The following is a 97,217-nucleotide window of genomic DNA, read 5'->3' as shown; positions in this document are numbered from 1 at the left end:
GGTAGGCCTCGCCGTAGGTGGTGGTCGTGGTGCCGCGGGTCTGGTCGACCTCGCCATCGAGAAAGGCGCGGGCGTCAAGGGCGTGATAGGCGCGAAAGTTGATGGATTTTTCCACCACCTGGTGGCGGGTCTGCAAACCCCACACGCCGTCCTCACCGCTGGCGAAACCGGCCGGTGAGCGCAGTGGCAATTTCACGCCAAACTGGTAGTGGCGCTGGTCGTCGTGGAACTCGACAACGTCGATCCGCAGGCGGTCGTCATGCGTGAAACGGTACCAGATGCCGACCTCGGCCAGCAGCCGCTCGATGAACGCAAGGTCGCTTTCGCCGTACTGCATGACCTGCTCGCGCCGGGGGTATTCGCGCACCAATTGGAACAGGAAATGCTGGCCGAGGAAATCGTGGCGGCTGCGCAGGATGTGCTCGACGATCTCCGGCACCGACTGCTGCTGGTACAGGCGGTACTGACGGCCACGATCGAGCAGGGCCAGGCGCGGTTGCAGGGTGATTTCATAGCGAGCTTCGTCGCGGGAGGCGGACAGGCGCTGGAAGCTGTTGACCATGCCGTACAGGCTGCGCAACGGCTTGACCTCGGGCACTGGCAGGCCAGGGTAAGGTGGCTTTGCCGGCGGCGGATAGAGGCTGAAACTGGCGTCCTTGTTGAGCATCTTCTCGGCGCTGAGGTCTTGCTCGCTGCAGGTGAATTCCACACGGTAAGTGAAGGGTTGGCTGAGGTGTTCTTCGCCTTCGAAGGCGAGGACATCGAACGCGGCGTCGAACCAGCGGATCGCGAACTTGTGGCGGGTGTGGTTGAAGAAGATGCGCGGTTGTGTGCTCATGTCAGGCCTTCCTGGTCTGTGGGGGAAACACACAGGAAGGGTTTAGCGTTCACCCGGGTCCTGAGGGGTGAAAGCTTTGGCGAAATGGAAGGAAGCTGGAAATAGGACGTTTCTGAGGATGGTGTAGGGCTTTTCTGTATTGGTATCCCGGGTTAACCGTGTCGGATAACCCTGTAGGAACCTGCTCTGGGCGGCGTTCCGACGATGAGGCCAGAACAGGCCCCATCATTCCCCAGCCATAAAACTCACCCGCACCTTCAACCCCGCCTTCTCCCCATCATGCAGGCTGATTTGCGCCAGGTGCGCCCGGCAGATTTCGCCAACAATCGCCAACCCCAAGCCTGAACCGGCCACTTGCTGATTGCGCCGGTAAAAGCGCTCGAACACCCGATCGCGCTCATCAAGGGGAATGCCCGGCCCGTCGTCCTCGACCTCCAGCACCGCCGGCGCCAGGACCCGCAAAATGACGTTGCCGCCCGGTGGCGTGTGGGCCAGGGCGTTGTCCACCAGATTGCTCAACAGCTCATTCAACAAGGTCGGCTCACCGCGCAACCAGACCGGCTCGTCAGCTTCCAGCGCCAGGGCCACGCCGCGTTTATGGGCCAGCGGCGCCATGGCCATGCCCAGCTCACGGGCCAATTGACTGAGGTCGAGCAACTGCGCGCCGCCCTCGGCAATCGCCCTGGCGCCGTTTTCCACCCGGGCCAGCGAGAGCAATTGATTGGCCAGGTGGGTCAGGCGATCAGTGCCTTGGGCAGCGGTTTCCAGCGTGCTGCGCCAGGTTTGCGGCTCGTTCGAGCGCAAGCCCAATTCCAGCCGGGCCTTGAGCGCTGCCAACGGCGTGCGCAGTTCGTGTGCGGCGTCGGCGATGAATTGCGCCTGCTTCTCGAACTGCCCGCGCAGGCGTTCGGTGAAATGGTTGAGCGCACGCACCAGTGGCCACAACTCGCGTTGCACTTCCACCAGGGGTAGCGGCCGCAGGTCATCCGGCTGACGTTCCTCCACTGCGGTGCGCAAACGCTCCAGCGGGCGCAGCGCCGCACTGACCGCAAACCACACGATCATCAGTGCCCCGACCGCCAGCATGCCCAGGCGCAGCAATGTATCGCCGGCCAGGCTGCGGGCCATGCTGACGCGTGCCTCATCGGTCTCCGCCACGCGGATTTCCGCCATGCCGTTCATGTTCGGCTCGCTGACCGGCTTGAGCAAACTGACCACGCGCACGTTCTGTCCCCGATAAGTCGCGTTGTAAAAACGCGCGAGCGCCGGGTAGTTGTCGGTGCGCGGTGTACCGGGAGGGGGTGGCGGCAGGTTTTCATAACCGGAGATCAGCTTCTGGTTGATATCGTTGACCAGGTAGAAAATCCGCCCCGCGCTGTCGTAGGCGAACGTATCGAGGGCCACGTAAGGCACGTCCAGGCTGAGGCTGCCATCACGTTCGGACAGGCCGGCGGCGATGGTCCGCGCCGAGGCCAGCAACGTGCGGTCATAGGCCGTGTCGGCCGCTTCGCGACCGTTCCAGTAAGCACTCAAGCCGCTGGCCAGCATCAATACCACCAGCAACAGCGCCAGGTTCCACAGCAACCGCCAACGCAGGCTGCTGGCCTTATGCATCACGGCTTTCCAGCAAATAACCGAGACCGCGGAACGTCACGATCGCCACCGGGTGGCCGTCGAGTTTCTTGCGCAAGCGGTGAACGTAGATTTCAATGGCGTCCGGACTGGCCTCTTCGTCCAGGCCGAAGACCTGTGAAGCCAGTTGCTCCTTGCTCATCACCCGGCCAGGACGGGCGATCAGGGCTTCGAGTACCGCTTGCTCGCGGGAGGTCAGGGTCAGCAGTTCCTCACCGAGGGTAAAGCGCCGGGTCTCCAGGTCGTAGGCCAGCACACCGCAGCGCTGCAGGCGCTCGCCACCCAACACACTGCGGCGCAACAAGGCCTTGACCCGGGCTTCAAGCTCGGTGAGTTCGAAAGGCTTGGCCAGGTAGTCGTCGGCCCCCAGGTTCAGGCCATGGACCCGGTCCTTGACGTCGCTGCGGGCGGTCAACATCAACACCGGTAGATTCTTACCCCGGGCACGCAGGCGCGCCAGCACTTCGAAACCGTCCATGCGCGGCAGGCCGACGTCGAGAATCGCCATGGCGTATTCCTCGCTACCCAGCGCCAGGTCGGCCGCCACGCCGTCGTGCAGCACATCCACGGTCAAGCCGGTGCTCTTGAGCGCCTGAGCGACACTTTCAGCGAGCTGCAGATGGTCTTCGACGAGCAGGACACGCATGGATCATTACCTCGTTCAGGGATGGTCGACGCCATTCTTTGGCGCGGAGTTTACAGCGGCATCCGCCGCTGTGAAGCCTGAAAAACCGTGAAAGCCCGATGAAAGGTTAGCGAAAGGTTGGACCGTTAGAGTCGATCTACGGATGGTTTATCTCGCAGCCATCGATCGTGATTTGAAATGTAGCTCCCGAAAAACGCCTCGATGCGTTTTCGCCAATAAGAACAATAACGAGGTACGTCGCCATGCTGTCCACCCAGCTCCACATTTGTCCGTCCCGCCCCTTTTCTCGAACCCCCTCGTATTCGCTTGCCGGCGCCGTCAACGCCTGCGCGAAGCGAAACCGCTGCATCTGAAACATCCCAAAAAACAACAACTCCTGTGGAGACAACAATGAATCGATCACTGCGCCGTTTCGCCCTCGCCGCCAGCGTCATGCTGTTCGCCGGCCCACTGATGGCCGAGCCCAAACGCCCGGAATGCATCGCACCGGCCTCGCCCGGCGGCGGTTTCGACCTGACCTGCAAACTGGCGCAAAGCGCGCTGGTCAACGAAAAGCTGCTGACCAAACCGATGCGCGTGACCTACATGCCCGGCGGTGTCGGCGCGGTGGCTTATAACGCGGTAGTCGCCCAGCGCCCGGCGGATGCCGGCACGTTGGTGGCCTGGTCAAGCGGTTCGCTGCTCAACCTGGCCCAGGGCAAGTTTGGTCGCTTCGATGAAACCAACGTGCGCTGGCTGGCCGCCGTTGGCACCAGCTACGGCGCCATCGCCGTGAAGAGCGATTCGCCCTACAAGACCCTGGACGATCTGGTCCAGGCGCTGAAGAAAGATCCGAGCAAAGTGGTAATCGGTTCCGGCGGCACCGTCGGCAGCCAGGACTGGATGCAGACCGCCCTGATCGCCAAGGCCGCCGGGATCAATCCGCGCGACCTGCGTTACGTGGCGCTCGAAGGCGGCGGTGAAATCGCCACTGCCTTGCTCGGCGGCCACATCCAGGTCGGCAGCACCGACATCTCCGACTCCATGCCGCACATCCAGAGCGGCGACATGCGTCTGCTCGCGGTGTTCTCCGACAAGCGCCTGGACGAGCCGGAAATGAAAGACATCCCGACCGCCAAGGAACAAGGCTACGACATCGTCTGGCCAGTGGTTCGCGGCTTCTACCTGGGGCCAAAAGTCAGCGATGAAGACTATGCCTGGTGGAAGGACTCCTTCGACAAACTGCTGGCCTCACCCGAGTTCGCCAAGCTGCGCGATCAGCGTGAACTGTTCCCGTTCGCCATGACCGGCCCGGAATTGGACACCTACGTGAAGAAGCAGGTAGCGGACTACAAAGTGCTGGCCAAAGAGTTCGGCCTGATCCAGTGATCGTCTCTGTCTAGCGGTCACGGCGGGCTAGCGCCGCCGTGACCCAGGAGTTCCCCATGCTCTTACAACGCATTTTTGCTTCGGTGCTGTTGCTGGCCTGTGTCGGCCTGGCGCTGATGGCCTGGCCGTATCAGGCGGCTTTTTCCTACGAACCGGTGGGCCCTCGGGCCTTCCCGTTGCTGATGCTTGGCCTGATGGGCTCGGCGCTGTTGTACATGGTGTTTCGTCCCGCACCGATCAAGCACAGTGATGACGAGCCGCCGCTGGATCGCGAAACCTTGACCAAGATCGCCATCTGCGTGGCGCTGCTGCTGGTGTTCGCCGGCACCTTCGAACCGCTTGGCTTCATCGTTGCCAGCATCCTCATCGGTGTGCCGATGGCGCGCCTGTATGGCGGCCGCTGGCTGCCCAGCGTCGTGATCATCAGCTTGATGGCCGTCGGCCTTTACCTGCTGTTCGACAAGTTGATGGACGTACCGTTGCCCTTGGGCGTGCTCGACGTTCTGGAGAACTGATATGGATACTCTTGGCTATTTGGGTCAGGGCTTCGGCGTCGCGCTGAGCCCGTACAACCTGGTGACCGCCCTCTGCGGCACCCTGATCGGTACGGTGGTCGGCCTGTTGCCGGGCCTGGGGCCGATCAATGGCGTGGCATTGCTGATCCCCATCGCATTCGCCCTCGGCCTGCCGCCGGAATCGGCGCTGATCCTCCTCGCAGCCGTGTACCTGGGTTGCGAATACGGCGGCCGGATCAGCTCGATCCTGCTGAACATACCGGGCGAAGCCTCCACCGTGATGACCACCCTCGACGGCTATCCGATGGCCCGCAAAGGCCTGGCCGGCGTGGCGCTTTCGCTGTCGGCGTGGAGCTCATTCATCGGCGCCTTCATCGCCACCTGCGGCATGGTGCTGTTTGCCCCGCTGCTGGCGAAATGGGCGATCGCCTTCGGACCGGCGGAATACTTCGTGCTGATGGTATTTGCGATCGTTTGCCTGGGTGGCATGGCCGGTGACCGACCGTTGAAAACCTTTATTGCAGCACTGATCGGCCTGTTCCTGTCGACGGTCGGCATCGACGCCAACAGCGGTGTGTACCGCTTCACCGGGGACAACATTCACCTGACCGACGGTATTCAGTTCGTGGTGCTGGTGTTGGGCCTGTTTTCCATCAGTGAAATTCTGCTGTTGCTGGAAAAAACCCATCACGGCCAGGAAGCGGTGAAAGCCACCGGGCGCATGATGTTCAACTTCAAGGAAGCGGCGTCGGTGTTCGTGGTGAACATCCGTTGCGGCGTTCTGGGTTTCATCATGGGCGTGTTACCGGGAGCCGGTGCCACCCTGGCCAGCGCCGTGGCCTACATGACGGAAAAACGCATCGCAGGCGCCAAGGGTAAATTTGGCCAAGGCGACATGCGCGGCCTCGCCGCTCCGGAAACGGCCATCGGCGGCGCAGCGTGCGGCGCTTTGGTACCGATGCTGACCCTGGGTGTTCCAGGCTCAGGCACCACAGCGGTGATGATCGGCGCCCTGTCGCTGTACAACATCACCCCGGGCCCGCTGCTGTTCCAGCAGCAACCGGACATCGTCTGGGGCCTGATCGCCTCGCTGTTCATCGCCAACATCATGCTGGTGATCCTCAACATCCCGATGATCCGTATCTTCACCCGTATCCTCGCTGTGCCGAACTGGGCACTGGTGCCGGTGATCGCGATCATTACCGGGATCGGCGTCTACGCGGTGCACGCCACCACCTTTGACCTGTTCCTGATGATCGGCATCGGCATCTTCGGCTATATCCTGCGCAAGCTGGACTTCCCGCTGTCGCCAGTGCTGCTGGGGTTCATTCTCGGAGGCCTGATGGAACAAAACCTGCGCCGCGCCCTGTCGATTTCCAACGGTGCGCTGGAAATCCTCTGGTCGAGCCCGATCACTTTCGGTTGCTGGGTCCTGACAGCGATCATGCTGTTGATGCCGATCCTGCGGATCTGGCGTAAGCGTTCGGCTGCGCAACGCGCCATCGCCGATGTCTGATCGAACACCGCTCAAAGCCTGGTGGGGTACCCCGCTGGTCGGCCTGCTGGGCGGTTTCCTCGCCAGCCAGGTCGGCTGGCCGCTACCGTGGATGGTCGGCTCGTTGCTGGCGATCATCCTAGTGCGCTGCCTGACACCCTGGCAACTGGCGGAGATCCCTGGCGGCCGCAAGTGCGGCCAGTGGATCGTCGGCATCGGTATCGGCCTGCACTTCACCCCGGTGGTGATGGAGCAGGTGCTGAGTCATTTCGGGCTGATCTTCTTCGGTGCGCTGGTCACCAGCCTCTCGGCGGTGGTCGGTGTCTGGCTGATGCGTCGCACCGGTGAAGATCGCGCCACTGCATTTTTTTCCAGCATGCCCGGCGGTTCCGGGGAGATGGTCAACCTCGGCGCACGCAATGGGGCGGTGCTCAGCCGGGTGGCGGCGGGCCAGAGTTTGCGGGTGCTTGTGGTGGTGCTTTGCGTTCCGGCAGCGTTCAAATACCTGCTGGGGGACGGCGCACCGATGTCCCACGCCGGCAGCATCGATTGGCGCTGGCTGGCGCTATTGTTTCCGGCGGGAGCGCTGGCGGCCTGGATCTGGGAACGCCTGCGGCAACCCAACCCCTGGCTGTTCGGGCCCTTGCTGGTCAGCGCAGCGGTCAGCATTGGCTGGGACCTGCATATCGGCTTGCCTAACGGCGGCAGCCAGATCGGCCAATGGCTGATTGGCAGCGGCCTGGGCTGTCATTTCAATCGGCAGTTTTTCCGTCGTGCGCCGTCGTTCATGGGTAGGACGTTGATCGGCACGCTGCTGACCATGCTGATCGCCACAGCGGCTGCACTGGGACTGAGTGCGCTGACCCACCTGGATTTGCGCTCGCTGACCCTGGGCATGATGCCCGGCGGCATTGCCGAGATGAGCCTGACGGCCGAAACCTTGCAACTGTCGGTGCCGCTGGTGACGGCGATGCAGGTGATGCGGTTGCTGTTTGTGTTGTTTCTGGCGGAGCCGTTGTTCAGGTATTGGAACCGTCAGCCGAATTCAGTCTGATAAACCGAGTTGCCCTTTTCGCGAGCAGGCTCGCTCCCACAGGGTTCGCGTGATCCTTGTGGGAGCGAGCCTGCTCGCGAAGCTCTTTCAAACCGGTGGCAACCGCCACTCGATCGGCGTCTCGCCATTCTGCTCCAAAAACTTGTTGGTCCGGCTGAAGTGCCCGCACCCGAGGAAGCCACGATAGGCCGACAGCGGTGACGGGTGCACCGAGGTCAGCACCAGGTGCTTGGTGGCATCGATCAACTTCTGTTTGCTCTGGGCATGGGCGCCCCACAGCATGAACACCAGATGCGGCTGCTGCTGGCTGACCACTTCAATGATCCGGTCGGTGAAAAACTGCCAGCCCTTGTCCTTGTGCGCATTGGCGTTGGCACGCTCCACGGTCATGGTGGTATTGAGCATCAACACGCCCTGCTCGGCCCAGCTTTGCAGATAGCCGTGATTGGGGATGTCGATGTTCAGGTCGCGCTTCAACTCTTTATAGATATTGACCAGCGACGGCGGCGCCGGGACGCCCGGCTGCACCGAAAAGCACAGGCCATGGGCCTGGCCGGGGCCGTGATAGGGGTCCTGGCCAAGAATGACCACCTTGACCTTGTCCAGCGGCGTGGAATTGAGCGCGTTGAAGATCATCGGGCCCGGCGGATAGATTTCCTTGCCCGCCGCGCGCTCGTCCTGGAGGAATTTTCGCAACTCTGCCATGTAGGGTTGGTCGAATTCGGCACGCAGTGCCTCCTTCCAGCTCGGTTCGAGTTTGATACGGTCGTCAGCAGTCATGGTTATATCCGGCAAAAGCAATGGGGCGCACCCTAGGAAAGCCCATCACGCTTGTCAATTGATCTGACACCAATCCGGCACTTTCCCACACAGCGATCATACTTAACCCTCAAATTCCCGAGCGAGGTCACGATGAATCTGCACTTCGAAGAACTCACCGGCACTGACGGCGCCCGCATTGGCATTGCCACGCTGGATGCCGAAAAATCGTTGAATGCCCTGTCCCTGCCGATGATCAATGCCATGCGCGACAAGTTGGACGCCTGGGCGAAGGAACCGCAAATCGTTTGCGTCCTGCTGCGCGGCAACGGCATCAAGGCCTTCTGCGCCGGCGGTGAAGTGCGCAGCCTGGTCGAGGCCTGCCGGGCCCATCCGGGTGAAGTGCCGACGCTGGCCGCGCACTTCTTCAACTCCGAATATCGCCTGGACTTCAGCCTGCACACTTATCCCAAACCGTTGATCTGCTGGGGTCACGGCTATGTGCTCGGCGGTGGCATGGGCCTGTTGCAGGGGGCAAGCATTCGCATTGTCACACCGAGCAGTCGACTGGCGATGCCGGAGATCAGTATCGGCCTGTATCCGGACGTGGGCGCCAGTTGGTTCCTGTCTCGCCTGCCGGGCAAGCTCGGCTTGTTTCTCGGCCTGACCGGCGCCCACATGAACGGTCGCGACGCGATCGATCTGGACCTGGCCGACCGTTTCCTGCTCGACGAGCAGCAGCAGGAACTGATCGAAGGCCTGCTGCAATTGAACTGGCAGGAACAGACGCCGATGCAGCTCAACAGCCTGCTCAAGGCCTTGCAGCAGAAAGCCGTTGCGCAAATGCCCGAGGCCCAGTGGTTGCCGCGCCGCCAACAGATCGATGAATTGCTGGACGTCAGTGATGTGCGTTGTGCCTGGAAAGCCATTGTCACGCTGCTCGATCACACCGACATGCTGCTCAACCGCGCCGCGCGCAACCTGATCGAAGGCTCGCCGCTGACCGCGCATCTGGTGTGGGAGCAGATCAAACGTGCCCGGCATATGTCTCTGGCGCAGGTCTTTGAGATGGAATACACCCTGAGCCTCAACTGCTGTCGCCATCCGGAATTCAGCGAGGGCGTGCGTGCGCGATTGATCGACAAGGATCAGAAACCTCGCTGGCATTGGCCGGACGTCAACAACGTGCCGGATGCGGTGGTGGAGGCTCATTTTCACAAAATCTGGGAAGGTCGGCATCCCTTGGCGGACCTGTCAGAGTACTGAAAAAAATGACTCTGTAGGAGCGAGCATGCTCGCGAAAAACGTCATGACAACGCGTTTAACCTTTAAGCACGCGTTATCGTTGACGTCCATCGCGAGCATACTCGCTCCTACAGGAGGGTATGGATTTCAACCGGATTAGCGGTGATTACCACGGCCGTCGTGATCGCCACGCCCATTGCGGCCGCCTCGGCGATCGTGATTGTCGTTTCGCCCGCGACGATGATCATTGTCCCAGCCGCCACGGTTGTGGCGACCGTCCCAACCCTGGTTCTGGTGCGCCCTGTAGTCTGGCCGGGACTGATAGTAACGGGGAGCCGGCTGGTAATAGCGCGGCACCGGTTGATAAACCCGCGGCTGGTGGTAATAGCGCGGCGTTGGTTGGTAATACCGGGCAGGCGGCGCGTAGTACCGGCGCGGTGGCGTGTAGTAACCGCCGCCATTGGAGTAGTAGGAGTTGCCGCCAGCGTAATAGGGCGCCGGCGATGAGTAGACCTCTGAACCGTAGTAACCGCCTCCATCGGAATAAGCTACGCATCCACCCAGTGACAAACCCAACACGGCAATCAGAAGAATTCGTCGATACATTGGCGGCCTCCTGGACCGCGAGTGAGCCATACCAGCGACGCTGGCAGGCGACAGTCAAAGTTTCTGCGACTGTCGATAGATCAGACATCGAATTGAAGATCCGGTGCGCTCCCGCAACACCTTGATACATCTCGCCGATGAAAGGTTTTTCATCCATTCACACGCTGATTAGTGGTGGCCGTGACGATATCCACCGCCGTAATAACGTGGCGCGTGACCACCCCAGTAGTAATAGCGATAGCCGCCATAAAAGCGCGGGCCGCCGTGGTAGTAATAAGGTGAATAACCGGGATAGTAATAAGGTGCGGGATACGCGACGTCGTAACCACCGGAATAGTAATAACAACCGGCAAGGCCCAAGCCGAGTACGCAGCCGAGCAACAATCGACGAAACATGGCGGCCTCCTGAAAGACCCACAGCCGGTACAGGCCGGCTGACACCTGTTTTGACTCATTATCCCCGACCAAGTGCAGCGCCCCGACAACCTTCGGATCAGCGGCCGGCACGTCCCATTGCGGTGCAGTCGCGCACCATTGCAAGGCAAGCGCACACTGTCTTCCTACATCACCAATCGACCAATCCCGCGTGCCAGAGCACTCCGCTCGACTTGGCACGTCTCTCGCTTTAGCAAAGACGTGCAGGAGTCATCACAGGTTCGCGGCACCACAATTTGCAATGGCTGACTAGGGTTCCGGCTCGCAAGCGCGAGTGACTGGTCCGAGAGTTGGCGACCTCCAGTTGAGGTTACACGGCGGGACAAAAGCCCGGGAGACAAGCCACCGTTCGCGGTGCTGCTGCCTTCCTGTCCGCCCTTGATCAACTGGAGAACCACCATGTCCCAGCATCGTTTACCCGCCCTCTTCGCCGCTGCCTTCGCAGCCCTCGTGAGCGTCTCGTCCCACGCCGCCCCAAAAGACCACTTCAGCGTCTGCTGGACGATCTACGCCGGCTGGATGCCTTGGGAATACGCCGGTAGCCAAGGCATCGTCGACAAGTGGGCGAAGAAATACGGCATCCAGATCGATGTGGTGCAGCTTAACGACTACGTCGAATCGATCAACCAGTACACCGCCGGCCAGTTCGATGGCTGCACCATGACCAACATGGATGCGCTGACCATCCCGGCCGCTGGCGGCGTCGACAGCACCGCGCTGATCGTCAGCGACTTCTCCAACGGCAACGACGGCATCGTGCTCAAGGGCGAAGGCAAGAAGGTCGCCGACCTCAAGGGGGCGGACGTCAACCTGGTCGAGCTCTCGGTGTCGCACTACCTGCTGGCCAGGGCCCTGGATTCGGTGGACCTCACCGAGAAAGACCTGAAAGTGGTCAACACCTCGGATGCCGATATCGCCGCCGCCTTCAACACCGATCAGGTCAACGCCGTCACCACCTGGAACCCGATGCTTTCGGACATCAAGGCCAAGCCTGGGGTGACCGAGGTGTTCAATTCCAGCCAGATCCCCGGCGAGATCATGGACATGATGGTGGTCAACTCCCAGACCCTCAAGGACAACCCCGCCCTGGGCAAGGCGCTGACTGGCGCCTGGTTCGAAGTGGTCGAGTTGATGAACGCGAAGAACGCCGCGGGCAAGGCTGCACTGGAGCACATGGCCAAGGCCTCGGGCACCGACCTGGCCGGTTTCCAGGCGCAACTGGACACCACCAAATTGTTCGCCACTCCTCAAGAAGCCCTGGCGTTCAGCACCAGCAAGCAACTGCCGGAAACCATGCGCAAGGTCGCGGAATTCTCCTTCCAGCACGGCTTGCTGGGTGAAGGTGCCAAAGACACCAGCGCAGTCGGCATGGCCTTCGCCAACGGGGTGACCAGCGGCGACAAGGGCAACCTCAAGCTGCGTTTCGACCCCAGCTACGTGCAGATGGCTGCCGACGCCAAGTTGTAACCAGAGGACTTGGCCATGCGCCTGATCAATCGCCACCCGGATCGCCCGAGTCGCCTGCTGCTGGTGATCCTGCCGTTCGCCCTCGTGCTGTTCGCCTACTTCATGGGCTCGGCCGAGCGCCTGGCGGACAACCCCAACGACAAACTGCTGCCCAGCGCCGTGCAAATGAGCGACGCGGTCAAGCGCCTGGCCTTCGTTGCCGACAGCCGCACCGGCGAATACCTGCTGTGGCAGGACAGCGCCGCGAGCCTGCGACGCCTGGCCATCGGCCTGGGCATCAGTGCGCTGGCCGGGCTGTGCCTGGGCATCGCTGCGGGCACCCTGCCATTGTTTGGCGCGCCGTTGTCGCCGTTGCTGACCGTGCTTTCGATGGTGCCGCCGCTGGCGATCCTGCCGATCCTGTTTATTGTCTTCGGCCTGGGGGAATTGTCGAAAGTGATGCTGATCGTGATCGGCATCACCCCGGCCCTGGCCCGCGACCTCGAACAGCGCGCCCGGGAGATCCCCGTTGAGCTGCTGATCAAGGCCCAGACCCTCGGGGCATCGACCTGGACCCTGATGTTGCGGGTGGTCTTGCCGCAGTTGCTGCCGCGCCTGCTGATTTCGCTGCGCCTGATGCTGGGTTCGGCGTGGCTGTTCCTGATTGCCGCCGAGGCCATCGCCTCCACTGACGGTCTCGGCTACCGGATATTCCTGGTGCGCCGCTACCTGGCGATGGACGTGATTTTGCCGTACGTGGTGTGGATCACCCTGCTCGCCTGGCTGATGGATTGGGGGCTCAAGCGCCTGACCCTGCGCGCATTCCCCTGGTATGAAGGAGCGCGGGCATGAGTTTCATCACGGTGAAAAATGTCTGGCAGCAGTACGCCGACCAGGTGGTGCTCGAAGGCCTGAACCTGAGCGTCAACGAGGGTGAGTTCTGCACCCTGGTGGGCGCTTCCGGTTGCGGTAAATCGACCTTCCTGCGGTTGTTGCTCGGTCAGGAAAAAGCCAGTCGAGGGGAGATTCTCCTCGACGGTCAACCACTGGCGGGCGAACCGGACGCCAGCCGTGGCGTAGTGTTCCAGCGCTACTCGGTGTTCCCGCACTTGAGCGTGCTGGACAACGTCGCCCTTGGCCTGGAACTGCCGCGTTCAGCGCTGTTGGGCAGGTTGTTCGGCAGTGCCAAAAAAGCTGCCCGCGAACAGGCTTCGGTGCTGCTGCACAAAGTCGGCCTCGGTCATTCCCTGGACAAGTACCCGGCGCAACTGTCCGGCGGCATGCAACAACGCCTCGCCATCGCCCAGGCGCTGATCATGAAACCGCGGGTGCTGCTGCTGGACGAGCCTTTCGGCGCCCTCGATCCGGGCATCCGCAAGGACATGCACGCCTTGCTGCTGGAGCTGTGGCGCGAGACCCAATTGACGGTCTTCATGGTCACCCATGACCTGTCCGAAGGTTTCAGCCTCGGCACCCGCTTGCTGGTGTTCGACAAGGTCCGCGTCGACCCGCACGCCCCCGGCGCCTATGGCGCACGCATCACTTACGACATCCCTTTGAACAGCGACCGCCGCGCCTGCCGTGCCGCCGTCGATGCCTTGCCAGTACAACTGGCAGGCGCGCTTAGAACCGCTTGAGAGGACTTGCACAATGACTGATTCGACCCGACTGTTCCCGCCCTTCGCCGAAGAAATGCTACCCGGCGGCGGCCATCGCTCCTTCGTGCTCAAACGCGGCCAACTGCTGCGCCTGACCGACCTGCGCGGCGGTGCCAACGTCAGCCTGACGCTGCTCAACGCCAACGAAAAAACCGAACGCCTGAACCTGCCCGACAGCCTCAAATGCCAACACACCGCCAAGCTCACCGCCGGCCATTGCCTGTACTCGGACATGGGCCGCGTACTGGCCGCCATCACCGCCGACACCTGCGGTTGGAGCGACAGCCTCGGCGGCGTGCTCTGCGCTGAAGAAGTGGCCGAAAAATACGGCCAGGGCCGCTATCAGGAACTGCGCAATGGCTTCTTCCGCAACGGCACCGACAACCTGTTGGTGGAGCTGGGCAAGTGGGGGCTGGGCCTGTCCGACCTGCTGATGACCCTCAACCTGTTCAGCCGGGTGAACGTCGACGACGCCGGGCGCTTTCACTTCGTTGAAGGCAATTCCAAAGCTGGCGACTACATCGAGTTGTACGCACCGATGGACACCCTGGTGGTGCTCACCGCCCTGCAACACCCGATGGACCCGGTGCCGGAATATGCCCCCAAACCACTGAAGCTCAGCTGGATGAACGCCGACCCCAGCGTCGCCGAACACTGCCGCACCTCGCGCCCGGAAAACGAGCGTGGCTTCATCAACACTGACCGTCTGTTCGCCTGAGGATCGCCGCCATGTCACTCGCAATCGCCACTGCCGACGTTACTACGAGCAGGCTACCCGAAACCGCGGTCTACCGCGCCACCATCCCCGCCGGCGAACCCTGGTTGATGGAGGTCAAGGCCGGCCAGACCCTGCGCATCCTCGACCTGGAAGGCAACCAGGCCGTCGACACCCTGTTCTACAGCGTCGCCAATCCCAGGGAGCGCTACGACGTGCAACGCACGTTGCGCCGCCAGAACAGCGTGTACCTGAGCACCGGCAGCGTGCTGTATTCCAACCTCGGCAAGCCGATGCTGACGATCATCGCCGACACCTGCGGCCGCCACGACACGCTCGGTGGTGCCTGCGCGCAAGAAAGCAACACCGTGCGCTACGCCCTGGAAAAACGCTACATGCACAGTTGCCGCGACAACTACCTGCGCGCCTGCGTTCACGACGGGCGCCTGGGTAAAGGCGACATCGGGCCTAACATCAATTTCTTCATGAACGTACCGGTGACGGCGGACGGCGGGCTGACCTTCGAGGACGGTATCTCCGCACCGGGCAAATACGTCGACCTGCGCGCCGAGATGGACGTGATCGTGCTGATCTCCAATTGCCCGCAACTGAACAACCCGTGCAATGCCTATAACCCGACTCCTGCGCAGGTGCTGGTATGGAACTGAGTCGTTTGCGCCGCTGGTTGTTTGCCCTGTGCCAGGCCCGCTCAGGGCAGTGCCTCAAACCTAAAGAACACCACCAGCCACTGTAGGAGCGAGCCTGCTCGCGAAAAACCAGAAGCCACCGCTGGGCATCTGGTGCTACGCGTAATCGTTCACGTCCATCGCGAGCATGCTCGCTCCTACAGGGGGTCAGCGTTGAAGAGAAATGATTTTTCCGTCGGGGACGACCCCGGCGCTCATCGAAAAACTGCGGGACGGCCCGCATCCCCTCCAGGGGTTATGCCATGTTCGAAAAAGTCCTGATTGCCAACCGTGGCGCCATTGCCTGCCGCATCCTGCGCACCTTGCGCGAACTGCAGGTTGCAGGCGTTGCCGTATATTCCGAAGCCGATGCCGCGAGCCTGCACATCCTGCAAGCCGACGAGGCCCACAGCCTTGGTGAAGGCGCAGCCGCCGGCACCTACCTGGCAGTGGAAAAAATCCTCGCCGTCGCCAAGGCCACAGGCGCCACCGCGATCCATCCAGGCTATGGTTTTCTCTCGGAAAACGCTGCGTTCGCTGAAGCCTGCGAGGCCGCCGACATTGCCTTTATCGGCCCGACGCCCGAACAACTGCGCGTATTCGGCCTCAAGCACACCGCCCGCGCCCTGGCCAAACAACACGGCGTGCCGATGCTCGAAGGTACCGAACTGCTCGACAGCCTTGACGCGGCACTGATCGCCGGCGCGCAAGTCGGTTATCCGGTCATGCTCAAGAGCACCGCCGGCGGTGGTGGCATCGGCATGCGCGTGTGCCGCAGCGCGGCCGAATTGAGCGAATCCTTCGAAGCGGTCAAGCGCTTGGGCCAGAACAATTTCAGCGACGCCGGGGTGTTCATCGAGAAGTACATCCAGCGCGCCCGACATCTGGAAGTGCAGGTATTCGGTGACGGCCGTGGCGAGGTGATTGCCCTCGGCGTGCGCGACTGCTCGGTGCAGCGGCGCAACCAGAAAGTCCTCGAAGAAACCCCGGCGCCGAACCTGCCCGAAGGCATGGCCGATGAACTGTGCGCGGCGGCGATCAAACTGGCCAAGGCGGTGAATTACCGCAGCGCCGGCACGGTCGAATTCGTGTTCGACAGCGATGCCCAGCGTTTCTATTTCCTTGAAGTGAACACCCGCTTGCAGGTGGAACACGGCGTCACCGAGCAAGTCTGGGGCGTCGACCTGGTGCGCTGGATGGTGCAACTGGCAGCGGGTGACCTGCCGCCGTTGAGCGCGTTGAGCCAGGGTTTGAAAGCGCAGGGTCATGCGATTCAGGCACGGTTGTATGCGGAAGATCCAGGACGCGACTTTCAACCGAGTCCGGGTTTGCTGACGGCGGTGCATTTTCCACCGGCCAACGGCGTAGAACTGCGCATCGACACCTGGGTCGAAGCCGGCTGTGAGATTCCGCCCTACTTCGATCCGATGATCGCCAAGGTCATCAGTTGGGCCCCGACCCGTGAGCAAGCCGCAGCCGATCTGCATCAGGCCTTGGGCGAAAGCCTGCTCTACGGGGTGCAAACCAACCGGGACTACCTGAGGCAGATCCTGCTCGATGCGCCCTTTGCCAGCGGTCAGCCCTGGACCCGTTGCCTGGAAGCCCTGGCGTATCAGGCCAACACTTTCGAAGTGCTCAGCGCTGGCACCCAGACCAGCGTCCAGGACTATCCCGGTCGCCTCGGCTATTGGGCGGTAGGCGTGCCGCCGTCGGGGCCGATGGACAGTCGTGCGCTGCGCCAGGGTAACCTTCTGCTGGGCAACGATGAAGGCGCCGCAGCGCTGGAAATCACCATGTGCGGGCCCTTGCTGCGCTTCAATTGCGACGCGGTCGTTGCCGTCACGGGCGCGGTGATTGCGCTGACGCTGAACGGCGAAAGCGTGCCGATGAACACGGCAATGTTGGTTCCAGCCGGTGCCACGTTGAGCCTCGGCACGATTGCCGGTGCTGGCGCGCGCAGCTATCTGTGCGTGCGCGGCGGCTTGCAGGTTCCGGATTACCTGGGCAGCAAGAGTACCTTCACCCTCGGCCAGTTTGGCGGGCATGGCGGCCGTGCTCTGCGGGCCGGCGACGTGTTGCATGTGCCAGCCTTGAGTGATCGTAATGTCGGTGCGCGGCTGGCCGACGATCAGCTCGGCGAGTTGCCTGCCGTACGCCAGATACGCGTGATCTACGGCCCCCATGGTGCACCGGAATACTTCACTGAAAACTACATCGGCACCTTCTTCGCGACCCAGTGGGAAGTGCATTTCAACTCCAGCCGCACCGGCGTACGGCTGATCGGGCCGAAGCCGGAATGGGTGCGGGCCGATGGCGGTGAGGCCGGCTTGCATCCGTCGAACATCCACGACAATCCGTACGCGATCGGCGCAGTGGACTTCACTGGCGACATGCCGGTGATCCTCGGCCCGGATGGTCCGAGCCTGGGCGGATTCGTCTGCCCGGTGACGGTGATCGAGGCGGATCTTTGGCAGCTGGGGCAACTCAAGGCTGGGGACAAGGTGCAGTTCCAACCGGTCGACCTCAAGACTGCCCGCAACCTCGCCTTGAAATGGAATACCCCCTGTGGGAGCGAGCCTGCTCGCGAAGGGGCCAGATCAGACACCGCATCAACTTCTTCGCGAGCAGGCTCGCTCCCACAGGGGGCTGTGTCGCCTGTGGTGTTGGATATTGGTCAGGAGGATACGCGGCTAGTTGCGCGGCTGTCGGGGGATACACACCTGCTCCTGGAAATCGGCGCCCCCGAACTCGACCTCGTCCTGCGCTTTCGCGCCCACGCCCTCATGCAAGCCCTGGAAAGCAAACACCTGCACGGCGTGATCGACCTGACCCCGGGCATTCGCTCGCTGCAAGTGCACTACCAACCCGAGCAGTTGCCGCTTGCCGACTTGCTCGGCATCGTTGCCGGCGAATGGGACGCCGTGTGCGCCGCCAAGGACCTGCAGGTCCCCTCGCGCATCGTCCACCTGCCGCTGTCCTGGGACGACCCGGCCTGTCAGCTGGCCATCGAGAAATACATGACCACCGTGCGCAAGGACGCCCCCTGGTGCCCGAGCAACCTGGAGTTCATCCGCCGCATCAACGACCTGCCGAACCTCGATGAGGTGCAGCGCACGGTGTTCGACGCCAGCTACCTGGTGATGGGCCTGGGCGATGTGTACCTCGGCGCACCGGTCGCCACCCCGCTCGATCCGCGCCATCGCCTGGTGACCACCAAATACAACCCGGCCCGCACCTGGACCGCGGAAAACTCGGTGGGCATCGGTGGCGCCTACATGTGCGTGTACGGCATGGAAGGCCCCGGCGGTTATCAGTTCGTCGGGCGTACGCTGCAGATGTGGAATCGCTACCGCGAAGTCGCCGCCTTCGATGGCAAGCCATGGCTGCTGCGCTTCTTCGACCAGATCCGTTTCTACCCGGTCAGCGCCGATGAACTGCTGCGCATTCGCCGGGACTTCCCCCTCGGGCGCTTCCCCCTGGACATCGAGCACAGTCAGCTGAACCTCGCCGATTACCAGGCCTTCCTGGCGCAAGAGGCCCAAGGCATCAACGCGTTTCGCGATCAGCAAAAAGGCGCCTTCAATGCCGAACGCGAACGCTGGATCGCCAGCGGCCAGGCACATTACGACAGCGAGGAATTGGCCCCGGAGGTGACCGAAGACGCGCCTCTGGCCAACGGTCAGCAGAGCATCGACAGCCATATCGCCGGCAACCTCTGGCAGGTTCAGGTGCAGGCTGGCAATCGCGTCGAGGCCGGTGACGTGCTGGTGATCCTGGAGTCGATGAAGATGGAAATCCCGCTGCTCGCGCCGATGGCCGGCGTGGTGCGTGAGATTCGCGTGCAGCCAGGTTCGGCGGTGCGTGCCGGACAACGCGTCGTGGTGCTGGAACTCGACTGAAGCCATTTCGAAAGGACAAATACCATGAACATCAATCTGCAACTCGACGCCCTGCGCAACGCCTACCGCGATGGCAGCACCACGCCCCGGCAACTGCTGCCGGGCCTTCGGGACAAAGCGGCGGCACTGAACCCGGACTATCACCTGTTCATCCACTTGCTCAGCGCCGAAGAACTGGAGCCCTACCTCGCCGCCCTCGACGGCCGCGACATCGACAGCCTGCCGCTGTACGGCGTGCCGTTCGCGATCAAGGACAACATCGACCTGGCGGGCATACCGACCACGGCGGCCTGTCCGGCATTCGCCTACGTACCGCAACGTTCGGCGACCATCGTCGAGCAACTGCTGGCGCTGGGCGCAGTTCCCCTGGGCAAGACCAACCTCGATCAGTTCGCCACCGGCCTCAACGGCACTCGTTCGCCCTATGGCGCATGCTCCAATAGTGTGTTGCCGGAGTATCCGTCGGGTGGTTCCAGCGCCGGTTCTTCACTGGCGGTGGCGCTCGGTGTGGCGAGTTTTTCCCTGGGCACCGACACGGCGGGCTCCGGGCGCGTGCCGGCGGCGTTGAACAATCTGGTCGGGATGAAAGCCACCAAGGGCCTGATTTCCACCGCCGGCGTGGTGCCGGCCTGTCGCACCCTCGATTGCGTGACGACGTTCACCGCAACCGCCCGGGAGGCCAGTCAGTTGCTTGCATTGACCGCCAAACTCGACCCACGGGACGAGTACAGCCGCAGCAATCCGTCGTGGAATGACGGCTCGGCGTTCGGTGCCATGCGTGCCTTCCGTTTCGGCGTGCCCCGGGCGCAAGACCTGGAGTTTTTCGGCTGCGCTGAAGGCCCGTTATTGTTCGCCGACGCCGTCGAGCAACTCAAAGCCATGGGCGGTTACGCCGTGGAGCTCGATCTGTCGCCGTTCCTCGAAGCGGCACGTCTGCTCTACGAAGGCCCTTGGGTAGCCGAGCGCTACAGCGTGGCCGGCGAGCTGATGGAAGAAAATCCGCAAGCCGTGTTGCCGGTGATTCGCGCCGTATTGGCCAAGGCGCCGGCGGTCAACGGCGTGCAAACCTTCCGCGCGCAGTATCGCCTGCAAGCGCTGAAAGCCTTGTGCGACAAAGCACTCGATGGCCTCGATTGCGTAGTCACGCCGACCATTGGCCGCCCGGTCACACTGGCGGAACTCCACGCCGAACCGGTCCAGCGCAATAGCGAACTGGGCTACTACACCAACTTCATGAACCTGCTCGACTACGCCGCCATCGCCGTGCCCAGCGGGTTCATGGACAACGGTTTGCCCTGGGGCGTGACCCTGTTCGGACGGGCGTTCACCGATCAATACCTGTTGAGCCTGGCCGATGGCTTGCAGCGCCAGCAAGGATTGGCGGCACCGGCACCGACGGTTGTTGCGCGCAATGACCGGGCGCGGCTGGTGGTCTGTGGCGCGCACCTGGATGGCCTGGCGTTGAACTGGCAACTCAAGCAGCGCGGTGCGCGCCTGGTGGAAAGCACGTTCAGCTCACCCGACTATCAACTGTATGCCTTGGCCGGTGGCCCGCCGTTTCGTCCGGGCATGGTTCGGGTCAAGGACGGCGGTGTGGCGATTGCCGTGGAAGTCTGGGAACTGCCGAGTAGCGAACTGGGCTCGTTCCTGACCGGCATCCCGGCACCGTTGGGATTGGGTAAGGTGCAACTGGCGGATGGTCGCTGGGAAAGCGGGTTCATCTGTGAGGCCTATGGGTTGGAGGGGGCGGTGGATATCAGCCACCTGGGCGGCTGGAGGGCCTACCTACACCTCCTGACGTGAGATCGTTCCCACGATCTGCGTGGGACTGCAGCCCGGGACGCTCCGCGTCCCCTCCAGAGCCGAACGCGGAGCGTCCGTTGAGGCATTCCCACGCAGAGCGTGGGAACGATCTGTGTCAAAACACAGGAACGACCATTCGCGACGTACATGGAGCAGCTATTTCCCCCGACAGTCCTTAGAATGCTCGCCACCGGATAGCTGACAATGGAACTGCCATGCCGCTTCGCTCGCCGCTGTATTCCCAACGGTCGTTGGTCCTCACGCTGGTCGCGTTGCTGGGTGCAGGCTTCCTGGCCACCTCCTTTCTCAGTTACTACGCCTCGCGCGCGTCGATCCGCGACAACATCGTCAATACCGAACTGCCGCTGACCTCGGACACCGTCTACTCGGAAATCCAGAAAGACCTGGTCAGGCCAATCCTGATTTCCTCAATGATGTCCCGCGACACCTTCATGCGCGACTGGGTGGTCAATGGCGAGCGCGACACCGGCCAGATGACCCGCTACCTCAACGAGGTCATGACCCACTACGGCGCCTACACGGCGTTTTTCGTCTCCGACACCAGCCTGACCTACTACCACGCCAAGGGCGTGCTCAAGCAGGTCAAGACCACCGAACCCCGCGATGCCTGGTACTTTCGTGTCCGTGACATGAAAGACCCCTACGAGATCAACGTCGATCCGGACCTCGCCAACAAAGACAACCTGACCGTCTTCATCAACTACAAGGTCTACGACTATCACAACCGCTTCATCGGCGCCGCGGGTGTCGGGCTGACGGTCGACGCGGTGATCAAGCTGATCGACAAATACCAGCAGCGCTACCAGCGCAGCGTGTACTTCGTCGACACCTTCGGCCGCCTGGTGCTCACCGGGGCCGAGGGCGGACCGCAAGGTGCCCTGGCCGGGCAGACCCTGGCCGAACTCGACAGCATGAAAAACCTGCTCAATCAGTTGCCCAAGCCCCACAGCGGCAGCTACGAATACTCGGGCCAAGGCCAGGGGCATTTCCTCAACGTGCGGTTCATCCCGGAGCTGAACTGGTACCTGTTCGTCGATAAGCGCGAAGACGGCGACCTCAACGACATCCGTCGCTCGTTGTACCTCAACTTGCTGATTTGCCTGGTGGTCACATTGACCGTGCTGGCCCTGCTCAACCGCGTGATCAATCGCTACCAAAGTCAGATCCAGACCCAGGCGACACTCGACAGCCTGACCGAGCTGCCAAACCGTCGCGGCTTCGACCTGCTGGCCGCGCAAGCGATGCAAGAAGCCCAGCGCGAACCCAGGCCGCTGACGGCGTTGCTGCTGGACCTGGACCATTTCAAGGCCTTGAACGACACCTACGGCCACCTGGCCGGCGATCAGGTGCTGATCGGCTTCGCCCGTGACCTGGAAAGCTGCCTGCGCCACTCCGACATCGTCAGTCGCTGGGGCGGCGAGGAATTCATCGTGCTGCTCAAGGACACCGACGCAGAGACGGGTCAAGTGATCGCCGAGAAAATACGCCGGCATGTGGAACACCAGCCCTATGCGTACAATGGCAACCGCTTGCAACTGACCGTCAGCATCGGCCTGACCTCCCTGCAACCCGATGACACCTTGCACACCCTGCTGTCGCGGGCCGATCATGCGATGTATCGGGCCAAACAATCGGGCCGCAACCGAACCTGCGTGGAGCTCCCACACCCTGTCTATGACCAAGCCTGACCTCTGCCCCGCTTGCGGCGCACCCAACGATTGCACCCTGGCCGACCCGCGAACTGCGGACCGGGCGTGCTGGTGCTACGGCGTCAGCATCGATCCGGCGGTGCTCCAGGCGCTGCCTGCAGAGCTGCGCAACGCAGCCTGCCTGTGCCCGCGTTGCGCCGAGGTCGAGGCGCAGTTGCAAGCAACGGCCCGGCCGATCACGTAAGATACGCCGCCCTTTACTCACCGATCTTCAAGTCATGCGCGTCGACCGTTTTCTCAGCAACCTGCCCTGCTTCAACCGAAAGCAGGTGCGCCTGTTGCTGGTGGAAAAACGCGTCAGGATCGACGGCCAGACCGTCAGCGATCCCCACGCCGACGTCCGCGAATTCAGCCGCGTCGAAGTCGACGACGAAGTGCTGCAAGCCGGCAAGGCGCTGCGTCACTTCATGCTGCATAAACCCGCCGGATGCGTCAGCGCCACTCGCGACCCCCAACACCGCACCGTACTGGACCTGATCGCGGAGCCAGACAAGGATGACCTGCACATCGCCGGCCGCCTGGACTTCAACACCACCGGCCTGATGCTGATCACCAATGACGGCAGTTGGTCGCGACGCCTGACCCAGCCACAGACCAAACTGGCGAAGGTCTACTACGTCGAAACCGAGCAGGACATCGGCCCCGAATACGCGGTCAAATTCCGCGAGGGGCTGTATTTCGCCTTCGAAGACCTCACCACCCAACCCGCCGGGCTAGAGCTTCTGGGTCCCAAAAGCGCGCGCCTGAGCATCGTCGAAGGCCGGTATCACCAGGTCAAGCGCATGTTCGGTCACTTCAACAACAAAGTAACGCGCCTGCACCGCGAACGCATGGGCCCGCTGACGCTCGACAACGCGCTGAAACCCGGCGAATACCGCCCTTTGAGCGACCATGAGATCGAATTGATCTAAGCAATCTACCGCTCAGCAGAAGTTGTCGAACAATTTACCAAAGACACTTGCGCGATGACGTGACGCCTGCTTGAATCAGGACGTCGGCCGAAATGTGACCGACGAGTCACGGATTACATCTAAGAAACTTTTTGCCGGTAGGAACCCTTGGGTTCCGGCCTCCCCCGGCAGACTGCCCGCCAATAACAATACCCGTCGACCGGGCTGCACGGATCGACATGGGCTAACAATTTCAAGGCGTATGCCTACCTGTCACAAAGCTCGTGCAATCTCATTTGCGCGCATACCCGCTTGCCAGGAGTCTTATGACATGAGGCCAGAAATCGCTGTGTTGGATATACAGGGTCAGTATCGGGTTTACACGGAGTTCTATCGCGCAGACGCCGCAGAAAAGACCATTATTCTGGTCAACGGCTCGCTTGCCACGACTGCGTCGTTTGCACAAACCGTGAAAAACCTCCACCCGCAGTTCAATGTCGTCTGCTACGACCAGCCCTACGCGGGCAAATCCAAAGCCCACAACCTGCATGAGAAATTGCTGACCAAGGAAGTCGAAGGGCAGATCCTCCTGGAACTGATCGACCACTTCGCCGCCGAGCACGTGCTGTCGTTTTCCTGGGGTGGCGCCGCGACGCTGGTCGCATTGGCCCAACAACCTCGGCGCATCGAAAAAGCCGTGATCAGCTCGTTCTCCCCGGAGATCAATGCGCACATGCTCGATTACCTCGAGCGCGGAGTCGACTACCTCGGTAGCCGCGATGGCGACCGGGTCGGCAACCTGGTCAACAGCACCATCGGCAAACACTTGCCGACGCTGTTCAAGCGCTTCAACTACCGCCACGTCAGCAGCCTGGCCGATCACGAATACGGGCAAATGCATTTCCACATCAACGACTTGCTGCACAGCGATCGCCAGTGCTTCTTCAAGGCGGCGCAGAAAATCAACGTACCGGTGCTGTTCATGAACGGCGAATGGGACGAATACACCGCCGCCGAGGGCGCACGGTTGTTCGCCGACCACGTGCAACACGCCACCTTCACGACCCTGGATGCAACTGGCCATTTTCTCGACATGGAGCACAAAGCCGCCTGCCGAGACAGCCGCAATGCACTGCTGGGGTTCTTGAAGCCAGCACAGCACGAAAGCCGACCGCGTTTCCACCACGTTCAGGACCGCCATGCATTGTCCCTGTGAAGTAGCGTCATCGCGAGCAAGCCCCACCCTTCCCTGTAGGAGCGAGGCTTGCCCGCGAATGACCGTCTCACGGTCTGTGGACGTCATTCACCCGAGCTAAAGCCATCAAACGCAAAGAAAAACTTCATTTCCACGCGCACATCTGGTACAAAGTCACCGCTCTGAGCGGGTGTCGTATAATGGCATTACTCCAGCTTCCCAAGCTGATAACGAGGGTTCGATTCCCTTCACCCGCTCCAATCGAATTTTTGTCTCACGTTGTTTTTTGACGGGGGATGCAGATATAGAAAAAAACCGGCCTTCAGGGCCGGTTTTTTTGTGTCTGGAATTTGATGAGATTCCAGCTTGTCATTTCCGCTGGTCGCCACTGCAGTGCTCCCAACCGCTCTGCTTACATTAGCGTTTTCGCATAGGATCGACGTTCCGTTGGCGTTTTTTCTTGCCTCAGTAAAGAATTTCGTTAAAGCAAGTCGGTTTCAAGACCTTCCAGAGAGCAAAGGAGCATCTGCTGGAAAGACTAAAGGAAAACCTTCGCAATACATCCATTCGGGTTGTCCAAGGCTTTTTCGCATCGCCCTCCTAGACTCGATTCCTATCGCTGCCCCACCGAGCCAGGAAGACTTTGGTGGTTATAGTGTTGATTAAAAAAATTCAGTGGGTATAGTAACCACAAGCACACCACAGGGAGGTGATGTGAATAGCCGATTTTTGATTAGCCAACTCGTTGCGGACGGCTGGTATCTGGTACGTGTAAGAGGCAGCCACCATCACTTCAAGCATCCGACCAAACCGGGGCTGGTGACCGTCCCTCACCCGAAGAAAGATCTTCTCAAGAAAACGGCCATTAGTATTTTGCAACAGGCGTTGCTCTGATTAATGCTGCGCTGAGTCCTCGGAGGACAATGACAATGCTTTACCCGATTGCGATTTCAATGGGAGATGAGGAGCACGCCTGGGGCGTTGAAGTCCCTGACATTCCCGGCTGTTTTTCCGCCGGGGAAGATCTGGATGATGCGATGGCGATGGCCCGAGAAGCCATTGAAGGCCATTTCGAGATTCTGGCCGAAGGCGGTTCACCCATTCCTCCTGCGAACAAAGTGACATTGCACGCAGCCAACCCCAAGTACACGGGGTGCGCATGGGCACTAGTGGACATCGACGTTACCAAGTATCTAGGCAAGGCCCAGAAGCTGAACATCACGCTGCCTGGTTACCTGCTCAACCGTATTGATGAGTATGTGCTGCACCACCCGGAAGAGAAAAGCCGTTCGGGCTTCCTGGCCTCGGCAGCACTCAAGGTGTTGCAACAACGTTGATAAGCTGATTGCAGCGATCTATCAACCGGCCCGCGCGGCCGGTTTTTTCGTCAACGAATGGGGCCCCTCAGATGCCGAGGTCGTCGCGCAACCGGCACTGACCCAAAAGCGGGATCGCCTGATGATGTTTGTCAGTGTTCAGCGCTGATTGATAAATCAGCGCGTCGCCACCAGAAACAATCGCGGGAATGGCAGCAGCACCGAACCATCGGCCAATGCCGGATAGGCTTGTGCAATTGCAGCCTGATACTGCTGCAGAAACTGCGTGCGTTCGGTCTCATCCAGCGGTTCGAGGAAGGGCCGCAGTCCGCTGCCCTTGAACCACTCCACCACCCCCGACGCGCCGCCCGCCAACGGATGATGGTACGTGGTGCGCCAGACATCGACGCGGGTGCAACAGGCTTTCAGCATCGAGTAATAAGCGCTGGCATCGGCCATTTCCGTGCGTTGTCCGGCGACTTCAGCAAGTTTGCCTGCCCAGGGACCTTCCGCCGCGACTTCGCGCATCAAGCGGTGTGAGGGTTGATTGAGGTTGTCGGGCATCTGGATTGCCAGGCTGCCACCAGGTGCGAGCTTGCTCACCAGCGCCGGCAGCAACGTTGCGTGATCGGGCACCCACTGCAGTACCGCGTTGGCAAAAATCACATCGAATGGGCCAGTGTCATTCCAGGTGTCGATGTCAGCGACATCGAAGCGCACCTGTGGCAGGCGCTTGCGCGCGGCCTCGATCATGTCGGTCGAACTGTCCAGCCCCCGCACTGTGGCATCAGCGAAGCGCTCCACCAGCAACTCGGTCGAGTTACCGGGACCGCAACCGATGTCGATGGCCGAGCGCACTGCACCGGAGGGGATGGCGGCCAGCAGGTCGCGGGCGGGACGGGTCCGTTCATCTTCGAAAGTGACGTATTGTTTGGCGGACCAACTCATTGCGTTCTCCTGTCGGTGCATTTGTTTTTTCGGCACGGGCAAAAATTTCAATCGTAACCATACATCGCCAGCAACCCAATGCGAGCCTTTCAATGGGCAAAACTTCAAGATCAAAAGATCGCAGCCTGCGGCAGCTCCTACATCGGATCAACCCGTAGGAGCTGCCGCAGGCTGCGATCTTTTGATCTGAAATAAGCCGAATTTTCACCCCGCCGCCACTGTCTGAAATTCAGGCGCCCACTTATAAGGAAAACGGCCATGAAATTCGCAAAAATCGCACAGAAACTTGCTTTGTGGACCGGCAGCCCTTCGACATTCCTCGGGGCGATCATCCTGATTTTGCTGTGGGGATTCAGTGGGCCGATCTTCGGTTTCAACGATACATGGCAGTTGGTCATCAACACCTCGACTACCATCATCACCTTCCTGATGGTGTTCCTGATCCAGAACACGCAGAACCGCGACACGGACATTCTGCACCTGAAGGTCGATGAGTTGCTGCGAGTGACGAAAGAAGCACAGAACGCGATGCTCGGGCTCGAGGCCCTGGACCTCAAGGAACTGGAAGCACTGAGAAAGCACTACCGCAGCCTTGGCGAAGGCCAGACCATTTCCATTGATGGCACCGTGGTCCAGGAGAAAGGCAAGCAGGATCTGAATAAATGCTGATCGACAGTGCGTGGGTGACCGCAAGTCACCCACGCACGCGAAGCGTTAGCGACTGGCTTGCAAGGCCCTGGCCATTTGCAGGTGATTCTGCAGCTTTGGCAGGGTCTCTTCTGCGAACGCCTTGATTTGCGGCACGTCAGTGGTCTGGGCCGTTTGCTCCAGCTGCTCGATGGCTTCCTGGGTGGTCTTGACCTGACTGGCCGCGTAGGCCTGGTCGAAGGTCTCGCCTTCCATGACCTGCGGCATCAGCGCCTTGGCTTTTTCCATCACTTCTTCACGCGGTGCCACCGGCAGATCCAGTTGCTTGGCGATTTTCGCCAGGTGCTGGTTGGCGGTCGTGCGATCGTTGATCACGACGATGGTGTAGTCCTTGACCTCCTTGGATTCGGACTTCTGGTGCGCCAGTCGGCTGGCTTCGATGTCAGCGATGCCTTTGGCCGACGCATCGTTGATGAATTCGGTGGGCGTCTGGGCGAAGGCACTGTTGGCACACAGGCCCAGTAACGCGGCTAGACCGCAGTTGCGTAATCGGGTGGCCATAGGGTTCATGGTCGCGCCCTCCTCAGTAAAAATTCAAACGGGAGCTTTCGCTCCCGCTTCTCAATCAGAACCACCTGCATCCATTACTTGGATTTCTGGCCGGGTTTGCGGCCCATCTCGGACTTCGTGGAGTCTTTATCAACAGTCGTGGTCGTGGTTTTCCCACCTTTACGACCGGCTTCAGACGTCTTCGTTCGATCGTTGGCGTGTCCCGAGCTCGAGTTTCTTGAGTTAGGCATGATTCTCTACCTCTTGATGATGATCTCGGCGAGCCATTGCCCGCATAGAATCTGAATTTCCATCCATCAAAAGGTTTAGAAAAGCTGGAATCGCCACGACGAACGGTGGCGATAATGTCAAACGAGCCGCAGGTGTTGCTCGCGCTTGGCGCTGTACATCGCCTCGTCGGCGTGCCTGAACAGCTGCTTTTCTTCAGTGCCGTGTTCGGGGTATTGGGCGACGCCGATGCTTGGCTGGATATGCAAGCTGTGTCCGTCCAGGCGCATGGGCGCAGACAGTACCTGGCGAATTTTCCCGGCCACACAGTCGGCATCCCCCGAGGCGTGGATGCTGTGCAGCAACACCACGAATTCGTCACCGCCAATACGCGCCACCGTGTCGGTTTCGCGCACGCAGCCCTTGAGCCGATTGGCCACGGTTTGCAGCAACATGTCGCCGACCGCGTGACCGTGGGTGTCGTTGACTTGTTTGAAGCGGTCAAGATCGACGTACAACAGGGCCATGCGTCCACGCTCCTCCAGCGCCGACGCCAAGGCCAGCTTCAGTCGGTCCCGTAGCAGTTCGCGGTTGGGCAGCTGGGTCAACTGGTCGTACTGGGCCATGTGCTGCAGGCGCGTGTGCAATTGCTTGCGCTCGATCGCCGTCGCGACTTGCGCGCAAACGTATTGCAGCAACTCCTTGTCCTGTTCGGTGTAGCGCTCGTCGCCCGGCTTGCTTTTGACGATCAGGGCACCAATCGTGCCGTTTTGCGAGCTCAGCGGTACACCCAGCCAGCACGGCGAATGCTGCCCGCTCACCAGCGACTCGAACTCCAAGGGCAGGTCGCTCTGGTCCGGCGTCAGCAGGATCGGCAGGCCGCTGTGGACGACCTCTGCGCAAAGGCGTGCAGTGATGGCCCCGGGCTGTTCGGGATGCGGTTCGTGGTCGTCGACGTGATAGGGAAAGTTCAGCTGCGCACACTGCTCGTCATACAGCGCCACGGAAAAATTCAACGCCGGTAGCCATTCGCCGATGATCAGATGGATACGCTTGAACAACGCCAGCAAGTCTTCCGCGGCATGTGCCGCTTCGGAAATCGCATACAACGCCGCTTGTCGGGATTCGGCCAGCTTGCGCTCGGTAATGTCGCGGGCCACGGCGATGCGCAGCTGGTCGACCTCCGACCAACGCGCCGACCACAGGATATTGACCACCCGGCCGTCCTTGCGCAGGTAGCGGTTTTCGAAATTCAGCTTGGGTTCGCCGCCCATGATTTCCCGCGCGGCGTCGAGGGTGCGCTGGCGATCGGCCGGGTGCACCAGATCGATCATTGGCTGGCCGATCAGTTCGTCGGGGGTATAGCCGAAAATGCGCTCGCACGCCGCGCTGACAAATACGAAGCGGCCTTGTTTGTCGACCGCGCAAACGGCGTCCAGCAGGAGGTCAATGTAGCTCGCCAACGGCGTGGAGTTTGTGCTGGTCATGGTGCCGTGATTTTGTCCGGACATTGCAGCCATTGGAAACCCTCCCTGACCGGTCAGGCGCCTGAGCGCCGACGGTACAACCGACGCATCCCTTCAATCTCACGCCTTGTTCGTCACCAGCCCCGGCAGTGCATGCGCCAGGGCGTTGATGGCGAAACCGATGAACATCAGCCCGCATAACCGGGTGATAGCCAGTTCATGGCGTTGATACAAGGTGCGCACCCGCCGCGCGCCAACGATGCCGATGAGGATAGCGTAGGCCAGCAGGCCGCCAACGAAGCTCAAGACGATCAGCCATGGCAACATCGACCAGGTCAGCAACTCTGCCCGGCTGGACAATAGCGCAGTGAAGGTGGCCACTGCCACCGGGTAAGCTTTCGGATTGGTCAGGCCGAACAGAATGCCGTGCCAGAATGGCTGCCGCGCAGGCCCCTGCGGCGCCTCGCCCACCCGCTGGCGCGCGCGCACCGCACGCCAGCCGAGCCAGAACAGGTAGAGCCCGCTGAGCACGCCCAGTACATCGAAGGCCGTGCTGCCGATTTCCCGCGCACCGACAATCGCTATCAATGCGGTACTGCACCAGACCACGTCCCCCAACAAATGCCCGCAGAGAAACCCCGCCCCCGCCCGCCTTCCGTGGGCGGCGCCGATGCCGAACACCGCCAATACCCCAGGCCCTGGCGTGATGCCATAGATGAAGCCCGAGGCGAGAACGGCCATTAGCAGGGAGGGAGTCATGGGAAGTCCTTTTGCGCTGTTTGGGTGAATGGGCGCCAGTCTATATCAGCTGAGGCTCGCTCTATTTGCGCATTCAACCAATTCAACGCCTGGTCACTGCCCCGGCGTTTGTGCCAGGCCAGGACAAAGGTGAACGACGGGATATCAAACGGCGGCGGCACGATAATCAATGACTGCTCGTCGATATCGCGCAAGGCACGAGAGGCGACGGTGAGGATCAGGTCGGTGCCGCTGATCAACTGCGGGGCGACGCTCCAGTGCGGCAGGCTGACGGCGACTCGACGACGCTCGCGCAGGCGGGTCAAGGCGCGCTCGATTTCCGGGGTACCGCTGCCACGCATTTCCAACAAGACGTGGGGGCGGCTCAAATAGGTGCGAAGCTCGAGCACGCTCGCGTCAGCCAGGCTGTTGCGGTCCAGCAGGCAGACATAGTGCTCTTCGAACAACGGCGTGCTGCGCAACTCATTGGGCATTTCCGGAAACACCCCGGCGGCTGCATCGATTTCACCATTGAGCACCCCTTCGAGCATGCCTTCACGGCTGGCGTGGCTGATCTGCAGGTCGATGCCGGGCGCTTCACGACGCAGCGTGCGAATCAATTCCGGCAGGACGATAGCGGCGCCATAGTCAGACATCGCCAGGCGAAAAGTGCGTTTGGCCGTGGCCGGATCAAAGGCATTCGGTGCCAGCAGCGATTGCACCTGGGCCAACACTTCACCCAGCGGAGCCATCACCTCCAGCGCTCGTGGAGTCGGCACCAGGCTTGCGCCAGCGCGCACCAGCAACGGATCACCGAGCAGATCGCGCAAGCGTGCCAGGGCATGGCTGACAGCAGGCTGGCTCAGGTGCAGGCGCTCGGCCGCACGGGTCACGTGTTGCTCGCTGAGCAAGGCGTCGAGGATCACCAGCAGGTTGAGATCAATGCGCCGCAGATCATTCATCTGATGCATGTTCTGGATAGCAAAACGGAATTTAAATCTGCGCGACGAATGCTCTAGAGTCCAGCAAAACCTGTTGGAGAATGAAAATGAGTACGTTGCATTGGGCGAGTCTGTTGCTGCTTGCCGCGTTCGCCGGTGCGGTGGTGCCGTTTCAGAGCGCAATCAATGTCAATCTGGGACGCGGCCTGGGTCATCCATTATGGGCGACCCTCGCTTCATTGATGGTGAGCATCCTGGTGCTGTTGCCGATCATGCTGGCGATGCGCTTGCCATTGCCGTCGATGGCGTTCATCGGCAAGGCGCCGCTGTGGATGTGGGCCGGTGGTGCGTTTGGCGTGTGTTTTATTTCACTGGCGCTGGTATTGCTGCCCAAGCTTGGCGCTTCGGGATTCATGGCGTTGGCGTTGGCGGGGCAAGTGGTGGCCTCGCTGGTGCTGGACCACTTTGGGTGGTTTGGGTTGGAGGAGCGGCTAATCACCTTGCCGCGATTGGCTGGGGCAATGTTGTTGATCGGCGGTGTGGTGTTGATTCAGTTTGGGGCCATGCCGGCCAAGTCTTTGGCGGCTGCGGGTTGAAGCTGTTACCGAGCGTTCAATGTTGATTGCCAGTCAGTCTTCGCGAGCAGGCTCGCTCCCACAGGGGAATGCATTGCTATCTGCAGGCGCTGCAGGATTCAGTAACCGTCAGAACTTGTCGAGCGTGCGCAGCTTCTGCGGCAAGTCCACAACAGCGCCGGTCGGCGGTGCTTATGCGATGACGCTGAGCGGATTCGTCCATCAACTGACGGCTGCCGCGATTGGCGCGATGATCTGAGTGATGCAGACCAGGCTCAGTGCTCGACCATGATAAAGTCGCCGCCCATCAGACCTTTTGCTTCGAGATGAACACCGCAATGACCGATTTCCAGGATGTCGACGCCCAACTTGAAGACTGGAACGTCTTGCGCAGCGGCGCTGCGTTCGACGGTTTGCTGGTGGGTAATGGGGCCAGCCGTGCGGTGTGGGATGACTTCGGTTACGACTCGCTGTTCGAAAACGCCCGCACCGTCGAAGAAAAACCTCTCAGCCCATCCGAGTTGAGTGTGTTCGATGCGCTGCAGACACGCAGCTTCGAACAGGTACTCAGCGCTTTGAAAACCACCAGCCGGGTCAACAAGGCCCTGGCCGTCAGCTCTGCCGCACCGCGTAATCGTTACTACGCGATCAAGGAAGCGCTGATCAACACCGTGCACGCCGTCCACATCCCGTGGCGGTTGGTCGAAGCCTCGAGCCTGGCGACCATCGGTGAGGAACTGGGCCGTTATCGTACAGTGTTCACCACTAACTACGACTTGCTCAATTACTGGGCGATCCAGCAGCAACCCGAGGCGATCACCGATCTGTTCCAGGGGTCAGAACCTGTCTTCGACCTGAGCGTTACCGCCACCGACAAGACCCGTTTGCTGTACTTGCACGGCGGTCTGCACCTGGTGCGCAACCAGGACGGAACGGCGCGCAAATTGATGTCGACCGAAGGCACGTTGCTGGGCAATTTCGCCATCAACAACACGATCAAGACCCTCGACGATGTACCGTTGTTCATCAATGAAGGGCCGAGCGCAGACAAGCTCAAGACCATCCGCAGTTCCGATTACCTGTCGTTCTGCTACGAACAGTTACTCGGCCATGGCGGCGGGTTGTGTATTTTCGGGCATGCCTTGGGCGAGCAGGACAGTCACATCGTGCACGCCTTGCGCGTGGCGAAACCGAAGAGAGTGGCCATCTCGATTTACCCGCGCAGCAAGGCGTTCATCCAGCACCAGAAGCGGCATTACGCGAAGCTGTTCGAGGGGACTGGGGTTGAGTTGCAGTTTTTTGATTCCAAGACCCATGCGCTGGGCAGCCCGAAGCTAGCGGTTCCAGTGGAAGTTTAGTTGTTTGAGCTGATGCCTTCGCGAGCAGGCTCGCTCCCACAATGGAATGCATTCCTCCTGTGGGAGCGAGCCTGCTCGCGAAGCTTTTGAAGTCAACTCATTCCTCGCGGCTATGCACCACCACCAGCAACTGCGCCTGCACCTCGCCCACCGAGCGGATCCGGTGCGGTTTCTGCGAGTTGAAGTGCAGCGCATCGCCACGACCGAGCAGCACTCGCTCGTTCACAAAATCCACCTCCACCTGCCCTTCGTGGACAAACAGGAACTCTTCCCCAAGGTGCTCCTTGAAGGTTCTGTCGGTGAACTCGGTGGGCGGGTAGATGATGAATGGCAACAAGCTGCGTTCGCTGACCTGACGGGCCAGTACCGCGTAGCCTGGATTGTCGTCGCTGGCACCCAGTGACTGACGCTCATGGCTGCGTACCAGGCTGTAGCTGTCGAGGCTCACCTTGTCTTCGGAAAACAGCTCCTCGACCTTCACGTTCAGTGCCTTGGCCAGCTTCAATGCGGCCGCAATCGACGGCGTGTTCAGGCCGCGTTCGACTTTCGACAGATAACTCTTGGTCATGCCGGATTTTTCCGCCAGAGCCTCAAGGGTTACGCCAAGTTTTTTTCTCAATAATTTCAAACGGATAGACATGTAGAACGATTAATCCATCGAGGATGGTGACGAATTGTCCTTGCTTATGACACAAAGTGTCATATAGCATCTTTAGTGTCATATGCATGACCCAGCCAACGAGGACACCGACATGGCCGAGACTTTAGCACTGCCCAAAGATCAGTTGGTCAAGCAAGCGCTGAACCAGATGCAAAACACCCTTGTGGATAATACGTGGACCGATCGGCAAAAGCTGGCCCTGACCTGCCGCATTCTGTTCGAGAATGGCCACGACTCTGGCCTGGCCGGGCAAATCACCGCCCGCGGCCCGCAGCCTGGCACCTATTACACTCAACAACTGGGCCTGGGTTTCGACGAAATCACTGCGGGTAACCTGTTGCTGGTCAACGAAGACCTGCAAGTGCTCGAAGGCCACGGCATGCCGAACCCGGCCAACCGCTTCCACAGCTGGGTGTACCGCGCCCGGCCAGATGTGAACTGCATCATTCACACCCACCCGACTCACGTCGCAGCGTTGTCGATGCTGGAAGTGCCGCTGCAGATCTCCCACATGGACCTCTGCCCGCTCTATGACGACTGCGCGTTTCTCGAAGGCTGGCCTGGCGTACCGGTGGGCAATGAAGAAGGCGAATTGATTGCCGGCGCCTTGGGCGACAAGCGCGCGATCCTGCTTTCCCACCACGGCCAGTTGTCCACCGGCACCACCATCGAGGAGGCCTGTGTGATTGCCCAACTGATCGAACGCGCCGCCAGGTTGCAGCTGCTGGCGATGAGCGCCGGAACCATCAAGCCGATCATCCCCGAACTGGGCCGTGAAGCCCATGACTGGATTGCCCGGCCCAAGCGCCATGCCGCCGCCTTTAACTACTACGCCCGGCAGAACCTGCGTCGACACGCCGATTGCCTGAACTGAACCCCAGAGCTCATTTGAACGGAGAGACACCATGCCCAGCGCAAACATTCACGGCATCATTGGCTACACCATCACCCCCTTCACCGCCAACGGCGAGGGCGTAGACCTGGAGGCGCTCGGACGCTCCATCGACCGCTTGATCGACGGCGGTGTGCATTCGATCGCACCGCTGGGCAGCACCGGCGAAGGCGCTTACCTGAGTGACGCCGAATGGGACCAGGTCGCCGAGTTCAGCATCAAGCATGTGGCCAAGCGTGTGCCGACCATCGTCAGCGTGTCTGACCTGACCACCGCCAAAGCGGTGCGTCGCGCCCGCTTCGCCGAAGCCCATGGCGCCGACGTGGTGATGGTGCTGCCGACGTCCTACTGGAAACTCAGCGAAGCGCAAATCCTCGCGCATTACCGCGCCATCGGCGACAGCATCGGCGTGCCGATCATGCTCTATAACAACCCGGCCACCAGCGGCACCGACATGTCGGTGGAGCTGATCCTGCGTATCGTCAAGGGCGTGGAAAACGTGACAATGGTCAAGGAGAGCACCGGTGACATCCAGCGCATGCATCAACTGTATCGCTTGGGCGAAGGCCAGGTACCCTTCTACAACGGTTGCAACCCCCTGGCGCTGGAAGCCTTCGCAGCCGGGGCAAAAGGCTGGTGTACAGCAGCGCCGAACCTGATCCCGCAACTCAATCTCGACCTGTACGACGCCGTGCTGGCCAACGACCTGAACAAGGCTCGTGAACTGTTCTATCGCCAGTTGCCGTTGCTGGACTTCATTCTCAAGGGTGGTTTGCCGGCGACGATCAAGGCCGGCTTACGGGCTACCGGGCTGGAGGTGGGTGATCCGCGGTTGCCGGTGTTTCCGTTGGACGGAGCAGGTCTGAGCCAGTTGCAAGGCCTGCTAAAAGCCCTGCGCTGATCGCTCAGCCATACGCATAACCCCATGTGGGAGCGAGCCTGCTCGCGATGGCGGCGTGTCAGTCAACATCTTGCTGACTGTTAAACCGCATTCGCGAGCAGGCTCGCTCCCACAGGGGATTTGTGTTGAGTTTTAGAGCACCGGCAAGGTCTTGTCCTTGATCACCTTGGTCGGGCCGTTCGCCTTTACACTGGCGATGCCTTTGTCCAGCGCGGATGCAGAGGAATAGGCTTCGCTGCTGCCAATAATCTCGTGGTTGCCCGCCTTGAGGTTGAAATAAGGATGGCCATCCTTGGTAGTTTTCTTCTCGTAGCGCTCATCCAGCGGACTGTTGGCTTGGACTGACGCGATGCCTTTGTCGGCCGCGGCGCGGGTGGTGTACAACTCGCTGGTCAGAATGGTTTCGGCGTTCGCCGCCTTCAAGACGAACCTGAACTGACCGCTGCTGCTCTTGCTCACTTCGTACCATCCAGACATGCTCTTTCTCCTTGGCGAATGAGGGATTGCGCGCTTCAGAGTAAAGACCACCGGAACAACAAGATCAAAAGATCGCAGCCTTCGGCAGCTCCTACATCGATCCCTGTAGGAGCTGCCGAAGGCTGCGATCTTTTGATTTTCACGCCGTTCGCACCACACTCATCTGAGGAGGAGCAATCCGCCGCTGACTCAAATACCGCGTACAACTCACCCGCAGGAACGAGGCGAAATTGACCACCTCGCCACGGTAGTCCATGACCTCCTCATACAGCTTGGCAATCAGCTGATTGGTGGTCATACCGTCGCTCTCGGCGATTTCGCTGAGGATGTCCCAGAACTGATTCTCCAGCCGCAAGGTGGTGACCACCCCGCAAATGCGCAGCGAGCGGGAGCGCGATTCGTAGAGAATCGGATCGGCCTTGACGTAGAGCTCGCACATGGACGGGTCCTTTGTTACAGCGTGATTTTAGTGCCCAGCAAACCGAGAAAACCGGCGAGCCAGCTCGGGTGGGCAGGCCAGGCCGGTGCCGTCGCCAGATTGCCTTGAACATGGCCGTCCGTCACCGGGATATCGATAAACGTACCGCCCGCCAGGCGCACTTCTGGCGCACAGGCCGGGTAAGCGCTGCACTCACGCCCCTCAAGAATCCCGGCGGCGGCCAACAATTGCGCACCGTGGCACACGGCGGCGATCGGCTTGCCGGCCTTGTCGAAATCGCGCACCAGCTCCAACACTTTTTCATTCAGGCGCAAGTACTCTGGTGCACGACCACCGGGTATCAGCACGGCGTCGTAATCCGCCGCATTGACCTTGGCGAAATCGAAGTTCAGGGCAAACAGGTGACCGGGTTTTTCGCTGTAGGTCTGGTCGCCTTCGAAGTCATGGATAGCGGTGCGCACGGTCTGGCCGGCGCTCTTGTCCGGGCAAACGGCATGCACCGTGTGACCGACCATCAGCAGGGCCTGGAACGGCACCATCACTTCATAGTCTTCGACGTAATCGCCGACCAGCATCAGAATTTTTTTCGCGGCCATGGGGAGGACTCCTCTGGGAAATGCTTGGCATGCAGGAGTATTCAAGGTAGTCCTTATCCGTGGGGGTGGGTAATAACCTGCTACTACGCCGATCACTTGGTAGGAGCTGCCGCAGGCTGCGATCTTTTGACCTTGATCTTAAAAACAAGATCAAAAGATCGCAGCCTGCGGCAGCTCCTACGTTGGGAGCTTCGCGCCCAACTGTACGGATAACTCTGCGCCCAGCTGTAACAGCGCGCTACCTTGGGTTTATGGCTAGATAACAGCACCTATTAAATTCTGGTTGCCATCATGTCCACCCGCGAAAACACCGGCATGGCCCTGGGCCTGCTTGGCGTTGTGATCTTCAGTCTTACCCTGCCCTTCACGCGCATCGTCGTGCAAGAGATGCATCCACTGCTCAATGGCCTGGGCCGGGCACTGTTTGCGGCTGTTCCCGCGGCGTTGCTGTTGTTGTGGCGGCGTGAGAAATGGCCAACCTGGAAGCAAGTCAAAGGCCTGACGCTGGTGATTGCCGGGGTGATCCTCGGTTTTCCGGTCCTATCGGCCTGGGCCATGCAAACCTTGCCGGCGTCCCATGGCGCACTGGTCAATGGCTTGCAGCCACTGTGTGTGGCGCTGTACGCCGCGTGGTTGTCCCACGAACGCCCGTCGAAAGCCTTCTGGGCCTGCGCCGCGCTGGGCAGTGCACTGGTGCTCGGTTATGCGCTGATCAGCGGGGCCGGCAGCATTCAGGCGGGCGACCTGTTGATGCTCGGCGCAATTGCGGTGGGTGGCCTGGGGTACGCCGAGGGTGGCCGATTGGCCAAGGAAATGGGCGGCTGGCAAGTGATCTGCTGGGCACTGGTGCTGTCGACCCCGCTGTTGATCGGGCCGGTGCTTTACCTTGGGTTGCAACATCAGGGCGAGATTTCGGCCAAGACCTGGTGGGCCTTCGGCTACGTCTCGCTGTTTTCGCAATTCATCGGGTTCTTCGCCTGGTATGCCGGGCTGGCCATTGGTGGCATTGCCCGGGTCAGCCAAATCCAGCTGCTGCAGATTTTCTTCACCATCGGCTTTTCCGCGCTGTTTTTTGGCGAGCACGTCGAACCGATTACGTGGCTGTTTGCCGGCGGGGTGATCCTGACCGTCGTGCTGGGACGCAAGACGGCGGTCAAGCCCGCACGCATTGTCACGGCGTAAATCGAACGGCTTTCAGAGGTAACCGTCAGCCCGCAACAGGGTTTCCAGGCAGTGCTCGGTAATGTGGTAGAACGTCTTGAGTTCCTGGATCTTCGCCAACAGCTGGGCCGGATCACCCGGTTCGGCACGCTTGACCGCCAGGATCATCTTGTTCTTGTTGGTGTGGTCCAGCGAGATGAACTCGAACACCTTGGTCTCGTAACCGCAGGCTTCGAGGAACAGCGCACGCAAGCTGTCGGTGACCATTTCCGCCTGCTGTCCCAGGTGCAAGCCGTACTGCAGCATCGGCTTGAGCAATGCCGGGCTCTGGATTTGCAGGCGAATCTGTTTGTGACAGCACGGCGAACACATGATGATCGAGGCACCGGAACGAATGCCGGTGTGAATCGCATAATCCGTGGCGATGTCGCAGGCATGCAACGCGATCATCACATCCAGCTCGCTCGGCGCCACGCTGCGTACATCACCGCACTTGAAGACCAGCCCGGGGTGCTCGAGCTTTGCCGCGGCGGCGTTGCACAGGGTGACCATGTCTTCACGCAACTCGACACCCGTCACTTGCGCCTCGGCCTTCAGGGTGTTGCGCAGATAGTCATGGATCGCAAACGTCAGGTAACCCTTGCCGGAGCCGAAGTCTGCCACGCGAACCGGGCTATCCAGAGCCAGTGGCGACGAGGTCAGCGCATGACTGAAAACCTCGATGAACTTGTTGATCTGCTTCCACTTGCGCGACATCGCAGGAATTAATTCATGCTGCTTGTTGGTGACGCCCAAGTCGGCGAGAAACGGCCGGTTTAAATCGAGAAAGCGGTTTTTCTCACGGTTGTGCCCGGCGGATGGCACTTCACGTAATTGCTGGGGTTTGCTCTTGAACAGCGAAGATTTGCCCTTTTTGCTGTATTCGAGCTGGGCTTCATCAGTTAATGACAACAAATGCGCATTCTTGAACGATGCCGGCAACAAGTCTTTGATGAGGGCTACACCTTCGGCCAATGGCAGGTTCTTGGTGATGTCGCGGGTCTTGTATCGATAGACGAAGGACAGGCAAGCCTGCGCCTTGACCGTCACCGGCTTGATGATGATGCGCTGCAAGTCCGCTTCATCGCCAGCGTACTTGGCCAACACCAACTTGATGAAGGCGTTCTGCTCCAGGCTCGATTGCAGCAGGTCGATGAATTGGGCGTGATGGTCCGGCGCGAGGCTGGCGGGGGTGGCGGTGACGGACATGGAAAAAACGGCCTCGGGCAGAGCAAATCGGAGAATGCCCGGTATTTTAGGGGGGATGCGGGTTTTGGGCACGGGGTTATTTTTCGCAGGCCCGGTCATCCCCCCCAGACCTGCAGTGTAATGGCCGATACCTCAGGGCTCCACCAGCCGAAGTTTGCGATTGCTCGGTGAATTGATCACATGCCTGACGATCAATCCCACCGGTACGGCCCATGTCATGCCGTTGGCCGGATCAGTGATGACAGCGACGGTTTCGGAGCTGGCACCGATGTCCAGGCGTCGTCGATCGTTGCAGGACTTGAGTTCCCCATAGGCGTGGCTGACCAGCCGCTCCGCCAGGTGCATCGGCACATCAATCCCTTGCAAGTGCTTCACGGCACGACAGAACAGCACCTGGTCATCAACGACCGCATCGCTTTCATGGCGGGCCAAAAACCCCTGGGCAATGGTCAACAATTGCTCGTTCAGATCCTCGTCTTCAACGATTGCGCCCATGTTCATGACTCCACAGGCGCCGACGTCGTCGGCTCAATTGGCGCAACAGGCCGGGCGGCGTGCCGCAAATCGGGTCCGGCGAAAGGCAGGCGTACGGCAGGATTGGGCATGCCACTGGGAGAGAGCTCGTGAGTCATTTCGAACTCGGCCCGAACCGACCAGCCGCAGGCTTCCGACGTGCATTGCAAGTAGGCCACCCGCAGGAAAATATGTCGGCCCTCGCTGGTGCGGATTCGCATGCGGCTCAAGCAATGCGGGCACACCATTTTGTAAGTACTCATGCTTGGGTCCCGCTGTTCATCGGGTGGTAATCAACATAATCAAACGCAATACTGCTGCGAGCGAGGATCGCTGCAACCTGGCGCTGCAAATAACGCTTACCTGATAAAAGAAAGTGCAACGGAAAACGGTGCAATGGGCAAGAACCAAACATGTAGGAAATCACCCTGCTACCATTAGGAATTTTCGACATCACATTTATCTGACTCATAGTTGAAAATTGATTACTCATTTTAGAATACTCATTGCGCATACATTAAGCACTCAAAAAGCATGTGTCAAAAGGTAGAGGCTCAAATTGCGTAGCAAAAAATCTCAGACTGTTTTAGCCCGCCTAAAACAAATTACTGGCACAAAAAGTGATGCCTCCCTGTCTTCTGCGCTGAAAGTCAGTCCGCAAACCCTCAGCAGCTGGAAAGGTCGAGACAGTACACCGTACTCATTATGCGTAGAAATTGCCCAGGCCCGCGGTATTTCACTTGACTGGTTGTTGCTTGGCGAAGGACCGGTCTTGCGGCTAAGCACTGCTGGCAATGCCTCAGAACAAACCCAGGAAACAATCACACGGGAAAATACAATTCTCGCGATGTGGCGATTGCTCAATGAAGAAGATCGCAACGCCATACAACATGCCCTGGAGGAAAAACGCCGCCTGCGTGAAATGGAACTCAAACTTTCAGAGATGGCGTCTATCCTGTCGACACTTCAACAGCTGCGCGAAACATAATGTTATACGCGCTTTACTTGAAGACGCGTAAGACGGGCAATATTGCCAGGACACTTGACCATGCAGTATTAACATCCATCAGCGTCGCCCTTTAAAGCGCTCAATAATTTCGCCCAGGCCAGCACCATCGACCCACTGCATGACCTTGATGCTGATAGGAATAATGATCAGCGCGCACAGAAATGCCGTTACCCCCGCAGTCAGGAAAGGCGCCAGCGGCAGCGCAACGGGGGTAAATAGATAACCGACGCCGGCCGATAGCACCCAGGAACCGATACGCTGCCAGGCCTTGAAGTCAACGCGAGTGGAAGTGACCAGCCACGCCCCAAGCGAAGCACCAAATAGCGCTTCGCCATCAATCGCGGGCAGCGTCGCGATGCCCAACCCCAACAGGAGCCCACTGATGCTGTTGTAAGCCGAATCAGTCCAGTTCATGGAGACCTCGCTCATCGACGTCGTCGATGACAATAACTCCCGACTCTATGGCTTTGAGCAAGGCGGCATGACGGGACCTGACAGCAAACTTTCGGCGAATGTTGAAAAAGTGAAAATTTATCGTGGTGGGTGAGCAATTCTGGATCCTGGCAATCTCCCAGGAAGTCTTGCCCTTGTAACACCATATTAAGGCTTGTATTTCTTTCGCTGTCAGATGGACCGGCGATACATCTCTCCCGCCTTTGGGGGCGGCACCGGCAAAAGAGTCGAGCGGTAGATACGTTGACATAAACACTCCCTCTGCGTCAGAACACCCATCACAGGGCGTTCGCTATTGGAGGGAGATGTTGAAGACTGAACAGTAGCCAAACAACTTGCCGCAGTTGTACCGGCAAGCATTACAAAGGTGTTCGCATAACCAGCCCTAGCCGAGCACGACCAGTCGATTTGGCAGCTCGTTACGCTCATGCGTCACCGGAACATGCACCCTGAGCAACTCGCCGCATGCCTCGACGCAGGTGACAAAGCCCTGCAACGTCTGGCCCTGGCGCACCTGCCGGGTAAACGCCGCGACAATCGCATCCCAATGGCTGTTGTCCAGCCGACTGGAAATACCTTCATCCACCAGGATTTCCACATAGCGCTCGGCTTCAGAGACAAAAATCAGGATTCCGGTACTGCCCGCCGTGTGGTGCAGGTTCTGTTCCAGGAATTGCCGGCGCGCCAGGTTCGAGGCGCGCCAGTGACGCACCGAACGTGGAACCAGGTACGTGGTGATTTTCGGTATGCGCAATACCAGGCACAGCACGATGAAGGTGATCCATTGCACCAGCAGCAGGCTGTGCAAGGTCAGCCAACCGCTCAGGTAATGCACAATCCCCGGCAGCACCAGTGCCAGCAGGCTGGCCCAGAGCAGCGGGATGTACACATAATCGTCGGCGCGGGCCGCGAGTACGGTGACCAGTTCGGCGTCGGTATCGCGCTCGACCCGGGCAATCGCCTCGGCGACCTTGCGTTGTTCGTGTTCAGTCAGTAATGCCATGTCGTTAAATGCCTGCTCGCTATTGTTTTTTTTTGCTGTGTCATCACCAGCCGCCCGACGAACCGCCGCCACCGAAACTGCCCCCTCCACCACTGAAGCCTCCACCGCCACCGCCGCCGAAACCACCGCCACCAAAACCGCCACCGGAACCACCGGAGCCACCGCGACCGGCCGGAAGGATACCGAGCATCTGGAAAACGAATACTGTCAGGATGAACAACAACACCAGGAATACGAACAGCCCCGGATGCCGCGACATGAAATCATCGCCCGGATCGCCGCTGGACTCGTAGACAGTCGAGGGTTCGTCCAGGGGATTGCCGCCCAGTACCACCAGCATCGCTGCCACCCCGTCGCTGATGCCTTTGCTGTAGTTGCCAGCCTTGAACGCCGGGGTGATGACCTGATGGATGATCACCGAACTCTGGGCGTCCGTCAGGCGATCTTCCAGGCCATAACCGACTTCGATGCGCAGTTTGCGCTCATCACGGGCAACAATCAGCAGTGCGCCGTTGTTCTTGTCTTTCTGGCCGATCCCCCAGTAACGGCCCAGTTGATAGCCGAAGTCGGCGATGTCGGTGCCCTGCAAGTCCGGCAACGTCACGACCACGAGCTGCTCACCGGTGACTTTTTCATGGGCCTGCAACTGCTGAACCAGTTGCTCGCGCACTGAAGGTTCGATCATCTGGGCGTTATCCACTACCCGCCCGGTCAGCTCCGGGAACTTCAATTGGGCCTGGACCGCCAGGGCAAACACCCCCAGCAACAGCACCAGGCCGATCTTCAACGCTCGCATTGGCAACCTCATCGATCCAACCGTAGGAGCTGCCGCAGGCTGCGATCTTGTGATCTTGATCTTGAGAAGCAAAGTCAAAAGATCGCAGCCTGCGGCAGCTCCTACAGGGTTATTCATCCAGATCAGAATTTGACTTCCGGCGGCTTCTCCGACCCCGGCGTGGCCTCGAAGGTCTCGCGTTCCGGCAGACTGCTGTACAGCACGCTGTGCCACAGGCGACCGGGGAACGTGCGGATCTCGGTGTTGTATTTCTGCACCGCCAGGATGAAATCGCGCCGGGCCACGCTGATCCGGTTCTCGGTGCCTTCAAGCTGCGATTGCAAGGCCAGGAAGTTCTGGTTGGCCTTCAGGTCCGGATAGCGCTCGGACACCACCATCAGGCGGCTCAAGGCGCCACTGAGTTGATCCTGGGCCTGTTGGTACTGCTTGAGCTTTTCCGGGTTGTCGAGTGTGGAGGCATCGACCTGGATCGAGGTGGCCTTGGCCCTGGCTTCGATCACGGCCGTCAGGGTTTCCTTCTCATGCGCGGCGTAGCCCTTCACGGTTTCCACCAGGTTGGGAATCAGGTCGGCACGGCGCTGATACTGGTTCTGCACCTGGCCCCAGGCCGCCTTGGCCTGTTCATCGAGGGTCGGTATGTTGTTGATGCCGCAGGCGGTCAGCAACGTGGCCAGCATGAGCAAGGTGGCGACCTGCAGCCTCGACCGGTAGGACTGTCGAACATTCATCAGGGTGGTACTCCCTTCACATTTCATGGGAAAAACAACCGGCGACCCTCTCGGCCGGCTCTTGGGGCATAATCGGCCGCGCCACTGGATTGCATCCGGGCAATGGGCTAAAAGATGCCCTGCGCAAAAAACGCATCGGGCATTCGGCTGCCGCTTTTCCAGGCTGCCCCCGAACAACAATAGTCGCTCCCTAAATTTTGGCTGGCCGGCATTTACATCGCCGCTTGGGCCCTTGAGAAAACTATTCATGAAGAAGCTGTGTTTGCTGGGCCTGTTCGTCAGCCTGGCCAGTCATGACGCACTGGCCGCCACGACGCCCGCACCCCTGGAGAACAAGGACGCTTTCGTCAGTAACCTGATGAAGCAGATGACCCTCGATGAAAAAATCGGCCAGTTGCGCCTGATCAGCATCGGCCCGGAAATGCCCCGGGAGTTGATTCGCAAGGAAATCGCGGCAGGCAACATCGGCGGTACGTTCAACTCGATCACCCGCCCGGAAAACCGTCCGATGCAGGACGCGGCCATGCGCAGCCGCCTGAAGATCCCGATGTTCTTCGCCTACGACGTGATCCACGGCCACCGCACCATTTTCCCGATCCCGCTGGCCCTGGCCTCGAGCTGGGACATGGACGCCATCGGCCTGTCCGGGCGCATTGCCGCCAAGGAAGCCGCGGCCGATAGCCTCGACATCACCTTCGCGCCCATGGTCGACATCTCCCGCGACCCGCGCTGGGGCCGTACTTCCGAGGGCTTCGGCGAGGACACTTACCTGGTGTCACGCATTGCCGGGGTGATGGTCAAGGCGTTCCAGGGCACGGGCGCGAACGCTGCCGACAGCATCATGGCCAGCGTCAAGCACTTCGCCCTCTATGGCGCAGTCGAAGGCGGTCGCGACTACAACGTGGTCGACATGAGCCCGGTCAAGATGTACCAGGACTACCTGCCGCCTTACCGCGCCGCGATTGACGCCGGCGCTGGCGGGGTCATGGTCGCGCTGAACTCGGTCAATGGCGTGCCGGCCACCGCCAACACCTGGCTGATGAACGACCTGTTGCGCAAGGAATGGGGCTTCAAGGGCCTGGCGGTCAGCGATCACGGAGCGATTTTCGAGCTGATCAAGCATGGTGTCGCTCGCGATGGTCGTGAGGCGGCGAAGCTGGCGATCAAGGCCGGCATCCACATGAGCATGAACGACACCCTGTACGGCAAGGAACTGCCGGGGCTGCTCAAGGCCGGCGAGATCCAGCAGAGCGACATCGACAACGCCGTGCGTGCGGTGCTGGACGCCAAGTACGACATGGGCCTGTTCAAGGACCCGTACCTGCGCATCGGCAAGGCCGAGGACGATCCGGCCGACACCTACGCCGACAGCCGTCTGCACCGTGCCGAGGCCCGAGATGTGGCCCGTCGCAGCCTGGTGTTGCTGAAGAACCAGAACGAAACCCTGCCGCTGAAGAAAACCGCGAAAATCGCCCTGGTCGGCCCGCTCGCCAAGGCGCCGATCGACATGATGGGCAGTTGGGCCGCCGCCGGTCGCCCTGCGCAATCGGTGACCCTGTTCGACGGCATGACTAACGCCCTGGGTGATAAATCGACACTGATCTACGCCCGTGGCGCCAACATCACCAGCGATCCGAAAATCCTCGGCTACCTGAACTTCCTGAACTTTGACGCGCCGGAAGTGGTGGATGACCCGCGTCCGACCAATGTGCTGATCGACGAAGCGGTGAAAGCCGCCAAGGATGCCGATGTTGTCGTTGCCGCCGTCGGCGAGTCCCGTGGCATGTCCCACGAATCGTCGAGCCGCACCGATCTGAACATCCCGGAAAATCAGCGCGAGCTGATCCGTGCCCTGAAGGCCACCGGCAAACCACTGGTGCTGGTGCTGATGAACGGCCGCCCGCTGTCGATTCTTGAAGAGAAGGAACAGGCTGACGCGATCCTGGAAACCTGGTTCAGCGGCACCGAGGGCGGCAACGCCATCGCCGACGTGTTGTTCGGCGACTACAACCCGTCGGGCAAACTGCCGATCACCATCCCGCGCTCGGTAGGCCAGATTCCGACCTACTACAACCACCTGACCATTGGCCGGCCGTTCACTCCGGGCAAACCGGGCAATTACACCTCGCAATATTTCGATGACACCACCGGGCCCCTTTACCCGTTCGGCTACGGCCTGAGCTACACCGATTTCAGCCTGTCGGATATGGCGCTGTCGTCGACCACCCTGAACAAGACCGGCAAGCTCGACGCCAGCATCACGGTGAAAAACACCGGCAAGCGTGACGGCGAAACCGTGGTGCAGCTGTATATCCAGGACGAAACCGGTTCGATGATCCGCCCGATCAAGGAGCTGAAGAACTTCCAGAAAGTCATGCTCAAGGCCGGTGAGCAGAAAGTCGTGCACTTCACCATCACCGAGGATGACCTGAAGTTTTACAACACCCAGCTCAAGTACGCAGCGGAGCCGGGCAAGTTCAACGTGCAGATCGGCCTGGACTCCCAGGACGTGACGCAGCAGAGCTTCGAATTGCTCTAACCCCTGAAGCAACACAAAACCACTGTGGGAGCGGGCTTGCTCGCGAAGACGGACTGTCAAACGACGATGATGTCGACTGACAGACCGTCTTCGCGAGCAAGCCCGCTCCCACATTTGGTTTGTGGTGAAACGACTATCCCCGTCGATCCAGCAGATTCACCACCAGCCGGTCCACCCACCCCCAAGCCCGCTGCTTGATCCGCTTCCACAGCGGTCGGCGTTGCCATGCCTCCAGGCTGACTTCCTGGCTTAGCGAGAAGTCCTTCACAAAGCTCGCCACCACGTCACGGGTCAATCCAGGGTCCAGCGCTTCAAGATTGGCTTCCAGGTTGAAACGCAAATTCCAGTGGTCGAAATTGCACGAGCCGATGCTCACCCAGTCATCGATCAGGACCATTTTCAGATGCAGGAAACACGGCTGGTACTCGAAAATCTTCACCCCGGACTTGAGCAGTCGCGGGTAGTAGCGATGCCCGGCGTACCGCACCGACGGGTGATCGGTGCGTGGCCCGGTCAACAGCAGCCGCACATCGACCCCGCGGGAGGCCGCGCGGCGCAGTGAACGGCGGACTTTCCAGGTCGGCAGGAAATACGGGGTCGCCAGCCAGATCCGCTTCTGCCCGCTGTTCAATGCACGAATCAGCGATTGCAGGATGTCTCGGTGCTGGCGGGCGTCGGCATAGGCGACCCGGCCCATGCCCTCGCCCATGGCCGGCACACGGGGCAAGCGCGGAAGACCGAAATGCGAGGCCGGTCGCCAGGCGCGACGATGGCGGTTGGCGATCCATTGGCGATCGAACAGCAATTGCCAGTCGAGCACCAGCGGGCCGGTTATTTCCACCATCACCTCGTGCCACTCGCTGACGTCCTCGTTTGGCGTCCAGAACTCGTCGGTTACACCGGTACCGCCGACCACGGCCATGCTCTGGTCCACCAGCAGCAGCTTGCGGTGATCGCGGTAGAAATTGCCAACCCAGCGCCGCCAGCTCAAGCGATTGTAGAAGCGCAGTTCGACGCCGGCGGCCATGAGTCGATGGCGCAGGGTCAGGGTAAAGGCGAGGCTGCCGTAATCATCGAACAGGCAGCGCACCCGCACACCGCGTTCGGCGGCCTGGACCAGTGCCTGGACCATGGCTTCGGCGCAAGCGCCCGCCTCCACCAGGTACAGTTCCAGCTCGACCTGTTCTTCGGCGCGGGCAATCGCCACCAGCATGCGTGGGAAGAATTGCGGGCCATCGACCAGCAACTCGAAGCGATTGCCTTCACGCCAGGGAAAGATCGGGCCGGCCATGTCAACGCGCCGTGAAGATCAGTACCGCACCCACCGGCACCGACAGACTGATGGCCGACAGGTCGGCAACCTTGCGCAGCGCTTCCAGGCCCGGCGCCAGATCGAAGTCCTGGGCATTGATCACCACCGGCTCCAGCGTCACCACCTGGAAACGCCGGTCATCGAGCCGGGTAGCCAGCAGTTCGGCGTTGTAGGTGTGTTGCTTGCCGTGCAAGTCAACGGTCAGCGGCAGGCGCAATTCCAGTTGCGCACCGGGCGCGAGATCGTTGATCGGCCGCAGATCGATTTGCGTGGTGATCAGCGCTTCGGCAAAGGTCTGGATTTCGAACAGCTCCTTGCGCATGCGTTCGTCGCGCAGGGGAATGCCGCTGTTGACCGATTCGAGCTCGACTTCTACCTCGGCCTTGCCGTTGGGATCGACTTTGCCGTGTAACACCAAAAAGCGCTGCACTTCGGAAACATTGGCGTTTTTGGTGCTGACGAACGACAGCCGCGAGGATTCGCCGTCCAGATACCAGTTAGCCTGGGCCGACAGCGAAGCGCCGGCCAATAGCAGGCAGGCGAGGGTTTGGGTGACAGACCGCTTGAACATAAAAACTCGTGGGGGCAGATAAACCTGTGCTGAACCTTAACTGCCCACGAGCCAATTGCAAACTTGTAGGAGCGAGCATGCTCGCGATGGACTCAAGAGCACCACGTTTATCCTGCAACCCCGCGTTATCGTTAACGACCATCGCGAGCAGGCTCGCTCCTACAGGTTAGGCGTCAATCAAGCCATCGCCTGCTGCACATCGCCAATCGTGGCCGCCAGGCTATTGAGGTGCAGGCTCAACACCCGCTCCACCGGCGCCTGGTCCATCGGCCAGTGCAACGCCATGCTGCCGACCAGCCGACCATCGGTGTGAATCGGCAAGGCCACCGCACGAATCAGGAAGGGCAGGCGCACCGGGTATTCCCAGTAGCCTTCGGTGCGCTGGCCGAAACCTTGCTGCAATGCCTGTTCGGTGGCGCTGAACAGAGATTCGTCGCTCACCCGTTCACGCTCGGCCAGGCGCTCTACCTCATGACGTTCCAGTTCACCGAGGCAGGCCCGTCCCATGGCCGAATGAAACAGGCTGGCATGCTGGCCGACGATCTGGCAGTTGTTCGGATAGCGTTTGCGCAGCACCGAGGGGATCGCACTTTCCATCACCTCCACCCGTTCGCCATCGAAGCACGACAGGTCCGCCACCAAGCCGGTGCGTTCGCATAACTCCAGCAACAGCGGCGCGGCGCTTTCCACCAGCCGCCGCTTGAAGCGTTGCCGACTGTCACCGAACAGGCGCTTGGCACACAAACGGTAGCGCCGGTCGCTCAAGCCGCGATAGATCCAGCCCTGCTCCTGCAACGTCAGCAACATGCGCGACACCGTGGCCTTGGGCAGGCGGGTCAAATAGTGCAACTCCTCCAGGCCCAATGCCTGATGCTCACCCAGCAACTCGACGATCGCCAAAGCGCGCTCGACGGAACGTACGCTGCCGGTTTCTGCCTTGTTTTCCATGGATTCGATATCCCTAAGCCCGGATCGGATGATCGCTGCTCTCTTTTTATTAAAAAGCACAGCAAGATGCGGGCCTGCCCGAAGGTTCTACGCAGTTTGCAGACAACCGGGTGGCCGACGCGTAACCCATTGCGTTAGCTGCTCATGGGCGTAAGCCAGCTGCAAAACCGCAAGGTCAGCCTGGGCCGGGCCAATGATTTGCAGGCCCATCGGCAGTCCGGCCGGGTTGAATCCCACCGGCACGTTCATGCTTGGCAAACCTGCCAGGGTCGGACCTATCACCACTTCCATCCAGCGGTGATAGGTGTCCATATCTTGCCCGCCGACCACCCGCGGCCAAGGGGTTTGTGCATCAAAAGGGAACACTTGGGCGGTGGGCAGCAGCAGGAAATCGTAACGTTCGAACAATTCGTTCAAGGCGCGATACCACTCGCTGCGGCTGACCGAGGCTTGATAGACATCGGCCGCAATCAGGCGCAGGCCACCCTCGATTTCCCACTGGGCTTCGGGCTTGAGTTGTTCGCGCTTGCGCGGGTCGGCATACAACGCGCCGAGACTGCCGTGCACCAGCCAGTGACGGTGCACCAACCAAGTCTGCCACAGGCGTTCCATGGAGAAATCCGGCTGACAGGCTTCGACCTTGCAGCCCAGGCTCGCAAAGTCCTGCAGCGCCGACTCGCACAGGCTCATTACGCCAGGCTCCATCGGCAGATAACCGTTGTAGTCGCCCAGCCAACCCACGCGGACCTCGCCGAAGTCTCGCGCAAGCGACTGATGGAAAACCTGCGGGCACTGAGTCAATGACAATGGCACGCGAGGGTCGTACCCGGCCTGGGTCCCGAGCAAACGCGCGACATCGGTGACGGTGCGGCCCATCGGCCCCTCGGTGGCCAGTTGCTGGACAAACACCTCCGGCTGCGGGCCATGCGGCACGCGGCCCTGGGACGGACGCAAACCAAACACGTTATTGAACGCCGCCGGGTTGCGCAGCGAGCCCATCATGTCACTGCCGTCGGCTACCGGCAGCATGCGCAACGCCAGCGCCACCGCCGCCCCGCCGCTGCTGCCACCGGCAATCAACGTCGGGTCGTAGGCATTGGTGGTGGTACCGAACACGCTGTTGTAGGTCTGCGAGCCGAGGCCGAATTCCGGCACGTTGGACTTGCCGATGATGATCGCGCCGCAATCACGAACCCGCGCCACACTGATGGCGTCGTGCTGTGGAATGTGTTCGGCGAACAGCGTTGATCCCATGCTCGTGCGCAACCCGGCGGTGGCCGCCAGGTCCTTGACCGCTTGCGGCATGCCGTGCATCCAGCCCCGGGACTGGCCCTGGTCCAGTTGCCGGTCGCAGGCATCGGCCTCAGCCAGCAGCTCCTCGGCAGGTCGCAGCGACACCAGCGCATTGACCTGCGGATTGAAGCGCTCGATCTGCGCCAGATAGGCCTGCATCACTTCACGACAGGACACCTGCCGCCCGTGGATAACGCGGGACAATGCATCGGCGTCCATTTCAACAATCGGATTCATGTTCAAGGTTTCACCCCAAGTTCAAGTGCAACGGATCGCTTTGCCCGTGGTGCTTCCTGCATGCAGTAAGTGCCCAACAGCGTCAGCACGCAAGCGAACAACACGTAGAACGAAGGCGCCACCGGTGTCGCCAACACTTTGCTCAGCCAGGTGACGATCAGCGGAGCAAAACCGCCGAACACCATGACCGCAACGTTATAGGCCACCGACACGCCAGTGGAGCGCACTTCAATCGGAAACTGCTCGGCCAGCGCCGTCGGTGCCGGACCAAAGAAGCCGCCAATCGAACTGCACAACAACAGTTGCATCACCAGCAAGCGCTCCACCGAGGGCGCCGCCGCGACCCACACGTACAGCGGATACACCATCAGGAAAAATGCCAGGGTGAAAGCCATCAACACCGGACGGCGACCAAGACGGTCCGACAATGCGCCAGACAGCGGAATCACCACGGTCATCACCGCCACCGCGAGCATTTGCACCAGCAGCACCTGATCCAGCGGCAAACCGAGGTTTTTGTGGGCGAAGGTCGGCATGTTCACCAGCACCACGTAGAACGACACCGTCGCGCCGCACGCCAGGCCCATCGACACCAGGATGGCGCGGCGATGTTCGCGGATCACTTGCAGCAAACCCGGGCTCGCGCCTTTGGCTTGTTTGCGTGCCTCGAGGAATTCTTCCGGTTCCTCCATGTGCTTGCGAATCCACAGGCCGACCGGGCCGATCAACAGGCCGATCATGAACGGAACCCTCCAGCCCCAGCTGTCCAGGGCTTCGGGGGTCAGCAGATGGGTGAACAACGCCACCATCCCTGCCCCGGAAAACACCGCCAGGCATTGCCCCACCAACTGCCACGAACCGTACAACCCCTTGCGGTGCGCTGGCGCGCTTTCCACCAGGAACGCCGTGGCACTGGCGTATTCGCCGCCGGTGGCAAAACCCTGGAGCATCCGCGCCACTACGATCAACAACGGGGCGCCCATGCCGATAGCGGCGTAGTTCGGCGCGAAGGCGATCAGCGCGATCGACACGGTCATCAAGCGGATAATCATCTGCATCGCCGCCTTGCGGCCTTTGCGGTCCGAATACATGCCTAGCAGGATGCCGCCCACGGGGCGCATGAAAAACCCGACGCCGAACGTCGCCAGGGCCATCAGTAACGACGCATATTCGTCTTCGGACGGAAAAAACTGTCGGGCAATGATGCTCGCCAGAAAGCCGTAAACAATGAAGTCATACCATTCCAGCGCGTTGCCGATCACGGCAGCGACCACCTGCCGGGTGCGCGAAACACCTGTGCTCGAAGTGTGCATGGGGAACTCTCCAATAACCTGTTGGGTGATGCCGGGCGCGACTCGACGCGCCCGGTCCAGCGGCAGTAGAAAGTGAAAGGGTCAGGCCGGCTTGAGCCAGCTCTCGGTCAGCGCGCCCCAATACGCAGCCCCGGTCAGCAGGATGTCGTCGTTGAAGTCGTAGGCGGGGTTGTGCACCATCGGCCGCGACACGCCGTTGCCGATGAACAGGTAGGCGCCGGGGCAGCGTTGCAGCATCCAGGCGAAGTCCTCGCTGCCCATCAGTTTTGGGGTGTTGCCATCGACGGCATCGGTACCGACCAGCTCGACGCCGACTTGCCGGGCGAATTCGGTTTCGGCGGCGTGGTTGACCAGTACCGGGTAAGCCGGACGGTGTTCGATTTTCGAACTGCAACCGAAGCTTTGCGCCTGGGATTGGATGATCGCGCGCACTCGGTCGAGGGTCTGCTCACGCACCTGGGCGTTCAGCGCGCGCAGGCTCAGGCGCAGGATCGCCTGCTGGGGGATGACGTTGGCCGCCTCCCCGGCTTGCAATGCACCGACCGTCACCACCGCCGCCTGCTGCGCATCGATGTTGCGCGCGACCACGGTTTGCAGGGCCATGACCACGCTGGCCGCCGCCACCAATGGGTCGACCGCCAGATGCGGCATTGAGCCGTGCCCGCCGACGCCTTCGAGGGTCACGGTGAGCAAATCCTGCGAAGCCATCATCGGCCCTTCGCGAAACCCCAGGTGCCCCGCTGGCAAGCCCGGCATGTTGTGCATGCCGAACAGTGCGTCGCAAGGGAAACGTTCGAGCAGGCCATCGGCGAGCATCGCTTCGGCGCCGCCCTGGCCTTCTTCGGCTGGCTGGAATATCAGGGTCAGCGTGCCATCGAACTGGCGAGTCGCCGCCAGATAGCGCGCCGCGCCCAACAACATCGCGGTGTGTCCATCGTGTCCACAGGCATGCATGCAGCCCTGATGCCGGCTGCTGTAGGCCGCCCCGGTGTTCTCGATGATCGGCAGTGCATCCATGTCGGCCCGTATCCCCAACTTGCGCGGGCTGCTGCCGTTGCGCAGGACGCCGACTACGCCGGTCTTGCCGATACCTGTGTGAACCTCGTAGCCCCACTCTTCGAGAGACCTGGCGACCAGCGCCGAGGTGCGACTTTCCTCGAAACCGAGTTCCGGATGGGCGTGGATATCCTGTCGGGTGGCATGCAGGTCGCTGGCGACGTCGTTGAGCCAGGCAAGGATGTGCTGATGTCGGGTCATGTCGAATGTCCTCGGGCCGGGTGTATTCCCGTTCTTTTTGTTCGCTGTGATTGCGCGACGTATCAACGGCAGGTCGCGTTCGCCACCAGATAACCGCGAGTCACGCACGAGGACAATCGAATGTGGTTCCACTGGATGGAACCTGGGTGGCCGATCAATTGAAATTCGCCCAATACCCTGTGGGAGCGAGCCTGCTCGCGAATGCTCTACCAGTCCCACTGCTTGCGTTGAGTCTGCCGACGCTTTCGCGAGCAGGCTCGCTCCCACGGGTGTTGTGTGTGGCGTCAGGGGTTCAAGCGGCAGCCCTGGCGTTCACCGATCCAGGCTGCACGATTAGTGCGCCCCATGCCGCTGACGGTGATGCGCTTGTTGGGGGCGTCATCGTAAAAACCGCTGGTGGGCAACCACTGCTTTACATAGCTGAGGCAATACTCGGTATCGTTACCCATCACGTAGCGGCATGAGCAATATTCTTTCGCAGTGTATGCACTGATGATGTCGGGGAACGCCATCAGCGCCACTCGCTCATGCCAGACCCAGCCTACCAAGGCGAGCAACAGGACCAGCAGCAGCGCACTGAAAGGACGGCGACGAATGAAGCTGCTCATGGCTGCTCACTCCCGGCAAACGCCTCAAGCGCAAGCCTGAGCAATTCATTGTGCCGATAGCTGCCGTCGCGATCATCGCCGTAGCGGACGATCACCAGGTTCGCGCCAGGAATCACGTACATCGCCTGCCCCCAGTGGCCCAGCGCAGCGAAGGTGTCGGCAGGTGCATCGGGCCAGGGTCGGGCGCCACCGCCTGTTGCACGATTGAGCCACCAGTGGCCGCCGGGAACCGCCTCATCCTGATTGGCGCGATAGCCAATGAAGGGCTCGCGATTGAAAACAACCCAGCCTTTGGGTAGCAGTTGTTTATCGCCCCAGCAACCGTCCCGCGCCATCAACAGACCGATGCGGGCCAGATCCCGGGCGGTGAGGTAGGCATAGGAAGAGGCGACGAACGTTCCCGTGGCGTCGGTTTCCCAAACCGCGCTACGAATGCCCAATGGCTCGAACAACGCACTCCACGGATAGTTCGGGTAGCGCTCTGCACCAACGATGTTTTTCAGCGCGGCGGACAGTAGATTGGTGTCGCCACTGGAATAGCGAAACGCCTGCCCCGCTGCTGCGTACGAGTGGTGATCGGCCGTGAAGGCAGCCATGTCCGAGTGACCACGGGTGTAGAGCATGGCCACCACCGACGACTTCAACGGTGCGTATTCGTAGTCTTCCTGCCAGTCGATGCCGGAGGCCCAGTGCAGCAGGTCGGCCATGGTCAGGTCCGGGTGTTTTTCCAGTGGCGGGTAAAATTTGGCCACCGGGTCCTCGAGCCTGAACCGGCCATCGCCATAAGCTACGCCGAGGACCGTGGCCATCAGGCTTTTGCTGATGGACCAGGTGAGATGCGGCGTCTGGGCATTGGTCGGGCCGGCGTAGCGTTCGTAGATCAACTGGCCGTCGCGGATGACGAGCAAGGCGTCGCTGCGAATGCCTCGGCGGGTGGTGTCGTCGCGGGGTGGGAAGGCATATGCCTCTAGTGCTTGAAGCGCCGGACCGGTGATGGCTGGCCCTGTGGGCCATTGCTCAGTGGGCCAGTCTTCAGCGTGGGCCGGGAGACTGAGCAACAGCATGAAAAACAGGAACAGGCCTTTGGGCATGGCGGGGGCTCGTGGCGATGAACCTGCTGAGCCTAGTCGAGGTTGATGACAGTTCCGGGATTTGTGTTGTTACTGCGACCGCTTTCGCGAGCAAGCCCGCTCCCACATTTAACCGGGTTCCCAGAATGATTGCGATCAAATGTGGGAGCGGGCTTGCTCGCGAAGGCGTCAGTCAATTCAGCGAAGATCCGGATAGTGCCTTGGCCAACCGCTTGCCCCTGGCCCCGGCCGCCAGATCCAGTACCGCCTGATCGCGCTGCCACATCGCCGCCCACTGTGGCGGGCCCTCGGCCAGCGCTGCGTTGATCTCACCCTTGAGCCCCTCGAACTGCGCAAACAGACCACCGAGCAACACATGCCCCGCCGGACTGACGGGGGGATGTCGACTGACCTCCGCACACCCGGCCAGCAGCGCCAGCAAGCGCAACTGCAAGGCTTGCGGCCAGTCACTGTCCTGGCCAACGCCGTACAGCCAGGCGGTCATGGCACTCAAGACATAGATGTCTTCCAGGGTCCGGAATGGCTTGACGTACGCATCCCAGCCATCCCCCGCGAGCAATTCGCACAATGCATTGTCGAGAAATAGCCGGCCATGGCTGATGTCCGGCATCAACGGAATCGGCGGCAGTTTTTCCACCCGCACGCCCGGTTCATCGGGGTAGACCACCGCCAGGCTCAGGCGCGGAGCTTCGCCTTGCTGTTCGCTGCGGGCGGCAATCAGCAGCCAGTCGGCGGCATCGCCTGCAGTGACGAAATCCTTGCGTCCGCTCAAGCGCAAATCGTGCAGACGGGTTTGCATGTCAGCCACCCGCAGGCTGCGTTGCTCGGTCGCGCACAGTGCGCCAAGGCTCAACGGCGCGCTTGGCCAAAGCATGCGCATCGCCGCCTGATAGCCCACCAGGAACGCCAGCCCCGGCGTCGCCATCAAGCGTGCACCGACCACGGCCAGTTCAAACGGGGCGACGTTACCCAGCTGCTGCAACAACGTTGCGAACCCCTCGCCCAGATCCGGATTGGCGGGCAAGCGAGCGTGGCGGTTCAACAGGGTTTGCCAGGGCATAAGAGGCTCCTTGTGGGCTGTCATACAAGCATCACCAAAGCTTAACGGCGATGACACCGGGGCTACATAGCCTGACTTTGCACAACACGGCTGGATAAAGAAAGTCGATTCGCTGTAACCCCAAGACGGGTGAGCAGCCCGCACGGAGATTCGCCATGACTCAGATCGCACGCATCAGCGACACCGGCAACGAACGCCGCCTGCAAGCCGAACGCCTGGTCGGCGCCGAGGCTTTGCAGGAAGCCCAGGCCCTGCGCTTCAACGTGTTCAGCGGCGAGTTCAACGCCAAGCTCAAGGGCGCGGAATTGGGTCTGGACATGGACGACTATGATGTTCACTGCGTTCACATCGGCGTGCGTGACCTGAACACCGGGCGCCTGGTGGCGACCACCCGGCTGCTCGACCATACCGCCGCCAGCAGCCTGGGCAAATTCTACAGCGAAGAAGAATTCAGCCTGCACGGGCTCGTTCACCTCAAAGGCCCGATCCTGGAAATCGGTCGCACCTGCGTCGACCCGGCCTACCGCAATGGCGGTACCATCGCCGTGCTCTGGGGCGAACTGGCCGAAGTCCTGAACCAGGGCGGATACAGTTACTTGATGGGTTGCGCAAGCATTCCGATGCAGGACGGCGGGATCCAGGCCCACGCAATCATGCAGCGCCTGCGTGAACGCTACCTGTGCACCGAACACTTGCGGGCGGAACCGAAAAAGCCGCTGCCCACCCTGGACATTCCCTCGAACGTGATCGCCGAAATGCCGCCACTGCTCAAGGCCTACATGCGCCTGGGCGCGAAGATCTGCGGCGAGCCGTGCTGGGACGAAGATTTCCAGGTGGCCGATGTGTTCATCCTGCTCAAGCGCGACGAACTCTGCCCGCGTTACGCCAAACACTTCAAGGCGGCTGTCTGATGAGTCGCTTGCGCGTGTACGCGCGAATCGCCCGGGTGCTTCTGGTGGTCGCGCTCGGCCTGAGCATGGCCAGCGTATTCGGTATGTTCGAACGCCTGGGGCTGGCTCACTCGATGGAACGCCGCCAGCGCTGGTCGCGGTTTTTCATGGCACGCCTGAGCAACTCCTTGCCCTTCGACGTGACCCTGCACGGTGAGTTGCCCAAGACGCCAATGCTCTGGGTCAGCAACCACGTGTCCTGGACCGACATCCCGCTGTTGGGAATGCTCACGCCGCTGTCGTTCCTGTCCAAGGCCGAAGTGCGCACCTGGCCGGTGGCGGGCTGGTTGGCGGCCAAGGCCGGCAGCCTGTTTATCCGTCGCGGTTCGGGTGACAGCCAGTTGATCCGCAAACAGATGACGCGCCACCTGCAACAGGCACATCCGCTGCTGATGTTCCCGGAAGGCACGACTACCGATGGCCGTTCGCTGCGCACCTTTCACGGTCGCCTTCTGTCGGCGGCGATCGACTCCGAGGTGAAACTGCAACCGGTGGCGATTCGTTATGTGCGCAACGGTGAGCCCGACACACTGGCACCGTTCATTGGCGATGATGATTTGCTGTCGCACCTGATGCGCTTGTTTGCCAACGACCGCGGCGCGGTGGAGATTCATCTGCTCAAGCCGATCCCATGCGAAGGCCGCGAACGTGCTGCGCTGGCGTTCGAAGCGCAGCAGGCGGTGCAGAAGGCATTGTTTGGGGCCATTCCGGAACCCCGGCAAGCCCCGATGCGACCCGCTATCGCGGCATAAACATAGATCTCCTGTGGGAGCGGGCTTGCTCGCGAATACGGTGTGTCAGTGGACATCTATGCCGGCTGACACACCGCATTCGCGAGCAAGCCCGCTCCCACAATAGCTTTATGGTGTTGGCTGGTTTTGGGCAAAATCCTGCAGCTGCGGATAGAACAACCGGAAATCCTCGCTCAACGGCTCATACAACACGCGCAACTCCTGCATCGCCGCCGCCAGTTCCTCCGGTCGGGTCAAGCGTCGAGAAATCCCCCGCAATACCTGCTCCAGCACTTCGAATTCCCGATAAGACCCCAACCAGTCATGGGCCACCATGTGCGGCGCGATTGTCGCCAGGCGATCCGGCAGTTCAGGTTGGGCGGACAACACCCGGTACACGTCCGAGGTGAACAGTTCCAGCGGCTGATCCGCGTACAGCGTCCAGTCCCGGGCCAGGCAATGATCAAAAAATACATCAAGCACGATTCCGGCATAACGCCGGCGCGTCAGGGAAAACCTCGACAACGCGACATCCACCAGCGGATGGCGATCGGTAAATACGTCGATGCTGCGATGCAGCTGGATGGCCGTTTCGATTTCCGGATCGAACTGCCCCTGCAGCCGTCCCTTGACGAAATCGCCATAGAGACTGCCGAGCAATTGACCGGGACGATGGCCACCGAGGTGAAGATGTGCGAGATAGTTCATGGGCGCAGCTTAGCACTGTGCCCTTGACCCTATACAATCCTCGTATCGTTATAACCCGATATATCGATTTACTCGGTCATCAGATCGAAATCATATTGGTATATCGCGAAATACCGATTTAAAGTTCGCTTCATCGCGATATAGCGTTTTACTAATCACGAGCCCCCGACCATGAACCTTGACCTCGACGAAATAATAAAAGCCCTGGCGCACCCAGTACGGCGAGACATCCTGCACTGGCTCAAAGACCCGACCGTCGAATTCCCCGACCAGTCCCACAGTAACGAGCACGGCGTTTGCGCCGGGCAGATCGATCAACGTTGCGGCCTGTCGCAGTCCACGGTGTCGGCACACCTGGCGACCCTGCAACGCGCCGGCCTGATCAGCAGCCGCAAGGTCGGCCAGTGGCACTTTTTCAAACGTAACGAGGAAACCATCCAGGAGTTCCTCAAAGTCTTCAGCAAAGAGCTCTGACCCTTTACGTCAGCCAGCCGACAAGGAATCCACCCATGCCCCTCTCGCTACTCATATTGGCGTTAAGCGCCTTCGCCATCGGCACCACCGAGTTCGTCATCATGGGCTTGCTGCCCGATGTGGCGGCCGACCTCGGTGTGTCGATCCCCGGTGCCGGCTGGCTGGTAACCGGTTACGCCTTGGGCGTGGCCATTGGTGCGCCATTCATGGCACTGGCCACCGCCCGGCTGCCGCGCAAGGCCGCCCTGGTAGCGTTGATGGGCATTTTCATTGTCGGTAACCTGCTTTGCGCGGTAGCCAGTGACTACAACGTGCTGATGTTTGCCCGAGTGGTGACCGCCCTGTGCCATGGTGCGTTCTTCGGCATCGGTTCGGTGGTGGCGGCAGGCCTGGTGCCCGCCAACAAGCGCGCCTCGGCCGTGGCCTTGATGTTCACCGGCCTGACCCTGGCCAACGTCCTCGGCGTACCGCTGGGCACCGCGCTCGGCCAACAGGCCGGCTGGCGCTCGACTTTCTGGGCGGTGACCGTGATCGGCGTAATCGCATTGATCGGCCTGATCCGCTTCCTGCCGGCCAACCGCGATGAAGAAAAACTCGACATGCGCGCCGAATTGCGCGCCCTCAAAGGCGCCGGTATCTGGTTGTCCCTGAGCATGACGGCACTGTTCGCCGCCTCTGTATTCACCCTGTTCACTTACGTAGCGCCACTGCTGGGCGAAGTCACCGGTGTCTCGCCCCGTGGCGTGACCTGGACCTTGATGCTCATCGGCCTGGGTTTGACCGTCGGCAACATCATCGGTGGCAAGCTGGCGGACAAAGGCCTGGCGGCAACCCTGATCGGCGTCTTCATCGCCATGGCCGTGGTCTCCACCGTACTGACCTGGACCAGCGTCGCGCTGATCCCGACCGAAATCACCCTGTTCCTCTGGGCCACCGCGTGTTTCGCCGCCGTGCCTGCCCTGCAAGTCAACGTGGTGACCTACGGCAAGGCGGCACCGAACCTGGTCTCGACCCTGAACATCGGCGCCTTCAACGTCGGCAACGCATTGGGCGCCTGGGTCGGTGGCAGCGTCATCGCCCACGGTTTCGGCCTGACCAGCGTGCCTCTCGCGGCAGCGGCCCTCGCGGTACTCGCCCTGCTGGCGACCCTGATCACTTTCCGTCAGAGCGGTGACCCCGAACTGGCCCCCGTTACCAACTGATCTTCACAAGAGAGCTATTTCATGACGACTATTTTCGATCCGATCAAACTGGGCGACCTCGAGCTGGCCAACCGCATCATCATGGCCCCGCTGACCCGCTGCCGCGCCGACGAAGGCCGTGTGCCCAGCGCGTTGATGGCCGAATATTACGTACAACGCGCTTCGGCTGGCCTGATCCTCAGCGAAGCCACTTCGGTCACCCCGATGGGCGTCGGCTACCCGGACACCCCGGGCATCTGGTCCAACGACCAGGTGCGCGGCTGGACCAACGTCACCAAGGCGATCCACGGCGCGGGCGGCAAGATCTTCCTGCAACTGTGGCACGTCGGCCGGGTGTCCCACGAGTCGTACCTGAATGGCGAAAAACCGGTCGCCCCAAGCGCCATCCAGCCTAAAGGCCACGTCAGCCTGGTGCGTCCGCTGGCCGATTACCCAACGCCCCGCGCGCTGGAAACCGCTGAAATCGCCGACATCGTCGACGCTTACCGCGTGGGTGCCGAAAACGCCAAGGCCGCCGGTTTTGATGGCGTGGAAATCCACGGCGCCAACGGCTACCTGCTCGACCAGTTCCTGCAAAGCAGCACCAACCAGCGCACCGACCAATACGGCGGTTCCGTGGAAAACCGTGCCCGGCTGTTGCTGGAAGTGACCGATGCCGCGATCGAGGTCTGGGGCGCCGGCCGTGTCGGTGTGCACCTGGCACCTCGCGCCGACTCCCATGACATGGGTGACGACAACCTGGCCGAAACCTTCACCTACGTCGCTCGCGAACTGGGCAAACGCGGCATCGCCTTCATCTGCTCGCGCGAAAAAGAAGGCGCCGACAGCCTGGGACCGCAAATCAAGGAAGCCTTCGGTGGCCCGTACATCATCAACGAACGCTTTACCAAGGACAGCGCCAATGCCTGGCTGGCGAGCGGCAAGGCTGATGCAGTCGCCTTCGGTGTGCCATTCATTGCCAACCCGGACTTGCCGGCGCGCCTGAAAGCGGATACGCCGCTCAACGAGGCTCGTCCGGAGCTGTTCTACGCCAAGGGCCCGGTGGGATACATCGACTACCCGACGCTGTAAGTTTCATAGCTTGAAACGCAAAAGCCCCGACTCGAAAGCGCCGGGGCTTTTTTATTAAAATAACTTTCGAGCACACTAAAAAAGCATTCAACACACATCCAGACATCATCCACCTCTTCCGGCACGCACCACCAATACAGATAATAAATTTTCCACAGACAGCTGTACTCCTCATAACTAAGACAAAACTCACTTTATCGAAAGGAATCGACATGAACACCAGTGAAGACACTGACAACGAAGTTAACCAACCCTACGACCAATTGTTCGCGTTCTTTAAAGCTACCTCTATCGGTATTCTTTACCAGCTTTCGCCGCACCTGCTCAGCGAGGAATACCAGGCCATGCTGGACGATCTGGTAGGCAAGGCCAAGGTGGAGCTGATTGATTTGCTGGAAGAAGCGGAATATACGAACGCGCTGAATCAAAAAATCGAACAATGGCGAAATCAGAAAAGGGGTCCAAAACATACGCGTGTGATTGTCAAAATCATCAATAACACGTCTCATACATTCGGTATTGCCCAGACCAGCTTACCCATGAGCAAGGCAGAGCGCGAATCGTTCCAGACGCCCACCCAAGGACAAACTGCATTTAAATGCGACTTTGACTATAGTTATGCCTACCCCTGGCCTAAAAACAAAATCATGTTCAATCAGTTTATAGACTTCGTCGATAATCATATCGGAGTCCGCTTCGATCTGGGCATGATCATGAATACGTCATTTGGCGTTCATACGCCAACGCTCAGGCCAAGTGTAAAAAACACCGTCACGTCGATTGGCTCATCCAGTATCAAGTGCTCGACCACAACCACTCGAATGGGTGATGAGGCGCCCTTCGACTTCGAGGTAGAAATCATCCTGGGCTGATGGTGGCCAATCCGCCGGTTCGACAAGCGTGGTCAGCCAGGGCATTTGTCACGCGAGTGTTCACCTCTGCGTCTGAGCCTGCCTTACTACCCACGACACAAATTCCCTACAAAATACGAAACTCGCTACCTTTCAACCTGGCACGCGTACGTATATAAAAGCATGCCATCGCGAACAGACGAGCGCTGAAGGATCAGCGCTCGCCTCCAATTCTACATATTGTTTCATTTGCGCAGACTGGGGCTCAAGCGCAGCATGTCCAACCCGGTTTCAACCCAACGCTCTGCGTCAAGGTGCAGTTGAAAACTGTCGGGCGCCAGCAGCCACTGGTACAGGATGCCATCGATATAGGCATGCAGGCTGATGGCCGCGCGAGCCGTGTCGAGGTTTTCCGGCAATTGCCCGCGATTCACGGCGTTACTCAAGGCCAGGTCGATCTGTACATTGCAGTCCAGGCTGGCCGCCACACGCTGAAGGCGCAGGTCGCACATTTCATCGGTGAACTCGCACTTATGAAACAGAATTTCGTTGATGCGTCGGGTTTTCGGGTCCAAAGCAACTTGATGAAACAAATGAATCAACAGCTTGCGCATGCAGCCCAAGGGGTCGAGTTCGTCCGCGTCTACGCTGGCCTTGGCCATTTCATCCAGAGGCTCGTGCAGGGTGTCGAGCATGGCCTGCACCAGATCCGCCTTGTTGCTGAAATGCCAGTAGATAGCCCCACGAGTGACGCCGGCCAGGGTCGCGATATCCGCCAGTGTCGTGCGCGCCACGCCCCTTTCAAAAAAGGCTTTTTCTGCCGCCTCAATTATCTGGCTGCGGGTTTCTTGAGCTTCCTCTTTGGTACGACGGACCATGGCAGTACAACCTCAATCAGGATGCTTCAGCGATGTCTGGATATCAGCTGAATAAAAGCGGGGCGAGTGCTCTTGGGTATCGTCCCCGGGCCTACAATTCGAACCTTGCGACGGCGTTTGTAACGGAATGGGTACGTGACCAAGGTATTTACAAACAGCCATGAACGTAAGTATATTCCTTAGCATGCTACTTATCCACTCGGCCCCCACTTTTTAACCTTCAATTTTTTCTTGTGCGTTTGTTTCGCGCCTGACCCGAGGATTTTCATGCAATTCAAGCCAGCTGTTACCGCTCTGGTCGCCGCCGTCGCCCTGGCATCGCTGCTCAGCGGATGTAAAAAAGAAGAGGCCCCTCCGGCCGCACCACCGCCTCAGGTCGGCGTCGTCACTCTGCAGACGCAAACGTTTACGTTGACGTCCGATCTGCCGGGTCGCACCAGTGCATTCCGCATTGCCGAAGTGCGCCCACAGGTCAACGGCATCATTCTCAAGCGTCTTTTCAAGGAAGGCGGCGACGTCAAGGCCGGTCAGCAGCTGTATCAGATCGATCCATCGGTTTATGACGCTACGCTCAAAAGCGCCGAAGCCAACTTGCGTTCGACCAAGTCGATCTCTGACCGCTACAAGCAACTGGTCGACGAACAGGCCGTGAGCCGCCAGGAATACGACACCGCCGTGGCCAATCGCCTGCAATCGGAAGCCGCACTGCAAACGGCCCAGATCAACGTGCGCTACACCAAGGTCTATGCGCCGTTGACCGGTCGGATCGGTCGCTCGTCGGTCACCGAAGGTGCACTGGTCAGCAACGGCCAGGCCGAAGCGATGGCGGTGATCCAACAGCTGGACCCGATCTACGTCGACGTCACCCAGTCTTCGGTCGAGCTGCTTACGCTGCGCCGCGAACTGGAAAGCGGTCGTCTGCAAAAAGCCGGCGACAACGCCGCGAAAGTCAAACTGACCCTCGAGGATGGCAGCCAGTACAAGCTCGACGGCAAGCTGGAGTTCTCCGAGGTCTCGGTTGACCAGACCACCGGCTCTGTGACCCTGCGCGCCGTGTTCCCGAACCCTGACCACACCCTTCTGCCGGGCATGTTCGTGCACGCCCAGTTGCAGGCAGGCGTGAACAGCGCCGCGATCCTGGCGCCGCAACAAGGCGTCACCCGCGACCTCAAAGGCATGCCGACCGCGCTGGTCGTAGGTCCCGACAACAAGGTCGAACTGCGTCAGCTCAAGGCTAACCGCACCGTCGGCAACCAATGGCTGATCGAAGACGGCCTGAAGGCCGGCGATCGCCTGATCACCGAAGGCCTGCAATTCGTCAAGCCGGGCATCGAAGTCAAGCCCACTGACGCCACCAACGTCGGCACAAAAAACCCGGCCCCCGCCAAGCCAGCTGAGCAGGCTTCCAGCGGCCAAGGGGAGTAATCCATGTCCAGATTCTTCATCGACCGTCCGATCTTCGCCTGGGTAATCGCCCTGGTGATCATGCTGGTCGGGGCTCTATCGATCCTCAAGTTGCCGATCAACCAATACCCGAGCATTGCACCTCCGGCTATCGCCATTTCCGTGACCTACCCGGGCGCTTCTGCGCAAACCGTGCAGGACACCGTGGTCCAGGTGATCGAGCAGCAGCTAAACGGTATCGACAATTTGCGTTATGTGTCTTCGGAAAGTAACTCCGATGGCACCATGACCATTACCGCGACCTTCGAGCAAGGCACCAACTCCGATACCGCGCAGGTCCAGGTCCAGAACAAGCTGAACCTGGCCACCCCGCTGTTGCCGCAGGAAGTGCAGCAACAAGGTATCCGCGTGACCAAGGCAGTGAAGAACTTCCTGCTGGTCATCGGCGTAGTGTCGCGTGACGGCAGCATGACCAAGGACGACCTGTCCAACTACATCGTGTCCAACATGCAGGACCCGATCTCGCGGACCGCCGGCGTCGGCGACTTCCAGGTATTCGGCTCCCAGTACGCCATGCGCATCTGGCTCGACCCGGCAAAGTTGAACAACTTCAACCTGACCCCGATCGATGTCAAAACCGCCATCGCCGCACAGAACGTCCAGGTCTCGTCCGGCCAGCTCGGCGGCCTGCCCGCCCTGCCCGGCACGCAGCTGAACGCGACGATCATCGGCAAGACCCGCCTGCAGACCGCCGAGCAATTCGAAAAGATCCTGCTCAAGGTCAACAAGGACGGCTCCCAGGTTCGCCTCAGGGATGTCGCCAGCGTCGGCCTGGGTGGTGAGAACTACAGCATCAACGCCCAGTTCAACGGCGCCCCGGCGTCCGGCCTGGCCGTGAAACTGGCCACTGGCGCCAACGCCCTGGATACCGCCAAGGCCCTGCGCACGACCATCGACAACCTTAAGCCGTTCTTCCCCGAAGGGATGGAAGTGGTGTTCCCGTACGACACCACGCCGGTGGTGACCGAATCGATCAAGGGCGTGGTTCACACCCTGGTCGAAGCGGTCGGGCTGGTGTTCCTGGTGATGTTCCTGTTCCTGCAGAACTTCCGCGCCACCATCATCACCACGATGACGGTACCGGTGGTATTGCTCGGTACATTCGGGATCCTCGCGGCAGCCGGTTTCAGCATCAATACCCTGACCATGTTCGGTATGGTGCTGGCCATCGGCTTGCTGGTGGACGATGCCATCGTCGTGGTGGAAAACGTCGAACGGGTGATGAGCGAAGAAGGCCTGTCGCCCAAGGAAGCGACCAAGAAATCCATGGGGCAGATCCAGGGAGCACTGGTCGGTATCGCCCTGGTGCTGTCGGCGGTGCTGTTGCCAATGGCCTTCTTCAGCGGCTCCACCGGTGTGATCTACAAGCAGTTCTCGATCACCATCGTCTCGGCCATGGCCCTGTCGGTACTGGTGGCCCTGATCTTCACGCCGGCGCTCTGCGCCACCATGCTCAAGGCGATTCCCAAGGGCGAGCACCACACCCCGAAACGCGGTTTCTTCGGCTGGTTCAACCGCAACTTCGACCGTGGTGTCAAAAGCTACGAGCGTGGCGTCGGCAGCATGCTGACGCACAAGGCGCCGTACCTGCTGGCCTATATCATCATCGTCGTTGGCATGATCTGGCTGTTCACCCGCATTCCAACCGCGTTCCTGCCGGAAGAAGACCAGGGCGTATTGTTCGCCCAGGTACAGACCCCCGCCGGATCAACGTCCCAGCGCACCCAGGTGGTCGTGGACGAAATGCGTGAATTCCTGCTGCGTCCGGGCAAGGATGGCGGTGAAGGCGACGCGGTGAATTCGGTGTTTACCGTGACCGGCTTCAACTTCGCCGGCCGTGGCCAAAGCTCGGGCATGGCGTTCATCATGCTGCGCCCATGGGAAGACCGTAACGCCGAGAACAGCGTGTTCAAGGTTGCAGCCCGGGCCCAGCAGCACTTCTTCACCTTCCGTGACGCCATGGTGTTTGCCTTCGCGCCACCGGCGGTACTGGAATTGGGTAACGCCACCGGTTTCGACGTGTTCCTGCAGGACCGCGCCGGTATCGGTCACGACAAGCTGATGGAAGCCCGTAACCAGTTCCTCGGCATGGCGGCGCAAAGCAAGATCCTGACTCAAGTGCGTCCGAACGGCTTGAACGATGAGCCGCAATACCAGCTGGAAATCGACGACGAGAAGGCCAGTGCCCTGGGCATTACCATCGCCGACATCAACAACACCCTGTCGATCGCCCTGGGCAGTAGCTACGTCAACGACTTCATCGACCGCGGTCGGGTGAAGAAGGTTTACGTGCAAGGCCAGCCCGGTGCGCGGATGAGCCCTGAGGACTTGCAGAAGTGGTACGTGCGCAACAGCGTCGGCACCATGGTTCCGTTCTCGGCGTTCGCCAAGGGTGAGTGGATCTACGGATCGCCGAAACTGGCCCGTTACAACGGCGTGGAAGCGGTGGAAGTCCTCGGCGCCCCGGCACCGGGTTACTCCACCGGTGAAGCCATGGCCGAAGTCGAGGCCATCGCCAAGAAACTGCCGGCCGGCGTCGGTATTTCCTGGACCGGGTTGTCCTACGAGGAACGTTTGTCGGGTTCGCAAGCGCCTGCGCTGTACGCCTTGTCGTTGCTGATGGTGTTCCTGTGCCTGGCGGCCCTCTATGAAAGCTGGTCGATTCCGATCGCGGTCATGCTGGTGGTACCGCTGGGGATCATCGGTGCGCTGATGGCCACCAGCCTGCGCGGCCTGTCCAATGACGTGTACTTCCAGGTGGGCTTGTTGACGACCATCGGCCTGGCGGCGAAAAACGCCATCCTGATTGTCGAATTCGCCAAGGAACTGCACGAACAAGGGCGCAGCCTGCGCGAGGCGGCCATCGAAGCCTGCCGCATGCGTCTGCGACCCATCATCATGACCTCGCTCGCGTTCGTGCTCGGCGTGGTGCCCCTGGCGATATCCACGGGTGCAGGTTCCGGTAGCCAGCATGCCATCGGTACCGGCGTGATTGGCGGTATGATCACCGCAACCGTTCTGGCGATCTTCTGGGTCCCACTGTTCTTCGTCACCGTGTCGGCCCTGGGTCAGCGTAAAAACGTCGACCAGCAAGACGCCATTGAAACTTCTAAAGAGGCTGGCTAATGAGCAAGTCGCTACTCTCCCTGGCCGTCGCCGCATTCGTGCTTGGTGGCTGCTCGCTGATACCTGACTATCAGCGTCCGGACGCTCCGGTGGCAGATCAATACCCGCAGGGCCAGGCGTATTCGCCAGCCCAGGCACCGGCGCAGGCCGCTGCCGAGCAGGGCTGGAAGCAGTTTTTCCATGACCCGGCGCTGCAGCAGCTGATTCAGCTGTCCCTGGAAAACAACCGCGACCTGCGTGTCGCGGCGTTGAACATCGACGCCTTTGCGGCTCAATACCGCATCTCGCGTGCCGATCTGTTCCCGGCCGTTTCGGCCAACGGTACCGGCAGCCGCCAGCGCTTGCCGGCTGACGCTTCGCAGACCGGCGAGGCCGGTATCACCAGTTCCTACTCGGCCACGGTTGGCATCAGCGCCTATGAACTGGATATGTTCGGTCGGATTCGCAGCCTGAACGAAGAAGCCCTGCAGAAGTACTTCGCCACCGAAGAAGGCCGGCGCAGCACCCAGATCAGCCTGGTGGCCAGCGTGGCCAATGCCTACCTGACCTGGCAGGCCGACAAGGAACTGCTCAAGCTGACCCAGGACACCCTCGCCGCGTTCGAGGAGAGCTACAAGCTCACCGCGCGCAGCAACGAAGTGGGAGTCGCATCGGCCCTGGACCTGGCACAATCGCGCACCTCGGTGGAAAACGCCCGTGCGCAACTGGCCAAGTACACCCGTCAGGTCGCCCAGGATGAAAACAGCCTGGTGCTGCTGCTTGGCACCGGCATCCCGGCCAACCTGCAAGCGGCTAAACCACTGAACGACGACCTGCTGGCCGAAGTGCCACCTGGCCTGCCGTCGGACTTGCTGCAGCGTCGCCCGGACATCCTGCAGGCCGAGTACAACCTCAAGGCCGCCAACGCCAACATCGGCGCGGCGCGGGCAGCGTTCTTCCCGAGCATCAGCCTGACGGCCAACGCCGGGACCCTCAGCCCGGACCTGTCCGGCCTGTTCAAGGGTGGCTCGGGCACCTGGCTGTTCCAGCCGCAGATCAACCTGCCGATCTTCAACGCCGGCAGCCTGCGTGCCAGCCTGGATTATTCGAAAATCCAGAAAGACATTGGCGTGGCGAACTACGAGAAGTCCATCCAGACCGCCTTCCAGGAAGTCGCCGACGGCCTGGCCGCGCGCCAGACCTACGTCCAGCAGTTGCAGGCGCAGCAGGACTTCGTCAACGCCAACCAGGACTACTACCGCCTGGCCGAGCGTCGTTACCGCATCGGTGTCGACAGCAACCTGACCTTCCTCGATGCCCAGCGTCAGCTGTTCAGTGCCCAACAGGCATTGATCACCGACCGTCTGGCGCAACTGGTCAGCCAGGTCAACCTGTACAAGGCCCTGGGCGGTGGCTGGAATGAACAGACGGCGAAGAACGAGCCGCTAAAAGAAGAAGCGCCGAAGTTGAAATTATTCTGATAGTAGTAAAACCAATAAGCCCACCGATGGTGGGCTTATTGGTATGGCGGCCAAAGATCATATACATCGCCGGCATCTGAGCCTGATAACTTGCCGAATGACATACAGCTGCCGGTAAACCCCTCAAATTCACATTCCACATCCACGCTATCTAGCAATTAAAATATACAGCCCACCTAGAGCGAGTCGGCGAAGCCTTTTTCGTTAAAATACTTATCGGCACATGATTACAACAGGCCAATCACTTGCGCACCTTGGCACTCACAGCGAACTCAGGGCAATGCACATATACGATTTCCGTTGGATCTGCGGAATTTACAATCTTAAAATCAAATTTACCGGCTACTTTTAATTCACCTCCAGCTTCAATCAAGGTCGTAAAAGTGATATTTCCTGACGTGTAATATCCAAAACCCATAAACTCTTTAATTTCACAATATGCCTCCACTGCATCTGGATCTGAGGAGATTGCGTATTCTGTATCCACTAAAAGATCCAGATTCGAACCAAACTCTAAATTCGCTTCACCACCCGCTCCTGAATTTGAGGCCTTCAGCAAAAAATTACCAGGAGTCCAGGAAAGAAAATCAATATCACCAAAATTGATCCGACGCTCTATATCACCTTTTTTAATGGTTGTTCTAATTCCTCCGACTCCCGGATTATGATCTTTCGCCCCACTAATGGCAGCCTTGCCTTGTTCTTCTTTTTCGATACCCATGACCACGCCCTCTATTAAATAATAGTTAAAAACACAACAACCACAAAGGCGAGCGTATTCCTTGATCAGGATCAAAACAACTGTCATAAGTGACAGCGCGACAAACAAAAAAGTAATATATACCTGATATCTATAGCGAAGAATTTTCCAATAACACCACCGCCCTTCTCCCTCCTGCCTGAAATAACGCCATTCATTTTCGTTCGATAATCGCCCAAAATTCACCCCTCACAATTGAACTATCTAGTTAATTCACCGCACCATTCCATCTCAGACCAATAACAATCAGGATCCACACCGTGCCCCAGCGCCCTGCCCTTCCCGGCTGATCCCGTTCCGCTATCACCCGATCCGAATCTTCAAATGCAGCCTCAGGTTGCGGCACATCCTGTTGCATCCACAACAATTAGAGAGACCCGAGCCCATGACGCCTTCCACCGCGCATTATTTCCTCCCAAGCTTGATCGCCGTCGCCTTGACCGCAACCGCAACTACCGTGACCGCCGAAGAGCCGGGTTTTGTCGAGGGCGCCAAGGTCAACCTGAACCTGCGCAACTTCTACATCAACCGCAATTTCACCAACCCGACCAAGGCCCAAGGCAAGGCCGAAGAGTGGACGCAAAGCTTCATCCTCGATGCCAAGTCCGGCTTTACCCAGGGCACCGTCGGTTTCGGCATGGATGTGCTGGGCCTGTACTCGGTGAAACTCGATGGCGGCAAAGGTACTGGCGGTACCCAACTGCTGCCGCTGGACAGTGACGGCCGCCCGGCCGACAACTTCGGTCGCACCAACGTGGCGTTCAAGGCCAAGCTGTCGCAGACCGAAGCGAAAGTGGGCGAATGGATGCCGGTGCTGCCGATCCTGCGTTCGGACGACGGTCGTTCCCTGCCGCAAACCTTCCGCGGCGGCCAACTCACCTCGAAGGAAATCGACGGCCTGACGCTGTACGGCGGTCAGTTCCGCCAGAACAGCCCGCGCGACGACAGCAGCATGGGCGACATGTCGATGACCGGCAAAGCCGCGTTCACCTCCGACCGTTTCAACTTCCAGGGCGGCGAGTACCTGTTCAACGATAAACGCACCCAGATCGGTGTGTGGAACGCCGAACTGAAGGACATCTACAGCCAGCAATTCATCAGCCTGACCCACAGCCAACCCATCGGCGCCTGGACCCTCGGCGCCAACCTCGGTTACTTCTACGGCAAGGATGACGGCAGCGCCCGAGCCGGCGAGCTGGACAACAAAACCATGTACGGCCTGTTCTCGGCCAAGTACGGCGGCAACACCTTTTACGTCGGCCTGCAGAAACTTACCGGCGACAGCCCGTGGATGCGGGTCAACGGCACCAGCGGCGGTACCCTGGCCAACGACAGCTACAACTCCAGCTACGACAACGCCCGGGAAAAATCCTGGCAAGTGCGCCACGACTACAACTTCGTTGCCCTCGGCGTGCCGGGCCTGACCCTGATGAACCGCTACATCAGCGGCGATAACGTGCACACCGGCACGATCACCGATGGCAAGGAATGGGGGCGTGAAAGTGAACTGGGCTACACCGTGCAGAGTGGTGCGCTGAAAGACCTGAATGTGAAGTGGCGCAACTCGACGATGCGCCGCGACTACAGCAACAACGAGTTTGATGAGAACCGCGTGATCATCAGCTATCCGATCAGCCTGCTCTAAACCTCTGCTGCCTGATCGTTCCCACGCTCTGCGTGGGAATGCAGCCCGGGACGCTCCGCGTCCCTTCCCTTCCAAAGCCGAACGCAGAGCGTCCGTTGAGGCATTCCCACGCAGAGCGTGGGAACGATCAATCGCGGGGGATCACTCCCGCGATTCAACCCCCAACTCATCCCACACCGACTCAGCCAGGTGGAACGTCGCATTGGCTGCCGGAATCCCGCAGTAGATCGCGCTCTGCATGATCACTTCCTTGATCTCGCTACGGCTCACGCCATTGTTGGCGGCGGCGCGCAGGTGCAGTTTGAGTTCGCCCTCGCGGTTCATGCCGATCAGCATGGCGATGGTGATCAGGCTGCGGGTGTGACGCGGCAGGCCCGGACGGGTCCAGATGTCGCCCCAGGCGTGGCGGGTGATCATTTCCTGGAACTCCGAGTTGAACTCGGTCAGGGTGGTCAGGCTGCGATCGACATGGGCATCGCCCAGAACAGCGCGACGGACCTTCATGCCCTCGTCGTAACGTTGTTTCTCGTCCACGGAATTCCCCTCAACGAGCCGTCAGGAAGGCCAGCACGCGGTCGCTGAAATCAGCGCCGGCCTGGACGTTGGACAAGTGCGCGGCATAGAACTCGGCGTACTCGGCACCCGGCACGTGCTCCTGGATGAAGTGCCCGCCGGACGGCGGCGTGACCGCATCCTGGGTGCCGGCGATCACCAGCAGCGGCGCCTTGATCGAGGACAACTGATCGCGGAAATCGGCATCGCGCACCGCCGCACAGTTGGCCGCATAGCCTTCAGGCGATGTCGCCGCCAGCATGTCGGTAATCTGCTTGGCCGCCGCCGGGTTGGCTTCGGAGAAGTCCGGGGTGAACCAGCGTGCAATCGAGGCATCGCGCAAGGCGACCATCGCTGCCTGACCGTCACGCAACACCGTTTCGATACGCGGGTTCCAGATCGACGGATCGCCGATTTTCGCCGCCGTGTTGCACACGATCAGCTTATTCAGACGTTCGCCGGCGTTGATCCCCAGCCACTGGCCGATCAGGCCGCCCATGGACAGGCCGCAGAAATGTGCGCGTTCGATGTGCAAGGCATCCAGCAGTGCCAATACGTCACGGCCCAGTTGTTCGATGCTGTAAGGGCCCGGTGTCACCAACGATTGGCCGTGGCCGCGGGTGTCGAAACGCAGCACACGAAAGTGCTCCGTGAACGCCGGAATCTGCGCGTCCCACATGTGCAGGTCGGTGCCCAGCGAGTTGGACAGCACCAGCACCGGCGCATCGACCGGCCCATCAAGTTGCGGCCCTTGAATTTGGTAGTGCAGTTCGCCATCGGCGAGTTTTACGAAAGCCACAGCAGTCTCCTTCAGGCAGTCATTGCAGAGTGTTCAGCCACCGCTCGCTCGACCCAGGTACGGGCCTGACCGAGATAATGGGCGGGGTCCAGCAGATGATCGAGTTCAGTGGCCGACAGCTCGGCAGTCACTTGCGGTTCGTCACCAAGTACGGCACGCAAATGGCGTTGTTCGGCGACGGCGCGTTTGCAGCATTGTTCCAGCAGGTGATGCGCGGTGTCGCGGCCGACCCGTTGTGCGAGGACGATGCTCACCGCTTCGGCGAGCACCAGGCCCTGGGTCAGGTCGAGATTGCGGGCCATGCGTTCGGCGTCCACTTCCAGGCCGCCTGTGACCAGCAGCGCCTGCTTGAGACTGCCGGACACCAGGCAGCAAATTTCCGGCAGGGTTTCCCACTCGGCATGCCAAAGCCCCAGGCTGCGCTCGTGCTCCTGCGGCATGGCGCTGAACAGTGTCGACAGCAGGCCTGGCACGCGAGTCGCCGCGCCAATCAGCACCGCCGCGCCGACTGGATTGCGTTTATGCGGCATGGTCGAAGAGCCACCCTTGCCCGGCGCCGAAGGCTCGAACACCTCGGCGGCTTCGGTTTGCATCAGCAAGCTGATATCGCGACCGAGCTTGCCGAGACTACCGGCGATCAATCCGAGCACCGAGCCAAACTCCACCAGGCGATCGCGCTGAGTGTGCCAGGGTTGGTCGGGCAAGCTCAGTTGCAGCTCTTCGGCCAACGCCTGGGCAATCGGCATCGCCTGTTCACCGAGGGCCGCGAGGGTTCCGGAGGCGCCACCGAATTGCAGCACCAGCAGACGCGGCCTGAGCTCTTGCAGACGTTGACGGCTGCGGGTGACGGCGCCCAGCCAACCGGCGATTTTCATGCCGAGGGTCACCGGCGTCGCATGTTGCAACCAGGTGCGCCCGGCCAGTGGCGTGGCGACATGACGTTGGGCCTGGGTGGCGAGGGTGTCGCCCAGTTGCGCCAGATCGCTGTCGATCAATTCCAGCGCCCGGCGCAATTGCAACACCAGGCCGCTATCCATTACATCCTGGCTGGTGGCGCCCAGATGCACGTAGCGTTCGGCTTGCGCATCGCTCGCGGCGATTTGCTTGCCCAGCGCCTTGACCAACGGGATCGCCGAATTACCCGCCGTGGCAATTGCCTCGCCGAGGGCGGCAAAATCGTAATGCCCGGCCTGGCACGCCGCTTCAATCGGTGCCACCGCGGTAGGCGGAATCACGCCGACCCGCGCTTCGGCCCGGGCCAGCGCCGCTTCGAAATCGAGCATGGCCTGGACCCGGCCCTGATCGCAGAACACTTCGCGCATATCGCTGGCAGTGAAATAGGCATCGAACAATTGATTGCCCGGTCGCTCGTTCATAAACAGTCCCTGGAGGCGCGGGCCGCTCAGGCCCGAGGATGTGGATCAAAGGTCGTTTTCTAGATACTTCGCATGCTTGGGCAGACGCAGGCTGAACAGGAACGCTATCGCCATCATCAACGTCACGTACCAGTAGAAGGAGTTTTCCATGCCGACTGCCTTGAGGCTCAGGGCAACATATTCCGCCGAACCGCCGAAGATTGCATTCGCCACCGCGTAAGCCAGGCCAACACCCAGTGCACGCACCTCAGGCGGGAACATTTCGGCTTTTACCAGACCGCTGATCGAGGTGTAGAAACTGACGATCGCCAGCGCCAGGGTAATCAGCACGAAGGCCAGGAATGGACTGGTGACGCTTTTCAGGCTGAGCAGTATCGGCACGGTGCACAGCGTGCCGAGTGCGCCAAACCACAGCATCGAGTTCCGGCGGCCGATCTTGTCCGAGAGCATGCCGAAGATCGGCTGCATGCACATATAAAGGAACAGTGCGCCGGTCATGATGTAGCTGGCGGTCTTGGCGTGCATGCCGGCGGTGTTCACCAGGTATTTCTGCATGTACGTGGTGAAGGTGTAGAAAATCAGCGAGCCGCCGGCGGTGTAACCGAGCACGGTGATGAACGCGGCTTTATGGTCGCGGAACAACGCGCGAATGCTGCCGGCGTCCTTGTTTTCGCGCATTTCCTTGCTGGTGGTTTCTTTCAGCGAACGACGCAGGTACAGCGAAACCAAGGCCGCCATGGCACCGACCACGAACGGAATCCGCCAGCCGTAGGCACGCAAGTCATCCTCGGTGAGGAACTGTTGCAGGACCACCACCAACGACACCGCCAGCAACTGCCCGCCGATCAGGGTCACGTACTGGAACGAGGCGAAGAAACCGCGCTGGCCCTTGAGGGCGACTTCGCTCATGTAGGTAGCGGTGGTGCCGTATTCGCCGCCCACCGACAGGCCCTGGAGCAAACGGGCGAACAGCAACATGATCGGGGCCCAGACCCCGATGTCCTTGTAGGTGGGCAGGCAGGCGATGAGCAACGAACCGAAGCACATCATCAGAATCGATATCAGCATCGAATTCTTGCGCCCGTGCTTGTCTGCGAGACGGCCGAAAATCCAGCCGCCAATCGGACGCATCAGGAACCCGGCGGCAAAGACGCCCGCTGTGTTGACCAACTGCACCGTGGGGTTGTCGGACGGGAAAAAGGCTGGCGCGAAATAGATCGCGCAGAAGGCGTAGACGTAGAAGTCGAACCATTCGACGAGGTTGCCCGACGATGCGCCGACGATGGCGAAGATCCGCTTGCTGCGTTCTTCGCCTGTGTAGAGCGCTGCAGGAGCCGTAGTTGGGGTTGTCATTGTTTTGTTCACTCAATGGGGACAGTGAGAGTCTAGACACACTTTGTAACAGTCCCGTTCCGCAGATGGATCACCAACACGATTCCCTTGTAGGAGCGAGCCTGCTCGCGAAGAGGCCGCTCCATTCAACATCCATGTCGACTGTCAGTCCGCTTTCGCGAGCAGGCTCGCTCCCACAGGGATTTACGGCGTTCTCAATAATCGAAGAACACCGTCTCGGCATCAGTGCCCTGCAGAATCACATTCCACTGATAAACACCGCTGGCATCCTGCTTGGCCAGCAAGGTGCTGCGGCGCTCGGCCGGAACGCATTCGAGCAACGGGTCGTCCACGTTGGCCGGTTCGCCATCGAAGTAGATCCGCGTCAGCAAGTGCTTTACCAAACCACGGGCAAACACCAGCACCACCAGGTGCGGCGCCTGGGTCGTGCCCTTGAGACCTTCAACCGTGCCCGGCTTGATGGTGGTAAAGCGGAAACGCCCTTCGGCGTCCACCGGCACCCGGCCAAAGCCTTCGAAGTTCGGGTCCAGGGGTTTGTCCTGATCGTCTTCAGGGTGGTCGTACTTGCCGGCGGCGTTGGCCTGCCAGACTTCCAGCATCGCGTCGTTGACGACATCACCGTTGCCATCGACCACTTGCCCGGTGATCGCCACGCGCTCGCCCAGGGTTTGTTCGACGGTCAGGTTTTCGCGATTAAGCCAGGTCAGGCCGATATGGTAGTAAGGCCCTACGGTGTGGGACGTGGTCGCAGTCAGCGTCATCTTATTTCTCCATCGGCGTGGCGTCGCGGCCACGCAATACGATGTCCCAGCGATAACCGAGGGCGTAGGAAGGGATGGTTTTTTCCAGATCGAAACTGGCGATCAAACGCTCCTTGGCACTGGTATCGGGCACGCAGTTGTAGATCGGGTCGTACGCCAGCAGCGGGTCCCCGGGGAAATACATCTGCGTGACCAGGCGCGTCAGGATGCTCGGCCCGAACAGCGAGAAATGGATGTGCGCCGGACGCCAGGCGTTGTGGTGGTTACCCCATGGATACGCGCCGGGCTTGATGGTCTGGAACTGGTACCAGCCATCGGCATCGGTCACGGTACGGCCGGTGCCGGTGAAGTTCGGGTCCAGCGGTGCATCGTGCAGGTCCCGGGGATGGTTGTAGCGTCCGGCGGCGTTGGCTTGCCAGATCTCCACCAGGATCCCCGGCACCGGCAGACCGTTTTCATCCAGCACACGGCCGTGGATGATGATGCGCTCACCCTGAGGCTGCCCTTCGTGCTGGGCGGTCAGGTCGTTGTCCTTCTCGTTGATGCGCTCGACACCCACGGTAGGACCGGTGATTTCCGACAACGAGTGCGGCAAGAACACTAGCGGCTTGGACGGCGAGCGCAGGTTGGTGGATTGATAGGTCGGGTGCAGGTAGGCAGGCTGGGTGCCTTCCTGCGGGCGACGGTAACCAGGCTTGTCAGTCATGAAACATTCCTCAGTTCTTATAAGTCTTTTCGAGCGCGTCAGACGCGCTCGATCGCCAGGGCCAGACCCTGGCCGACACCGACGCACATGGTCGCCAGACCTTTTTTGCCACCGTTTTTTTCCAGCTGATGCAGGGCTGTCAAAACCAGTCGTGCACCGCTCATGCCCAACGGATGCCCCAAGGCAATGGCACCACCGTTCGGGTTGACTTGAGGTGCGTCGTCCGCCAGCCCCAGTTCACGCAGTACCGCCAGGCCTTGGCTGGCGAACGCTTCGTTGAGTTCGATGACGTCGAAATCGCTGACCGCCACACCCAGGCGTTCGGTCAACTTGCGCACCGCTGGCACCGGGCCAATACCCATCACCCGAGGTGCAACACCGGCGCTGGCCATGCCCAATACTTTGGCGCGAGCGGTCAGACCGTGCTTTTTCACCGCTTCGGCCGAGGCCAGGATCAAGGCCGCCGCGCCGTCGTTCACACCGGAAGCGTTGCCGGCGGTGACGGTTTTGTCCGGGCCATTGACCGGTTTGAGTTTGGCCAGGGTTTCCAGGGACGTGTCGGCGCGCGGATGCTCATCCTGGCTGACCACTGTTTCACCCTTCTTGTGGGCAATGCGCACTTCGACGATTTCTTCGGCGAAAAAGCCCGCGGCTTGCGCGGCAGCGGTGCGTTGCTGGCTGCGCAGGGCGAAAGCGTCCTGATCTTCACGGGACACTTGATAATCGTCGGCGACGTTGTCGGCGGTCTGCGGCATCGCATCCACACCGTACTGGGCCTTCATCAACGGGTTGATGAAGCGCCAGCCAATGGTAGTGTCTTCCAGCTTCATGTTGCGCGAGAACGCGGCGTCCGCCTTGCCCATCACGAACGGCGCGCGGGACATCGATTCGACGCCACCCGCAATCGCCAGCTCCATTTCACCACTGGCGATGGCGCGGAACGCGGTACCGATGGCATCCATGCCCGAAGCGCACAGGCGATTAAGGGTCACGCCGGGAATGGTTTCCGGCAGACCCGCCAACAGCAGCGCCATGCGCGCCACGTTGCGGTTGTCTTCACCGGCCTGGTTGGCACAGCCGAGGAACACCTCGTCCACTGCATTCCAGTCCACCGACGGGTTGCGCTCCATCAAGGCCTTGATCGGCACGGCGGCCAGGTCGTCGGCGCGAACCGCCGACAAGCCTCCGCCGAAACGGCCGATGGGGGTACGAATCGCGTCGCAGATATAAACTTCACGCATCATGCTTCTCCTGGGGTTTGGCCGTGGGCGGCTGCGGTGCGGGCTTCCAGATCACGCAGCGCGGTCAGCTCGACTTCGGTCGGCTCGGCAGTGGTGTCGACGCTATCGGCAAAGCGGATCGGCCAACCGGTCGCCGCGACCACTTGCTCGCGGGTCACGCCCGGGTGCAGTGCGGTGACCACGAACTCGTGGGTGTCGGCTTCCGGCTCCATGATGCACAAGTCGGTAATGATTCCCACTGGACCGGCGCCCGGCAGGCCCAGACGCTTGCGTGAATCACCACCCTCGCCATGGCCGACCGAAGTGATGAAATCGAGTTTGTCGACGAACGAACGCGACGACTGCTTGAGAATGATCAGCACGCTCTTGGCGGAACCAGCAATCTCCGGCGCGCCACCGGCACCCGGCAGACGCACTTTCGGTGCATGGTAATCACCGACCACGGTGGTGTTGATGTTGCCGAAACGGTCGACTTGCGCAGCGCCGAGGAAACCGACGTCGATACGCCCGCCCTGCAGCCAGTAGCGGAAAATCTCACCGGTCGGGACCACGGTATCAGCGGTTTCCGCCAGTTCACCATCACCGATCGACAGTGGCAGTACGCTCGGCTTGGCGCCGATTGGGCCCGATTCGTAGATCAGGACCACGTCCGGCGAGGACGTCAGGCGCGCCAGGTTGGCCGCTTTCGACGGCAGGCCGATACCCACGAAGCACACAGAACCGTTCTTCAGCCTGCGGGCGGCAGCCACGGTCATCATTTCATTGGTGGTGTAAGTCATTACTTCGCCTCCGAAGCGGCGGCCAGTTTGGCCTGGAACTCGCTGAAGTCAGCGCTGCCATGGATGTACTCGTTGATCCATGCAGTGAAGGTTTCACGGTCGCGGGCAATCGGGTCCCAGGCCTGGTAGAAACGGTTGTCCCGCTCGTTGTAACCATGGGCGTAGGACGGATGCGCGCCACCAGGGACGTGGCAAACCGCGCTCAGGGCCCAGGTGGGCAGGACACAGGAGTTCATCGGTGCGTTCAGGTCGTCGACGATTTCCTCAACGGTGACGATGCAGCGCTTGGCAGCCAGCGCGGCTTCTTTCTGCACGCCGAGAATGCCCCACAACAGCACGTTGCCCTTGCGGTCGGCTTTTTGCGCGTGAATCACGGTGATATCCGGGCGTACCGAAGGCACGGCGGCGAGCACTTCACCGGTGAACGGGCAGGTGACGGACTTGATCAGTGGGTTGACTTTCGGCAGGTCAGAACCGGCGTAGGCACGCAGCACCGCGAACGGCAGCCCGGAAGCGCCGGCAACATAGGCGTTAGCCAGGTCGGCGTGACTGTGTTCTTCAATTTCCAGGGGATGGGGCCACTGCTTCTCGACGGCGTCACGCAGACGATGCAACGAACCGACACCCGGGTTGCCGCCCCAGGAGAAAATCAGCTTGCGCGCACAACCGGCACCGATCAACTGGTCGTAGATCAGGTCGGGGGTCATCCGCACCAGGGTCAGGTCTTTCTTGCCCTGGCGAATGATTTCGTGACCCGCCGCTGTCGGGATCAGATGGGTAAAGCCTTCGAGTGCGACCGTATCGCCGTCGTTCACGAATTGCTTTACCGCGTCGTGCAGCGAAAGAATTTCAGCCATCGGGGCAGGCTCCCGTTTGTTATTAACCAACTGATAAAAAGGCGCCGATGCGCAGCGCCGGAGTGGTTAAAGATTAAGCGCGTGCCCCACACCAAACAATCCGATAATCGACTGAGTGTTCGTTTATCGAACACATTGTTGTCAGGCTACCGTTTTGTCTTGCCTATGATCGTTCCCACGCTCTGCGTGGGAATGCAGCCCGGGACGCTCCGCGTCCCTGCCGAAGCGGACGCAGAGCGCAGGAACGATCAAGGTAAAATGTCAGGTCGCATCCGCATGACTGACCACACCCTTGATCACCACTGCCGCAGTCGCCAAAGCCGCCGGAATCACCAGTGCCGTCAGCACTTGCTCGAAATTCCAGCCCAGTCCCAGCAGTGTCGCGCCCATCCATGCACCGAGGATCGCGCCGAAGCGGCCAATCCCGAGCATCCATGACACCCCGGTGGCACGCCCTTGAGTCGGATAAAACCGCGCCGCCAGCGAAGGCATCGCCGATTGCGCACCGTTGACACACATGCCCGCCACCAACACCAGGGTCGCCAGTAAGGTGATATTGCCCAGGCTCTGCCCTACCGCGTAGGCAAACACCCCGGCCAACAGATAGAAAGTACCGATGACCTTGTGCGGATTGAAGCGATCCATGGCCCAGCCAACGCCCACCGCGCTCAACACCCCGCCGAACTGGAACAGCGCGCCTATGAACGCGGCCTGCTCCATGCTCGCACCGCTGTCGCGCATCAGGGTCGGCAGCCAGCTGGTCAGCAGGTAAACGATCACCAGGCCCATGAAGTAGGTCAGCCATAGCAGCAAGGTGCCGACGCTGTAGGTGCCGGAGAAGATCACGGCAAACACGTTGCGCGCCTTCACGGTTTTCTGTTCCGGCACGCTGAAGCTCGATGCCTGGGCCACCACCTTCGGGTCGATGGGTGCCAGTGTCTTGCGTACTTTGTCGGTGCCGCGATTACGCACGACCAGAAAACGCGCCGATTCCGGTAGCCAGATCAGCAACACGACGCCGAGGATCAACGGCAGGATCCCGCCGATCAACAGCAAGCTATGCCAGCCGAACGCGGGGATCAGCTTGGCCGAAATGAATCCGCCACCGGCCATGCCCAGGTTGAAGCCGCAGAACATGCTGGTCACCAGCAGGGATTTCTTGCGCTCCGGGGTGTACTCCGACAACAGGGTCGTGGCGTTGGGCATGCCCGCGCCCAAGCCGAGGCCGGTCAGGAAGCGCAATACCAGCAACTGGTCGACGTTGGTGCTGTAGGCCGAAGCCAGGCTGAAGGCACCGAACAGCAGCACAGCCCCGACCAGAACGACCTTTCGCCCAAACCGGTCAGCCAGCGGCCCGGAGCCCAACGCCCCGAAGACCATGCCGATCAGCGCCGCACTCATCACCGGGCCAAGGCTGGCGCGATCGATACCCCAATCCTGGGACAGGGCGGGCGCGATGAAGCCCATCGCCGCTGTATCGAGACCATCGAGGAAGACAATCAGGAAACACAGGATCACCACTCGCCACTGATAACGCGAAATGGGTTGGGCATTGATGAAGGACTGCACGTCGAGGCAGTTACCTACAGCAGACTGGGGCTGGTTCATTATTTTTTTTCCACGCAAAGAACGCAGTCGAACAGATATCAACCTCTAACGAGGCTGTCACGAGAAAGGGGGAGCCGGGATCAGGTGATCGAGCTCCGGCAAAATAACCGGGGAGAACGGCGACAGTCAGGGAATGTGCGCATGGGTGCCTCTTCTCATTATTATGGGGTCGTCGTCCGGAGCCGGATCGAGATCGCCAGCGCCGGGTGGCGCTGGCGCGACATTAATGAGGCAAGGGAAAGAGCGTCAATTCGTCAAACGCGAGTCTGTGCGATTATCGAACAGCTTAGGAAAACAGCTGGGTACTGAGGTCACGACTGGCACTCAGCAGGCCGGGCAGGAAACGCTGCTCGAGCTCGCTGCGGCTAACCCGACCGGCGTGGGTACTGACGTTGAGAGCCGCGACCACCTGGCCGGAAGCGTCGTATACCGGGACGGCGATCGAACGTAGCCCCTGCTCGAGCTCTTGATCGACGATGCACCAACCCTGCTGACGTACTTCCTGCAGGCATTCGAGCAAGGCTTGGGGGGTATGAATGGTTCGACTGGTCTTGGCTTGCAGGTCGGCGTGGTCGAGATACTCGCGCAATGAACTGTCATCGAGGGCGGCGAGCAGGATCCTGCCCATCGACGTGCAATAGGCCGGCAGGCGCCCGCCCACCGAAAGGTCGACCGAAATCAGGCGCTGGGTGGTCGCCGAACGCGCGATATATAAAATGTCATCGCCTTCCAGGGTAGCCATGTTGCAGGCCTCGTGGAGTTGCTCGCTCATGCGGTCCAGGTAGGGTTGCGCAGAAACCGCCAGCGGCGTCGAGGACACATAGGCATGGCCCAGGGTCAGGACTTTGGGCAACAACGAATACGTTCGGCCATCGGTCGTGGCATAACCGAGTTTGATCAGCGTGTGCAGGCAACGTCGCACGGCGGCGCGGGGAATTTCCGTACGATGGCTGATCTGCGCAATGGTCAAGTGCCGCTTGCGCTCCTGGAAGGCTTGCACCACGGCCAGTCCACGCGCCAGCGAGGTCATGAAATCCGGATCACCGGTCAGGGCCTGGATGCGCTTGGCGGGTGAAGCGACGATCGGCGGTGCCACTGAAGCGAAGGAGTTGCGCAGTTGATCGTTCATACAAGGTCCTTTTCCCGGACGGATCGGCGAGCTATTACAGGGCACTGGGTGCAGGGTATACAAGCCCGACTCGGTATCATCGGGCGATTATCGAACCATTGCGCGATAATCGCAACCGATGCTGCTCACGACGCAATCGCCCATGCAGCCATCGATACAAGTTTTTTTGTGCAAGCGCTGCAGACTTCATGACGCAATGTAACTGTCTTAAGTTGTGCGACTTAATGACGTCAGAAAGACATCACCGTAGTGTGGCATCCTCCTATGCCCTAGTTGCCAGTTACGGTTATGGGTAAAAAACAATCACACATCAAGATCCACTTTTAACTCTCTCGTGATAGTGTTCTGTAAATCGCTCGCTATAATGTAGTTCAGTAGCCATTCGGATTTTTATTGGCCGATACCGCTACCCGGTGGCGCGATGTTCCATCGCCGCTCTCCACAGCAAGCACCTGACGCCGACTGCATCCGCATCGCGCCAACGCGCTCGCTGAAACAGGATCTGATGCTACGTCAGCTGTTTATCTCTGGTGCCGTGGCCGCCTGCAACATGGAAGTAATGATCGCCCTGTCGTAAACGCGATGCCTGCAAAGGCTTTTTGCATTCGATGCGTGCGGTCAATACATCAGGTGCAGTGCGTTTCACCAGAACTCATCTCATCTCAATCAGGTAGCACCGTGACAAAAGACGAACTGCGCGCGGAACTTGAGCGCCAGGAACAACGTTACAAGGAAGTTTACGGCGGGGAAGTCACCACCTACGCCGCCCAGCCAGAACCGGAACGCAAGCCATGGCGCAAACGCGCCACCGTTCAGGATCAGGTTTTCAAGCAAGAACTGGAAAAAATGGAAAAGGAACTCAAAGCCGAGGAGCCATGAAGGCCTGGGCTTGAATGCCTGCCGGGGTCTGCGTTGCATCCGTTAAAAGCGGAATGTATAGATATTGCCTTTTGCGCCCGCTACGAGCGGGCAGCGGCCGCCTTGCCCACCGGACGAGGTCGAAGGCTCGAATCTGACCCTTTTTTCAGAAATTTCATACAAGCATGCTCACCCCCCCTTCAGGTGAGGCAAACCCCTGTGCCTGCGGGCTTCTCAAAGAAATTCAATCACTTGCAAAACCCTGTAATTCACGGGGGTTATCGGCACCGTTGCAAAATAATTCGTTGAAGAATGTTACCGATGAGCAGCAAGTGCATCGATTTCCAGTCTTTTCTGGCATAATCGCGCCCCCTTATGACCGGGTCAGAAAACCTTCATGATCGATTTATTCAGCGGACTGGATGCTTGGGTGCTTGTGAGCCTCTTGCTCGCCCTGGCTTTTGTCCTCGCCTTCGAGTTCATCAATGGATTTCATGACACCGCTAACGCGGTAGCCACTGTTATCTACACCAAAGCCATGCCCCCACATCTGGCGGTGTTCTTTTCCGGTGTGTTCAATTTCCTCGGCGTATTGCTCGGTGGCGTGGGCGTGGCGTATGCCATTGTTCACCTGCTACCGGTTGAACTGCTGATCAACGTGAACACCGGCCACGGCCTGGCAATGGTTTTCTCGCTGCTCGCGGCGGCCATCACCTGGAACCTGGGCACTTGGTACTTCGGTATCCCGGCCTCCAGCTCCCACACGCTGATCGGTTCGATCCTCGGCGTAGGCCTGGCCAATGCCTTGATCAACGATATTGCGTTGGCCGACGGGGTGAACTGGCAGAAGGCGATCGATATCGCCATGTCGCTGGTGTTCTCGCCGATGGCAGGCTTCCTGATTGCCGCGCTGATTTTGATCGGCCTTAAATGGTGGCGTCCGCTGTCGAAGATGCACAAGACGCCGGAACAGCGCCGCAAGATCGACGACAAGAAACACCCGCCGTTCTGGAACCGCCTGGTGCTGGTGATCTCCGCCATGGCCGTGAGCTTCGTGCACGGTTCTAACGATGGCCAGAAAGGTATCGGCCTGATCATGCTGGTGCTGATCGGTATCGTACCGGCGCAATTCGTGCTCGACCTGAACAGCACCACCTACCAGATCGAACGCACCCGCGATGCCACCTTGCACTTGAGCCAGTTCTACAAGCGCAATGCCGACTCCCTGGGCGAGTTCCTGGCACTGGGCAAAAGTGTCGAAGGCGATCTGCCGGAGAAATTCCGATGCAACCCGCAGCAGACCGAACCGACCATCGACGCTCTGCTTGGCACCCTCAAAGGTGTATCTGACTACCACTCGCTGTCGTCGGAAAGCCGCATCGAAGTACGCCGTTACCTGCTGTGCCTGGACGACACGGCGAAGAAAGTCAGCAAGTTGCCAATCCTGGGCGCCCGTGAAAAGGCTGACCTCGACAAGCTGCGCAAGGACCTGACCACCACCACCGAATACGCTCCGTTCTGGGTCATTCTGGCGGTCGCCCTGGCCTTGGGCCTGGGTACCATGGTTGGCTGGAAACGCGTGGTGCTGACCATCGGCGAGAAGATCGGCAAGCAAGGCATGACCTATTCCCAAGGCATGTCGGCGCAGATCACCACGGCGAGCCTGATCGGCATGGCCAACATCTTCAGCCTGCCAGTGTCCACCACCCACGTCCTGTCCTCGGGCGTGGCCGGCACCATGGTCGCCAACAAAAGCGGCCTGCAAGGCGGCACCGTCAAGACCATCCTGCTGGCCTGGGTATTGACCCTGCCAGCCACGGTCGCCCTGTCGGCCGGCCTGTTCTGGCTGGCGTCGAAGGCACTGGGTAGCTGATACGCAGTCGTACGAAAAAAGGCGCGCTCCGTGAGGACCGCGCCTTTTTTATTACCGCTGCTTTCGTTCAATCACCACTGTTCCAATGTGGGAGCGAGCCTGCTCGCGAAAGCGACTAACCTGTCGCCATTTTCATTGCGACGACCTCCGTCTTCGCGAGCAGGCTCGCTCCCACATTGGGCTTGCTACGTCTCGACAGGAATCGCAGACAAAAAAAAGGGCAACCGAAGTTGCCCAAAATGCCTTGCGTGCTCATTGCATCCAGAAAGACCTACGGTTTTTTGCGCTTGTGCGAGTCTTTCCAGATAAAGAATCCGAACCCTGCAAAAAACACCAACATGAGGCTGACGGTCAGCACTCCGGCGATCACCACGTTGTCGAAAAACATGACGCGTCTCCTGCAGTTGCCCTGTTGCGATGGAGCCAAGGTAACCATTTGGGCAGGAGAGAATATTGACCGGGATCAATGTTGCCCGGGACCGGGCATAGAAGGAGGGAAAAACTGACCTGCATCAATCGATGCAGGGGGATTCAACGCTTTTTCGGTTTGTTCTTCGGCTTTTTCTTCGCCTTGCCCAACGGCATGGCCTGCTCGAACGCCTGGCGCACTTCATTCAGGCGCTTGTCGTTGAGATCGTGGACACGCTTGGCGCGTTCGGCATTAAGGTCGATCAGCTTGTCATCTTGGCTCATGGCGTCAGTGCATCGCTTGAAATGAAATTCAATTGCCGCAGGTATCGGCGGGATTGTGCCAATAATGCGGTCTGGCGACGGCGCTGACCAGCCACCGGCTCAAATCTCGATATCGACCCACAGCCCCTGGCGAGGCTGGCCTTCCATCAACGGGGCCACCGGCACGGTGTTGTCGGCATTGAGTTCGTTACCCGGGATCGCCAGGTGCGCCTCAGGGTCTTCATCGGCCTCACGGCGGCGCCTTTGCTGCTCTTGCTTGCGCCGCTGCTCCTCGCGCAGCAGCAGGGCGGCCTCTTCTGGATCACGATTTTGCAGGTCGATGGTGCTGTCGCTGGCGCTTTCCTGCATCGGCACGACGGGCGCGATGTCCGGGCGCGGGCGGACCGGGTCGTGCTGGGAAGTGATCGGCACAGCACTCAAGGGGAGCATCGGTGGCAGCATATTTTTTCAGTCTCCTGTCTGCAGGCTGTCGGCCGCGGTAACGGCGACTTGAGCCATCGGTCGCAAACTGTGTGTCTATCGGCACGACAATAACTGTCACAGGCTACGATTTCTTCAGCCTGGCAAGATCAAAGGATCGCAGCCAAAGGCAGTTCCCGCACAGGTATTCCTTTGGTCTGGAGACCTGATTCCGTTAAGATAGCCCGCTTTTTCAAGGTGGGAGTCAGGCAGCATGGCGCAGCAGTATCAACCGGGGCAACGCTGGATCAGTGACAGCGAAGCGGAGCTGGGTTTGGGCACCGTTCTGGCACAGGACGGCCGCTTGCTGACCGTGCTCTACCCGGCCACTGGCGACACTCGCCAGTACGCGCTACGGAATGCGCCCCTCACACGTGTACGGTTTTCGCCGGGTGACACCATCACTCACTTCGAAGGCTGGAAACTGACCGTTCGCGAAGTCGACGACATCGATGGCCTGCTGGTCTATCACGGCCTCAACGCGCAGAACGAAGTAGTCACCCTGCCGGAAACCCAACTGTCGAACTTCATCCAGTTCCGTCTCGCCAGCGACCGTCTGTTCGCCGGGCAGATCGACCCCCTGGCCTGGTTCGCCCTGCGCTATCACACTCTGGAACACACCAGCCGCCAACTGCAGTCGTCGCTGTGGGGCCTGGGTGGCGTGCGTGCGCAACCGATCGCGCACCAGCTGCACATCGCCCGCGAAGTGGCCGACCGGATTGCGCCACGGGTGTTGCTGGCAGACGAAGTAGGCCTGGGCAAAACCATTGAAGCCGGCCTGGTGATCCATCGCCAATTGCTCTCGGGCCGCGCCAATCGCGTGCTGATCCTGGTACCGGAAAACCTCCAGCACCAGTGGCTGGTAGAGATGCGCCGTCGCTTCAACCTGCAGGTCGCGCTGTTCGACGAAGAACGCTTCATCGAAAGCGATGCCTCCAACCCGTTCGAGGACACCCAGCTCGCCCTGGTGGCCCTGGAGTGGTTGGTCGACGACGAGAAAGCCCAGGACGCGCTGTTCGCAGCCGGTTGGGACTTGCTGGTGGTCGACGAAGCACATCACCTGGTGTGGCACGAAGATCAGGTCAGCCCTGAATACTCTCTGGTCGAGCAACTTGCTGAAACGATCCCGGGCGTCTTGCTGTTGACCGCAACCCCGGAACAGTTGGGCCAGGACAGTCACTTCGCGCGTTTGCGCCTGCTCGATCCGAACCGCTTCCACGACCTGGCCGCCTTCCGCGCCGAGAGCGAAAACTATCGCCCGGTGGCCGAGGCCGTTCAGGAACTGCTGGAAAAAGGTCGCCTGTCGCCGAAAGCCCATGAAACAATTCACGGCTTCCTCGGTAACGAAGGCGAAGCCCTGCTGACCGCCGTCAACGATGGCGACACCGAAGCCAGCGCCCGCCTGGTGCGCGAACTGCTGGACCGCCACGGCACCGGCCGCGTGCTGTTCCGTAATACCCGAGCGGCGGTCCAGGGTTTCCCGGAGCGCAAACTGCATCCTTACCCGCTGCCGTGCCCGGACGAATACCTTGAACTGCCACTGGGCGATCACGCCGAGCTGTACCCGGAAGTCAGCTTCCAGGCCCAGCCGGACGCTAGCGAAGAAGAGCGCTGGTGGAAATTCGACCCGCGTGTCGAGTGGCTGATCGACCAGTTGAAAATGCTCAAGCGCACCAAGGTGCTGGTGATCTGCGCCCATGCCGAAACCGCCATGGACCTGGAAGACGCGTTGCGCGTGCGTTCCGGCATCCCGGCCACGGTGTTCCACGAGGGCATGAACATCCTCGAGCGGGACCGCGCCGCCGCCTACTTCGCCGACGAAGAGTTTGGCGCGCAAGTGCTGATCTGCTCGGAAATCGGCAGTGAAGGCCGCAACTTCCAGTTCTCCCATCACCTGGTGCTGTTCGATCTGCCATCGCACCCGGACCTGCTTGAACAACGTATCGGCCGTCTGGACCGGATCGGCCAGAAGCACACGATCGAACTGCACGTGCCGTACCTGGAAACCAGCCCGCAAGAGCGCCTGTTCCAGTGGTACCACGAAGCCCTGAACGCGTTCCTCAATACCTGCCCGACCGGCAACGCCCTGCAGCATCAGTTTGGCCCGCGCCTGCTGCCGCTGCTCGAAGAAGCCGACGATGGCGAGTGGCAAGCGCTGATCGACGAAGCCCGTGCCGAGCGCGAGCGCCTGGAAGCCGAACTGCACACTGGCCGTGACCGCTTGCTAGAACTCAATTCCGGTGGTGCTGGCGAAGGCGATGCGCTGGTCGAAGCGATTCTTGAGCAAGACGATCAGTTCGCCCTGCCGATCTACATGGAAACCCTGTTCGATGCATTCGGCATCGACAGCGAAGACCATTCGGAAAACGCCCTGATCCTCAAGCCGAGCGAAAAAATGCTCGACGCCAGTTTCCCGCTGGGCGACGACGAAGGCGTGACCATCACCTACGACCGCAACCAGGCGCTGTCTCGCGAAGACATGCAGTTCATCACCTGGGAGCACCCGATGGTCCAGGGCGGCATGGACCTGGTGCTGTCCGGCTCCATGGGCAACACCGCCGTGGCGCTGATCAAGAACAAGGCGCTGAAACCTGGCACCGTGTTGCTGGAACTGCTCTACGTCAGTGAAGTGGTTGCCCCGCGCTCACTGCAACTGGGCCGCTACCTGCCGCCGGCCGCCCTGCGCTGCCTGCTCGATGCCAATGGCAACGACCTGTCGGCCCGGGTGTCGTTCGAGACCTTGAACGATCAACTGGAAAGCGTGCCGCGCGCCAGCGCCAACAAGTTCATCCAGGCCCAGCGCGATCAGTTGACGCCACGGATCAACGCTGGCGAGGACAAGATCTACCCACGTCACGCCGAACGTGTGGCAGAGGCGCAACGCCGCCTGGCCGCCGATACCGAAGAAGAACTGGCACGCCTGACCGCGCTGCAAGCGGTCAACCCGACCGTTCGTGACAGCGAACTGGTTGCCTTGCGCAAGCAACGCGAACAAGGCCTGGCGATGCTCGACAAGGCTGCGCTGCGACTGGAAGCGATCCGGGTGTTGGTGGCGGGTTAAGCCCCCCCTGCTCCACCGCTTGAACGATCAGGCCCGCAGCGATGCGGGCCTGATCGTTCCCACGCTCTGCGTGGGAATACCTCAAGGGACGCTCCGCGTTCCAGCTCTCGAAAGGGACGCGAAGCGTCCCGGGCTGCATTCCTTTGCTGCGCGTGGGAGCGATCAACGCAAGTGGCTACGCAGTCGCCGCAGAACCCACCGGCTCAACCACCGCCACCAACCCGTCCTTCATCCGCTTGGCATCTTTCACAAAACACCGCGACGCCAACACCAGAAACACCATGGTGAAAAACAGCGCCACCGGAATCAGGTACATCGCGTCATGCAGGCCGACCGCCTTGAACGCCTCGGTCATCTGCCCGGCACCGGCCGAGAGCATCGCCGTGTGGGCAAAGTGATCGGACAACGCGCCCACCACGACCGGTCCAAGACCACCACCCAGCAAGTACAACCCGGCAAAGAACAGCGCCATGGCCGTCGCCCGCAACCGCGGCTCGACCACGTCCTGAATCGCCGTGTAGACGCAGGTATAAAAGTTATAGGCAAACAACCAACCCAGGCTGAACACCGCCACGAATACGCCGATCTCTATTCGCCCAGAATGCAGCGCCCACGCCGTGCACAGCGTTGAAATGATCAGGCTGAACGCGGCGAACAGCAGGCGACCGTTGGCGACGCGCTGGTGGATCTTGTCCGCCACCCAACCGCCCAGTGTCAGTCCGAACAACCCTGTCACGCCGACGATCACCCCGGTCGCCACCGCAGCCTCCTGCAACGGCATCAGGAAATAACGCTGCAGCATTGGGACAAGGAACGAGTTACAGGCATAGGTGGCGAAGTTGAAACAAAGTCCAGCCATTACCAGCCACAGGAATGTCGGCACCGCCAGCACCCGGCGAATCGGTCGATCAATCTTCTCCTGCGACACCTGCACGCTTTCAGCCGCGCCGCGTTTCGGTTCCTTGATGAAAAACATGAAGATCGCCAGGATCAGTCCCGGTACTGCGGCAATAAAGAATGGAGCACGCCAGCTGTCGAAAGCCTTGACCATCGCGCCGATGGTGAAGAACGCCAGCAACAAGCCCAACGGCAGTCCGAGCATGAATATACCCATGGCCCGCGCCCGGCGATGCGCCGGGAACAAGTCGCCGATCAGCGAGTTGGCGGCCGGTGCGTAACTGGCTTCACCGATGCCGATGCCCATGCGCACGATCAGGAAACTCCAGAAGCTGCCGACCATGCCGTTGACGGCGGTCAGGCCGCTCCAAGCCGCCAGGCCCCACCCCATTAACTTGCTGCGCGAGCCGGTATCGGCCATTCGTCCCAGTGGCAGGCCGGCGATCGCGTAGACAATAGTGAAGGCAGTACCGATGATCCCCAGTTGAAAGTCGCTGAGCTGCCACTCCATGCGGATCGGCTCAATGATGATGGCTGGGATCGTGCGGTCGAAGAAGTTGAACAGGTTGGCCAGGAACAGCAGGAACAGAATGCGCCAGGCATTCGCCGCTTGGGTCGAGTTCTGCATGGGTCCGTCTCTTTTATTGTTATGGGGGCTTCACTGCCAGTGCATCCGAGCCCGGAACCTGCAATCTAGTCAGGCAGGCCGGGACTGTCTGTAATTATTCGTAAAGCTGATACCCGCCCATGGGGACAGACGCGGCCCAGGCAACATTTTATTTCCAAACGAACTAAGGTCCATTCCAAAATCATTGGTAGACAATGTGCCACCATCGCTTGCGTTCAATCCATGGCCTCTATACTCCAAGACATTCGCCAGCGTTGATAACGTCGGCAGGGAGACAAACACGGGGCATGCTAATGGAGTGGCTTGGTCTGCATTTCACTACAGAGCTAGCAGAAAGCGGACAGGTCATACTCCAATGTGTACATGACCCTTTTCTGGTGCTGCTGGCGTATCTGGTCGCCTGCGCCAGCTGTTTTGCCACGCTGGATATGGCCGAACGGATCAATCATGCGCAAAAACCAGCGTCCCAACGCCTCTGGCGCTGGATCGGCGCCGGATGCCTGGCCGGCGGAATCTGGGCCATGCACTTCATTGGCATGTTGGCGTTCCAGGCGCCGATCGACGTTCATTATCATTTGCCCATCACACTCTTGTCGCTACTGATCGCCCTGTGTGCGTCGTGGCTGGCGATGCACACCCTCAGCTTGCCTACCCTGAATTTTCGACAATGCTGCAAGGCGTCGATCATCATTGGCCTGGGCATCGCCACCATGCACTACGTGGGCATGGCCGCCATGCGCTCGCAAGCCACGGCCTACTACCATCCGGGGCTGTTCATCCTTTCGATCATGATCGCCATCGGAGCCAGTCTGGCAGCACTGCTGCTGGCGAGCTACCTGCGTAATGGCTTGGGTATTTTTCACCAACTGCGCAAATGCGCCGCCAGCCTGGTACTGGGCGCAGGCATCATGAGCCTGCATTTCACCGGCATGGCCGCCTTCGACCTGGCCCTGCCAACTGGCAGCCAGTTAACCCAGCCAGGCGAAAATAACCATCTGCAATTGGGCCTGACGGTAGCCGTCATGACGCTCCTGATAATAGGCAGCTGCATCAGTGCGGCATTGGCTGACAAGAAGCTGCAGCACAAGGATCGCGATCTGCTGCGGGTGAATTCGCTACTCACCCAACTGGACCAGGCGCGGATGTCCCTGCAACAGGTGGCGCACTATGACGCCCTGACCAATCTGCTCAACCGTCGCGGGTTCAATCAGCTCTTCGCCGAAAAGCTCCTGGAGCGCACTCACGCAGGCGGCATGCTCGCCGTCCTGTTCCTCGACATCGACCATTTCAAGCGTATCAACGACAGCCTCGGCCACGATGCCGGCGATGAATTGCTCAAGGTGCTCGCCCGGCACATCAAAAGTTCAGTGCGCAGTCATGACGATGTGGTAGCACGTTTTGGCGGCGACGAATTCTGCATTCTCATCGACCTGCATGACCGTGATGAGGCGCGACAGATGGCCCAGCGCATCATGCTGAAAATGAAGGAACCCATCGAGCTGTCCGGGCGGCGCATGGTCATGACCACCAGCATCGGCATCAGCGTATTTCCCGAAGACGGCAAGACCTGTGAAGAACTGCTGAAAAACGCGGACCTGGCGCTCTATCAATCCAAGGATGGTGGCCGTAATGGCCTGAATTTCTTCAGTGCCAACCTCAAGGCACGCGCCATGCTCGAACTGCAAATGGAGGAAGAGTTGCGCCACGCCCTGCGCGAAGACACCGGCCTGATGCTCTATTACCAACCGATCCTTGACCTCAAGACCGACCAGGTCAGCAAGCTCGAAGCGTTGATCCGCTGGCAACACCCCGTCCACGGATTCCTCGCGCCGGACCGCTTCATTGGCATAGCGGAGGCCAATGGGCTGATTACCGAGCTGGACAACTGGGTGCTGCGCAAGGCTTGCGCCGACCTGGGCGAGCTGGCGCGCCAGGGCTGCGGGCACTTGAAGATTGCCATCAATTGCTCACCCCTGACCCTGGCACGCGAAGAATTGAGCGACGAAATCTCACTGGCATTGCGCAGCGCCGGGGTGGAGCCCCATCGACTGGAGCTGGAGGTCACCGAAAGCGCTCTGATGGGCAACATTGCCGAGACGCTGGTGCTGCTGCAGCAGATACGCGCCCTCGGCGTTTCGCTGTCGATCGATGACTTCGGCACCGGTTATTCATCCCTGGCTTACCTCAAGCGCTTACCACTGAACACGCTGAAGATCGACCGTTCATTCATCCAGGACATTCCGAAATCCACCCAGGACATGGAGATCGTCCAGGCCATTATCGTCATGGCCCACACCCTGCATCTGGAGGTGGTTACCGAAGGCGTAGAAACCTTCGAGCAGTACCAGTTTCTCGAATGCCACGGCTGCGATTTCGTCCAGGGCTACCTGCTCAGCCGCCCGATACCTTTGACCGAACTGCAACCGGTGCTGAACGAAATCAACCAGCGCAAGCATTCGTACAGCGTCAGGCGCTTGGGTCTGGCTCACGGTACATCTGCACTAACGTAGACGGGTCCTTCTCCAGGAAACCCTGCCCCCCGTGCAGGCGCATCAATTGCGCGGCCAAGCCACTGATCGGCGTCGCCGAACCCTGTTCGCGGGAAAATTTCACCGCACCGTCCAGATCCTTGAGCAAGGTCCGCACGTGCCATTTGACCGGTTCGAAACGGCTCTCGGCCATTTGCGGCGCCAGGAACTGCAAGGGCCTTGAATCGGCAAACCCACCGGCCAATGCCTCGGCGATCAGGCTGGCGTCGACCCCGGAGCGTTCCGCCAAGGCCACGACTTCGGCGATGACCAGCGCATTGCAGGCAACAATCATCTGGTTGCAGGCCTTGGTCACCTGCCCTGCTCCCACGGCGCCCATGTGCGTCACCCGCTGGCCGAGATTCAACAAGACCGGCTTGACCCGCTCAAGGTCTTCCACGGTGCCGCCGACCATGATCGCCAGGCTACCCGCTTCGGCACCCACCACACCACCGGACACCGGCGCATCCAGCCAGCCCATGCCCGTTTTGCCAAGCTCTGTCGCCATTTCCCGGGTCGCCGTGGGCTCCAGGCTGGAAAAATCCACCAGCAGTTGATCCTTCTTCGCGCCTTCGGCAATGCCCGACTTGCCGAAAACCACCTCGCGAACCACCGCGGTATCCGCCAGGCACAACATGACCACCTCGGCGTGCTGGCACAACTCGGCAGGCGTGGCGACCTGGCGTGCCCCGGCTTCAACCAGCGGCGCGCACTTGGCCGGATTGCGGTTCCACACCGCCAGCGGATACCCCGCGGCGAGCAAACGTCGGCACATCGGCAGGCCCATCAGGCCGATTCCGGCAAATCCCAGGGCCGGTAACGTTGACATCATTTTGCCTCCTTTGGATTAAAGAACACTGAATATTGGCCGATTCTTCAAGACGCAGGAAAGGATTCCGCCGAGCGACGCGCAAGCTGACTGCGCCGCCCGGGACTAATACGCGCTGATAAAAGACGCGAGTTCTCATTCCGTGATGGTCGACGACAGTATGCCGCCCGACCAACCAGCCCAGGTACATGGCGAACAATGACTTCCAAAAACAACCCGGCCCCTGCGCTTTCCGACCTGACGCTGAGCCCGGCGGCGAACAGCCCCGCACCGTCGAAGCCATTGACACCGTCGCGCCCGCTCGCGACCCAGCAATACCTGTACTTCACCGAAACCAATACCGATCGCATCCTCGACAACCTCGACGGCCTGCGCGACATGGTATTCCCCCGCCCACCGCATCTGGAAGGCGACAACGAACAACACAACGACCAGCAATTCCCGTCGGTGTGCCTTATTGGCCTGGGCCGCTGCGGTTCGAACATCGCGCTGGATGTCGCAGAACTGGTCTACAACGCCCGCAAGTTCTACCTCAACGAATTCAACAACGACGATCGCCTCTCGCCAGACAAACGCTATGCGGAAAAAGGCTACAGCCCGGCGCAGTGGATTCGTAACAACTTGCGCCTGGGGTCGAACAAGGCCACCAAGCCGGTGTTCCTGGTAGAACCCCTGGTGATGCTGGGCGACCTGGACAAAGACATTGCGGGGCGTATCCGCTTCTCGCGCAAGGGCGAAAAGAGCGGGTTCCTGCGTGACTACAGCAAGATGAAGATCATGGACCTGTCGGAAGTCCATGCCGGGGGTGCCGGTAACGCACCGATCCTCGGACAGTACCTGGCCAAGATTATCCTGAACAAGGACACCCAGCGCTTCTCCAGCCCGGACTGGAAGATGATTCACTCGTACTTGATCGACAGCTGTGGCATCAAGGCCAACCAGTCGCGCCTGTATTTTTCGATCTTCAGTGCCGGTGGCGGCACCGGTTCGGGCATGGCCTCGGAGTTCGGCCTGGCCCAGCAACACTCGTACATGAACAAGACGTTCGACACCAAGCCGATGGACGAGCACGACAGCAAGAGCGGCCATGCCTTCGTCTTCGAGCCGATCTTTACCAGCGGTATCTGCGTACTGCCGAACATCTCCGATCACCGCAGTGAAATGTCCGAAGCGCTGCACATCAACGCCGGTCGCCTGCTGTGCAAATACCTATCGGAAGAGTGGGACTTCTCCTACAACTTCGCCAACGAAGACAGCAGCGAAGCCAGTGTCATGGGACGTATCCGCCCATGGAACGCCATGATGCTGATTTCCAATGACATCATGCGTTATGCCGAAGAAAGCGATGACGGCAACATCCAGAACATCGACGTCAACGCCATGGAAAAGCATGCCAACCAGTACATCTCGCAGCAGATCTTCAACATCCTGACCGCGCAGGCAGTCACGACCGATTACGACCAGAACTATTTCCGGCGTGCCGGCATCGACATCGGCGAAACCATTCGCCTGGATGCCAACGACCTGTTCATGAGTCTGGCCGGCCCCGTGGCGATTGCCTACGCCGAGTCCGTGGTGCCTGAAACCCAGGCGCCTACCGGCGACAAGTTCAAGGTGTTCGAAAAAGAGCCACAGCGCCTGAACATCGACGATCTGTTCTTCCGCTCCATCGACCTGCCGCACTTCAACAAGGTCACCCAGGCCATCGAAGGCATCAGCCTGTTGCCGATCGAGTCCAAGCGCTATCGTGCGTCGCTGGAGCAATACAAGAATTCGGGATATGACGCGGCAGCCCTGCACGACCTGCACTTCTTCAAGAACTGTTCGTCGGTGGTGTCAATCGTTTCCCTGCCCAAGGACTACAAGCTGTCCTACATGGACCTGAACCGGCTGAAGACGCACCTCAACAACCTGTTCCCCAACACCACGCTCAAGCGTTATGCGTTGGTGATCGGTGCCTCGGCCAACCTGTCGCTGACCACCCTGATCGCCAAGAGCCCATGCCTGTCGGACGATTTCCTGACCTTGATCGTGGCGTTCATCAAGCGTTGCTTTGCGCGCGCCCCTTACCGCTTCGATGACACCCTGGACAACTCGGTCCTCGACTTCATCATCAACGAACAATTCGATGAAGACCTGATCGACGACCTGCTCAACGAGTTCGAGAACCCGGCGAAAATTCTTGATACCAATTGGTATGCGATCAAACCGATGTACGAGAAGAAGTATCGCGAGCTGATCAACGACAAGGACAAGTTTGTCTCGATCAACGATATCCGCCTGTCACGCGATTGCGTGAAGAAAGCGATCAAGTATCTGCGTGAGATCTATCGTCACCGGATTGGCAAGACCAAGGTGATTTCGTTGAATAACCATACGGGCAGAACCGCTTAATCCGTGGCACGCCCATTCGCGAGCAGGC

At 60.2% G+C, this 97,217-nt stretch carries 97 protein-coding genes, 1 tRNA gene and 1 riboswitch; of the genes, 44 read left to right on the top strand and 54 right to left on the bottom strand.

Translation table 11 applies throughout. The annotated features are described in order from the left end of the window. The 4 genes from PG5_RS17305 to PG5_RS17290 all read right to left on the bottom strand — a co-directional run. On the bottom strand, positions 1 to 838 hold an 838-nt coding region (locus tag PG5_RS17305), incomplete at its 3' end, for a type VI secretion system Vgr family protein (RefSeq protein ID WP_042955468.1). A 225-nt stretch (positions 839 to 1,063) separates the two neighbouring features. Then, a complete protein-coding gene (locus tag PG5_RS17300; RefSeq protein WP_020798421.1) occupies positions 1,064 to 2,452 on the bottom strand; it encodes a sensor histidine kinase in 1,389 nt (462 codons plus the stop codon). Next, entirely contained in the window at positions 2,445 to 3,116 is a 672-nt protein-coding gene (locus tag PG5_RS17295; protein WP_008055965.1) for a response regulator, read from the bottom strand. The genes PG5_RS17300 and PG5_RS17295 overlap by 8 nt, the downstream gene beginning before the upstream one ends. A 136-nt stretch (positions 3,117 to 3,252) precedes the next feature. Continuing rightward, entirely contained in the window at positions 3,253 to 3,519 is a 267-nt protein-coding gene (locus PG5_RS17290) for a hypothetical protein (protein WP_141195496.1), read from the bottom strand. Here PG5_RS17290 and PG5_RS17285 point away from each other — a divergent pair. Genes PG5_RS17285 through PG5_RS17270 form a run of 4 tightly spaced genes read left to right on the top strand, consistent with a single transcriptional unit; the run spans position 3,507 to position 7,548 of the window. Further along, on the top strand, positions 3,507 to 4,484 hold the full coding sequence (locus tag PG5_RS17285; protein WP_020798419.1) for a tripartite tricarboxylate transporter substrate binding protein: 978 nt from the start codon (positions 3,507 to 3,509) through the stop codon (positions 4,482 to 4,484). The two genes, PG5_RS17290 and PG5_RS17285, sit on opposite strands and share 13 nt — an antisense overlap. A gap of 56 nt (positions 4,485 to 4,540) precedes the next feature. Further along, on the top strand, positions 4,541 to 4,999 hold the full coding sequence (locus PG5_RS17280; protein ID WP_020798418.1) for a tripartite tricarboxylate transporter TctB family protein: 459 nt from the start codon (positions 4,541 to 4,543) through the stop codon (positions 4,997 to 4,999). A gap of 1 nt (position 5,000) precedes the next feature. After that, positions 5,001 to 6,515 carry a tripartite tricarboxylate transporter permease gene (locus PG5_RS17275; protein ID WP_020798417.1) on the top strand — a complete coding sequence of 505 codons (1,515 nt, stop codon included), beginning with the start codon at positions 5,001 to 5,003 and terminating at the stop codon, positions 6,513 to 6,515. After that, the gene (locus PG5_RS17270; RefSeq protein WP_020798416.1) at positions 6,508 to 7,548 is read left to right on the top strand and encodes an AbrB family transcriptional regulator; all 1,041 of its coding nucleotides are present in this window, start codon (positions 6,508 to 6,510) and stop codon (positions 7,546 to 7,548) included. The genes PG5_RS17275 and PG5_RS17270 overlap by 8 nt, the downstream gene beginning before the upstream one ends. Positions 7,549 to 7,635: 87 nt before the next feature. Here the strand turns inward: PG5_RS17270 and ung are convergent, their stop codons facing one another. After that, a complete protein-coding gene (gene ung / locus PG5_RS17265) occupies positions 7,636 to 8,328 on the bottom strand; it encodes a uracil-DNA glycosylase (protein WP_020798415.1) in 693 nt (230 codons plus the stop codon). Between the two features lie 132 nt (positions 8,329 to 8,460). On the opposite strand from ung, the gene PG5_RS17260 reads away from it, so the two are divergent. Next, complete coding sequence (locus tag PG5_RS17260) at positions 8,461 to 9,573, top strand: enoyl-CoA hydratase/isomerase family protein (protein WP_020798414.1); 1,113 nt, start codon at positions 8,461 to 8,463, stop codon at positions 9,571 to 9,573. Between the two features lie 135 nt (positions 9,574 to 9,708). Here PG5_RS17260 and PG5_RS17255 read toward each other — a convergent pair whose 3' ends face one another. Together PG5_RS17255 and PG5_RS17250 are read right to left on the bottom strand one after the other, a co-directional pair. Beyond that, complete coding sequence (locus tag PG5_RS17255) at positions 9,709 to 10,158, bottom strand: hypothetical protein (protein ID WP_042955466.1); 450 nt, start codon at positions 10,156 to 10,158, stop codon at positions 9,709 to 9,711. A 168-nt stretch (positions 10,159 to 10,326) separates the two neighbouring features. Beyond that, positions 10,327 to 10,554 (bottom strand): hypothetical protein, encoded by a 228-nt coding sequence (locus PG5_RS17250; RefSeq protein WP_020798412.1) that lies wholly within the window; start codon positions 10,552 to 10,554, stop codon positions 10,327 to 10,329. A 277-nt stretch (positions 10,555 to 10,831) separates the two neighbouring features. Continuing rightward, positions 10,832 to 10,932: riboswitch (guanidine-I (ykkC/yxkD leader) on the top strand. A gap of 60 nt (positions 10,933 to 10,992) precedes the next feature. Between PG5_RS17250 and PG5_RS17245 the strand changes: the two genes are divergently transcribed. From PG5_RS17245 to PG5_RS17185, 14 genes are all read left to right on the top strand, one after another. Continuing rightward, entirely contained in the window at positions 10,993 to 12,060 is a 1,068-nt protein-coding gene (locus tag PG5_RS17245; RefSeq protein ID WP_020798411.1) for a putative urea ABC transporter substrate-binding protein, read from the top strand. Positions 12,061 to 12,075: 15 nt separating this feature from the next. After that, positions 12,076 to 12,891, top strand: coding sequence for an ABC transporter permease (locus PG5_RS17240; RefSeq protein WP_020798410.1), 816 nt, complete (start codon positions 12,076 to 12,078; stop codon positions 12,889 to 12,891). Next, a complete protein-coding gene (locus PG5_RS17235) occupies positions 12,888 to 13,676 on the top strand; it encodes an ABC transporter ATP-binding protein (RefSeq protein ID WP_020798409.1) in 789 nt (262 codons plus the stop codon). Before PG5_RS17240 ends, PG5_RS17235 begins: the two co-directional genes overlap by 4 nt. Before the next feature lie 13 nt (positions 13,677 to 13,689). Then, positions 13,690 to 14,415: an urea amidolyase associated protein UAAP1 gene (locus PG5_RS17230; protein ID WP_020798408.1), complete on the top strand. Its 726-nt coding sequence runs from the start codon at positions 13,690 to 13,692 to the stop codon at positions 14,413 to 14,415. 11 nt (positions 14,416 to 14,426) lie between these two features. Next, entirely contained in the window at positions 14,427 to 15,080 is a 654-nt protein-coding gene (locus PG5_RS17225; protein WP_020798407.1) for an urea amidolyase associated protein UAAP2, read from the top strand. Positions 15,081 to 15,361: 281 nt separating this feature from the next. Further along, positions 15,362 to 18,997 carry an urea carboxylase gene (gene uca / locus PG5_RS17220; protein WP_020798406.1) on the top strand — a complete coding sequence of 1,212 codons (3,636 nt, stop codon included), beginning with the start codon at positions 15,362 to 15,364 and terminating at the stop codon, positions 18,995 to 18,997. A gap of 24 nt (positions 18,998 to 19,021) precedes the next feature. Next, positions 19,022 to 20,800 carry an allophanate hydrolase gene (atzF, locus tag PG5_RS17215; protein WP_020798405.1) on the top strand — a complete coding sequence of 593 codons (1,779 nt, stop codon included), beginning with the start codon at positions 19,022 to 19,024 and terminating at the stop codon, positions 20,798 to 20,800. Positions 20,801 to 21,015: 215 nt separating this feature from the next. Continuing rightward, the gene (locus PG5_RS17210) at positions 21,016 to 22,509 is read left to right on the top strand and encodes a sensor domain-containing diguanylate cyclase (RefSeq protein ID WP_020798404.1); all 1,494 of its coding nucleotides are present in this window, start codon (positions 21,016 to 21,018) and stop codon (positions 22,507 to 22,509) included. Then, positions 22,496 to 22,714: a cysteine-rich CWC family protein gene (locus PG5_RS17205; protein ID WP_020798403.1), complete on the top strand. Its 219-nt coding sequence runs from the start codon at positions 22,496 to 22,498 to the stop codon at positions 22,712 to 22,714. The genes PG5_RS17210 and PG5_RS17205 overlap by 14 nt, the downstream gene beginning before the upstream one ends. 34 nt (positions 22,715 to 22,748) lie before the next feature. Then, a complete protein-coding gene (locus PG5_RS17200) occupies positions 22,749 to 23,441 on the top strand; it encodes a pseudouridine synthase (RefSeq protein ID WP_020798402.1) in 693 nt (230 codons plus the stop codon). A 310-nt stretch (positions 23,442 to 23,751) separates the two neighbouring features. Next, complete coding sequence (locus PG5_RS17195; protein WP_020798401.1) at positions 23,752 to 24,636, top strand: alpha/beta fold hydrolase; 885 nt, start codon at positions 23,752 to 23,754, stop codon at positions 24,634 to 24,636. 165 nt (positions 24,637 to 24,801) lie between these two features. Then, positions 24,802 to 24,875, top strand: a tRNA-Gly gene (locus PG5_RS17190). 454 nt (positions 24,876 to 25,329) lie between these two features. Further along, positions 25,330 to 25,509, top strand: a complete 180-nt coding sequence (locus PG5_RS33605) for a type II toxin-antitoxin system HicA family toxin (RefSeq protein WP_020798400.1) — start codon at positions 25,330 to 25,332, stop codon at positions 25,507 to 25,509. A gap of 35 nt (positions 25,510 to 25,544) precedes the next feature. Further along, positions 25,545 to 25,952: a type II toxin-antitoxin system HicB family antitoxin gene (locus PG5_RS17185; protein WP_020798399.1), complete on the top strand. Its 408-nt coding sequence runs from the start codon at positions 25,545 to 25,547 to the stop codon at positions 25,950 to 25,952. A gap of 156 nt (positions 25,953 to 26,108) precedes the next feature. Here PG5_RS17185 and tam read toward each other — a convergent pair whose 3' ends face one another. Beyond that, complete coding sequence (gene tam / locus PG5_RS17180; RefSeq protein ID WP_020798398.1) at positions 26,109 to 26,879, bottom strand: trans-aconitate 2-methyltransferase; 771 nt, start codon at positions 26,877 to 26,879, stop codon at positions 26,109 to 26,111. Between the two features lie 258 nt (positions 26,880 to 27,137). Between tam and PG5_RS17175 the strand changes: the two genes are divergently transcribed. Beyond that, on the top strand, positions 27,138 to 27,548 hold the full coding sequence (locus PG5_RS17175; protein WP_020798397.1) for a low affinity iron permease family protein: 411 nt from the start codon (positions 27,138 to 27,140) through the stop codon (positions 27,546 to 27,548). 45 nt (positions 27,549 to 27,593) lie between these two features. Here the strand turns inward: PG5_RS17175 and PG5_RS17170 are convergent, their stop codons facing one another. From PG5_RS17170 to PG5_RS17155, 5 genes are all read right to left on the bottom strand, one after another. Continuing rightward, positions 27,594 to 28,097: a DUF4142 domain-containing protein gene (locus PG5_RS17170; protein ID WP_020798396.1), complete on the bottom strand. Its 504-nt coding sequence runs from the start codon at positions 28,095 to 28,097 to the stop codon at positions 27,594 to 27,596. A 74-nt stretch (positions 28,098 to 28,171) separates the two neighbouring features. Continuing rightward, the gene (locus PG5_RS34920) at positions 28,172 to 28,327 is read right to left on the bottom strand and encodes a stress protein (protein ID WP_080725380.1); all 156 of its coding nucleotides are present in this window, start codon (positions 28,325 to 28,327) and stop codon (positions 28,172 to 28,174) included. A 117-nt stretch (positions 28,328 to 28,444) separates the two neighbouring features. After that, on the bottom strand, positions 28,445 to 29,791 hold the full coding sequence (locus tag PG5_RS17165; protein WP_033044295.1) for a sensor domain-containing diguanylate cyclase: 1,347 nt from the start codon (positions 29,789 to 29,791) through the stop codon (positions 28,445 to 28,447). Positions 29,792 to 29,890: 99 nt separating this feature from the next. Further along, positions 29,891 to 30,529 (bottom strand): LysE family translocator, encoded by a 639-nt coding sequence (locus PG5_RS17160; RefSeq protein WP_020798394.1) that lies wholly within the window; start codon positions 30,527 to 30,529, stop codon positions 29,891 to 29,893. Beyond that, the gene (locus PG5_RS17155) at positions 30,526 to 31,479 is read right to left on the bottom strand and encodes a LysR family transcriptional regulator (RefSeq protein ID WP_042955465.1); all 954 of its coding nucleotides are present in this window, start codon (positions 31,477 to 31,479) and stop codon (positions 30,526 to 30,528) included. Before PG5_RS17155 ends, PG5_RS17160 begins: the two co-directional genes overlap by 4 nt. A gap of 77 nt (positions 31,480 to 31,556) precedes the next feature. Here PG5_RS17155 and PG5_RS17150 point away from each other — a divergent pair, with 77 nt between their 5' ends. The 3 genes from PG5_RS17150 to PG5_RS17145 all read left to right on the top strand — a co-directional run bounded on the left by PG5_RS17150 (position 31,557) and on the right by PG5_RS17145 (position 33,382). Continuing rightward, the gene (locus PG5_RS17150) at positions 31,557 to 32,045 is read left to right on the top strand and encodes a DMT family transporter (RefSeq protein WP_020798392.1); all 489 of its coding nucleotides are present in this window, start codon (positions 31,557 to 31,559) and stop codon (positions 32,043 to 32,045) included. A 19-nt stretch (positions 32,046 to 32,064) separates the two neighbouring features. Further along, a complete protein-coding gene (locus tag PG5_RS34220; RefSeq protein WP_020798391.1) occupies positions 32,065 to 32,283 on the top strand; it encodes a hypothetical protein in 219 nt (72 codons plus the stop codon). A gap of 79 nt (positions 32,284 to 32,362) precedes the next feature. Beyond that, complete coding sequence (locus PG5_RS17145; protein ID WP_042955463.1) at positions 32,363 to 33,382, top strand: DUF4917 family protein; 1,020 nt, start codon at positions 32,363 to 32,365, stop codon at positions 33,380 to 33,382. Positions 33,383 to 33,479: 97 nt separating this feature from the next. Here the strand turns inward: PG5_RS17145 and PG5_RS17140 are convergent, their stop codons facing one another. Continuing rightward, complete coding sequence (locus tag PG5_RS17140) at positions 33,480 to 34,022, bottom strand: helix-turn-helix domain-containing protein (RefSeq protein ID WP_020798388.1); 543 nt, start codon at positions 34,020 to 34,022, stop codon at positions 33,480 to 33,482. A gap of 112 nt (positions 34,023 to 34,134) precedes the next feature. On the opposite strand from PG5_RS17140, the gene PG5_RS17135 reads away from it, so the two are divergent. Further along, positions 34,135 to 34,917, top strand: coding sequence for an aldolase (locus PG5_RS17135; RefSeq protein WP_020798387.1), 783 nt, complete (start codon positions 34,135 to 34,137; stop codon positions 34,915 to 34,917). Positions 34,918 to 34,948: 31 nt separating this feature from the next. Then, positions 34,949 to 35,836 carry a dihydrodipicolinate synthase family protein gene (locus tag PG5_RS17130; RefSeq protein WP_020798386.1) on the top strand — a complete coding sequence of 296 codons (888 nt, stop codon included), beginning with the start codon at positions 34,949 to 34,951 and terminating at the stop codon, positions 35,834 to 35,836. Between the two features lie 132 nt (positions 35,837 to 35,968). Here PG5_RS17130 and PG5_RS17125 read toward each other — a convergent pair whose 3' ends face one another. From PG5_RS17125 to PG5_RS17115, 3 genes are all read right to left on the bottom strand, one after another. Continuing rightward, positions 35,969 to 36,313 carry a YegP family protein gene (locus tag PG5_RS17125; protein ID WP_020798385.1) on the bottom strand — a complete coding sequence of 115 codons (345 nt, stop codon included), beginning with the start codon at positions 36,311 to 36,313 and terminating at the stop codon, positions 35,969 to 35,971. Between the two features lie 139 nt (positions 36,314 to 36,452). Then, positions 36,453 to 36,752 carry a ribbon-helix-helix domain-containing protein gene (locus tag PG5_RS17120; RefSeq protein WP_020798384.1) on the bottom strand — a complete coding sequence of 100 codons (300 nt, stop codon included), beginning with the start codon at positions 36,750 to 36,752 and terminating at the stop codon, positions 36,453 to 36,455. 14 nt (positions 36,753 to 36,766) lie between these two features. Continuing rightward, on the bottom strand, positions 36,767 to 37,348 hold the full coding sequence (locus PG5_RS17115; RefSeq protein WP_020798383.1) for a DJ-1/PfpI family protein: 582 nt from the start codon (positions 37,346 to 37,348) through the stop codon (positions 36,767 to 36,769). Positions 37,349 to 37,639: 291 nt separating this feature from the next. Between PG5_RS17115 and PG5_RS17110 the strand changes: the two genes are divergently transcribed. Then, positions 37,640 to 38,530, top strand: a complete 891-nt coding sequence (locus PG5_RS17110) for a DMT family transporter (RefSeq protein WP_020798382.1) — start codon at positions 37,640 to 37,642, stop codon at positions 38,528 to 38,530. Positions 38,531 to 38,542: 12 nt separating this feature from the next. Here the strand turns inward: PG5_RS17110 and PG5_RS17105 are convergent, their stop codons facing one another. The 4 genes from PG5_RS17105 to PG5_RS34215 all read right to left on the bottom strand — a co-directional run bounded on the left by PG5_RS17105 (position 38,543) and on the right by PG5_RS34215 (position 40,763). Next, entirely contained in the window at positions 38,543 to 39,757 is a 1,215-nt protein-coding gene (locus tag PG5_RS17105) for an SAM-dependent methyltransferase (protein WP_042955461.1), read from the bottom strand. Between the two features lie 132 nt (positions 39,758 to 39,889). Continuing rightward, positions 39,890 to 40,252: a hypothetical protein gene (locus tag PG5_RS17100; RefSeq protein WP_020798380.1), complete on the bottom strand. Its 363-nt coding sequence runs from the start codon at positions 40,250 to 40,252 to the stop codon at positions 39,890 to 39,892. Positions 40,253 to 40,254: 2 nt separating this feature from the next. After that, a complete protein-coding gene (locus tag PG5_RS33590; protein WP_080725384.1) occupies positions 40,255 to 40,533 on the bottom strand; it encodes an ogr/Delta-like zinc finger family protein in 279 nt (92 codons plus the stop codon). After that, positions 40,530 to 40,763, bottom strand: coding sequence for a hypothetical protein (locus PG5_RS34215; protein WP_020798379.1), 234 nt, complete (start codon positions 40,761 to 40,763; stop codon positions 40,530 to 40,532). The genes PG5_RS33590 and PG5_RS34215 overlap by 4 nt, the downstream gene beginning before the upstream one ends. Before the next feature lie 66 nt (positions 40,764 to 40,829). Here PG5_RS34215 and PG5_RS33585 point away from each other — a divergent pair, with 66 nt between their 5' ends. Continuing rightward, a complete protein-coding gene (locus PG5_RS33585; RefSeq protein WP_080725385.1) occupies positions 40,830 to 41,258 on the top strand; it encodes a helix-turn-helix domain-containing protein in 429 nt (142 codons plus the stop codon). Positions 41,259 to 41,336: 78 nt separating this feature from the next. Here PG5_RS33585 and PG5_RS17090 read toward each other — a convergent pair whose 3' ends face one another. The 5 genes from PG5_RS17090 to PG5_RS17070 all read right to left on the bottom strand — a co-directional run bounded on the left by PG5_RS17090 (position 41,337) and on the right by PG5_RS17070 (position 44,259). After that, entirely contained in the window at positions 41,337 to 41,693 is a 357-nt protein-coding gene (locus PG5_RS17090) for a putative holin (RefSeq protein ID WP_020798376.1), read from the bottom strand. After that, positions 41,680 to 41,982, bottom strand: a complete 303-nt coding sequence (locus PG5_RS17085) for a helix-turn-helix domain-containing protein (RefSeq protein ID WP_033044472.1) — start codon at positions 41,980 to 41,982, stop codon at positions 41,680 to 41,682. Before PG5_RS17085 ends, PG5_RS17090 begins: the two co-directional genes overlap by 14 nt. A 135-nt stretch (positions 41,983 to 42,117) precedes the next feature. Further along, on the bottom strand, positions 42,118 to 42,735 hold the full coding sequence (locus tag PG5_RS17080; RefSeq protein ID WP_042955459.1) for a TPM domain-containing protein: 618 nt from the start codon (positions 42,733 to 42,735) through the stop codon (positions 42,118 to 42,120). A 43-nt stretch (positions 42,736 to 42,778) separates the two neighbouring features. Then, complete coding sequence (locus PG5_RS17075) at positions 42,779 to 43,531, bottom strand: YgcG family protein (protein WP_020798374.1); 753 nt, start codon at positions 43,529 to 43,531, stop codon at positions 42,779 to 42,781. Between the two features lie 122 nt (positions 43,532 to 43,653). After that, positions 43,654 to 44,259, bottom strand: a complete 606-nt coding sequence (locus PG5_RS17070) for a LemA family protein (RefSeq protein ID WP_020798373.1) — start codon at positions 44,257 to 44,259, stop codon at positions 43,654 to 43,656. A 247-nt stretch (positions 44,260 to 44,506) separates the two neighbouring features. Here PG5_RS17070 and bglX point away from each other — a divergent pair, with 247 nt between their 5' ends. Beyond that, complete coding sequence (gene bglX / locus PG5_RS17065; protein WP_020798372.1) at positions 44,507 to 46,798, top strand: beta-glucosidase BglX; 2,292 nt, start codon at positions 44,507 to 44,509, stop codon at positions 46,796 to 46,798. A gap of 133 nt (positions 46,799 to 46,931) precedes the next feature. Here the strand turns inward: bglX and PG5_RS17060 are convergent, their stop codons facing one another. The 9 genes from PG5_RS17060 to PG5_RS17020 form a co-directional block, all read right to left on the bottom strand. Then, complete coding sequence (locus tag PG5_RS17060; protein WP_020798371.1) at positions 46,932 to 48,089, bottom strand: phosphatidylserine/phosphatidylglycerophosphate/cardiolipin synthase family protein; 1,158 nt, start codon at positions 48,087 to 48,089, stop codon at positions 46,932 to 46,934. 1 nt (position 48,090) lies between these two features. Beyond that, a complete protein-coding gene (locus PG5_RS17055) occupies positions 48,091 to 48,681 on the bottom strand; it encodes a YceI family protein (RefSeq protein WP_020798370.1) in 591 nt (196 codons plus the stop codon). A 177-nt stretch (positions 48,682 to 48,858) separates the two neighbouring features. Further along, positions 48,859 to 49,629, bottom strand: a complete 771-nt coding sequence (locus PG5_RS17050) for an IclR family transcriptional regulator (RefSeq protein ID WP_020798369.1) — start codon at positions 49,627 to 49,629, stop codon at positions 48,859 to 48,861. Positions 49,630 to 49,716: 87 nt separating this feature from the next. Continuing rightward, positions 49,717 to 51,159: an amidase gene (locus tag PG5_RS17045; RefSeq protein ID WP_020798368.1), complete on the bottom strand. Its 1,443-nt coding sequence runs from the start codon at positions 51,157 to 51,159 to the stop codon at positions 49,717 to 49,719. A 2-nt stretch (positions 51,160 to 51,161) separates the two neighbouring features. After that, positions 51,162 to 52,472, bottom strand: coding sequence for a citrate-proton symporter (locus tag PG5_RS17040; protein WP_020798367.1), 1,311 nt, complete (start codon positions 52,470 to 52,472; stop codon positions 51,162 to 51,164). An 81-nt stretch (positions 52,473 to 52,553) separates the two neighbouring features. Then, the gene (locus PG5_RS17035) at positions 52,554 to 53,729 is read right to left on the bottom strand and encodes a M20 aminoacylase family protein (protein WP_020798366.1); all 1,176 of its coding nucleotides are present in this window, start codon (positions 53,727 to 53,729) and stop codon (positions 52,554 to 52,556) included. Positions 53,730 to 54,013: 284 nt separating this feature from the next. Beyond that, positions 54,014 to 54,337: a hypothetical protein gene (locus tag PG5_RS17030; RefSeq protein ID WP_020798365.1), complete on the bottom strand. Its 324-nt coding sequence runs from the start codon at positions 54,335 to 54,337 to the stop codon at positions 54,014 to 54,016. Next, on the bottom strand, positions 54,334 to 55,428 hold the full coding sequence (locus tag PG5_RS17025) for a serine hydrolase (RefSeq protein WP_020798364.1): 1,095 nt from the start codon (positions 55,426 to 55,428) through the stop codon (positions 54,334 to 54,336). Before PG5_RS17025 ends, PG5_RS17030 begins: the two co-directional genes overlap by 4 nt. A gap of 172 nt (positions 55,429 to 55,600) precedes the next feature. Continuing rightward, on the bottom strand, positions 55,601 to 56,488 hold the full coding sequence (locus PG5_RS17020; protein ID WP_020798363.1) for an acyl-CoA dehydrogenase family protein: 888 nt from the start codon (positions 56,486 to 56,488) through the stop codon (positions 55,601 to 55,603). Between the two features lie 155 nt (positions 56,489 to 56,643). Here PG5_RS17020 and olsB point away from each other — a divergent pair, with 155 nt between their 5' ends. Continuing rightward, positions 56,644 to 57,399 carry an L-ornithine N(alpha)-acyltransferase gene (olsB, locus tag PG5_RS17015; protein ID WP_020798362.1) on the top strand — a complete coding sequence of 252 codons (756 nt, stop codon included), beginning with the start codon at positions 56,644 to 56,646 and terminating at the stop codon, positions 57,397 to 57,399. Continuing rightward, positions 57,399 to 58,190 carry a lysophospholipid acyltransferase family protein gene (locus tag PG5_RS17010; RefSeq protein WP_020798361.1) on the top strand — a complete coding sequence of 264 codons (792 nt, stop codon included), beginning with the start codon at positions 57,399 to 57,401 and terminating at the stop codon, positions 58,188 to 58,190. The genes olsB and PG5_RS17010 overlap by 1 nt, the downstream gene beginning before the upstream one ends. Before the next feature lie 108 nt (positions 58,191 to 58,298). Here PG5_RS17010 and PG5_RS17005 read toward each other — a convergent pair whose 3' ends face one another. Continuing rightward, the gene (locus tag PG5_RS17005) at positions 58,299 to 58,877 is read right to left on the bottom strand and encodes an ACP phosphodiesterase (RefSeq protein WP_020798360.1); all 579 of its coding nucleotides are present in this window, start codon (positions 58,875 to 58,877) and stop codon (positions 58,299 to 58,301) included. Positions 58,878 to 59,048: 171 nt separating this feature from the next. Between PG5_RS17005 and PG5_RS17000 the strand changes: the two genes are divergently transcribed. The 4 genes from PG5_RS17000 (at position 59,049) to PG5_RS16985 (ending at position 62,496) form a co-directional block, all read left to right on the top strand. Next, a complete protein-coding gene (locus PG5_RS17000; protein WP_008056907.1) occupies positions 59,049 to 59,351 on the top strand; it encodes a helix-turn-helix transcriptional regulator in 303 nt (100 codons plus the stop codon). 35 nt (positions 59,352 to 59,386) lie between these two features. Beyond that, complete coding sequence (locus PG5_RS16995) at positions 59,387 to 60,553, top strand: MFS transporter (protein WP_020798359.1); 1,167 nt, start codon at positions 59,387 to 59,389, stop codon at positions 60,551 to 60,553. 21 nt (positions 60,554 to 60,574) lie between these two features. Next, the gene (locus PG5_RS16990) at positions 60,575 to 61,624 is read left to right on the top strand and encodes an alkene reductase (protein ID WP_020798358.1); all 1,050 of its coding nucleotides are present in this window, start codon (positions 60,575 to 60,577) and stop codon (positions 61,622 to 61,624) included. A 212-nt stretch (positions 61,625 to 61,836) separates the two neighbouring features. Further along, positions 61,837 to 62,496 carry a hypothetical protein gene (locus PG5_RS16985; RefSeq protein ID WP_020798356.1) on the top strand — a complete coding sequence of 220 codons (660 nt, stop codon included), beginning with the start codon at positions 61,837 to 61,839 and terminating at the stop codon, positions 62,494 to 62,496. Positions 62,497 to 62,720: 224 nt separating this feature from the next. On the opposite strand, the gene emhR is transcribed toward PG5_RS16985, so the two are convergent. Further along, positions 62,721 to 63,353, bottom strand: a complete 633-nt coding sequence (gene emhR, locus PG5_RS16980) for an efflux system transcriptional repressor EmhR (RefSeq protein WP_020798355.1) — start codon at positions 63,351 to 63,353, stop codon at positions 62,721 to 62,723. Positions 63,354 to 63,620: 267 nt separating this feature from the next. On the opposite strand from emhR, the gene PG5_RS16975 reads away from it, so the two are divergent. From PG5_RS16975 to emhC, 3 genes are read left to right on the top strand one after another with little or no spacing between them, the layout of a single operon-like run. Then, complete coding sequence (locus PG5_RS16975) at positions 63,621 to 64,778, top strand: efflux RND transporter periplasmic adaptor subunit (protein WP_020798354.1); 1,158 nt, start codon at positions 63,621 to 63,623, stop codon at positions 64,776 to 64,778. Positions 64,779 to 64,781: 3 nt separating this feature from the next. Continuing rightward, a complete protein-coding gene (gene emhB, locus PG5_RS16970; RefSeq protein ID WP_020798353.1) occupies positions 64,782 to 67,943 on the top strand; it encodes an efflux RND transporter permease subunit EmhB in 3,162 nt (1,053 codons plus the stop codon). Further along, positions 67,943 to 69,403 (top strand): efflux RND transporter outer membrane subunit EmhC, encoded by a 1,461-nt coding sequence (emhC, locus tag PG5_RS16965; RefSeq protein WP_020798352.1) that lies wholly within the window; start codon positions 67,943 to 67,945, stop codon positions 69,401 to 69,403. Before emhB ends, emhC begins: the two co-directional genes overlap by 1 nt. A gap of 241 nt (positions 69,404 to 69,644) precedes the next feature. On the opposite strand, the gene PG5_RS16960 is transcribed toward emhC, so the two are convergent. Beyond that, positions 69,645 to 70,124 carry a hypothetical protein gene (locus tag PG5_RS16960; RefSeq protein ID WP_042955458.1) on the bottom strand — a complete coding sequence of 160 codons (480 nt, stop codon included), beginning with the start codon at positions 70,122 to 70,124 and terminating at the stop codon, positions 69,645 to 69,647. Between the two features lie 424 nt (positions 70,125 to 70,548). Between PG5_RS16960 and PG5_RS16955 the strand changes: the two genes are divergently transcribed. Continuing rightward, on the top strand, positions 70,549 to 71,808 hold the full coding sequence (locus tag PG5_RS16955) for an OprD family porin (RefSeq protein ID WP_020798349.1): 1,260 nt from the start codon (positions 70,549 to 70,551) through the stop codon (positions 71,806 to 71,808). A 141-nt stretch (positions 71,809 to 71,949) separates the two neighbouring features. Here PG5_RS16955 and pcaC read toward each other — a convergent pair whose 3' ends face one another. The 11 genes from pcaC to pcaR form a co-directional block, all read right to left on the bottom strand. Next, a complete protein-coding gene (pcaC, locus tag PG5_RS16950) occupies positions 71,950 to 72,342 on the bottom strand; it encodes a 4-carboxymuconolactone decarboxylase (RefSeq protein WP_020798348.1) in 393 nt (130 codons plus the stop codon). A gap of 10 nt (positions 72,343 to 72,352) precedes the next feature. Then, positions 72,353 to 73,159, bottom strand: a complete 807-nt coding sequence (gene pcaD / locus PG5_RS16945) for a 3-oxoadipate enol-lactonase (RefSeq protein WP_020798347.1) — start codon at positions 73,157 to 73,159, stop codon at positions 72,353 to 72,355. Between the two features lie 11 nt (positions 73,160 to 73,170). Continuing rightward, positions 73,171 to 74,535 (bottom strand): 3-carboxy-cis,cis-muconate cycloisomerase, encoded by a 1,365-nt coding sequence (locus tag PG5_RS16940; RefSeq protein ID WP_020798346.1) that lies wholly within the window; start codon positions 74,533 to 74,535, stop codon positions 73,171 to 73,173. A gap of 45 nt (positions 74,536 to 74,580) precedes the next feature. Then, the gene (locus tag PG5_RS16935; RefSeq protein ID WP_020798345.1) at positions 74,581 to 75,888 is read right to left on the bottom strand and encodes an MFS family transporter; all 1,308 of its coding nucleotides are present in this window, start codon (positions 75,886 to 75,888) and stop codon (positions 74,581 to 74,583) included. A gap of 194 nt (positions 75,889 to 76,082) precedes the next feature. Next, positions 76,083 to 76,649, bottom strand: a complete 567-nt coding sequence (gene pcaG / locus PG5_RS16930) for a protocatechuate 3,4-dioxygenase subunit alpha (RefSeq protein WP_020798344.1) — start codon at positions 76,647 to 76,649, stop codon at positions 76,083 to 76,085. Between the two features lies 1 nt (position 76,650). Then, positions 76,651 to 77,355: a protocatechuate 3,4-dioxygenase subunit beta gene (gene pcaH, locus PG5_RS16925; RefSeq protein WP_020798343.1), complete on the bottom strand. Its 705-nt coding sequence runs from the start codon at positions 77,353 to 77,355 to the stop codon at positions 76,651 to 76,653. A 38-nt stretch (positions 77,356 to 77,393) separates the two neighbouring features. Then, the gene (gene pcaF, locus PG5_RS16920; RefSeq protein WP_020798342.1) at positions 77,394 to 78,599 is read right to left on the bottom strand and encodes a 3-oxoadipyl-CoA thiolase; all 1,206 of its coding nucleotides are present in this window, start codon (positions 78,597 to 78,599) and stop codon (positions 77,394 to 77,396) included. Continuing rightward, positions 78,596 to 79,375 carry a CoA-transferase subunit beta gene (locus PG5_RS16915; RefSeq protein ID WP_020798341.1) on the bottom strand — a complete coding sequence of 260 codons (780 nt, stop codon included), beginning with the start codon at positions 79,373 to 79,375 and terminating at the stop codon, positions 78,596 to 78,598. The genes pcaF and PG5_RS16915 overlap by 4 nt, the downstream gene beginning before the upstream one ends. Further along, positions 79,375 to 80,232 carry a CoA transferase subunit A gene (locus tag PG5_RS16910; protein WP_020798340.1) on the bottom strand — a complete coding sequence of 286 codons (858 nt, stop codon included), beginning with the start codon at positions 80,230 to 80,232 and terminating at the stop codon, positions 79,375 to 79,377. The genes PG5_RS16915 and PG5_RS16910 overlap by 1 nt, the downstream gene beginning before the upstream one ends. A gap of 261 nt (positions 80,233 to 80,493) precedes the next feature. Continuing rightward, positions 80,494 to 81,840 carry an MFS transporter gene (locus PG5_RS16905; RefSeq protein ID WP_020798339.1) on the bottom strand — a complete coding sequence of 449 codons (1,347 nt, stop codon included), beginning with the start codon at positions 81,838 to 81,840 and terminating at the stop codon, positions 80,494 to 80,496. 286 nt (positions 81,841 to 82,126) lie between these two features. Continuing rightward, positions 82,127 to 82,969: a pca regulon transcriptional regulator PcaR gene (gene pcaR / locus PG5_RS16900; protein ID WP_020798338.1), complete on the bottom strand. Its 843-nt coding sequence runs from the start codon at positions 82,967 to 82,969 to the stop codon at positions 82,127 to 82,129. 421 nt (positions 82,970 to 83,390) lie between these two features. Here pcaR and PG5_RS34210 point away from each other — a divergent pair, with 421 nt between their 5' ends. The 3 genes from PG5_RS34210 to PG5_RS16890 all read left to right on the top strand — a co-directional run bounded on the left by PG5_RS34210 (position 83,391) and on the right by PG5_RS16890 (position 85,700). Next, positions 83,391 to 83,546, top strand: a complete 156-nt coding sequence (locus PG5_RS34210; protein WP_020798337.1) for a hypothetical protein — start codon at positions 83,391 to 83,393, stop codon at positions 83,544 to 83,546. A gap of 101 nt (positions 83,547 to 83,647) precedes the next feature. After that, complete coding sequence (locus PG5_RS16895) at positions 83,648 to 83,848, top strand: hypothetical protein (RefSeq protein ID WP_008056863.1); 201 nt, start codon at positions 83,648 to 83,650, stop codon at positions 83,846 to 83,848. 376 nt (positions 83,849 to 84,224) lie between these two features. Beyond that, on the top strand, positions 84,225 to 85,700 hold the full coding sequence (locus PG5_RS16890) for an inorganic phosphate transporter (RefSeq protein WP_020798335.1): 1,476 nt from the start codon (positions 84,225 to 84,227) through the stop codon (positions 85,698 to 85,700). A gap of 271 nt (positions 85,701 to 85,971) precedes the next feature. Here PG5_RS16890 and ccoM read toward each other — a convergent pair whose 3' ends face one another. The 3 genes from ccoM to PG5_RS16880 form a co-directional block, all read right to left on the bottom strand. After that, positions 85,972 to 86,088 (bottom strand): cytochrome c oxidase subunit CcoM, encoded by a 117-nt coding sequence (gene ccoM, locus PG5_RS35145; RefSeq protein WP_008056860.1) that lies wholly within the window; start codon positions 86,086 to 86,088, stop codon positions 85,972 to 85,974. Between the two features lie 143 nt (positions 86,089 to 86,231). Then, positions 86,232 to 86,393 (bottom strand): hypothetical protein, encoded by a 162-nt coding sequence (locus PG5_RS34450; RefSeq protein WP_008016476.1) that lies wholly within the window; start codon positions 86,391 to 86,393, stop codon positions 86,232 to 86,234. 99 nt (positions 86,394 to 86,492) lie between these two features. Beyond that, complete coding sequence (locus tag PG5_RS16880; RefSeq protein WP_020798333.1) at positions 86,493 to 86,834, bottom strand: hypothetical protein; 342 nt, start codon at positions 86,832 to 86,834, stop codon at positions 86,493 to 86,495. A 232-nt stretch (positions 86,835 to 87,066) separates the two neighbouring features. On the opposite strand from PG5_RS16880, the gene rapA reads away from it, so the two are divergent. Beyond that, positions 87,067 to 89,913, top strand: a complete 2,847-nt coding sequence (rapA, locus tag PG5_RS16875; protein ID WP_020798332.1) for an RNA polymerase-associated protein RapA — start codon at positions 87,067 to 87,069, stop codon at positions 89,911 to 89,913. Positions 89,914 to 90,088: 175 nt separating this feature from the next. On the opposite strand, the gene PG5_RS16870 is transcribed toward rapA, so the two are convergent. Further along, complete coding sequence (locus PG5_RS16870; RefSeq protein ID WP_020798331.1) at positions 90,089 to 91,438, bottom strand: MFS transporter; 1,350 nt, start codon at positions 91,436 to 91,438, stop codon at positions 90,089 to 90,091. A 293-nt stretch (positions 91,439 to 91,731) separates the two neighbouring features. Between PG5_RS16870 and PG5_RS16865 the strand changes: the two genes are divergently transcribed. Then, positions 91,732 to 93,948 (top strand): bifunctional diguanylate cyclase/phosphodiesterase, encoded by a 2,217-nt coding sequence (locus PG5_RS16865; protein WP_033045398.1) that lies wholly within the window; start codon positions 91,732 to 91,734, stop codon positions 93,946 to 93,948. Here PG5_RS16865 and PG5_RS16860 read toward each other — a convergent pair. After that, on the bottom strand, positions 93,905 to 94,798 hold the full coding sequence (locus tag PG5_RS16860; protein ID WP_042955457.1) for an NAD(P)-dependent oxidoreductase: 894 nt from the start codon (positions 94,796 to 94,798) through the stop codon (positions 93,905 to 93,907). The two genes, PG5_RS16865 and PG5_RS16860, sit on opposite strands and share 44 nt — an antisense overlap. A gap of 195 nt (positions 94,799 to 94,993) precedes the next feature. Here PG5_RS16860 and PG5_RS16855 point away from each other — a divergent pair, with 195 nt between their 5' ends. Continuing rightward, positions 94,994 to 97,189: a hypothetical protein gene (locus PG5_RS16855; protein WP_020798328.1), complete on the top strand. Its 2,196-nt coding sequence runs from the start codon at positions 94,994 to 94,996 to the stop codon at positions 97,187 to 97,189. Positions 97,190 to 97,217: the final 28 nt, after the last annotated feature.

It is taken from the genome of Pseudomonas sp. G5(2012) (assembly GCF_000408945.1).
Lineage (GTDB): Bacteria > Pseudomonadota > Gammaproteobacteria > Pseudomonadales > Pseudomonadaceae > Aquipseudomonas > Aquipseudomonas umsongensis.
This window is presented reverse-complemented; position numbering and strand designations above follow the sequence as displayed.

What these genes read in the sequence shown, in the direction of transcription:
- PG5_RS16870 (WP_020798331.1), bottom strand. Translation starts at nt 91,438, where the DNA reads ATGCAGAACTCGACCCAAGCGGCGAATGCCTGGCGCATTCTGTTCCTG.
- emhC (WP_020798352.1), top strand. Translation starts at nt 67,943, where the DNA reads ATGAGCAAGTCGCTACTCTCCCTGGCCGTCGCCGCATTCGTGCTTGGT.
- ung (WP_020798415.1), bottom strand. Translation starts at nt 8,328, where the DNA reads ATGACTGCTGACGACCGTATCAAACTCGAACCGAGCTGGAAGGAGGCA.
- atzF (WP_020798405.1), top strand. Translation starts at nt 19,022, where the DNA reads ATGAACATCAATCTGCAACTCGACGCCCTGCGCAACGCCTACCGCGAT.
- PG5_RS17030 (WP_020798365.1), bottom strand. Translation starts at nt 54,337, where the DNA reads ATGAGCAGCTTCATTCGTCGCCGTCCTTTCAGTGCGCTGCTGCTGGTC.
- PG5_RS17100 (WP_020798380.1), bottom strand. Translation starts at nt 40,252, where the DNA reads ATGGGCGCAATCGTTGAAGACGAGGATCTGAACGAGCAATTGTTGACC.
- pcaG (WP_020798344.1), bottom strand. Translation starts at nt 76,649, where the DNA reads ATGACGCTGACTGCGACCACGTCCCACACCGTAGGGCCTTACTACCAT.
- PG5_RS17200 (WP_020798402.1), top strand. Translation starts at nt 22,749, where the DNA reads ATGCGCGTCGACCGTTTTCTCAGCAACCTGCCCTGCTTCAACCGAAAG.
- PG5_RS33590 (WP_080725384.1), bottom strand. Translation starts at nt 40,533, where the DNA reads ATGAGTACTTACAAAATGGTGTGCCCGCATTGCTTGAGCCGCATGCGA.
- ccoM (WP_008056860.1), bottom strand. Translation starts at nt 86,088, where the DNA reads ATGTTTTTCGACAACGTGGTGATCGCCGGAGTGCTGACCGTCAGCCTC.
- PG5_RS17140 (WP_020798388.1), bottom strand. Translation starts at nt 34,022, where the DNA reads ATGTCTATCCGTTTGAAATTATTGAGAAAAAAACTTGGCGTAACCCTT.
- PG5_RS17145 (WP_042955463.1), top strand. Translation starts at nt 32,363, where the DNA reads ATGACCGATTTCCAGGATGTCGACGCCCAACTTGAAGACTGGAACGTC.
- PG5_RS17160 (WP_020798394.1), bottom strand. Translation starts at nt 30,529, where the DNA reads ATGACTCCCTCCCTGCTAATGGCCGTTCTCGCCTCGGGCTTCATCTAT.
- PG5_RS17075 (WP_020798374.1), bottom strand. Translation starts at nt 43,531, where the DNA reads ATGCGAGCGTTGAAGATCGGCCTGGTGCTGTTGCTGGGGGTGTTTGCC.
- uca (WP_020798406.1), top strand. Translation starts at nt 15,362, where the DNA reads ATGTTCGAAAAAGTCCTGATTGCCAACCGTGGCGCCATTGCCTGCCGC.
- PG5_RS17005 (WP_020798360.1), bottom strand. Translation starts at nt 58,877, where the DNA reads ATGAACTATCTCGCACATCTTCACCTCGGTGGCCATCGTCCCGGTCAA.
- PG5_RS34220 (WP_020798391.1), top strand. Translation starts at nt 32,065, where the DNA reads ATGTTGATTGCCAGTCAGTCTTCGCGAGCAGGCTCGCTCCCACAGGGG.
- PG5_RS16915 (WP_020798341.1), bottom strand. Translation starts at nt 79,375, where the DNA reads ATGACTTACACCACCAATGAAATGATGACCGTGGCTGCCGCCCGCAGG.
- PG5_RS17150 (WP_020798392.1), top strand. Translation starts at nt 31,557, where the DNA reads ATGAGTACGTTGCATTGGGCGAGTCTGTTGCTGCTTGCCGCGTTCGCC.
- PG5_RS17295 (WP_008055965.1), bottom strand. Translation starts at nt 3,116, where the DNA reads ATGCGTGTCCTGCTCGTCGAAGACCATCTGCAGCTCGCTGAAAGTGTC.
- PG5_RS17250 (WP_020798412.1), bottom strand. Translation starts at nt 10,554, where the DNA reads ATGTTTCGTCGATTGTTGCTCGGCTGCGTACTCGGCTTGGGCCTTGCC.
- PG5_RS16910 (WP_020798340.1), bottom strand. Translation starts at nt 80,232, where the DNA reads ATGGCTGAAATTCTTTCGCTGCACGACGCGGTAAAGCAATTCGTGAAC.
- PG5_RS17060 (WP_020798371.1), bottom strand. Translation starts at nt 48,089, where the DNA reads ATGGCCGGCCCGATCTTTCCCTGGCGTGAAGGCAATCGCTTCGAGTTG.
- pcaH (WP_020798343.1), bottom strand. Translation starts at nt 77,355, where the DNA reads ATGACTGACAAGCCTGGTTACCGTCGCCCGCAGGAAGGCACCCAGCCT.
- PG5_RS17155 (WP_042955465.1), bottom strand. Translation starts at nt 31,479, where the DNA reads ATGCATCAGATGAATGATCTGCGGCGCATTGATCTCAACCTGCTGGTG.
- PG5_RS17255 (WP_042955466.1), bottom strand. Translation starts at nt 10,158, where the DNA reads ATGTATCGACGAATTCTTCTGATTGCCGTGTTGGGTTTGTCACTGGGT.
- PG5_RS17010 (WP_020798361.1), top strand. Translation starts at nt 57,399, where the DNA reads ATGAGTCGCTTGCGCGTGTACGCGCGAATCGCCCGGGTGCTTCTGGTG.
- PG5_RS34920 (WP_080725380.1), bottom strand. Translation starts at nt 28,327, where the DNA reads ATGCCTAACTCAAGAAACTCGAGCTCGGGACACGCCAACGATCGAACG.
- PG5_RS16940 (WP_020798346.1), bottom strand. Translation starts at nt 74,535, where the DNA reads ATGAACGAGCGACCGGGCAATCAATTGTTCGATGCCTATTTCACTGCC.
- PG5_RS17105 (WP_042955461.1), bottom strand. Translation starts at nt 39,757, where the DNA reads ATGTCCGTCACCGCCACCCCCGCCAGCCTCGCGCCGGACCATCACGCC.
- olsB (WP_020798362.1), top strand. Translation starts at nt 56,644, where the DNA reads ATGACTCAGATCGCACGCATCAGCGACACCGGCAACGAACGCCGCCTG.
- PG5_RS17055 (WP_020798370.1), bottom strand. Translation starts at nt 48,681, where the DNA reads ATGTTCAAGCGGTCTGTCACCCAAACCCTCGCCTGCCTGCTATTGGCC.
- PG5_RS17040 (WP_020798367.1), bottom strand. Translation starts at nt 52,472, where the DNA reads ATGCACACTTCGAGCACAGGTGTTTCGCGCACCCGGCAGGTGGTCGCT.
- PG5_RS16955 (WP_020798349.1), top strand. Translation starts at nt 70,549, where the DNA reads ATGACGCCTTCCACCGCGCATTATTTCCTCCCAAGCTTGATCGCCGTC.
- PG5_RS16985 (WP_020798356.1), top strand. Translation starts at nt 61,837, where the DNA reads ATGAACACCAGTGAAGACACTGACAACGAAGTTAACCAACCCTACGAC.
- PG5_RS34450 (WP_008016476.1), bottom strand. Translation starts at nt 86,393, where the DNA reads ATGAGCCAAGATGACAAGCTGATCGACCTTAATGCCGAACGCGCCAAG.
- PG5_RS17230 (WP_020798408.1), top strand. Translation starts at nt 13,690, where the DNA reads ATGACTGATTCGACCCGACTGTTCCCGCCCTTCGCCGAAGAAATGCTA.
- PG5_RS17035 (WP_020798366.1), bottom strand. Translation starts at nt 53,729, where the DNA reads ATGACCCGACATCAGCACATCCTTGCCTGGCTCAACGACGTCGCCAGC.
- PG5_RS17285 (WP_020798419.1), top strand. Translation starts at nt 3,507, where the DNA reads ATGAATCGATCACTGCGCCGTTTCGCCCTCGCCGCCAGCGTCATGCTG.
- PG5_RS17300 (WP_020798421.1), bottom strand. Translation starts at nt 2,452, where the DNA reads ATGCATAAGGCCAGCAGCCTGCGTTGGCGGTTGCTGTGGAACCTGGCG.
- PG5_RS17045 (WP_020798368.1), bottom strand. Translation starts at nt 51,159, where the DNA reads ATGAATCCGATTGTTGAAATGGACGCCGATGCATTGTCCCGCGTTATC.
- PG5_RS17080 (WP_042955459.1), bottom strand. Translation starts at nt 42,735, where the DNA reads ATGGCATTACTGACTGAACACGAACAACGCAAGGTCGCCGAGGCGATT.
- rapA (WP_020798332.1), top strand. Translation starts at nt 87,067, where the DNA reads ATGGCGCAGCAGTATCAACCGGGGCAACGCTGGATCAGTGACAGCGAA.
- PG5_RS17175 (WP_020798397.1), top strand. Translation starts at nt 27,138, where the DNA reads ATGAAATTCGCAAAAATCGCACAGAAACTTGCTTTGTGGACCGGCAGC.
- PG5_RS17070 (WP_020798373.1), bottom strand. Translation starts at nt 44,259, where the DNA reads ATGAATGTTCGACAGTCCTACCGGTCGAGGCTGCAGGTCGCCACCTTG.
- PG5_RS17245 (WP_020798411.1), top strand. Translation starts at nt 10,993, where the DNA reads ATGTCCCAGCATCGTTTACCCGCCCTCTTCGCCGCTGCCTTCGCAGCC.
- PG5_RS17270 (WP_020798416.1), top strand. Translation starts at nt 6,508, where the DNA reads ATGTCTGATCGAACACCGCTCAAAGCCTGGTGGGGTACCCCGCTGGTC.
- PG5_RS17165 (WP_033044295.1), bottom strand. Translation starts at nt 29,791, where the DNA reads ATGACCAGCACAAACTCCACGCCGTTGGCGAGCTACATTGACCTCCTG.
- PG5_RS16880 (WP_020798333.1), bottom strand. Translation starts at nt 86,834, where the DNA reads ATGCTGCCACCGATGCTCCCCTTGAGTGCTGTGCCGATCACTTCCCAG.
- PG5_RS16855 (WP_020798328.1), top strand. Translation starts at nt 94,994, where the DNA reads ATGACTTCCAAAAACAACCCGGCCCCTGCGCTTTCCGACCTGACGCTG.
- PG5_RS16990 (WP_020798358.1), top strand. Translation starts at nt 60,575, where the DNA reads ATGACGACTATTTTCGATCCGATCAAACTGGGCGACCTCGAGCTGGCC.
- PG5_RS17025 (WP_020798364.1), bottom strand. Translation starts at nt 55,428, where the DNA reads ATGCCCAAAGGCCTGTTCCTGTTTTTCATGCTGTTGCTCAGTCTCCCG.
- PG5_RS17110 (WP_020798382.1), top strand. Translation starts at nt 37,640, where the DNA reads ATGTCCACCCGCGAAAACACCGGCATGGCCCTGGGCCTGCTTGGCGTT.
- PG5_RS17020 (WP_020798363.1), bottom strand. Translation starts at nt 56,488, where the DNA reads ATGCCCTGGCAAACCCTGTTGAACCGCCACGCTCGCTTGCCCGCCAAT.
- PG5_RS17000 (WP_008056907.1), top strand. Translation starts at nt 59,049, where the DNA reads ATGAACCTTGACCTCGACGAAATAATAAAAGCCCTGGCGCACCCAGTA.
- PG5_RS17185 (WP_020798399.1), top strand. Translation starts at nt 25,545, where the DNA reads ATGCTTTACCCGATTGCGATTTCAATGGGAGATGAGGAGCACGCCTGG.
- pcaF (WP_020798342.1), bottom strand. Translation starts at nt 78,599, where the DNA reads ATGATGCGTGAAGTTTATATCTGCGACGCGATTCGTACCCCCATCGGC.
- tam (WP_020798398.1), bottom strand. Translation starts at nt 26,879, where the DNA reads ATGAGTTGGTCCGCCAAACAATACGTCACTTTCGAAGATGAACGGACC.
- PG5_RS16935 (WP_020798345.1), bottom strand. Translation starts at nt 75,888, where the DNA reads ATGACAACCCCAACTACGGCTCCTGCAGCGCTCTACACAGGCGAAGAA.
- emhR (WP_020798355.1), bottom strand. Translation starts at nt 63,353, where the DNA reads ATGGTCCGTCGTACCAAAGAGGAAGCTCAAGAAACCCGCAGCCAGATA.
- PG5_RS16865 (WP_033045398.1), top strand. Translation starts at nt 91,732, where the DNA reads ATGGAGTGGCTTGGTCTGCATTTCACTACAGAGCTAGCAGAAAGCGGA.
- PG5_RS34215 (WP_020798379.1), bottom strand. Translation starts at nt 40,763, where the DNA reads ATGAGTAATCAATTTTCAACTATGAGTCAGATAAATGTGATGTCGAAA.
- PG5_RS17130 (WP_020798386.1), top strand. Translation starts at nt 34,949, where the DNA reads ATGCCCAGCGCAAACATTCACGGCATCATTGGCTACACCATCACCCCC.
- PG5_RS16890 (WP_020798335.1), top strand. Translation starts at nt 84,225, where the DNA reads ATGATCGATTTATTCAGCGGACTGGATGCTTGGGTGCTTGTGAGCCTC.
- PG5_RS17170 (WP_020798396.1), bottom strand. Translation starts at nt 28,097, where the DNA reads ATGAACCCTATGGCCACCCGATTACGCAACTGCGGTCTAGCCGCGTTA.
- PG5_RS16905 (WP_020798339.1), bottom strand. Translation starts at nt 81,840, where the DNA reads ATGAACCAGCCCCAGTCTGCTGTAGGTAACTGCCTCGACGTGCAGTCC.
- PG5_RS17280 (WP_020798418.1), top strand. Translation starts at nt 4,541, where the DNA reads ATGCTCTTACAACGCATTTTTGCTTCGGTGCTGTTGCTGGCCTGTGTC.
- PG5_RS17085 (WP_033044472.1), bottom strand. Translation starts at nt 41,982, where the DNA reads ATGTCAACGTATCTACCGCTCGACTCTTTTGCCGGTGCCGCCCCCAAA.
- PG5_RS17240 (WP_020798410.1), top strand. Translation starts at nt 12,076, where the DNA reads ATGCGCCTGATCAATCGCCACCCGGATCGCCCGAGTCGCCTGCTGCTG.
- PG5_RS17125 (WP_020798385.1), bottom strand. Translation starts at nt 36,313, where the DNA reads ATGTCTGGATGGTACGAAGTGAGCAAGAGCAGCAGCGGTCAGTTCAGG.
- PG5_RS17235 (WP_020798409.1), top strand. Translation starts at nt 12,888, where the DNA reads ATGAGTTTCATCACGGTGAAAAATGTCTGGCAGCAGTACGCCGACCAG.
- emhB (WP_020798353.1), top strand. Translation starts at nt 64,782, where the DNA reads ATGTCCAGATTCTTCATCGACCGTCCGATCTTCGCCTGGGTAATCGCC.
- PG5_RS17260 (WP_020798414.1), top strand. Translation starts at nt 8,461, where the DNA reads ATGAATCTGCACTTCGAAGAACTCACCGGCACTGACGGCGCCCGCATT.
- PG5_RS16995 (WP_020798359.1), top strand. Translation starts at nt 59,387, where the DNA reads ATGCCCCTCTCGCTACTCATATTGGCGTTAAGCGCCTTCGCCATCGGC.
- PG5_RS17115 (WP_020798383.1), bottom strand. Translation starts at nt 37,348, where the DNA reads ATGGCCGCGAAAAAAATTCTGATGCTGGTCGGCGATTACGTCGAAGAC.
- PG5_RS17135 (WP_020798387.1), top strand. Translation starts at nt 34,135, where the DNA reads ATGGCCGAGACTTTAGCACTGCCCAAAGATCAGTTGGTCAAGCAAGCG.
- PG5_RS17120 (WP_020798384.1), bottom strand. Translation starts at nt 36,752, where the DNA reads ATGTGCGAGCTCTACGTCAAGGCCGATCCGATTCTCTACGAATCGCGC.
- bglX (WP_020798372.1), top strand. Translation starts at nt 44,507, where the DNA reads ATGAAGAAGCTGTGTTTGCTGGGCCTGTTCGTCAGCCTGGCCAGTCAT.
- PG5_RS17275 (WP_020798417.1), top strand. Translation starts at nt 5,001, where the DNA reads ATGGATACTCTTGGCTATTTGGGTCAGGGCTTCGGCGTCGCGCTGAGC.
- PG5_RS34210 (WP_020798337.1), top strand. Translation starts at nt 83,391, where the DNA reads ATGTTCCATCGCCGCTCTCCACAGCAAGCACCTGACGCCGACTGCATC.
- PG5_RS17205 (WP_020798403.1), top strand. Translation starts at nt 22,496, where the DNA reads ATGACCAAGCCTGACCTCTGCCCCGCTTGCGGCGCACCCAACGATTGC.
- PG5_RS16975 (WP_020798354.1), top strand. Translation starts at nt 63,621, where the DNA reads ATGCAATTCAAGCCAGCTGTTACCGCTCTGGTCGCCGCCGTCGCCCTG.
- PG5_RS17210 (WP_020798404.1), top strand. Translation starts at nt 21,016, where the DNA reads ATGCCGCTTCGCTCGCCGCTGTATTCCCAACGGTCGTTGGTCCTCACG.
- PG5_RS17225 (WP_020798407.1), top strand. Translation starts at nt 14,427, where the DNA reads ATGTCACTCGCAATCGCCACTGCCGACGTTACTACGAGCAGGCTACCC.
- PG5_RS17050 (WP_020798369.1), bottom strand. Translation starts at nt 49,629, where the DNA reads ATGGAAAACAAGGCAGAAACCGGCAGCGTACGTTCCGTCGAGCGCGCT.
- PG5_RS16860 (WP_042955457.1), bottom strand. Translation starts at nt 94,798, where the DNA reads ATGATGTCAACGTTACCGGCCCTGGGATTTGCCGGAATCGGCCTGATG.
- PG5_RS16960 (WP_042955458.1), bottom strand. Translation starts at nt 70,124, where the DNA reads ATGGGTATCGAAAAAGAAGAACAAGGCAAGGCTGCCATTAGTGGGGCG.
- PG5_RS17195 (WP_020798401.1), top strand. Translation starts at nt 23,752, where the DNA reads ATGAGGCCAGAAATCGCTGTGTTGGATATACAGGGTCAGTATCGGGTT.
- pcaR (WP_020798338.1), bottom strand. Translation starts at nt 82,969, where the DNA reads ATGAACGATCAACTGCGCAACTCCTTCGCTTCAGTGGCACCGCCGATC.
- PG5_RS17090 (WP_020798376.1), bottom strand. Translation starts at nt 41,693, where the DNA reads ATGAACTGGACTGATTCGGCTTACAACAGCATCAGTGGGCTCCTGTTG.